Raw genomic sequence first — 112,346 nt, forward strand, 5'->3', positions numbered from 1 at the left:
AAGCCCAGCCGGTCGGCTCCGGCCCGTTGGTATGCCTCCGCGGTGACGTTGGCGGCGGCGGCCAGATCGGCGGGCGGTGCGAACCGACGCTCCTCCTTGAGCAGGTTGGCCAGGCTCTCGTTGCTCATGCGCGGACTCCTTGTGCTGGGTGAGCGGCCGGACAACGGGGCGGCAGTCTTCCGCTGTCCGGCCGCTTGCTTACGAGGGCGTGGTGGTGCCGGTGCGCCGGTACGTGTCGGCGCTCAGTGGGCGCCTACGCCGGTGAGGGAGCGGACCTCGAGTTCGGCGTACTTGGCGCCGCCCGCGGCCTCGTCCTTGCTGAGCAGCGAGCCGATCCAGCCGCAGAGGAAGCCGACCGGGATGGAGATCAGGCCCGGGTTCTCCAGCGGGAACCACTGGAAGTCCGCCCCTGGGAACATGGACGTCTCCTTGCCGGAGACGACCGGGGAGAACAGCACCAGCAGCACCGCGGTGGACAGTCCGCCGTAGATCGACCACAGCGCGCCCTGCGTGGTGAAGCGCTTCCAGAACAGGCTGTACAGGATGGTGGGGAGATTGGCGGAGGCGGCCACGGCGAAGGCCAGTGCCACCAGTCCGGCCACGTTGAGCTTGCCCGCGAAGACGCCGAGCACGATGGCGGCGGCGCCGATGCCGACCGCGGCGATCCGCGCGGCGCGCACCTCTTCCTTCTCACTGGCCTGACCCCTCCGGATGACGTTGGCGTACAGGTCGTGCGCGAAGGAGGAGGACGAGGCCAGGGTCAGTCCCGCGACCACGGCGAGGATGGTGGCGAAGGCGACCGCGGAGATCATCGCGAGCAGGATGGCACCGCTGCTGGAGCCCGCTCCGCCGCCGATCTCCTGTGCGAGCAGCGGTGCGGCGGTGTTGCCGGCCGGGTTGGAGGCGATGATGGTCTCCTGTTTGATCAGCGCGGCGGCGCCGAAGCCCAGCGCGATGGTCATCAGGTAGAAGCCGCCGATGATGCCGATGGCCCACAGCACCGATTTCCGCGCCACCTTGGCGGTGGGCACGGTGTAGAAGCGGATCAGGATGTGCGGCAGCCCGGCGGTGCCCAGCACCAGCGCGATGCCCAGCGAAATGAAGTCGATCCTGCTGGTGGTGGACACCCCGTACTTCAGCCCCGGCTCCAGGAACGCCGCGCCCTTGCCGCTGTTCTCGGCCGCCGCCCCGAGCAGGGTGGAGACGTTCCAGTGGAACTTGCTCATCACCAGGATCGTGATCAGCAGGGTGCCGCAGATCAGGAGCACCGCCTTGATGATCTGCACCCATGTGGTGCCCTTCATCCCGCCGATGGTCACGTACAGGATCATCACGACGCCGACCAGCACCACGATGAGGTTCTTGCCCACATCCCCGGTGATGCCCAGGAGCAGCGCCACCAGGGCGCCGGCCCCGACCATCTGCGCCAGCAGGTAGAAGATCGACACCACGATGGTGGAGACGCCCGCGGCGGTACGCACCGGCCGCTGCCGCATCCGGTACGCCAGCACGTCGCCCATGGTGAACCGGCCCGAGTTCCGCAGGGGTTCGGCCACCAGTAGCAGGGCCACCAGCCACGCCACCAGGAACCCGATCGAGTACAGGAATCCGTCGTACCCGGCCAGCGCGATCGCCCCGGCGATGCCCAGGAAGGACGCGGCCGACATGTAGTCCCCGGAGATCGCCAGACCGTTCTGGAAACCGGTGAACGACCGGCCGCCTGCGTAGTAGTCGGTGGCGTCCTTGGTGTGCCGCCCTGCCCACACGGTCACAGCCAGCGTCGCCGCCACGAACACCGAGAACAGCGAAATGATCAATGTGCGGTGCTCGCCGGTGCTGCTCTCGGCCGCGAGCTGCAGAACAGCCGTGCCGGTGCTGCTGCCGATGCCGGTGCCAGTCATCACCGTGCCTCCCCCGTGTGCTCATCGGCGAGGGCCGCGGCCAGGCGCCTTTCGGCCTCGGCCCTGATCCGCTCGGCCTGCGGGTCGAGCTTGGCGCCGGCGTGCCGCGCGTACCACCAGGCGATGGCGAAGGTGGTGGCGAACTGGAGCACGCCGAGGACGAACGCCATGTTGATGTGGCCGACGACCTGGGTGCTCATGAAGTCGCCCGCGTAGTTGGACAGCAGGACGTACAGCAGGTACCAGGCGCAGAAGCCGAGCGTCATGGGGAAGGCGAAGGAGCGGTGCGCATGGCGCAGCCGGGCGAAGTCCTCCCCTGCCTGAATGTCCGTGTATGTGGCGGAGGGTGGGGGACTCGCGGTCGGTGCGGGGCGGCTCATCGTGGCCTCCTGGCGGCTCGAGGGTTCCGAGGTCGCCCGGTGGTGCGGGGGAGGAAGAGGGGCCGGATTCGCTCGCCGCCGCACCGCCGGGCGCCGTCACCGTACGAGCGCAGGTGGGGCGGGGGCACGGTGCCGTCACGCGGATTGCCGTGAACGGGCCGCTGGATGCGGCGGGTGGTCGGGCCGTGCGGCGAACGGTAGGGCAGCCGCGACGAACGGTCAGTGCCCGGCCGTACAGCCGGTGCCTGGTCATCCATCCGCTACCTGTTCGTACAGCCGGTCACTACCAGGTGGTTCAGCGTCAGTGCCCGGCGGTCCGGTTGGGCCGGCGCGGCATGTCGAGTGACTCGGGCAGGTGCAGGCGCAGCAGGGCGTGCGCGGTGCCGGGCGGAACGCTGCGCCGCGTCAGCAGGGACACTCCGGTCATCACCGCGAACGCGAGGGGCACGCTCCAGGCCGCCGGCCGGGTCAGCAGCGCCTCGGCCCAACCGGTGTACGGGATGCCGATCATGGTGGCGGCCACGGTAGCCATGGCAGCGCCACCCCCGGCCAGCAGCCCCGCTGCGGCGCCCTGCGGAGTGAGTCCCCGCCACCAGATGCCCAGGAGCAGCAGCGGGCAGAAGGACGATGCGGCCACGGCGAAGGCCAGTCCGACGACGTCCGCGACCGGCCGCTGGACGACGGCGAGGGAGAGCAGGCAGGGGACGGAGGCCGCGGCCACACCGGCGAGCCGGAGCCGCAGCACGACGCCGCGGGCCTCGGACTTGGGCTCGGCCGTGATCTCCGAACGGCGCGGTCCGCGCACCGCCGTGCCCCGCCGCATCCGCTCCAGCTCCTGGCCGAGGACGCCCGCCACCGACATGGTCAGCCCGGAGGCCGTCGAGAGGAACGCCGCGAACGCGCCCGCCGTCAGCAGCGTGCCGAGCAGGGCGCCACCGGGACCGCCCAGCAGCCGGTCGGGAAGCAGCAGCACCGTGGCGTCAGGGCGGCCGGTCATGAGCAGTTCCGGGGTGTAGAGGCGGCCCAGCGCTCCGTACACGGGCGGGAGCAGGTAGAAGGCGACGAGCAGCCACAGCACGGCCCAGGTGGTGCGGCGGGCCGCCTGCCCATCGGGGTTGGTGTAGAAGCGCACGATGACGTGCGGGAGCCCCATGGTGCCGAGCAGCGTCGCGAGAAGCAGCGAGTACGTCCCGTACACCGGGTGTTCGGTGCCCGCCAGCGGCCGGGTCCAGTCCCGCCCGGTGCGCGGTGCCTCGTCCACGGGGTACGGCACGTCGGCCCCGGCGGGGAAGGCGACGCGGGTCTCCTCGCCGATCCGGTGCTCGCCCCGCCCGAGCCGCAAGGGCTTCCCGTCCAGCCTCTGCCCGTCGAGGCGGCCGCGCACCGTCACCTCCACCGGTGCATCGACCCGGACCGTCACCTCCTGGTGCACGGTGACGGTGGTCGCCTCGCGGAACCGCGGCGGGGCGTCGGCGTCCGCCCAGGGGGCACCGTCGGCGCGCCAGGCCAGCAGCAGGAAGATCACGGGGACGGCGAGCGCGGTGAGCTTCAGCCAGTACTGGAAGGCCTGGACGAAGGTGACGCTGCGCATGCCGCCGGAGGCGACCGTCAGCATGACGACGGCGGTGACGACCACGGGTCCGACCCACAGCGGCGCGCCGGTGACGGTGCGCAGGGTCAGACCCGCGCCCTGCAGCTGGGGGAGCAGATACAGCCAGCCGATGCAGACGACCAGCACGGCGGCCAGCCGCCGCACCCGTGTCGACTGCAGCCGGGCCTCGGCGAAGTCCGGCACGGTGTACGCGCCCGAGCGGCGCAGCGGCGCGGCGACGAAGGCGAGCAGCACCAGATACCCGGCGGTGTAGCCCACGCCGTACCAGAGCATGTCCGCGCCGTAGGCCAACACCAGCCCCGCGATGCCCAGGTAGGAGGCGGCCGACAGATACTCGCCGCCGATCGCGGAGGCGTTGCGCAGCGGGGAAACGGCGCGCGAGGCGACGTAGAAGTCGGAGGTGGCGCTCCCGGGGCGCAGCCCGTAGACGCTGAACAGGGCCGTGGCGACACAGACGAGGGCGACCGCCACGACGGGCTGGACGGTCACGAGCGCTCCACCAGATCGGCGAAGTCGCACTCGATCTTCCTCGCCTGGCGCTGGTGGACGAACGCGAGCCCGAGGATCACCGGGTGCACGGCCACGCCGATGAGCAGCCAGGACGCCGGGATTCCCAGCAGGGACGCGTCGCGCAGCGCGGAGATGGAGGCGAGCAGAAACGGCAGTACGCCGAGCAGCACCGCCAGTGCGCCGACGACGGCCGCAGCGAGCCGGAACTGGGCGCGCATGAGCGAGCGGAGGTAGATGTCGCCGAGCGGGGTCTGGCGGCCGAGATCGTCGGTGACCGGCGCGCGCACCCCGGGCACCCGCTGGGAGCTGCGGGCGGCAAGGGTGCGCGGATGGGCCACGGTGACCCTCCCGGGGCCGGCCTCCGCGGTGCTCGGGTCCTCGGTGGAGGCGGGCGGTACCGGCGGTACCGGCGGTACCGGCGGTACTGGTGGTACGCCGGTCATGTCACACCGCCGGAGCCGGCGGTGTGCCCGGCTTCCCGGCCCGCCCGACCAGCACATCCCGGACCTCGCGAGTGTGGCGCCTGCTCACCGGCAGCAGCTGGTCACCGAGGCGTACGTACGTCCGTCCGGCCTCCAGCCGCAGCTCCTGTACGTGGTGGGCGGCGACGAGGTGACTGCGGTGGATGCGGACGAATCCGGCGTCGCGCCAGCGTTCCTCGAGCGTGGCCAGCGGGATCCGCAGCAGGTGGCTGCCCGACGGGGTGTGCAGCCGCGCGTAGTCGCCGTGTGCTTCGACGTACCGCACCTCGCTGCGCTGGACGAACCGGGTCACACCCGCCAGCTCGACGCTGATGACCTCGTCGCCCTGCCGCTCCGCACCGTAGGACCGCGCCGCACCGTCAGACTGCTCCACACCGTCAGGCCGCGTCGCATCATCAGAACGTCCCGCCCTGTCCTGCTCGTTCGTGGGCTCGGCGATACGCCGCACCGCCTCCGCGAGGCGCTCCGGGGCCACGGGTTTGAGCACATAGTCCGCGGCCCGCAGGGCGAAGGCCTCCACGGCATGGTCGTCGTGCGCGGTCACGAAGACCACCTGCGGCGGGTGGACGAACCGGGACATCACCCGCGCCAGGGCGAGCCCGTCGAGACCGGGCATCCCGATGTCGAGGAACACGGCGTCCACCGGCTCCCCGGCGGCCAGCGCCCGGTCCAGACCGAGCAGCGCCTGCTGCCCGTCGTTCGCCGTCCGCACATCCGCCACCCGCGGATCGCGGCGGAGCAGGTACGCCAGCTCCTCCAGGGCCGGCACCTCGTCGTCCACCGCGAGAACGTGCAGCATGGCGCGCAGATTATCCACGCTCGTCCGGGATGGGAACCCGCTTGCCTGCGCTGATTCACGGGCGACGGCGGGCAGCGCCCTTACAGTCCCACCGGGCCGGTCTGGACCGCCTGGGGGTGGAACTTCGGCACCCGGACGTGCACCTTCGTGCCGGCGCCGGGGGCGGTCTCGATGACGAGTCCGTAGGCGTCCCCGTACACCTGGCGCAGCCGTACGTCCACGTTGCGCAACCCGATCCCCGGTGAGCGCGGTCCGTCGGCCGCGTCTCCCGCATGGTTGTCGAGGGTGCGCGCGAGCTGCTCGGGATCGATTCCGGCGCCGTCGTCCTCGACGGTGATGAGCGCCTCGCTGCCACCGTCCTTGGCCGTGATGACCAGGTGCCCCGGCCCCGTCTTGCGCTCCAGGCCGTGCCGTACGGCGTTCTCCACCAGCGGCTGCAGGCAGAGGAACGGAACCACCACGGAGAGCACCTCGGGGGCCACGCGCAGCGAGACCTCCAGCCGGTCGCCGAAGCGTGCGCGCTCCAGCAGCAGATAGCGGTCGGTGCACCGCAGCTCCTCGGCGAGCGAGGTGAAGTCGCCGTGCCGGCGGAAGGAGTAGCGGGTGAACTCGGCGAACTCCACGATGAGCTCCCGCGCGCGCTCGGGATCGGTACGCACGAAGGAGGCGACCGTGGAGAGGGAGTTGTAGATGAAGTGCGGCGAGATCTGTGCCCGCAGCGCCCGCAGCTCCGCCTCGGCGGCGACCTCGCGCGACCGGTCCAGCTCGGCGAGCTCGAGCTGCGCCGACACCCAGCGCGCGACCTCGGCGGCGGCCCGGACCAGGCCGGGGGAGACCTGGGCCCCGTACACCGCGAGCGTGCCATCCACCCGTCCGGCCACGACCAGCGGCACCACCACGCCCTGACGCAGCGGGCAGTCGGGAGTGGCATGGGCCGTCTCGCGGGCGCCGATGACCTGGGTACGTCCGCTGCGCAGCGTCTGCCGGGCATGGCCGGGCACGGCGGCGGTGTGCTCACACCCCGGCTCCGGTGCGAGCCCGTCCCAGGCCAGCACCTCACCCGACGCGTCCGTCAGCGCGAGCGCGGGCACTCCGAGCAGCGTGCGCAGATGCCGCCCCGACCGCCGGGCACTCTCCTCGTTGAGCCCTGACCGCAGCGGCGGCGCGGCCAGCGAGGCGGTGTGCAGGGTCGCGTAGGCCGCCCGCTCCTGAGGAGTCCCGTACTGCCGGTTGCGCCCCACGCGCACGGCGGCGTACGCGGCTGCGCACACCGCCAGCACCGCGGCGAGGAGCAGGGCTGCCGCCCCGACGGAAATCCCCGACATGCCCGGACAGTACCTCGAGCGGGGCCGACTGCAGCTGTGCGGGTTTGCTCCTCAGCGGGCGCCGCCGAGAATCGGCAGGTTCCAAGGCCGGGGGTCGTCGCACAGCGGGTCGGCGACCACGGAGAGGTGGAAGTGGCTCGTGTGCTGATTGGGCCCGTCATAGGGCACCCACTGCCACGGGTGGTACTCCGGGCGTGAGTCCAGGATCAGCCCGTTGGCGATGATGTACTTGATCCGCGGATCGCGGCTGGCGGCCAGTTCGTCGGTGATCAGGTCGATGTCCACCCCATGGGCCGGGTCATGGGTGTAGTCCCGGGCCGTGACGATGCCCGGCCCGTACCACGGGTTGTGATCACTGTCCCTGCCTTGGTGGTCGCCGTCCCCGATGCCTCCATCGTGTTCCGTGCTGCGTGCGGGAAATCGCTTGTTCAGCTGTTCCAGCAGTACGTCCAGGCTGCGTGCGACTCGCCAGTCCACGTGGTCCTCCCCGTTTCTTCTCATCTCTTCTCGTTGCTTGTGGTTGTCACTCGAGTCTTGACGGGTGTCGGCCCGCCGGTCCAAGGGTTGCGTTGCCTCGCGTGTTGGAACGTCATGTGTCCCCGCACCGTGGGCGGTAGGGCAGGTCAGGAATCAGCCGGGCCCACTGGGCCGGGCTGACCGTGCCGATGGTGCGGCAGACCTGCGTGGTGCGATGACGCAGGTCCAGGTCCCACAATCGTGTCGTTCCGTCGGAGCTGCCGCTGGCCAAGGCCTTGCCATCGGGGCCGAACCGAACCCCCCACACAGTGTCGTCGTGGCCGGTGAGGGTGGCGATCTCCCGGCGGGCGGCGGCGTCCCACACTTTGACGGTCCTGTCATTGCCGCTGCTGGCAAGCGTTCTCCCGTTGGGGCTGAACGCGACGCTCCGCACCGAACCTGTATGGCCGGCGAGCGTGGCCGTCGGCCGGTGAGCCGCGGCGTCCCACAGCCTCACCGTCCCGTCGTTGCCGCTGCTGGCCAGGGCGTTGCCGTCGGGGCTGAACGCGACTCCCTGCACCGAACCGGTGTGGCCGGTGAGGGTGGCGATCTCCCGGTGCCCCGTCACACCCCAGAGCTTCACTGTCCCGTCGTCGCTCGCCGTGGCCACGGTGCGGCCGTCCGGGCTGAAGGCGACCCCGTTGACGAAGTCCGTGTGCTCGGTGAGGGTGGCGACGTCCCTGCGGCCCGCCACCTCCCATAGTTTCGCGGTCCAGTCGTCGCTGCCGGTGGCAAGGAGTCTGCCGTCCGGGGTGAATGCCACGGACATGACCGCGCCGGTGTGGCCGGTGAGGGTGGCGGTCTGTCTGCGTCCGGCCACGTCCCACACCCTCGCCCGGTGGTCGGCGCCTCCGCTGGCGAGCAGTTTGCCGTCCGGGCTGAATGCCACTGCCGTGACCGGGCCGGTGTGGCCGGTGAGGGTGGCGATCTGTCTGCGGTCGCCCACGTCCCAGATCCTCACCCGGTGGTCGGCTCCGCCGGTCGCGAGGAGCCTGCCGTCAGGGCTCAGCGCCACGCTCGAAATCTCGGTGACCGGATGGGTGATGAGAGCCGACCTGTCGAGGTCCCAGAGCGCCGTGGTGCGGTCGAAACCCGCGGTTGCCAGGGAGTTTCCGCGGCTGCTGAACGCGACTTCCAGGACGTAGTCGGTATGACCGGACAGTGAGGTGATCAACCGGCGTCCGGCCACGTCCCACAGATTCGCCGCGCCGTCTCCACCGGCACTGGCCACGGTCCTGCCGTCGGGGCTGAACCCCACATCGTTGACGCCGTCGCTGTGTTCGCGCAGTGTGGCGAGGGTCTTGCGGTCATCGACGTCCCACAGCTTCACGCTGCGGTCGGCGCTCCCGGTGGCCAGAAGTTCGCCGTCCGGGCTGAACGCCACCGCGTCGACGTTGTCGCTGTGTCCGCGCAGTGTGGCAACGGTTCGGCGGTCTTCGACATCCCACAGTTTGACACTGCGGTCGTTGCTCCCGGTGGCCAGGAGCTTGCCGTCCGGGCTGAATGCCACGGCGTTCACGTCGTCACCGTGTCCGCGCAGGGCGGCGACCATCCTCCGGTCGTCAACATCCCACAGCTTGACCCTTGCCCTGGAACTCACCGAAGCCAGCTGCTCGCCGTCCGGGCTGAACGCCACCCCGAGTGCGCCACCGGGCAGTGTGGCGACGGTTCTGCGGTCGGCGACGTCCCACAGCTTGACGCTGCGGTCGTTGCTTCCGGTGGCCAGCAGCTTCCCGTCCGGGCTGAACGCGACGGACAGCACCAGGTCGGTATGACCGCGAAGTGTGGCGAGGAGCCGGTGGTCGGCGGCATTCCACAGCTTGACCGTATGGTCGGAGCTTCCGGTGGCGAGGAGTTTGCCGTCAGGGCTGAACGCCACCGCGTTGACCGAGTCGGCGTGCCCGGTGAGCCGACCGTCGAAGTACTCGGCCTGTGTGCTGAGCAGTGCCCCTCGTGCCTCCGCGGTCGGTGCCGTACGAAGGGCTTCCCTCGCCAGCAGCATCGCCGCCTCTGGCTGACCGGTGGCAGTCGCCGCCGACTGGGCCGCCATCCCACGCGAGAGCGCGACACGACGCTGCTCGAGCGCAGCCGACCGCTGCTGATAAGCGAAGCCGCCCGCACCAACGGCCAGTACGAGGAGGGCCACCAGCGCAGCCACGAACTGGCGCCCGCGGCGGGCGCGCCGGCGGGAAGCGGCGTGTTCGGCGGCCTCCGCAGCAGCACTGACGTCCAGGAACTCCCGCTCCGAAACGGTGAGTGCGCGATCGCCGGCGCTGCTCCAGTCGCGGGCCAGGGCGAGACGGGTACCGCGATACAAGGCTCCAGGATCGTGGTCGACCGACTGCCACGCCTCGGTGGCTTCGGTGAGCCGGCGATGGATCCGTAGGCCCTCGCGGTCCTCGGCGACCCAGTCGTGCAGCCTGGGCCAGCTGCGGATGAGCGCTTCATGAGCGATCTCCACGCTGTCGCGGTCCAGAGTGAGCAGCCGCGCACCCGCCAGACGCTCGAGGACAGTGGTGGTGTCGGGGTCGTCGGCCGCGACGAGTTCGCTGCGCCTGATCCGGCGTTTGGTGTCCTCGGTGCCCTCGCCGAGGGCGATCAGACGCAGGAACAGGTGCTTGGCCACGCGCTGTTGATGTGGTTGCAGTTCGCTGTAGAGCGCTTCGGCGGTACGGGCGAGGGCGCCGTCCATGCCCCCGGCGGCCTGGAACCCGGCGAGGGTCAACGTGTTGCCGCGGCGGCGCCGCCAGGTTTCGAGCAACGCGTGGGACAGCAGCGGCAGCACACCCACCTGCCCGTTGGCGTGCGCGATCAGGTCGGCGAGGAGGGCGCCTTCGAGGGCCCAGCCCCCTCGTACCGCGGGCCGGGTGATGGCCTGGCGCAGCTCGTCGGTCGTCATGGGGCCCACCGCGACCTGGGTGTCCGCGAGCGCCGCGATCAACTCCGGGTACGCGGTGCAGTGCGCGTAGAAGTCCGCGCGCACGCCCAGTACGACCCGGCAGCGGCTGTTCTCGGCCTGCACCGCGGCCAGCAGTGTGCCCAGGAACTGTTCACGCTCGGCGGGATCGCGGCAGAGGGTGAAGACCTCCTCGAACTGATCCACCACCAGCAGCAGTTCAGCCTCATCCGGTTCCGCCGCCAGCGCCTGTCGTACGGCCCGGTGGGCGGTACGCCGATCCGCGGCCAGCTCGGCACGCAGTGCCCCAGCGGCTCCGCCGGTGACACGCGCGAGATGGATCGCGCACTCCTCCAGCGGATGCGGCCCCGGCGTGAACAGAACCACCCGTCGCGCCTTGCTCTCGTCCTGCCACCGCGGCAGAAGCCCGGCCCGCAGCAGCGAGGACTTCCCGGCCCCCGAGGCGCCGAACACGGCCGTGAACCGTCCCCGCGACAGCCGCGCCAGCAACTCCTCGACCAGCCGCTCCCGGCCGAAGAACAACTCGGCGTCCTCGGCCCGGAACGCCGCAAGCCCCACATACGGCGGCGCAACATCACCCGATGCCTCGTGCGGCTCGTCCGACGCCGCCTCCGCGGCCAGTTCGGCAGCGACGGAGTGCCAGCGCCGTTCCCATGCATCGGCGTCGCCGCCGCAAGCCCGTACGTAGGCCAGGGCCACCGCCAGGCTCGGCAATTTCCGGCCGCCCGCTGCTTCAGAGAGCGTGGCAACCGCGTAATGCGCGCGCTCGGCAAGCACGCGATAGGTCGGCGACCCCGCTTTCCGCCGCAACCGGCGCAGATCAGCGGCGAATCGCAATACCGCGCTGTCGCCCGCATCCAGCGGGCGTTCCCCCCGTGGCACAGCCTGCTCCTTTCCCCCGGCAAACGGTCGCGATTGTTCAGCACTTGTTTGTTCGGGGCCAGCACACCGACACCGAACAAGCCAACCCCGCTAGACATGACCTCAGCGCACTCGGCGGGCCGGGAGGTGATCCGGGGGAGGTGGGTGCGCGGTGACCGCGGCCTCAGATTGACCTGGACGTGACCATGCGCCAGGCCGGCGTGAAGGTAAATGCCGGGCAAGTCCGTCGGCCGCGGCTGATAGCCGGGCAAAGGTGAAACAGGGGTCATGAGTCCCTTGGGCATGACACGGCCGTCCGGACGGATCTCTTAGCCCAAGCTCTCAGACGTTCGCGCACGCCTGCGCAAACCAGCCGGAACGGATTTTACGGGGTAGACGGGCGGAAGTCTGCTCGTCAATACATGGGGGAGATTTCTGCGCCTATGAGCGAGATATCTGAGCTTGCCGCTGATGGCTCGTCATTCGACGAGGTTTTCTGCAAGATATTGCCCAAGCTCTACGGAAGGGCAGTCAAGCTGACTGGGGCGGGGCAGTGGGCCGAGGATGCCGTCCACGACGTATACCTGAAATTGGTGTCACGTCCTCAGAGGTTACTGGAGCACCCCGAGCCAATCGCCTACGCCTTCTCCGCCTTGTCGAGCGTGGCGCGAGACGGCTGGAGGCGCGATCGTCGGCAGGTACTGCTGGAGGACATGGACGAGGGCGCGGCTGTCGAGGCCTATGGCGGTTCCCAGGCCTGGGACGGCGGGGTGGAGCGGCGGACGGCGGAGATCGAGGCGGTACGGCTGCTCCGGCAACTGCCGCGACAGCAGGCCAGCGTCGTGATCCTGGTGGATCTGGACGGTCACACCATCGATCAGGCCGCACGGGTCATGGATATCCACCGGGGAACGGCTGCCCGGTACCGGACACGAGCGCTGCGGAAGCTCCGCGACCTCCTCAAGTCGTCTGCTTCCACCAGCCATTCGAGAATCCTGTGCGGTGCGTTCACGTAGGCCTCGGAACGCGCCGAGCCGGCACCGGGGCGAAAACCCCAGGTGCCGGCTCGGCTTGCGACGGAACCCGCTCAGCAGCGGTGCTCCCAGGTGTGCGCGCTTCCGCGCTCCTTGGCGTCCGGGTTGTGAGGCACCTCCTGGCCCGGGGCCAGGCAGAGGGTGTTGACGCCCCATCCGTTCCACACCTTGACGTGGTCCGGGGTGCCCGGGTTGGAGAATCCGTGGTTCACCCACGAATTGTCGCTGTCGTGGATCGGCTCCGGCCACGGGTCGGCGTTACCGGACCAGTGTCCCCACTCACCCTTGTAGTCGGGCAGGGTCCAGGCGCAGAATTCGCCGGGAGGGCAGTCGCGGGCGTCGGCCTGGGCCGTCGACGGTGCGACGGCAAGTCCGGCTGCCGCCACGGCCAAAGCCGCTCCGACGAATGCTCGCTTGCGCATGACGATGTCCTTTCTGTGATTTTCAGGCGGAATCTCCGAGAAACGGAGACGTGCTGGGCCACCCCGCGGCGCTCGAGGCCGGGGGATTCTTTGATGGGGCTCGGGCGGGACGAGGCCGGCCCGAGCCGGGGCGCTGCTGCTACGCGCCCGGGGGCGCGGAGGGCTGCACCGCCAGGTGCAGCGCGCGTTCGCGCATCCGCTGGTAGTCGCTGCGCTCCGAGGCGTTCTCAGTGCGTACCTCGGCGGCGTACTCGTGGTCGAGCCGCTGGCCGGTCCGGGCCAGGCCGGTCGACCTTACGCAGCGGGCTTCGGCGACCGCCAGCCTGCGCTCCAGTCGTTCGGACTCTGTGTCGGTCATCCGTGAGGCGCGACGCTCCCAGATCTGGCGCAGCTCCGCCGGGTCCTTGGCCTTCTGTTCCGGCGCCATGCACACCGCCCAGCGGTCAAGAGCGCTGCGGTAGGCGCTGTCTCTGCGCACCCGGCGGTCGGTCTCGGAGCCTTCGTTGTTCACGACCACCTGGGCGCGGAACCACCGTTCCTGATTGCCGTACAGCTGTCGCTGAGCAGTGGCCAAACATCCGTCGCTGTTGGCCTGGACCGTGTAGCCGGAGGGCAGGCGGACTGACAGTTCCCGCTCGCCGGACCCGAACGTCGCGGCGCTCGTCCTGCTGCGGTCCCGCTCACGCGATTCGCTCCGATCGGTGCGGGAGGAAGGCTCGGTGCGGGAGTCTGATTCAGCAGAGGCCGGGGGCGCGCTCGCCTGCCGGGCCCGCATCCCGAAGCCGTTGCGGGCCGCCCACGACGGATCGTTGATCCCGTACGGGAAACGGTCTTGGCCGACGGCATTGCCTGCGGCGCCTCCGCCCCCGCCCCCGCTCCCGCCCCCGGAAGACTCTTGGCCGCTCGCAGCCAAGCCTTCGTCCAGCGCGAGCCCCCGCTTGGCAAGGCAGCGCTGCACAAGGGCCAGCTCCGCCTTCTTCAGAAGGTCGTCCTGCGCCTGGGCCTCCGTGGGGATCGGTGCTGCACCTTCGCTCGCTCCCCCTCCGGAGGCGCCGGAGCTGCAGCCGACGAGAGTCGCCATGCAGGCCATGGCACATGTTGCCAGCAGCGATGCGGAGACGGTGCCCACGGTTCGCATCTCGTTCCCTCCTCCTTTGCGGTGAGCTGCCCAGCCCTCGCGGGCCGGTCGCTCCGTACACGAAGGAGAAGCCACCCTCATATGCCACCCACCCATGTGATGCCGGTCACCCGTGGATGAGCGCCGATCCGATGGCGGGGGGCCGCGAGACGTACCAGGACCGAAACGCAAGGCCGCCGCGCTCGAAGCAGTCCATGGCGAGCGGCCGGCGGCGTGACTGCCAAGGCACTGACGGCATGACGCCCGCCCAGGTCAGCGCGACTGCAGTGCGTCCAGGCCCACTGCCTGGGCTATGGCCAGCCGGCGGTCGATGCCGGGCGCCTGGATGTCGACGGCGTACCGGTCCCGCAGCCCCAGCTTCTTGTCCACCGACATGGCAGGCCGGCCGTCGGCGGTGAAGTCGAAGTGGTACGGCCATGCGAATGGCACGAAGTCCACGATCGGGATGAGCTCCCAGACCCGGCGCAGGATGGCCACGAACCGGTTCCGCTCCCGTCCCGTCAGCCCCGGCTCGCCAGGCTGCTCCAGATGCCATGTCGAGCGCAGCAACGAGGCACCGAAGGCCTTGCGGAACAGCCCGATCGCCCTTCCGGCGTCGTCGCTCACGTCATACGAGGCACCCACGTCGAGGACCTGGCGGGCCTTGAACGTGAACAGGACCCGCTGCTTGGACTCGTCGGTGTAGAAGGTGACCTGCTCCTTGAACGCCAGCCGCTTCTGCTGGGCGAACGCGACGACCTCACCCTCAGAGCCGTCCGGCTTGGCCACGGTCACCACGTACCGGTTGGCCATCGCGGTCACCTTCTGCCGGATGAGGAAGCGCTGCTGCGCCTGGAGGTGCGAGGGGTCCACAGGTCCAACTCCCGTTCATGCGCCCGTATCTGCCGTGACACCGCCATGGTGGCCGGGTGCGGCACGGCCGCGCAGTACCCGCAAGTCTCGGTACGAAGCGACGGAAGTTGACAGGGGCGGTGCCTCAACGGTCCTTCAGCGCACGGCCACTACGGCACGCCGTCCGTGGCGGCGGTCATTCCGGCGACAGCGGCGATGGCGAGCAGGCCACCGGCGATGCGGGCAGGGCGACGCGCACGCGGGCGTGCCCAACCACTGCTGAGCGCTGACGCTGAGCCGATAGCGCCTGCGGCCCGCCGGGCTCAGTCCAGCCCGGCGGGGCGCAGTGTGGCTATGAACTCCGCCCAGGCGATGGGGGAGAAGGCGAGGGTGGGGCCGGACTTGTCCTTGGAGTCCCGGACGTGAACGGTGCCGGGGCAGGTCGCGACCTCGACGCAGGCCCCGCCCTCGTTGCCGCTGTAGCTGCTCTTGAACCAGGCCAGTCCGCTGTCCATCGCTACCCCGCCAACTCCTTGATGAATTGCGTCGATTCCCTGGTGGATAGGGCTTGTGTTCGGATCATGTCATACCGCTGCTTCAGGCCGCTGACCTTCTTCCGGTCAGAAACGAGCTGGCTGTTGGCCTGTCCCTCGACGTAGCCCAGCATGCGCCGCTCGGGCGTCTCCAACAGGATCAGGAAGCCGTCGAGGCCTGGGTGCTCCTCGACCGTCGTCGGCATGATCTGGACGGAGACATTGCGCAGTCGTCCACGCTCCAGCAGTTGTTCCAACTGCGCGCGGTGCACGCTCTGTCCGCCGATGGGGCGTTCCAGGGCCGACTGCTCGATGACGAAGTTGACCACCGGCGGCTCTTCCCGGGTGAGTACCGCCTGCCGGTCCAACCGGGTGCCGACTCGGCGCTCGACTTCCTCTTCTGGAAGAGTCGGGACGCGCGCTCCGATGACTGCCCGGGCGTAATCTTCGGTCTGCAACAGCCCGGGGACGGCCAGCGGATCGTACGTGTAGAGGCTCACCGCCTTCGCCTCGAACCTGGCCAGGTCCCGCAGAAACGTAGGGAACCGCGCCTCTTCCAGCGCCGGAATCGCCGCCTTCAGCACGCCCCGTGCCCCTAGCACCTCGTCCGCCTTCTCCACCGTCTTCTCGTCCGGGATGCGCCGCGCCAGCTCGTACGCCTTGATGGTGTCCGGGGCGTAGCCGAGCTGTTGGCCGGTTTCCTCCCGGGTCAGGCCCGCCAGTTCGCGGAAGAGCTTCAACTGGTTGCCGAAGACGTGGACGGTTACCGACGCCGACTCGTAGCTCTCGCTCGTCCCCATTTTCCCTCCCCATGTGCCATGTGCGTGGCCGCCCGGAGACGGGCAGCACGGCGCCGGAGACAGCAACTCCTTGTAATCGCACCACTACTAGGCACGCTAGGTGCGCGTCGTGATCGTTAGCGGCATGAAGCGAGAAACGCCCCCGCATCTGATGACGCTGCGCGTCTACCGGCTCGCCCCCACCGGCGAGCGGACCCCCGTCCGTACCGTCGTCGTGCGCGCCGACGACCCCTGCGAGGTGCTGCACAATCCCGGTACCTATCCGCCCTGCCAGTGCCCCCGCCACCGGCAGGTGCGCAAGTGAGGGGCCACGAGTCAGAGTTCGGCGAAAAGGGCCGCCTTGTCGTCGCGGGGCTTGCCGCGGCGGAAGGCCGTGCGGCCGGGGTCCGCCGCCTCGGCCGCCCTGACCCGCTCGACCAGGGACTGCGTGCCCTCCTTGCGGAGGAGGGCGAGGCAGTCCGCCCAGTCGCCCTCATGGAAGACCTCGACCCACCGCGCGGCGCCGTCCGTCAGCGCAGCCAGGGCGCGTACGGCCGTACGCGGGGTGGTGCCGGTGACCGCGCGCTGTGCGGCGTCCGGGTCGGCGGCCGCGGTGAAGAAACCGCCTTCGACGTTGCGCAGCGGCGCGACGAGGTGGCCTGCGGCGCGGAGTCGGTCGATGCGGTCGTCGAGGATCGCGGTGACCCGGCCGTCCGTGCCTTCCATGAGCAGCACGGAGTCGGAGAGGACCAGATGCTCGACGACCGCGTCGTCGCCCGCGTCGTCCCAGCGCCCCGCGACGACGGTCGCCTGGGGCGTGAGGACGTGAGAAAGGTCACAGGTCATCCGATGGGCATCCGCGGTGCGGCGGATGGACTCGGCGAGGCAGTTTGCCAGGGGCATATCCCGCCGCGAACCGGACAGTTCAAGCATCGTGCCGCCGAGCCGCGCGGTGAACCACGGCACTCCGTGGACGCATCCCGTGTCGCCCTCAGGCGGCGTCACGCCGTCGAGGAGGACGAGCGCGCCGCCACGCCCCGACGCTGGTAGAGCCACCGAAACGTAGTCCTCGTTGGGGCGTTGGGGGTCGCCGGGCTCGGTGGTGAGATCGATGCGCATGCGGTCAGTCTGCCGGAGGGCTCGGTGACCTCCCGGTGATCTCCGGGTGGTCGCGGGTGGTCGTAGGTGGTCTCGCTCGTACGGGCCGTGACCTGCGAACGAGCCTGCCGGGCCGGTGTCCCGGCTGTCGGGAAATTCCCCGGATTCGCCGAGTCCGGTCAGCTGTGGGCGCGCATCCTTCCAGGCCCCCGGGAGGTTTTCCAACCGGCCTGCGGGGGAACACGTCGGCGCCCCAGAATCAAGAGTTGTTTGCCAACTCCGGAGTGATGTTCACTCGTTCAGGTGGCCAGGCGAGCGAGGGGCACCCTGCCCAGACCGGTACTGGAATGGTCTGTTTCGTACCGAAGGGTGGGGGTGGGTGCTCGTCGGCGCTCCGCGACGCGGCTGGCACGAGTGAATGTGTTGTCACCTCGGCCATGGCAGACGAGAAACGGATTGTGAGCACCGGTGCGGAACTTGCGGCCTCGGGGCATCAAGCGTAGGTCGGCGAAGCCTGCGGGCGGCGCCTCGGACGGCTCGGCATCACCGACGCCTCCACCTCCGCCTCCGCAGCGGACCGCGCTGGTACGCAACCGGCTCGTGGTGGCGGTGGCCGTCGTGGCCGTCGCCGTCCTCTCCGCCGCGGCGCCGGGTGTCGCCGCGGCATCGGCCGACCTGGCGGAGTCCCAGCGGCTCGTCTCGCTGTCCGAGGTGAACGGGCAGGCGGTCGTCCTGGCCCATTCGCTGGCCGACGAGCGCGACACGATGACCGAGTTCGTCGCCGCGGGACGTAACCCCGCCTCCGGCGCCAAGAGCGTGTCCGAGAGCCGCCGCACCCGCGTCGACCGGAAGATCTCCGAAATCCGCGGCGACGCACCGGCCGAGCTGCGCCGGGTGCTCGCCGGGCTGCCGAAGGTCCGTCAGGAGGCGCTGTCCGGGCGGGGCAACGCCATGGACACCTTCGAGGCGTACACGGAAGCGGTCCAGGCGCTGCACGCCGTCTCCGCCGACCTGGCGCGGCTCATTCCGCCGCGCGCCTCCGACGGACCCGCCGAGTCGCTGCCCGCGCTCGGCCGCGCCGTCGAGCAGGGCTCTGCCACGCGCGGGCTGCTCCTTGGCGCGTTCTCCGGTCGCAGCAGCCGGTCGCAGCTCTCCGCGGTGGCGCAGCGCACGCACGTACAGGAGCAGGCGGCCCTCGCCGACTTCGAGCAGACCGCCCCCGAGGCGGCCACCGACCGCTACGCGAACACCGTCAACGGCACCGAGGCGGGTACCGCGGAGCGGTACCTCACCCGGCTCACCGACCAGCCGCAGCTCTCGGCCCAGGACGTCGCGCTCAACAAGGACCGTGTCGAGGCGGCGCTGTCCGGCCGGCTCGACCGTATGCGGGCCGTCGAGTCGGCCCTCACCACGGCCGAGACCGACCGTCTCGCCGCGCTTCGTGACGACGATGTCACCGCACTTGAGCTGCGGATCGCGCTGTCCGTGGTCTGTCTGCTGCTCGCCGTCGGCATCTGCATCTCGGCCGCCCGTTCCATGACCCGGCCGCTGGCCGTGCTGCGGCTCGGGGCGCGGCGGGTCGCCGACGATCCGGCCGCGGAGGAGCCGGTCCGCTTCACCGGGCGGAACGACGAGTTCGCGGACGTCGTACGGGCCGTCAACGAGCTCCACCAGACGGCCGTACGGCTCCACACGCGCGCGGAGCAGCTCGGCGACGACCGGACCCGGCTCATCGGGGAGCGGACCCGGCTCGCGGAGGAGCGCGACGAACTGCAGCGCAAGCAGGAGGAGATCGCCGATCGACTCGCGGGCGTCCAGGACCGGGTGCACGGCAGCTACATCAGCCTCGCGCTGCGCACCCTCGGGCTCGTCGAGCGGCAGCTCAGTGTCATCGAGGGGCTCGAGGACCGCGAGCAGGAACCGGAGCGCCTCGACACGCTCTTCAAGCTCGACCACCTCGCGACGCGGATGCGGCGTTACAGCGAGAACCTGCTCGTCCTCGCGGGCGCAGAACATGGCGGCTGGCACGGCGGCGGGCACGGGGGCGGTGGCGCGCACGGCGGGGCGCCGGTGCCGCTGCTGGACGTGCTGCGCGCCGCGGTCAGCGAGATCGAGCGCTACGAGCGCGTGGAGATCCACTCGCTTCCGGGGCACGCCCAGGTCGCGGGGTTCGCGGCGGACGCGATGAGCCACCTGGTCGCGGAACTGCTGGAGAACGCCACGGCGTTCTCGCCGCCGGACGCGAACGTCGAGCTGTCCGGGTGGCTGCTGCAGAGCGGCGAGATCATGCTCTCCGTCCAGGACGAGGGCATCGGCATGACATCGGAGCGGCTGGAGGAGCTGAACTCCCGCCTGGCGGAGACGGACCCGGACCTCGCGTCGGAGGACGAGGACGACGACGCGCTGGGGCTCGGGCTGTACGTGGTGGCGCGGTTGGCTGCGCGGCACGGCGTACGGGTGCAGCTGCGCGCGCAGAAGTCGGGCGGCGTCGCGGCCGTCGCGGTCCTCCCGAAGTCGATCCTGCCGACCCGCCCGGCCCCGGCGGGAGCGGGCGGGCCGGGCGCGACGACGGCTGCGCCCGGCAAGCCGGCGGTGAACTTCCCGGGCTCGGTGGCGGAGGCCAACTCCAACGCGCTCCCGACTCGCACCCCGGCTCTGCGGGGCCCGCAGCCGCTGACGGACGGTACCCCGGCCGATGGCGCCTCACCTGAGGCCGCCCCCATGGACGCCGCCCTGGCGGCGGACCCGCTGGTGGCCGCGGCGGAACGGGCCATTGCGGCGGAGGAGGCGACGGAGGAGGCGACGGAGGGCGAGCCGCCCGCCGCGGCCGAGCCGGTGAACGCTGCGCTTGCGGACGAGACGATCGCAGCGGCCGCGACGGACGGGACGGACGCAACGGCGACCTTCCCGCTGCCGTCGCCGCCCGACGAGCCGGTTGCTGAGCCGGACGCCGCGCTGCCGGAGCGGTCGGTTGCCCGTGCGGAGGCCGACGGCGAGTACGCAGACGCCGTTGAGTCCGCCGCCGCGGACGAGGTCGCGGCCGCGCCGCCCGGGACGCCCGGGGACGAACCCGGCTCAGTGCCGGACGAGGGCCCGTTGGCGCCGAGCGTGGACGTTCTCGATGCCCCGGCTGGGGAGCAGGAGGCTCCCGCCGAGCCGCAAGCGGTGCTGCCGGAGCAGCCGGTTGCCCCCGCCGACGCGGGCGACGCGTCCGCAGGCGCGGATGCGCTCGGCGCCTCGGACGAGACCGCGGCCTCGCCGCTCGGGGCGGCCGGGGAGTCGTTCCCCGCCGTGCCGGAGCAGGGTGGGCCCGCCGCGTTGCGGCCCGAGGCGCCCGTCGCGCCCGCTGCTGGTGGGCCGTATGCCATAGGGCCCGACGAGCACGCTCACGCGGAGGACGAGGCCAACGCCATAGGCGCCACCGCCACAGGCGCCATAGGCGTCGATCAGGCGACGCAGGATCTGCGGCAGCCGCCCGCTGCCGATTACCCCGACGGTGCCACCGTCCACGGGACCGGAGCCACCGCGCTGCCTGAAGCCACCCCAGCCGCCGCCGACGCCGCGCAGCCCGCACAGGACGACGCCGCTCCCCGGTGGGATCGGGTCACCGACAAGGGGCTGCCCAAGCGGACGCCGAAGAACGTCGCACCCACCGCGCCCGCGCGCGAGCGATCCGCGCCCGTCAACGCCGAGGAGCTGCGCCGCAGGCTCGGCCGATTCCAGCAGGGAGCCCGCGACGGCCGCCGTGACGCCGAAATGGAATTCGCCGGGCGGGAAGACACCGTGCAGCAGCCGCAGGAGAACGCCGCAGAAGATTCCGCACCATCCGCACCATCCGCAGAACGTACCGGAGAACACCAGACGGGGGCGCTGGACGAGACTGGCACAGTCGAGGAGGCACGCGGTTGAACGCGTTTACCAAGCCCGGCCCTGACCCCCACAGCACGACCGCCCCGCCGTACGGACTGAGCACCGAGGCCCGCAACCTGGCCTGGCTGCTGAGCAACCTGGTCGACGAGGTGCCCGGCGTCCGCTCCGTCGCCGTCGTGTCCTCCGACGGGCTCCTGCTGCTCTCCTCGGACGCCGAGGCGGTCCGTACGAGAGCCGGTTCGGGCCACGGTAAGCCCCTGGAACAGCCCCAAGCCGCCCCGGCCGGCGGCCCCGGGGACGACGGCCCCAAGGGCTCGTCCGCCGACCTCGCCACCATCGTCTCCGGGCTCGCCGCCCTCACCACCGGTGCCGCCAAGCTCATGTCCGCGGGCGTGGTCAAGCAGACCATGGTGGCCATGGACGAAGGCAGCCTCTTCGTCATGTCCATCAGCGACGGCTCGCTCCTGGGTGTGCACGCCACCCCGGACTGCGACATGAACGTCGTCGCGTACCACATGGCCCTGTTCGTCGGCCGGGCCGGCCACGTCCTCACCCCCGAACTCCGCAGTGAACTCCGCAAGTCCATGGAGAGGCACCAGTGAGCTCCTCGCCCCAGCTGCCGCAGCGCGTCACGGACCGCGACGCGCTGAACAAGAAACCTGCGCGCGTACGCCCGTACTCGCTCACCGGTGGCCGTACCCGCTTCGGGCACGTCCTCCTCGTCGAGACGTTCGTCGCGGCGCTCGACGGCCCGGACGAGCGGCGCGAGCTGACCTCCGGGGCGTGGGCGGAACGCGTGATGCCGGAGATGCGGGCGATCGTCGAACTGTGCCGCCGCATACGCACGGTCGCGGAGATATCCGCGCTGCTGAACATGCCGCTGGGCGTCGTCCGCGTGCTGCTCAGCGACTTGGCCGACCAGGGAAAGATCCGCGTCTACGGTACCGGCCACGGCGCCGGCCGCCCCGAACGCGCGCTGCTGGAAAGGGTGCTGGGTGGACTTCGCAGGCTCTGACACGGTCACCAAGGACGCCGGGACGGGGCCCGGCGCCGGGGGCCGTATCAAGGACAAGGACATCGCCGAGGAAGAGGTTGCCGCCGAAGCGGAACACGGCGGCCTGCAGACCTGGCAGACGGACCGTACGCGCGCACCGATAGCCACGAAGATCGTCGTCGCGGGCGGCTTCGGCGTCGGCAAGACGACCTTCGTCGGCTCGGTCTCGGAGATCACGCCCCTCACCACCGAGGCGCTGATGACCCAGGCCGCCGAGGACGTCGACGACAACGCGGCGACCCCGGAGAAGACCACGACGACGGTCGCCATGGACTTCGGCCGGATCACGCTCGATTCGGACCTCGTCCTCTATCTCTTCGGCACGCCCGGCCAGCAGCGCTTCTGGTTCATGTGGGACGACCTGGTGCGCGGCGCGATCGGGGCGGTCGTCATGGCCGACACGCGGCGGCTGCCGGACTGCTTCCCCGCCCTCGACTACTTCGAGAGCTGCGGGCTGCCGTACGTCGTGGCGGTCAACCACTTCGAGGGGACGCCGGAGTACGCGGCCGAGGACGTACGCGACGCCCTGTCCGTACCGCCGCGGGTGCCCGTCGTCATCATGGACGCGCGGAAGCGGATCACGGTGGTCGAGTCGCTGCTGGCCCTCGTCGGCCACGCCCTTGACCTGACACCTGAGTGACGTAGCCTCAGGCCCGGCCCGCCCAGCCGCGCCGGGCCGCCTTCCGTCGCCCTTCCCCGTGCGCCCCCCGGGGCCCGCCCCACGCACCAACTGAGAGAGAAGACCCAGTCATGCGGAAGATACTCGTCGTGGGAGCCGGCCAGTCCGGTCTCCAGATCGCCCTCGGCCTGCAGTCGCACGGCTACGAGGTCACCCTGATGTCGAACCGCACGGCCGACGAGATACGAGCCGGGCGGGTCATGTCCACCCAGTGCATGTTCCACACCGCCCTCCAGCACGAGCGCGATCTGGAGATCAACTTCTGGGAGAGCCAGGCGCCGAACATCGAGGGCCTCGGCGTCTCCGTCGCGGGCCCCGAGTCCCAGAGGGTCATCGACTGGGTCGGAAAGCTGGACGGCTACGCCCAGTCCGTCGACCAGCGGGTGAAGATGGCGGGCTGGATGGAGACCTTCGCGCAGCGCGGCGGGCAGCTCGTCATCCACGGCGCGGCAGTCTCCGACCTGGACTTCTTCGCCCGGAAGTACGACTTGGTGCTGGTCTCGGCGGGCAAGGGCGAGCTGGTGTCGATGTTCGGCCGGGACGCGTCCCGTTCGCCGTACGACGCCCCGCAGCGCGCGCTCGCCGTCTCCTATGTGCACGGGCTCGGGCCGCGCCCCGAGCACCCCGACTACGACGCGGTCCGCTGCAACCTCGTGCCCGGGGTCGGCGAGCTCTTCGTCATGCCGACGCTGACCACGTCCGGCCGGGCCGACATCCTCTTCTTCGAGGGCATCCCCGGCGGCCCGCTGGACGCCTTCCAGGGCGTCAAGGACCCGAACGAGCACCTCGCGCTGACCCTGGAACTGATGGAGAAGTTCACGCCCTGGGAGTACGCGCGCGCCACGAAGGTGGAGCTGACGGACGAGAACGGGACGCTGGCCGGGCGTTACGCGCCGACGGTCCGCAATCCGATCGGGCGGCTGCCGGGCGGCGGGGTCGTGCTGGGCGTGGCGGACGTGGTCGTCGCCAACGACCCGATCACGGGCCAGGGCTCGAACTCCGCGTCCAAGTGCGCGGCGTCCTACCTCGCCTCGATCCTCGAGCGCGGGGACGAGCCGTTCGACGAGGCGTGGATGCAGGCCACGTTCGACCGGTACTGGAAGACGGCCCAGTACGTCACGAAGTGGACGAACGCGATGCTGGGGCCGCCGCCGGAGCATGTGCTGAACCTCATCGGCGCGGCGGGCCAGCTCCAGCCGGTCGCCGACCGCTTCGCCAACGGCTTCAACGACCCTGAGGACTTCGAGAACTTCTTCTACGAGCCCGAGAAGGCGCAAGGCTACCTCGGGGAGGTGGCGGCGGCCGCCCAGCCCGGCGCCTGACACCGACGGCGCCTGACACCGACCCTGCCCGGCGCTTCGCACCGGGTCCCACCCGCCCGCCCTTTCCAGGGCGGGCGGGTGGCGGCTTGCGCGGCTCAGGCCGGGGCCGTGAGGGCGAAGCCCGTGTCGCTGCCCGCCGTGGCGCCCCGCGGCAGTTCCGGCCGCGCGTACCGCTCCAGCGGCTTCGCGTCGTCGTCCGGGCGAACCACCCCCAGCAGCGGGTTCGCCGCGACCGGCGAAACCTTCACCACCGCGCCGGGCCGAGGCGCCTGCACCACGTACCCGTTGCCGATGTAGAGCGCGACATGCGTCGCGCCCCGGTAGTACACCACCAGGTCCCCCGGCCGCAGCTCCCGCACCGGCACCCGCCGCAGCCTCTTCCACTGCAGCTGGCTCGTCCGCGGAATCCGCCGCCCGGCATGCGCCCACGCCTGCGAGGTCAGCCCCGAGCAGTCGAAGGCCTTCGGCCCCTCCGCCCCCCACTCGTACGGCTTGCCGAGCTGCGCGAAGGCGTACTCGATCGCCCGCGCGCCGACCCGCGACGGCCGGCGCGTGTCGCGTACGCCCCGCAGCCCGGCGGAGTTCATGAACGCCCGCTGTGCCGTGGCGACCAGGGACCGCTCCAGCCGCCCGACCTTCTCCAGCTCCTCCGGGGAGAGCGACGAGAGCGCGCGCTCCACCGCGTCGAGCTGCCGCTCCACCTTCTCGCGCTGCCGCAGCCGCTTCTTCGCGAGCGTCTGCTGCTTGTCGAGCGCCGTACGGGCCCGGGTCGCCAGGCCGTCGAGCCGCCGCTCGTTCCCGGCCAGCCGGATGACGGTGGCGTTCCGCTCCTCCGCCGCCCGCTGGATCATGTGGCCCTGGTCGAGCGCCCCGCGCAGACTGCGGCTCATCAGCAGCCACAGATACGCGGACACGGTGCCGGCGGAGTTCTGGTACTGCTCCCGGGCCAGCCGCCCCGCGTCGTCGCGTCCGTCGGCCAGCCGCACCCGCGCCTGCGCCAGCTGCCCGCCGAGCCGCCGGACCCGCTTCTGCTGGCGCCCCAGCTGCTCTTCGGTGGCGTTGTAGGCCTCACTGGTCTCCTCCACACGCCGGTACAGCGTCTGAAGCTCTGTCAGCAGCTGGCGCACCGACCGGTCGGCGGGGACCGCGACGACGGCGGGGGAGGGTGGCACGGCCACCGCGAGCGCGGTGCCCGCGGCCACCGCCGCCGTCCGGACCGACCGTACGAACCGTCCTGACACCGAGTCACCTCCGTTGATCGGGGTACGCGCGAATGTGCTCGCCCTCGCGCGCGTGACGATCTTCGGAGCTGGTCGTATTGTCGGCAAACCGCGCTGGGCGGTTCCGACCAAAGAACTCACTCGTTGGGTGCCGGGCCGCCGGGAGCTCGGCGATTCTGCCGGGCTCCGGCGCCCGCACGTGCTACGGCCGACGTGTTTTTTCAGGCCTTACGGCCGCCGCCCGTAGTACGCGTCGAAGTTCTTCGAGAACTCCCGGTTGTTGAAGTTGTCCCAGTTGATCGACCACGTCATCAGGCCGCGCAGCGCGGGCCAGGTGCCGTGTGTTGCGTAGCTGCCGCAGTTCGTCTTCTTGGTCAGGCAGTCCAGCGCCTTGTTGACCTCGGCGGGAGGGGTGTGTCCGTTGCCCGCGTTGCCGGAGGCCGGGAGGCCGATGGCGACCTGGGAGGGTGCGAGGGGCGGGAAGGTGTTGTTCTGGTTGCCCGCGACGGGGAAGCCGCTGAGCAGCATGTCGGTCATGGCGATGTGGAAGTCCGCATGGCCCATGGTGTGGTACTGGTCGTCGAGGCCCATGATCGGGCCGGAGTTGTAGTCCTGCACGTGCAGGAGGGTGAGGTCGTCCCGCAGAGCGTGGATGACCGGGAGGTACGCCCCGGCGCGCGCGTCCTGCCCGCCGGACCCCGGCCCGTAGAACTGGTACCCGAGCTGGACGAAGAACGTCTCCGGGGCCATGGTCAGGGTGAACCCGGACCCGTACTTCGCCTTGAGCGACTTCAGCGCGGAGATCAGGTTGACCACGACCGGGGTCTTGGGGTTCTTGAAGTCCGTGTCGCCGGCGTCGAGCGAGAGGGAGTGGCCCTCGAAGTCGATGTCGAGGCCGTCGAGCCCGTACCGGTCGATGATCGCGCTGACGGACTCGACGAACTTGTCGCGGGCGGCGGCCGTGGTCAGCTGCACCTGGCCGTTCTGGCCGCCGATGGAGATCAGGACCTTCTTGCCGGCGGCCTGCTTGGCGGCGATGGCGGCCTTGAACTCGTCCTCGGACTCGACGTTCGGGCACTCGCTCTGCGGACAGAGGCTGAAGCGTATGTCGCCGGAGGTGGAGGAGGTGGGCTCGCCGAAGGCGAGGTCGATGATGTCCCAGCTGTCGGGGACGTCGGCCATGCGGGTGTAGCCGGAGCCGTTGGCGAAGCTGGCGTGCAGATAGCCGACGAGGGCGTGCTCGGGGAGTTCGGCGGCTTGGGTGCGGGCGCCCGTACGGGCTTCCGTACGGGCGCCGTTGCCGGATCCGGTGCCGGCATCGGATCCGGATTCGGGTCCGGCCATGGCCATGGGGGTGAGGACGCCGATCGCCGCTGTCGCGGCGAGGGCGACGGTGAGGAATCTCTTACGGAGACGCATGGTGGGGGCTGCTCCTTGTCGAGGTGTCACGTCATGGGGGGTTGACGGCACGTGGCATGGAAGCAGGACTAGACCAATGCGTCAATGGCCTGAACCAATCGCCTCGTCGGCGGAGGCCGCTCCGCGCCGGGGTTTCCCACCCACCCGCCCTTGTAGGGCGGGTGGGATGAATCCGCGCCGTAGGCGCGAGTTGTCAGGGTGCTGTGCGGCTCGGGGGGTTGGCGGTCGGAGGTGTTTCGTGTCTCCTTAGCCTGGCGAGAACTTGACGAGCAGTCAGGGGGCGGCCTGACTGGGGAGGGCGGACCATGAAGCGCAGCAGAACAAGACGCCGGTTCCTGTCCGACATCGGCGCCACCGGCGGTGCCGTCGCACTCGGCGCGGCCGCAACCCCGGCCGCGGCCGCCGCCGCACCCCGGCGCCCCATCGGCGCCACCCGCGCCAGGCGCGTCGCCGTGCTCGGCGGCGGCGTGTCCGGGCTCAGCGCTGCCCAGGAACTCGCCGAGCGCGGCTACGCCGTCACCGTCTACGAGTACCTCACCGCGCTCGGCGGCAAAGCCCGCAGCATGGACGTCCCCGGCACCGGCACCGCCGGCCGCAAACCGCTCCCCGGCGAGCACGGCTTCCGCTTCTTCCCCGGCTTCTACCGGAATCTGCCGGACACCCTGCGCCGCATCCCGTTCCCCGGTAACCCGGGCGGCGTCCGCGACAACCTGCGCGGCGGCACGGAAACGCTCTTCGCCCGCGAAGCCGGCCGCCCCGACCTGCACTTCCCGCTGCGCCGCGTCACCACCCCGCCCCGCCCCGGCGACCTCACCCCCGAATGGATCCGCGACCAGCTGCTCTCCGTCCTCGACCCGGTCACCGGGCTGCCCGCGCACGAGGCCGCGTACTTCGCCAACCGCGTTCTCGTCCACCTCACCAGCTGCGACGCGCGCCGTGACGACCAGTGGGAGAAAGTGCCCTGGTGGGACTTCATCCGGGCCGGTGACTTCAGCGAGGAGTACCAGCGGTTCTTCGGCATCGGACAGACCCGCAACCTCGTCGCCACCCGGGCCGAGGAGGCTTCCACCCGCACCGTGGGCCGCGTCATCATCGAGGCCCTGCTGCTGTGGGGGATGCTCGGCCGCGGTCAGGACGGCGACGCGGACATCGACCGGGTCCTCAACGCGCCGACCAGCGAGGCGTGGATCGACCCGTGGGTGGCCCATCTGCGTTTGCTCGGCGTCGAGTTCGTACTCGGCACCGAGGTGCGCGAGGTGCTGTACGGGGACGGGCGGATCACCGGCGTACGGGTCGGCGCACCGGACGGCACCGACGCCCGTACCGTCACCGCTGACCACTACGTCTCCGCCATGCCCGTCGAGCACGCGCGCCTGACCTGGGGCGCCCCGTTACGGGCCGCCGACCCGCAGTTGGCGCGGTGCGATGCGCTGCGCACCGACTGGATGGTGGGAGTGCAGTTCTATCTGCGCAAGCGGACCCCGCTCGTCCACGGGCACGTCAACTGCCTGGACTCGCCCTGGTCGGTCACCGCCATCGGCCAGGCCCAGTTCTGGGACGTCCGCGACTTCCCGGCCGACTACGGCGACGGGCGGGCCGCGGACTGCCTGTCCACGATCATCTCCGAGTGGGACAAGCCCGGGATCCTGTACGGCAAGACGGCCAGGGAGTGCACCCGCGAGGAGGTCGTGGCCGAGCTCTGGGCCCAGCTCAAGGATGCCGTGGGCACCGGCGGGGAGGCCGTACTGAAGGACGAGGACCGGCTCGGCTGGTTCATGGACCCGGCCGTCACCGGCCTCGGCGGCCCGGACCCCCGCAACCGGGAACAACTCCTCATCCACCCCACCGGCACCCTCTACAACCGGCCGACGGCGAAGACCGCCGTGCCGAACTTCTTCCTGGCCGGGGACTACGTGAAGACGGATGTGGACCTGGCCACCATGGAAGGGGCCAACGAGTCGGCGCGACTGGCGGTCAACGCGCTCCTCGACGCGGACGCCTCGGACGCCGAGCGCTGCCGGATCTGGCCGCTGTACCAGCCGCCGGAGATGGAGCCCCTGAAGCGGGTCGACGAGGTCCGGTACCGGTTGGGGTTGCCGAACACGTTCGACCTGGGCTGACCCGCGGTGGACGCGGCGCCCCTGAAGCGGGTCGACGAGGTCCGGTACCGGTTGGGGTTGCCGAACACCTTCGACCTGGGCTGACCCGCGGTGGACGCGGCGCCCCTGAAGCGGGTCGACGAGGTCCGGTACCGGTTGGGGTTGCCCAATACCTTCGACCTGGGCTGACCCGCCGTGGACGTCAGCTGCGCCGACGTGTTTCGCCGGCCTCTTTGCCGAGCCGTTCGACCAGGATCATCGCCGCGTCGTCCGCCAGGCGGCCCTGGGTGTGGCGGACCAATCCCCGGTGCAGTTGTTCCAGAAACTCCGGTGGGCTGAAGGCGTGCAGCGCCTTCATCGCCTCCGGCAGTGCGAAGAACTCGTGGTCGGGATTGCGGGCCTCGATCACGCCGTCGGTGTGCAGCAGCAGACGGTCACCGGGTGCGAACGGATAGCTCTCAGCCCTGGGGAACACGCCGGAGGAGAGACCTTCCAGGCCGAGAGGTGGCAGTGGGGAGGCGGGCAGCAGTTCCTGTACCTCGCCGTGGCGAAGGACCAGCGGCGGCGGATGGCCGCAGTTGACCACTTGGACGACGTGCCGGTCCGGCACTTGCGCCACCAGCGCGGTGACGAAGTCCTCCGCCTGATCTCCCTCGTCAGCCTGATCGACACCTTCCACCACAGCGGACGCCCGTCGCAGCGCGGCCGTGCAGTGGTTCATGACCTCCGCCAGGTCGTCCTCGTAGTGCGCGGCCTCCCGGAACGCGCCCAGCACGGCTGCGGCCGAGCGCACCGCAGGCAACCCCTTGCCCCGGACATCCCCCACGATCATCCGGACGCCGTACCGGGTCTGCACCGCCTCGTACAGATCACCGCCGATTTGCGCACCCGCCTCAGCCGCGAGGTACATGCTGGCCGTTCGGACCGGGCCCAGCCGGGTGGGTACGGGCCGCAGCAGGACGTCCTGGGCCGCCATGGCGATGCGGCGGATCTGGGCGAGCTCGCTCTGCCTGCGCGTCTGCACGGCCCTGCTCAACGTGAAACTGGCCACGGACACCACGAGGACAGCCAGGAAGTTGGTGTAGACCTGCTGGGTACCCCACGCCTGGTTGTAGGTGGCGGTGGTCACGCTGATGGCCAGCGCGAAAGCCGCTGCCGAGAGCGTGCCCTTGGGGCCCATCGTCACCGCGGCCAGCGCCGGTGTCGCGGTGAGGAGGGGGCCCGTATAGATGAAGTGCATCGGTGTGAGCTCGATGACCACCACGAGCAGTGCGATCGCGAAGGGCACGAACTGACCGATCCTGAAGAGGACCCGGCTGTGGCCGCCCGCTCGTGGTCGAGGAGATGAGCGGAAGAGCGACCACATACGTACAGCCTGACGTATCGCGGCCCAATGTTCCACCTAGGTTGTTAGATCCTCTAATTGTTTCTTGAAGAGTTCGCCGCGGGTGGGCGGGGTCTCAGGAACCGCATGCCGGACGCCCGGTCATGGTGTTGCGATGTCACGGGACGGTGGCCCGGCATCGCCGCAGCGGAGTCGGTCCCGGTCAGCCTCGCCCGGACCAGGGCCACTTGAGGCTGTGGCCCGGCTTGCCCTCCGGGGCGTACTCGTACCTCCAGCCCCGCTGGAGCCCCAGCCGCTTCGAGTACCCGGCCGGAACCCGCCGGTAGACGAAGACCGTCGGCTCGCCGCCGAGCGGGTCCGGTACCGGGACCTCGTACACCTTCGGCGGGTGCCCCGTCGCGCCCACCAGCACCGGCAGCACCCGGCCGTCCAGGGGCCCGCCCACGAAGGGCGTCTGCTCGCTTCTCACGGCACCAGTGTCATAGCAGATGCGCCGCACCGCTCACCACGGGCACGACCCGGCGGGCCAGCACGCCCACCGGCCCCTCCGCCGTCTCCAGCGCCAGCGCGGCGCGTGCCACCTCCGCGGTCTGGGGGTCGCTCGCGGCGGTCGCGGTCAGCAGGGCGACGAAGTTGTCGACCAGCCAGTCGCGCAGCTCGCGGACCGGCGGCTGCCGGTCCTCGTCCAGCCAGATGAGCGAGGCCGCCTCGACCGCGGTGATCCACATCCGCACCATCATGCGCAGCCGCGGCCCCGGCGCCCGCACCTCCATGTGGAGCAGGATGTGTTCCGCGGCCGCCCGCCGCACCTCGTCGACGATCGCGGTCGTCCGGGACGTCTCGGCGACGCTGCCGCCCTGGAGCAGGGCGGTGAAGCCCGCGGCGTGCTCGTCGACGAAGGCGAGATAGCGGTCGAGGGCGCGCGAGAGGCGCCGGGTGAGGGGGCCGGTCTGCGGCTCGGCGAAGCACTGCTCGAGGTCGTCGGCGGCGGTGCGCAGCGCGGCCTCGTACAGCTGCTGCTTGCCGCCGGGGAAGTAGCGGTAGACGAGCGGCCGCGAGACCTCGGCGGAGTGGGCGACGTCGTCCAGCGAGATGTCCTCGGGGGCGGCGTGCGCGAACAGCTCGAGCGCGGCGGCGATCAGCTGCGCCCGCCGCTGCTCGACGGACATCCTGCGGTACGAGACGTCGCTGTGCGTCATATCCGGCAGCGTAACGGTCCACCTCCGGTGAGGCAGGCCGGGATCCACGCCGACCCGCCCCGGCCGGTGGCGGCGGCGCCGCCCGTGGGGCGCCGTAACCTGCGTTGTCCGCCGGGGGGCGTGCCGGGCGCGGGCGTGCCGGTGCCCCGGTGCGGGCGCGGCACCAGGAGGTGTCGCTCCGGCCGGGGCACTGGCCTTGAGGGGGCTGCGATCACACGTAGGTGATGCCTGCGGGAACGGTGACGGTACCGCCCGCGGTGGTGACCACGACGGATGCCGGACCGACCGCACCGGGCGGAAGGGTCGCGACGAGCTGGGTCCCTCCGGGGTCGATGGTGAGGACAGGGGCCGGGTTGCCGCCGACCGTGACCGTCGCGCCGGTCAGGTTGGTTCCGTTGATGATGAACGCCGTACCGCCCGCGACCGGCCCGGTGGTCGGCACGATGCTGCTGACGATGGGCGCGGCGGGTGCGGTGTAGGTGAAGCCGCCGGCCACCGACGTGGTGCCGCCCGGGGTGGTGACCACGACGGTTTGGTTCCCGGCCACACCAAGCGGGGTGACGCCGGTGAGCACCGTGCCCGAGGCGTCGACGTTGATGCTCGTGGCCGCCACGCCGCCGATGGTGACCGTTGCGCCTGTGAGGTCGGATCCCGTGATGGTGAACGCGGTCCCGCCCGTGGTGGGCCCGGAGGCCGGGGCGATGGTGGCCGCGACCGGCGGTGGCGGCAGAGTGATGGTGGTGTAGAGGAAGGGGAACGTGTTGCTGGCGCCGCTCGAGGTGATGACCTGAGCGTCCACGAGCCCCGGAGTCACACCCGCAGGCACCACCGCGCTGAGGAGGATGCCGGGGAGGACGGGGGTGACCCCGGTGGCCGGAACACCTCCGAAGGTGACCGACACGGGGTTGTTCAGGTTGAAGCCGACGAGCAGGACGATGTCCCCCGCCCCTCCTTGGGAGGGCGCGACGCCCAGGAGGGTGGGACCGAAGAGCGGGGGAAACCCGGGAATCGGCGGGAAGGGGAAACCGAGCTGGCCTTGTGCCGATGGTTTCTGCTGCATGGCGGACATGGCTTTCCTCCAACTTGCGGGGATGCGCAGGGAATTGGCCCGGACCCCCGCCTCCGAGAGTGGGTCGTCCTTCCACGCTAGGCTCGTCCGCCATGTCAACGGGAGGCGCATATTTCACCCTGAAGAGGCATTCGGCGAATGATGCGACAATCCAAGGATGAGCCGTTAAGTAAACTCGCTTACCGGCGTGCGCCGTTCCCTCCAGTCCTCGGTTTTCCGAGTTTATCGGCAACTGCGCTTGATTTGCAGGGAGTTGAAGGGATCACCGCCGGATTGCTGATGATGGATGACGCCATTTCATCGCGGCAATGGGCCACGTTCAGCGGGAAGGGCCGCCCTGATCGGCGACGCGACCGCGATGCCGGTTGCGGGCGGCCAAGGCAGTCTCGTTTGGATCACCGAGCCTGACTACATCAAGATGCCGTGCCACCGGTTGGGGCGGGTTACGCACCGCTCGTCGCTGTTGCGCTGCTGGTGGTCCCGCAGTCGGGCACGTGTGTGGCTCCCCGAGATGATCCGGATGGCCCAGGTCACCGGGAGGGACGGGCGACGGCCGATGAGTTTCTCCGTGATCCGCAGTCAGAGATCATGGTTGGTGCGCTGCAGCCGCGAGTTGGTCGAAGCGTGCACCGACCGAATCTGCTGAAAACCGGACACAAGACACCGAGGAACCTTAGATGCGTACCCTGATCAGCACCGCTTTCATCTCGCTCGACGGCGTCGTGGAGGCCCCGGGCGGCGAGCCCGGTTACCGGAACGCCGGGTGGACCTTCAAGGACATCGACTTCCTCCCCGAGGCATTCGACATCAAGGGCCGGGAGCAGAAGGAAGCCACCGCGATGCTCATGGGCCGGACCAGCTACGAGGCGTTCAGCCCGGTGTGGCCCGACATGGAGGACTTCGCCGACTACAAGGTGATGCCGAAGTACGTCGTCTCCACCACCCTCACCGAGGACAACCTGGTGTCGAACTGGGGCGAGACGACGATCCTGCGCTCGCTCGACGACGTCGCCGCACTGAAGGAGACCGAGGGCGGCCCCATCATCGTCCACGGGAGCGCCTCCCTGAACCAGGCCCTTTCGGACGCCGGCCTGATCGACCGTTACCACCTGCTCGTCTTCCCGCTCCTGCTCGGTGCGGGCAAGCGGCTCTTCAGCGCCACGGACAAGGACACCCAGAAGCTGAAGCTCGTCGAGCACGAGGTCTACGCCAACGGCCTGCAGAAGAACGTCTTCGACGTCGTCCGCTGACAAGGCTCCCGCACTCGCCCTCCCGTCGGGTCCCCCGGACGTGGCACTCGGCGGAAGGACCTGCTCGGCGGGGGTTGGATCACCGCGCGGACCAGAGGAAGATGCCCGCGATGTGGAGCCCGGCCAGGTAGATGGCCGCGGCCTTCGTAGCGGGTGGCGATGCCGCGCCACTGCTTCAAGCGATTGATGCACCGCTCGACCGAACGCCTTGTCGGCTAGGACCACGTCCGGCCGGGTCCGGGGCCGTCCGCGTCGGCGCGGGACTCGCAGGCGGGCCATCACGTCCGTGAAGGCGGGCGCGTCACCGGCCTGTCCGGCGGTGAGAACGAAGGCCAGGGGGCGGCAATTGTCGTCGGCTGCGAGATGAACTTTCGTGGTCAGCCCGCCGCGGGACCGGCCGATGGCGTGGTCGTCCGGCTCGCCGACCGGGGCCCCCTTTTACGGGCCCCGGCGGCGTGCTGGTGAGCACACACAATCGTGGAGTCCACCGAGACAGCCCGGCCCAGATCCTCGTCAGCGTCGGCCTGGGCCATCAGCGCCGTGAACACCCGCTCCCACGTGCCGTCCACGGCCCACATCCGCAGCCGGTTGTAGACGCCCCTCCAGTTGCTGTACTTCTGCGGCAGGTGGACCCACTGCGATCCGGTCTGAAACTTCCAGGCGATCGCATCGATCACTTCCCGGTGATCCCGCCACCGGCCACCCCGCTTCGGCGTCCGGTCCGGCAGTAACGGCTCGATCCGCGCCCCCTGCGCGTCAGTCAACGGCACAGCTGGGCCAACATCAGATGATCCAAAACGAAACGGCCTAGGCCAAGAGCCCTGAGCTGCGCCACAGGCGGCGGCCGACGCCCCTCAATACGCCGATTTCCTCCAGGAAATCGGTGAGCCGCTTGGCGCCGGTCTGCATCACCTCGCGGCGGTGCCCGCTCGCCTTCACCTGCGCCACCGCCTCGCGCCTGTCCAGGCCGACGTTCGTGTAGACCTGCGGGTTGACGAAGGCGACCGAGAAGATCCGGGCCGCCTCGCCCGAGCTGATCCGGGTCAGCTGCCGTTCCCAGCGCGGGCTGGAGATCATCTGGCGGCGCAGTTCCTCGCGCGCATACCGGACGTGCCGCGCCTCCTCCACCACGTGGATCCGGGTGACCCCGCGCACCAGCGTCTGGACGCGTTCGTCGGGAAAGGTGAGCCGCTGCATCCAGTCCAGGATTTCCTCGCCGAGCAGCGTGCAGGCGAAGGAACCCGGCGTCGTGGAGACCGTCTTGAGGACGCGGGCGAGGTTGTGGTGGATCCGGGCCACCGGGTACGCGGGCGCGCCGCCCTTGTGGATCATGCGCGCGAACATCTTCGAGTGGCGGCACTCGTCGGCTATCTCGGTGAGCGCATAGCGGACGTGCGCGCTGGTCAACGGCTTGTCGTAGATGTGCCGGACGAGCAGCTGCATGAGGATGATCTCGAACCAGATGCCGAGCGACGCGAGCGAGGCGGCCTCGTGCCGGGCCAGGTCCATGCGCTGCTCCTCCGGCATCCTCCGCCACAGCGGGGTGTCGTAGAGCGAGACGAGCTCCGGCGGCCAGAACCACTTGCCCTCCTCGATGGGGGCGTCCCAGTCGAGGGCCGTGTCCGGGTCGAAGGAGTGCTTCGCGGAGGACTCCAGCAGGCGGTCGGCGACCTGCTCGCGGTCCTTGAGCAGTCCGAGCGTGTCGCGGAGCACATGGGTTTCGGACACGGACGACGTCATGGCGCAGCGCTCCTCGATGACGAGTTACCGGCGGTACAGTGGGGCACACTTTATGAGACTGCTTGTCAGCAAGCCCGTCAATCCCTCCCGCAACGAGTTCTCGTTCAACTTGTTGACCGGGCGGTAACAGACGTGTGAGCCTGCCAACCATCCGCTCCTGCACGGGAGTCCGGGGAGTCCGCGAGGCGAAGGAGGCGTCAGTGTCGACGCACGAGCTCTACGCGCAAGATCCTGGAGAAGAGCTGTGGCAGGTGCCGGCCTCCGGTGCCGCGCGCTTCAGCTGGGAGTACGACGATGGCCGAGACCGCCTCCTCGCCCTCTACCAGAAGGGCAAGGACAAGCAGTGGGATGGCCAGAAACGGATCGACTGGGACCTGGAGGTCGACCCGTACGACCCGCTCGGCACGCCCGACGAGTCGCTGGCCCTCTACGGGACCCGCCACTGGGCGAAGATGACCGAGCGCGACAAGGGTGAGCTGCGGCAGCACTTCACCTCCTGGCAGTTCAGCCAGTTCCTGCACGGCGAGCAGGGCGCGATGGTGTGCGCAGCGCGGATCGTGGAGTCCGTCCCCGACCTGGACGCGAAGTTCTACTCCGCGACCCAGACGATGGATGAGGCCCGGCACGCCGAGATATACGGCCGCTTCCTCCACGAAAAGGTCGGGATGCTGTACCCGATCAACGACAACCTGCAGTCGCTGCTCGGCGACACCCTCCGCGACTCCCGCTGGGACATGCCGTACCTGGGCATGCAGGTGCTCATCGAGGGCCTGGCGCTGGCCGCCTTCGGCATGATCCGCGATACCACCGACAAGCCGTTGCCGAAGCAGATCCTCGCCTACGTGATGCAGGACGAGGCCCGGCACGTCGCCTTCGGGCGAATGGCGCTGCGCGACTACTACAAGCAGCTGAGCGACGCCGAGCTGCGCGAGCGCGAAGAGTTCGTGATCGAGGGCTGCTACCTGATGCGCGACCGGCTGCGCGGCACGGAGGTGCTGGAGAACTTCGGCATCCCCGCCGAAGAGGCCGCCGAGTACACCGAGCAGTCTGAGTTCCTGCACCTCTTCCGGAAGCTGCTGTTCAGCCGGATCGTGCCGTGCGTCAAGGACATCGGCCTGTGGGGCGAGCGGCTGCAGCGGGCGTACGTCGACCTGGGCGTCTTCGAACTCGGCGACTCCAACCTGGACCTGCTGATGGCACAGGACGAGGAGCTGGCCGAGCAACTCGACGCGGAGCGCTTCGCGCAGGAGGAGGCGGCCCGTACGGCGGAGGTGGCCGAGGCGATCGCGGCGGGCGCGGGTGCGGGCGGCCCGGCGGGCGCGGGCGTGACGGGCGCAGGCGTGACGTCGGCCTCCGGCGGAGGCGGTCGGTAAGAGCGCGGCTCGGGCTTCAGCCACCACCACGGCTCGGGCTTCAGCCACCACCACGGCTCGGGCTTCAGCTTCCCCCGGAGCCGGCCGCGGGCCTGGCAGCATCGCGGGCATGACTGCGACCGCGAATCGCGCAGCCGCGCAGGACAGCATCCGGGGGCTGGCCCTCGGGGACGCCTTCGGCGAATGCTGGTTTCCGCTGTCCCTGCTGGACGGGAGCGCGCACGAGGAGATCCGGGAGCGGCGCGTGCCCGCCGCCCCCGTATGGCACTGGACCGACGACACCGCGATGGCCCTCTCCGTCCTCCGGGTACTCAACGGGCTCGGAGAGATCGACCAGCAGGTCCTGGCCCGTACGTTCGGCAGGGCGTTCATGGCCGACCCCGGCCGTGGCTACGGAAGCGGGATGCACACCCTGCTCCCGGTGCTCGCCGGGCACCCGGAGGCGTGGGAGGCCGCGCCGCCCGCCCTCTTCGAAGGCGAGGGCAGCCTCGGCAACGGCGCGGCCATGCGGGTCGCGCCGCTGGGCGCCTGGTTCAGCGACGACCTGCGCCGCGCCGCGGAGCAGGCGGCGCGCTCGGCGCGCGTCACGCACACGCACCCGGAGGGCATCGCGGGCGCCGTCGCGGTCGCGGTCGCTGCGGGCTTCGCGGCCCGTATGCGCCGGGTGCGGGTCCCGAGCGCGCCGGAGCTGCTGCGGATGATCGCGGCCCGTACGCCGCGCAGCGCGGTGCGCCGAGGCCTGATCCGGGCAAGCGAGTTGACGTACGACACCCAGCCGCGCGAGGCGGCCGACGTCCTCGGCAGCGGCAGCCGCATCCGCGCCGACGACACCGTTCCCTTCGCGCTGTGGTGCGCGACCCACCATCTCAGCGACCTGACGGAGGCGCTGTGGGCGACGGCGGAGGGCCAGGGAGACGTCGACACGACCTGCGCCATCGCGGGCGGCGTGGTCGCGGCCCGTACGGGGATCGCGGATGTGCCGGCGCAATGGCTCGAGCGCTGCGAGCCGCTGCCGGGCTGGGTGGAGCGCGTTGCGGGCTGAGCGTCGCCCTCGTCGCAGCGAGGGGGCGCCACCCGCCGTCCTGCGCCGCGCATCCATCGGCCGTCTATCCATTATGGGCCGGGAAGCCGCCTGATTCCGTCCTCCCAGAAGACGATCTTGTCGCTGCAGGAATGTCCTACGGTGAATCGCACCGCATTCCCTCCAATCCGAACTCCGAACTCCGAACTGTGAAACGGAGCGATTCGCCATGCCTGCGCGCATTCCCGGGGACACCCGTATCGACCACGACGGCATCGAGCTGGCGGTACGCGACCACGGCGGGGAAGGCCCGCCAATACTGCTGCTTCACGGGGCCGGCCGCACGTTGTGCGACTGGGCCCCGGTGGCTCCCCGGCTGACCCCGCGTTACCGCGTCATCGCCATGGACCTCCGCGCCCACGGCTGTTCCGGTTCCGGCGCCGGCCCGTGGACCTTTTCCGCCGCTCTCGGCGATGTCGAAGCCGTACTGAAGGCGTTCGGGATCCCGGATGCGGTCGTGGTCGGGCATTCGCTCGGCGGGATGATCGCCGCCCTGTGCGCCGAGGCCGACTCGTCCACGCCTGCGGCGGTCAATCTCGACGGCCACGGAATGGGCAGGCCCGAGCAGTACGCCGGGCTCGACGCCGCATATGTGGAGCAACGGCTCGCCGAGGCACGGAAATTCGCCGCCGATGCCGCGGGGCGACTGTTTCCCGCCGAGGCCCTGGACGGTGTGCTCGGTTACCAGTCCGCCATGGCCCAGCAGCTCGGGATCCCGTTCGAACTGCTGGAAGCCGGGGTGCGGCGCGGGCTCGCCGAGGGGGAAGGCGGTCGGCTGTATCTGCGCCCCGAGCGCGAGCGGGCGCTGGAGATGCAGGCGGCCATGGACGGGCTCGACCTGTTCGCGCTCTACCCGCGCGTCCGCCGACCGCTGCTGATCTGCCGCGCCCAGCGCCCCAACCCTCCGACTCCCGGCCTGCCCTGGTTCGACGAGCTGATGGCCGCGTATACGGTGGGACTCGACAGGGACTTGGCAGCGATGGCGCGGACGCAGTCCCAGGTCACCGTCGAGGGAGTCGACGCAACGCACGCCATGCTTCTGGAGAAGCCCGGGGAAGTCGCTGAACGGATTCATACGTTCCTCGGGGGGATTGGGCTTCTCCGCTGCCCCGCCCTCCAGCGCTAGCCGGGGAGGGCTGGGTAGGGAAGACGGGGAAGCGTGTTACGGCCGGATGGCGCCTGCCGCACCCGGACCCCGCCCACCCGTGAGCGGGGCGCAACCCGTCTCTTACGGAAGGGAAATCACCACCTGACGGCACCTCCCTAGCGTTGACCGCGTGACGGGGAACACGGACCAGGGAAACACGGACCGGGGCACCGGCCAAGACCGGGGCACCGGCCACCACTTCGTACGTGCCGGGCGGCGCGGCCGGTTACTGGCCGTGCCCGGCTGGAACACCATCCGGGGCCGGGTCGCCGTCGTCCTGGCCGTGCCGACGTGTCTGCTGCTGGTGCTCACCGGGCTCGCGGTCGTGGACCGCGGCGCCGACTGGGCCGCCGCCCGGGAAACGCAGGCCCGGGTGGACCTCGTGCTCCGGGTGCAGGCGCTGGTGCACGAGCTGCAGCGGGAACGCGGGCTCACCAACGGCCTGCTGGGCGGCGCTCGCCAGTACCGGGACGACCTCGGCGCGCAGCGCGAGCGCTCCGACCTGGCCCGCGCCGAACTCGCGGCCACGCTCGGCGAGGGCGACGCGGACACGGTGTCCGCGGTCGAGGGAGCCCGTAGACGCCTCCTCGGACTGGCGGCGGTGCGGTCCGGTGTGGACGGCGGGAGCACGGACCGCGGCAAGACCTTCGCCTTCTACACCGCCTCCATCTCCGCGCTGATCCGGGCCCAGTCGGCCGACGGCGACGACGCGGCCCGCGGGGACCGGGCCCTGGCGGACGGCGTGGACGCGCTGCAGGCCCTCGCCGACGCCACCGAGTCCGTGGCACTGGAGCGCGGGTCGCTCAACGGGGTCTTCGCCGCCAAGCGCTTCCGCGAGGCCGAATACCTGGAGTTCACGGAGGTACGGGCGGCCCGCGTCGCCGCCCTCGACCAGTACGGAGGCTCGGCGACCCCGGCCCAGCGCAAGGCCCTCGACCAGGCCTTCGCGACCGGCGACGCCCGGCGCGCCACCGCCCTGGAGCGGCGCGCCGCCTCGGCCGCCGACGGCTCGCGGTTCGACGTCGACCCGGCGCAGTGGTGGCGTTCCATGACGGTCCTCGTCGACGACCTCTACGCCGTCCAGCAGCGCGTCGGCGCGGACGTACGCGCACGGGCCGGGCAGCTCAGCGACTCCGCGACCGCCCAGCTCGCGGGCTTCCTCGGCCTCGGGGTGCTGATCGTCGCCGTCGCCACCGCCCTCGCCGTCCTCTCCGCCCGGTCGATCACCCGCCCGCTCGGCGCGCTCGCCGATGAAGCCGACGAAGTGGCGGGGGCCCGGCTGTCCGAGGCGGTCGAGCGGGTGCTCAACTGGGACGGCCCGGAGGCCGGGTCGGACACCGCGGGGCAGCCCGTACCCGTACCGGAGGAGCCCGGACGGCCGGGCGAAGCCGCCGCCCGCAGCAGCGCACGCGAGATCGCCCAGCTCGCCGCGGCGCTCCGCAACGTCGAGCGCACGGCGGTCGGCCTCGCCGCGGAACAGGCCGTGCTCCGCCGCAACACCTCCGAATCGCTCGCCAACCTGGGCCGCAGGAACCAGAGTCTGCTGCGCCGCCAGCTCGGCCTGATCACCACCCTGGAGAGCCAGGAGGTCGACCCCGACGCGCTCGGCGAGCTCTTCGAACTCGACCACCTCGCGACCAGGATGCGGCGCAACGCCGAGTCCCTCCTCGTCCTGGTCGGCGAGCACGCGCCGCCCCGCTCCTGGTCCGGCACGGTCACCGCGCTCGAGGTCGTGCAGTCGGCGGTGTCGGAGGTGGAGCAGTACCGGCGGGTGTCCGCGGCCGACGTCGGGCCCTGCCGATTCCGCGGCCACGCCGTCGCCGAACTCTCCCACCTGCTGGCCGAACTGATCGAGAACGCCCTGGTGTTCTCGCCCCCGCACCTCCCCGTCGAGGTGTACGGCTGGCGCGACGTCGACGAGTACTGCCTGGCCGTCGTCGACCGCGGCATCGGCATGAGCGCGGCCGAGCTCGACCGCGCCAACGCCCGCCTGGCGGGGAAGGAGAGCTTCCTCGTCGCACCCACCCGCTTCCTCGGCCACTACGTCGTCGGCAGGCTCGCCGCCCGCCTCGGCGCCCAGGTCGAGCTGCGCGAGACCGAGGGCTCCGGCACCACGGCGTACGTGGCGCTGCCGTCCTCGCTGCTCGCCGCGCCCATCCCCTCCGACCGACCCCCGGGCCCCGACCAGGTCAGGGCCCTGCTCAACGGCTTCCGTGAGGGCGTCGCCCGCGGAGCCGCAGGAAAGGACAGCGCATGACCCAGCACATGACCATCGCGACGGGCGCTCCCCTGACGGGCGAGGCGCAGAACTTCAACTGGCTCGTCGGCGAGTTCGTCCGTACGGTCGACGGAGTCGTGGACGCCGTGGCCGTCTCCTCCGACGGGCTGCTGCTCGCCGCGTCCGGCGGCCTCGAACGGGACCGCGCCGACCACCTGGCCGCCGTCGTCTCCGGCATCACCAGCCTCGCCCAGGGCGCCGCGCGCGCCCACGGGCGGCACGGCGGCGGAGGCGTGAAGCTGGTGATGATCGAGATGTACGGAGGCTTTCTGCTGGTCACCACGGTGCGCGACGGCAGCTGCCTGGGCGTCCTCGCCGCGGAGGCCAGCGATGTCGGGCTCATCGGCTACGAGATGGGCGTGCTCGCGGACCGCGCGGGCGGCCTGCTCACCCCACAGCTGGTGACCGAGCTCCAACTCGCGGCGGCGCGCTGACACCCGGGGCCGGGACCGACCGAGACCGGGGGGACCGAGACCGGAGACCGGGACGCCGGGACCGGGACCGGAGACCGAGGCCCGGGTCGAGACCGGGGATCGAGACCGGGGATCGAGACCCGGGACCGAGGCCCCGTGGGCTCACCCCAGCGCCGCCTTCATCACGTCCCGCGCGATCGGGGCCGCGCTGCCGCCGCCGCTGATGTCCGCGCGGTTCGCCGCCGCGTCCTCGATGACGACCGCCACCGCGACCGCCGGATCCGCCGCGTCCTTGGCCCGCGCCCAGGAGATGAACCAGGCGTACGGCGTGCCGGAGTTGCCGACGCCGTGCTGCGCCGTGCCGCTTTTGCCGCCGACCTCGGCACCGTCGATCGCGGCCCTGCCGCCCGTGCCGTGCTCGACGGCGGCGACCATCATCTCCTTCAGCTGCATCGCCGTGCTGGGGCTCATCGCCTGCCGGTACGGCTGCGGCTGCGTGACCGCCACCGTCGCGTCACCGGAACGGGAGGAGGCCCGCGTCACCTTCCCGACCAGGTAGGGACGTTGCAGCAGGCCGCCGTTCGGGACCGCCGCGGCGACCATCGCCATCTGCAGCGGGGTCGCGCGCGTGTCGAACTGCCCGATGGAGGACAGCGCGACCTGCGACGGGTCCATCGAGGTGTCGAAGTTGCTCCTCGCGACGGGCGATGGAATCCGCAGGCCGTCGTCGTTGAAGCCGAAACTCTCCGCGGCCTCGGCCATCCTCCTGAGCCCCACATCCACCCCGAGGTGCGCGAAGACCGTGTTGCAGGACACCTCGAAGGCGTACAGCAGCTCGGCGTCCTCGCAGCCGTCCGCCGCATTCGTCAGCCGCGTGCTGGTGTTCGGCAGCGTGTACGGGTCGGGGGTGTCGGTCGCTGTGTCGGTGCTCAGCACGGTGCCCGAGTCGAGGGCGGCGGCCGCCGTCACCACCTTGAACGTGGAGCCGGGCGGATACGTCTCCTGCAGCGCCCGGTTGAGCATCGGCCGGCTCGCGCTCCGGTTCAGCGCGGCCCAGGCCCGGGACGCCGCCGCGCCCGTGCCGGACAGCATCCCCGGGTCGTACGACGGGCTGCTGGCCAGGGCCAGGATTCTGCCGGTCGCGGGCTCGATGGCGGCGACCGCGCCCCGGCGGCCGTCGAGACCCTTGTACGCGGCGCGCTGCACGGCCGCCTTGATGGTGGTGTGCACGTGGCCGCCGGGCTGCTGCCCGCGTGTGAGGTCGTTCCACAGCGGCAGGGGCGCGAGCCGCGCGTCGGTGCCGGACAGGACGTCGTCCTCGGCGCTCTCGGTGAGGGAGGTGCCGTAGGTCTGGGAGGCGTAGCCGGTGACCGGGGCGTAGAGGGGGCCGTCGGTGTACGTGCGCTCGTAGCGCAGGGGCTCGCCCGAGTCCCGGGAGCCGGTGACGGGCCTCCCCTCGACGAGGATGTCGCCGCGCGGCTGGCCGTAACGGGTCGTCGCCAGGCGGCGGTTGGCCGGGTTCCGCTCGTAGTCGTCCGCGCTGAAGACCTGGATGCGGGAGGCGTTGAGGAGCAGCGCCACGAGCAGCAGCAGACAGAAGACGGCGGTGTGCCGGACGCAGCGGATCACGGCCGCACCCCACAGGGCGGACGGATGACGGCGGTGCGGGGGAGGACGGCCGGGCGCCGGACGCAGCGGATCACGGCCGCTCCCCGCCCGCCGGCGGCGGCCTGCGGGCCGAGTCGCTGAGCGCGATCAGCAGCGCGACGATGATCCAGTTGGTGACGACCGAGGAGCCGCCCTGCGCGAGGAACGGCATCGGCATGCCGGTCAGCGGGATCAGGCCCGTCACTCCACCCGCGATGACGAAGACCTGCATGGCTACGATCGAGGCGAGGCCGACGGCGAGCAGCCGGCCGAAGTCGTCGCGGATCGTGACGCCCGCCCGGTAGCCGCGGGCCACCAGCAGCGCGTACAGCAGGACGATCGCGCTCAGCCCGCACAGGCCGAGCTCCTCGCCCGCGGTGGCCAGGATGAAGTCGGACTTGGCGGCGAAGCCGATGAGAACGGAGTCGCCGCGGCCGAGACCCGCTCCGAGCATGCCGCCCGAGGCGAAGGCGAACAGCGACTGGGCCAGCTGGCCGGGGCCCTGCCCGGCCTCGATGCCGGCGAAGGGGTGCAGCCAGGTCTCGACCCGCTCGTGGACGTGCGGTTCGAGGCGGCCGACGACGAGCGCGCCGACCGCGGCGAGCAGCAGGCCGACGGCGAGCCAGCCGGCCCTGCCGGTGGCGACGTACAGCAGGATCACGAAGAGGCCGAAGAAGAGCAGCGAGGTGCCCAGATCGCGCTCGAGGACGAGGACGCCGAGGCTGGCGAGCCAGATCGCGGCGATCGGGCCGAGTACGCGGCCGGTGGGGAACTGGAGTTTCCACAGGCGGCGGCCGGTGTACGCGAGGGCGTGCCGGTTCGCGGCGAGATAGGCGGCGAAGAAGACCGCGAGCAGGATCTTGGCGAACTCGCCCGGCTGGAAGGACAGTCCGGCGACGAGGATCCAGACCTTGGCGCCGTTGATGGCGGGGAAGAAGATCGGCATGACCAGCAGGCCGAGCGCGGCGGCCACGCACACGTACGCGTAGCGCTGCAGCACGCGGTGGTCGCGCAGCAGGGTCACCACCCAGGTGAAGAGCCCGACACCGACGGCGGACCACACGAGTTGGGTGGGCGCGGCCCGGTCGTCCGGGGTCTCCAGGTCGAGGCGGTAGATGAGGACCAGGCCGAGGCCGTTGAGCAGGACGGCGATGGGGAGCAGGAGGGGGTCGGCGCAGGGGGCGCGGAAGCGGACCGCGAGGTGGGCGAGGAGGGCGAGGACGCCGAGTCCGGCGCCGTACCGGGCCGCGCCGCCGGGCACCGCGCCGTGCTGGGCGAGCCCGACCTGGAGGTAGCCGAGGACGGAGATGAGCACGGCGACGGTCAGCAGGGCCAGTTCGACACCTCGCCGTCGGGGGAGCCGTAGCGCCGGTGGGGGCGCGTCCGCCGTCGTTGCGGTCATGCGTGGCAACGTAGCAAGCAGCGCCGCATATTTCGGTTATGTCGTGCTCGGCCCTGGCGTGCGTGCTCCCCGCGCGCGTGTAAGCGCCCGGGGGAGCACACTCACCGGTGAAGGCGTTTGCTCATCAGCACCAGTGCGGAGCCGGGCCGATGTTCTCGATGTAGCGGGCGGAGGCCCAGGCCCAGTGGCCGCTCGCAAGGAGGTACCAGCGCGGGTTGCCGTCGACGTTCTCGCTGTTGACCTTGCAGTTGATACGAACAGTCGTGCCGAACCCGACACTGCCGACGACCCTCGCGTTACGGTTGGGGGCATCGCGGAGGAGCAGACCGGTCCGGGCGATCACGCGACCTCTGTAGGGAGCGCGACGTCCGTCGTCACGACCGTTGTCCTCGCGCCCGTTGTCCTCGCGCCCGTTGTCCTCCCGGCCGTTGTCCTCCCGCCCGTTGTCCTCGCGTCCGTTGTCCTCGCGATCGTCGTCCCGGGCGTTCTCGCGGCCATTGTCTTCGCCGTCGTCGTCCCGGGCGTTCTCGCGTCCGTTGTCTTCGCGGTCGTCCGGGTCGTCGCCGCGGTTGAAGCTGTTGCCGAAACTCGGGTCATCGTCGGAGGGCGCAGCCAGGGCCGGGCCGACCGAGGTCATCGTGGCGAGGACGCCGGTGGCCGCGCAGAGGGCGAGCTTGCTGAACGTGGATTGCAGCATCTGTGTCCTCCTGTGGAGGGGAGTCCCATGGAGAACCCATGGGCGATCTCGTGGCGTCGGGCGTCGGTTCGACGTCGGCCAGGGCCTGCGCCCGGAAGGGGCGGCATCGTGGCCTTCCCGGCGGCGAGTTGCACGTGGTCTGAACCATTCCAACCCGCACAAATCACGCTAAATCTATCGCTCAATGTGCGCAACATGTCACTGTGCGTGACGGCATGCAGGCCCCGGCCGTGGCCTACCTGCAGGCCCCGGCCGTGACCGGGGCCTGCAATCCGCCGCCCCCGGCCCTACCGACTACGACGCCGCGTTCTCGATCGACTCCGCCTCGCGCTGCAGATCGCCCAGCACGCTCGCCGGATCGCCGTTCTTCGTCACCGTGCCGCCGATTTCCGACTTGAGCTTGCTGACGACCGCGCCCCACGACTTCTTGCCGACCGGATAGCTCTCGGCCGTCGGCAGCTGGTCGAGGAATTCCCAGACGTCCTTGTTGCTCACGTCGGCGCGCATCGCCTCCGACGCGGCGTTGGTCACCGGCAGCAGGTCGTACTGGTCGGCGAATTCGAGAACGTTCTGCTTGCTGTACGCGAAGTCGAGGAATTTGCCGATCGCCTCGCGGTGGCCGTTCTGCTTGAAGGCCATCATCCAGTCCGCCGTCCCCGTGGTCGCCCTGGACTGCCCGTCCTTGCCGGGCAGCGGCGCCATGCCGAAGCGGATGCCGTTCTCCTGGGCCAGCTGCATCAGCGTCGGGTGCCCGTTGAGCATGGCGACGTCGCCGCGCGTGAAGGCGTCGAAGGCGTCCTGCCGGTTCATGGCGCCCGGGTCGGGGTTGGTCAGGCCCTTGCCGACGAACTCGTCGCGGAGCCACTCGAAGGTCCGGATGTTCTCCGGCGAGTCGATGGCGTAGCTGCCGATCTCGTCGTTGAAGCCGCCCTCGCCGCTGAGCATCCAGTTCAGCGTCTCGGCCTGCGGCTCCTCCGGGCCGAGCGGCAGTGCGTACGGCACCCTGACCCCCGCCTGCTTGAGCGCCTCGGCGTCCTTCTGTAGCTCCCTCCAGGTCTTCGGCGGGCCGGGTATGCCCGCCTTCTCCAGGAGCTCCTTGTTGTAGAAGAGGACCCGCGTGCTGGCGACGAACGGCAGGCCGTACTGAATCCGTTGCACCTTTCCGGCGTCGGCGAGGGCGGGAATGAACGCCGCCTGGGTGGGGATCGAGAGCAGCTCGTCGGCGCGGTAGAGCTTGCCCGCCGCGGCGTAGTCCGCGTACGAACCGATCTGCGCGATATCCGGCGCCTTACCCGCCTTCACCATGCCTGCGACCTTTTCGTCGACCTCTTTCCAGGTGTAGACGTCCACGTCCACCGATATGCCGGGATTCCCGAACTCGAACTTCCCGACCAGCTGGTCCCAGTACCGCTTCGAGCTGTTGCCCGACCGGTCGCCGTATTCCGCGGCGACCAGCTTGATGGTGACGTTGCCTTCACCGATGGACCCGCTGTTCCCGCAGGCCGAGAGGGTGGAGGCCAGCATCGCCGCGACTCCCGCCCCGATGACCCCCAACTGCCGCCGCTGCACTGCCAAATACCGCCTTCTTGCTCAGAATTCCACTCGCCACGCCGAATGCGTCCCGGCATCGGCGTGAGGGTTGAGTCTCTCCCGTACCCCGGTGTGAGGTCCACATCACGGCGCGTATCGCTTCGGTATCAACGCGGAGGGGGCGGCGGTACCGTGGAGACAGCGCTGTACGACGGGATGGCTGGCATGAGGACTCCCCGACGAACTCGTTCCCTCGGAGGCGCAGAACCCTTCGAATTCGCGCGGACGGCCGTGCTGCTGATCGACGCCGAGGGGGTCGTCCGGGGCTGGACCGAGGGCGCGGAGACGCTGCTCGGCCATCCGGCTTCCGAGGCCCTGGGCGGGTCCGTGTCGGACGTCTTCGCCCCGGCGGACGAGCTGCCGCCCGGCGGGGGCAGGCTGCTGGCCGTACGCCACCGGGACGGGCGCCGGCTCGATCTGGAGGTCCGGATCCTGCCCGTACGCTCCGCCGACGGCCGCCCCCTCCGCCTCGTGCTCGCCTCCCAGACGGCGCGCACGCCGTGGTCCGGTGCCGGCCGCTCGCTGCTGAGCGGGATCGCCGGCATGTCACCGGTGGGCGTGGCGATGCTCGACACCGACCTGCGGTACGTGTGGATCAACGACGCCCTGGAGCGCATGGGCGGTGTGCCCCGCGAGCAGCGCCTCGGAAAGACGCTGGCCGAGGTCCAGCCGGGCCTCACTGTGGAGGCCATCGAAGCGAAGATGCGGCGGGTGCTGGAGACCGGGGTCGCCTCGGTCGGGTACGAGTACGTCGGCCGCCCCGGCGGCGACCCGCAGCAGGAGCACGCCTACTCGACCTCCTTCTTCCGTCTCGAGGACGAGGACGGCGAGCCTCTGGGCGTGTGCTACATGGTGCTCGACATCACGGAGAGTTACCGGGCCCGCCAGAAGATGGCCCTGCTGAACAGGGCGAGCGAGCGCATCGGCAGCACGCTCGACGTTCTGCGGACGGCGCAGGAGCTGGCCGATGTGGCGGTACCCGACCTCGCCGATCTCGTCATCGTCGACCTCTTCGAGTCGGTGCTGCGGGGTGAGGAGCCTGCCCCGGGCCCCGTCCACACCACCGAGTTGGACACGCTGTGCCGCGCGGGCCATCAGTCCGTACGGGAGGGCGCCCCGGAGATGGTGACCGAGGTGGGCGGGCGATGCGGTTACTCGCATGCGTCGCCCGTCGTCCTGAGCCTCGTCAGCGGTAGGTCATCGCTGGTCGGAACGCTGGACCTGGACGGGAGCGAGTGGGCGGACGAGGACCCGGGCCGCGCCGCGATCCTGCGCGACAGGGGATTCCACTCACTGATGGTCGTGCCGGTGCGGGCCCGCGGCATCTTCCTGGGCACGGCCGCGTTCTGCCGCTGGCAGGCCAAGGGGCCCTTCCAGCCGGACGACCTGCTCCTCGCGGAGGAGTTCGTCACGCGCGCCGCGGTCTCCATCGACAACGCGCGCCGGTACACGCGCGAGCACGCCGCGGCCCTGGCTCTGCAGCGCAGCCTGCTGCCGCACGAACTGCCCGGGCAGAGCGCGGTCGAGGCCGCGTACCGCTACCTGCCCGCCGATACGGGTGCGGGCGTCGGCGGTGACTGGTTCGACGTGATCCCCCTGTCCAGCGCGCGGGTCGGCCTGGTCGTCGGAGACGTCGTGGGCCACGGGATCCACGCCGCGGCCACGATGGGGCGGCTGCGCGCCGCCGTACAGACCCTCGCCGACATGGACCTGTCCCCGGAAGAGGTCCTGGCCCACCTGGACGACATGGCGGCGCGGGTCGCCGACGAGACCGCGGCCGGCGGGGGCACGGGAGTGACCGGAGCCACCTGCCTGTACGCGGTCTACGACCCGGTCAGCCGCCTCTGCACGCTGGCGCGGGCGGGCCACCCGCCGCCCATGATCGTCCCGCCCGCCGGTGCCGCCCGCTTCGTCGACCTCCCGGCCGGGCCGCCGCTGGGCCTCGGCGGCCTGCCGTTCGAGTCCGCCGAGCTGCTGCTGCCCGAGGACAGCCTGCTCGTCCTCTACACGAACGGCCTGATCCTGGGCCAGTCCCTCGACGTCAACGAGGGCCTCGTCCGGCTGCACGCCGCCCTCGGCGCCCCGGAGGCTCCGCTGGAGGAGCTCTGCGACGCGCTCGTCGGCAGCCTCCCGGTCGGCCGGCCGGTCGACGACGTGGCTCTGCTGCTGGCCCGCACCCGCGCCCTGGGCCAGGAGCAGGTCGCCTCCTGGGACGTCGCCGCGGAGCCCGCCGCCGTGGGACGGGCCCGCGCGAGGGCGGCCCGGCAACTGGCGGCGTGGGGTCTGGAGGAGATCGTCTTCCTGACGGAACTGGTCGTCAGCGAACTGGTCACCAACGCCATCCGGCACGCCTCGGAACCGATCCGGCTGCGGATGATCCGCGACCGCACGCTGATCTGCGAGGTCTCCGACGGCAGCAACACCTCGCCGCACCTCCGCCACGCGCGGACGATGGACGAGGGAGGCCGGGGCCTGTTCCTCGTCGCGCAGTACACCCAGCGCTGGGGCACCCGCTACACCACGGAAGGCAAGACCATCTGGACCGAACAACCCCTGCGCCCTGCCGAGACCGAGCCGGAGCCCGAACTCGGCAGCCTGGGCGCCTTCGCGGACCTGGGCGATGCCAGCGACGTGAGCGGGCTGGGCTGACCGCACCGCCGAACTCGCCACAACCCAGAGGCCGTAGGGTTACTGCTTACGCCCACACCGGCCACGGCCGGCGCGTCATGCCGCTGGCGTTGAGCCGGCGTTCAGGCCCGTTCCCCGGCGGAACGCGTTCCCTCTCGCTGCATGTCCTGCGTGCCGATGACGGAGAGCAGTTCCAGCTGGGCGGCGCCCTCGGTGCCGGGTGGGGCGGTGAACCACAGCAGGCGCTGGCGTCCGTCCTCGCTGAACAGGCTGTGGCAGTCCAGCTCGATGACGCCCAGCGTGGGGTGGACGATGCGCTTGTGGTCGGTGCGGCGCAATGCGACGTCGTGGGTGTCCCACAGGGCGGCGAACTCCTCGCTGCGCTGCCGTAGCACGGCCACCATCTGGGCCACTTCGGGGTCGCGGCCGCGCCGGGCGGCGACCGCATGGAGGTCGGCCACGAAGACCCGGGAGTGGTGCGGGTGGTCCTCCAGCGGGTAGAGCGCGCGGGCGGCGGAGTCGGTGAACCAGCGGTAGACGAAGCTAGCCGCCGGGCCGCGTACCGCCGGGGGCCGACCGACGAGTGCTGCGGCCAGCTCGTTCTGTACGAGGGTCTCGTGCAGGTCGCTGATGACCTGGGCGGGGGTGGTGGTGAGCCGGTCCAGCAGGCCGAGCAGGGCCGGCTGGACGTGTGCGCTCGTGCCGTGCGCCGCTCGGGGGACGGGCCGGTGGGCGAGGTGGAACAGGTGGTCGCGTTCGTCGCCGTTCAGGCGCAGCGCCCGTGCGAGGGCGGCCACGACCTCGGCCGAGGGCTGGGTGCTGCGCCCGCGTTCCAGCTCGGTGTAGTAGTCCGCCGACAGACCGGCGAGCTGCGCGACCTCCTCGCGCCGCAGGCCGGGCACCCGGCGCCGGGGTCCGGTGGGCAGGCCCACGTCGTCCGGCCGGACCCGGTCGCGCCGGGACTTCAGAAACGCGGCGAGTTCGGGAGGGTTCATGCCCCCATCGTCACTCGCTCGGGTGAGCTGAGCCAGGGGACGACAACCCCTGGGTAGACGCAGCCCTGGCTGGGGACGGAAGGCCGGAGGAGGGTGGACGGGAAAGCGGGGCACTGCGGCGGCGACGCCCTCGCCCCGCACCACGACCCACACACCGTTCAATCCGATCCGGGGAATTCCCGGTCGGCACCCCTCGCAGGAGTCTCCATGTCCCTCCCGAACCCCGCGGAGAACCGCGCCAGGTCCGACCACAGCACTGACCACCCCCGCGTCGCCATCGTCACCGGCGGCTCCCGCGGTATCGGCCGCCAGACGGTGGGCCGGCTCGCCGCCGACGGGTTCGCCGTCGTGGTCGGGTTCGCCGGAAACCGGGACCTGGCCGATGCCGCCGTCAAGGACGTCACCGCCGCCGGTGGCCGGGCGGTCGCCGTCCAGGCCGACGTCGCCGACGAGCAGGCCGTGGCCGCGCTGTTCGCCACCGCCGAGTCCGAGTACGGCGGCGTCGACGTCGTCGTCCACGCCGCCGGCCGGATGCACCTGGCGCCCATCGCCGACCTGGACCTGGCCGAGCTGGACGCAATGCACCGCACCAACATCCGCGGGACCTTCGTCGTCGCCCAGCAGGCGGCCCGGAAGGTACGCAGTGGCGGGGCGATCGTCACCTTCTCCACGTCCGTGGTGGGCCTGGCCTTCCCCGGTTACGGCGCCTACAGCGCGAGCAAGGGAGCGGTGGAGGCGGTCACGCTGATCCTCGCCCGCGAGATGCGCGGCCGGGACGTCACCGTCAACACCGTCGCCCCCGGCCCCACCGCCACCGACCTGTTCCTCGAGGGCAAGGACGAGCAGACCGTCGCCCGCCTGGCCGCCCAGCCCCCGCTGGAACGGCTCGGCACCCCCGCCGACATCGCCGAGGTCGTCGCCTTCCTCGCCTCCCCGGCCGGCCACTGGGTCAACGGCCAGGTCATCCGTGCCAACGGCGGCATCATCTGAACGGCCGCGGCGCCCGCTCACGTTCGCAAGCACCCTCACCCTGCACGGCGGCCGCTATACGCGGCGAAGCCGCGCATCGGACACAGCCGAGGACCACGCCATGCCCTCCCACACACCCAGCACCAGCACGATCCTGGTGACCGGTGCCTCCAGCGGCTTCGGGGCGCTGACCGTACGCGCCCTGGCCCGCGCCGGTCACACCGTGTACGCGGGGATCCGGCAGACCGCCACCCGCAACGCACCCGCGGTGGACGACCGCCACGCCGGCGCACCCGCCGACACCGACCGCGCCGCCGCCTACGACGAGCGCTACGGCCCCCTGCTGGCCGGCCTCAACGACCGGCTGGCCGCGCTCATCCCGCCGGACGCCGACGCCGCGCAGGTCGCCGACGCCGTCGTACGCCTGGTGGCCATGCCCGCCGGCACCCGGCCGCTGCGCACCCACATAGACCCCAGCCACGACGGCAGCGAAGTCGTCTCCGCGGTCGCCGACCGCATCCGCGCCGACTTCTTCCGCCGCGTCGGGCTGGACGACCTGCTCACCGCAGGCAGCTCCCTCTAGCCGTCGATACCCCAGGAGAGAGAACGACCATGCCCTTCGCCAACTTCAAGGTCCCCGCCGGCACCCTCGACGAGAAGCAGAAGGAACAGATCGTCACCCGTGCCACCGAGCTGTACGTCGAGATCTACGGTGAACGCGCCCGCGCCACCACCATGGTGCTGGTCGAGGAAGTCCCCGACGGCGGCTGGGGAATCGGCGGCAACGTCCTGACCCTCGCCATGCTCCAGCAGAGCGTGGACGGCCAGCGACCGCGCCACTGAAGGCCGCTGAGGACCGCTTACGGCGCTTACGGCGCTTACTGCGCTTGCGGCGCTTGCGGCCGCCGGGCGCGGCCCGGCACACGGCGCTCCCCGGTCGGCACCCGCCGACCGGGGAGCGCCGAGCGCTCGGCCTGCGGAGTGTCTTCCGGGTGCCGGGGTTGCCTCAACGCGCCTTCATCACGGAGTTGTTGCCGTGTCCTGGAACGGTGACGGGGGAGTCGTGGGTCGAGGACTTCGCTTTCCGGGGGGCTCTGACCTGGCGCATGGTGATCACACACGGCCGATCACCACGGGGCACGGGCCATCCGCCGCCGGCCCCCTTCCATGAAACGGGGACACCACCATGGCTTCCACTCTGCGCGCCAAGTCCTTTCTCGTCGCTGCCGCGTTCCTCGCGGGGACCACGCTGCTGACCGCCTGCCAGGAGGACACCACGGGCGCGGACTCCTCGTCGAAGTCCAAGACCGGCGCCTCCGCAGCGCCGGCGGAGGCGGCGGCGAAGGCGGAGGGGGTGAGCGGGACCTTCGCGGGCGGCACGGTGGAGTATCTGGCGCCGGGCAAGCACATCGTCAACGCCAACGGCAAGGAGCAGCAGTTCTGGGTGGCCGAGGACACCAAGGTCTACGGCGCGGGCACCATCTGCGGTGAGCACAACTCCGCCGCCGACACCCCCTGCACGGTCGGCGATCTGGAGAAGGCCCTCAAGGACGGGTCGATAGCCGCGGACGTGGTCATGAAGGACGGCATCGCCAGAAAGGTCACCGAGCGCCCGGCTCCGGACGAGGGCGCCCCGGTCGACGAGGGCACCGCGGACGAGGGCAGCAGTGAGGGCGGCGGCTCCGGCGCTCCGGCTGAGGGGGAGGGCGCGGAGTCGACCATCGACGGCATCAACAAGGGCAAGGGCGTCAACGGCACCTGGTTCGGCACGGTGTCCTACCTGGCGCCTGGCAAGTACACCGTCTCGGACATGAAGGGGACCGAGCAGGGGTTCTTCGTCGCGGAGGACACCGAGATCTGGGGCGCCGGTGACATCTGCGGCGACGAGGCCGGACAGGCCGGCACCGAGTGCACAGAAGAGGAACTGGAGGCGGCCACCAAGGGCACCGGCGTGTCCGCCGAGGTCGTCATCAAAAACGGCATCGCCACCACCATCCGCGACGACCACTGACACGGCAGACGGGTACGCGTAGTCACGCCGACTGGGTTCAGGAGTGCGGAGGTCACCTCCCACCCAGCGGATCCTGGATCAGGCCCGCCCGGGCCGGCCCGCACCGATTTTCGCTGATAGGCCGGTCGCCCGATGCCGCCGCGGCACACCCCGGTGTTCATTGGTGCCGCCCGGAGGAGGCCCGCGCCGCGGACTCGGGGCGTAGGCACCGATTCTCGGCCGCACCGGGGCCTGTCGTCGCTCACGTCCTGGGCGGCCGACCGCACGAGGAACCAGGAATGGGAGTACAGATGACCGCCAGTGTGACGATGAGCTTGCAGGACGCCCGGGCGTCGAGGAACCGGGAGGTGGTGGACCAGATGTACGCCGATCTGAGCCGTGGGGACGGTGAGGCGGTCCTCAGCACGCTGAGTGACAAGATCGAGTGGGTCGTCGCCGCCGGGTTGCCCTACGGCGGAACCTACCGCGGCCGTGACGCGGTGCTGGCCAGCGTGTTCGCCCGGTTCGACACCGAGTGGGAGGACTTCGCCGTCGTCCCGGCAGAGCTCATTGCCGTCGAGGACGTGGTGATCGCACTCGGGCACTACCAAGGGCGACGCCGTGGGACGGGCAAGGCGATGAAGGCACGCTTCGCGCATGCGTGGCGGTTTGAGCACGGCGTACCGGTCGCTTTCGAGACCATCGCGGACACCCGCACCATGGTCGCCGCCATGTCATAACCACCCACCCGCCCACCGACAGCCACACACGCCGTTCCCTCATGACGGGCGAGGGCTGCGGCTTCGCCGTCTCGGCGGACTCAGGCCGGCTCACGTCCGGGAGTTTCGTGACCGCCGGCCTGTTGCGTCCGCGGGGACTTGGCGTGGCGCAGTCCCATGGAGAGCCGGGGGTCGACGGGGCCGGGGGGCGATGTTCTGGCGAGGGGGGACTGAACCTGACGCGTCGTCTCTTCAAGCGGCGCCGGTTCGCGCGGCTGGACGGTGGGGCTCGACGGGAGGCTGAGGTCCCTCAGACGCGTCGTCTCGGCAAGCGGCGCCGGTCCGCGCTGCTGGGCGATACGGCTCGACGGGACACTGCTGATACTCAGGCGCATGGTGTCCGCGAAGGCGGGGCGGGAAGACGAGGTGAGGAGAGCGGCGTCGGCGTCTGGAAGGGGAGGCAGCTGGGAGGATTTGGCCTGCCAGGTGGCCGAGCGGCGCGGGCGCCACTGGAAGTGGAGTGCCAGCAGGCGGAATGTGAACGCCGTGAGGGCCGCGCCGATCGCCGTGGCGACGTTCAGGGCCCCCGCCGCGTGCAGCGCGGACGCCGCTCCCGCGCCGGTTATCGCGGGTACGGCGTACAGGTCGCTGTCCCAGCGCAGCAGGGCAGGCAGTTCCTTCGCCACCGCGCTGGCGAGGATGCCTCCTCCCATGGCGGTGATGACTCCCAGCGCGGCCGACGGGACGGCTGCCATTCCGTGCTGAAGCCCTTTGATGGTGCCGGTGACGCTGAACAGGCCGAGACCGACCGCGTCCAGCACGTCGAAGAGATAGGGCTGGCGGTGAAGGGGCCCGCTGAGGTAGGCGATCAGCGCTGCGGCAAGTGGCGCGAGTGGATAGCCGGGATCGGTGAAGGCGATCGACGGGACGTCGAGGACGAGGTCCCTCAACAGGCCACCGCCCAGCCCGGCGGCCTCGGCGAGGACGAGGGTCCCGAAGAGGTTGAAGTCCTTGCGCACGCCGAGATGGGCACCCGACAGCGCGAAGCCGAAGATGCCGAGCAGATCGAGGAAGTACTGCGCCGGGGTGGTCAGTTCGTGCATGAGGGTTGGCTCACTTCGGTTGTGGGGACGAGCCCGTTCGGGACGGCCGGGTTCTCTGCGGGCCTGCCGGTCACAGGCAACGGCCTGACGCCGTCGTCCAGGAGTCCCTTCCTGACAACGCCGCCTGTGGGGCCGACAGCGGTATGCCGAGCGCCTGCCCTCACGTTCGGCCACGTCTCCCGCACCCCGCCCCTGAACGTCGTACGTCGCATCCTCGGATGTCCGGTGATGCGGCAGGGCCGCGTCCACATGACGTGGCCGGTGGGCCGGATGGTTCACGGGGGTCCAAGGGCTGCCCGCCGCGGGCACCTGCGCATCGACCCGGTCTGTGTCCCAGGCCGTGGGGAGCAGCAACGTGAGGTCAGCGACCGTGGCTGCCATCCATCAGCCGGCCGGCTTGGCGCTCAGCCGCCACCGCGCGGGCCGGTCGTTCTCCTCGGCGACGCAGCCCACGCCATGACTCCCCATCTCGGCCAAGGCGCCTGCCAGGCCCTGGAAGACGCGGCCACCCTGGCCGCCGCGATCGCCGCCGAACCAACAGCCGAGTCGGCATTGGCTCGCTACGACGCCGAATGCCGCCCGCGCAGCCAGTCCGTTACGCGCGCGGCGCGCCAGGCCGGCCGGATGGGCCGGCAACTGACCCACCCCGTGGCCATCGCTGCCCGCAACACCGCTCTCCGGCCGGCCCCGTCCCGTGCGACCCCTGGGCGAGTTCGGGCCACCTACTCCTTCGGCGGCTCGGCAGCCTCGCCGTATTCGTCGTGCCAGTTCCACCATTCGTACGGTGGGGTCTGGGGGTAGCCCTCGGGCGAGTCCTCCCATTCCTCCTGCCGTCCGAGCGCTGTCATGTCGAGGTAGCTCCAGGTGCTCCCCAACGCCTCGTCGCCGCGGCTGTTGATGAAGTAGGTGCGGAAGACCCTGTCGCCCTCGCGGATGAACGCGTTCGTGCCGTGCCACTCGTCCACGCCGAAGTCGGTGTCGAACTCGTCGGTGATGGTGTACCAGGGCATCGTCCAGCCCATCCGCGCCTTGACCCGCTCGATCTCCGGCTGCGGCGCGCGTGAGGCGAAGACGAGGGTGGTGTCGCGGGCGTTGAGATGGGCGAGGTGGCCGACGTGGTCGGCCACCATGGAGCAGCCGCGGCAGGCGTGGTCGGGCCAGCCGAAGACGCCGGGCTCGAAGAAAGCGCGGTAGACGATCAGCTGACGGCGCCCCTGGAACAGGTCGAGCAGACTCGCCTTACCCTCGGGGCCGTCGAACGCGTACTCCTTCTCCACCGCCAGCCACGGCATCCGCCGACGCTTGGCGGCCAGTGCGTCACGGGCGCGGGTCAACTTCTTCTCTTCCGCGAGCAGTTGCCGGTGCGCAGCCTGCCATTCTTGCAGCGAAACGATCGGGGGTGTCTTCATCGTGATGCTCACCTTCCAGTTCGGTCCGAGCTCACGTGCCAGGCCAGGGGTGTGAGCTGGGCGCCGCTCAGCAGGACCCCTGCGTCCAGGGTCGGCCGCCAGGGACACGGGCGCACGCCGATGCTCAAGAAATCGAACAAGCGAACTAATGAGTGCATGGCGCCTACGGACTTCCCCGACGACCTGCTCCGGCTTCAGCGAGAGCTGACCAGCACGTATCGAGATGCTCGCGGCCCCGCGCCCCGGGCACGCCGCAGCGCTGCGCCCTCGGCTACTGGAGCTCTCCGCCCGGCTGCTGGCGCACCGTAGGGGCTTCCCGGGCCCGGCCGGCCGTCGACAGGCTGGGCGGAGCTGCACCACCACCATGCCCGCGATCATCGCGGCGCTCGTCGCGGCAGGACTGGTCGCCTGTGCCGGCGACTCTGACTCGACGGAGGCTGCGGTGAACGGCGATCGGGCACATCTTGCCCTGCCCGAGCAGCCATAAGAGACGGCGCCCCTTAAGCGGAGACGGGGACCTTGGCCGGCCGGAGCGGTCGCAGGAACAGGAAGAGTGCGGGGACCAGGTAGAGCGCCCAGACGGTGGCCTGGAGCACGCTGGGGTTGGGCTGGAAGTTGAAGGTGCCTTTGAGCAGGGTGCCGTACCAGCTGTCGGGTGGGATGGTGGCGCTGATGTCGAAGAGGCGGTTGTCCAGTCCCGGCAGGATGTCGGCTTCTTGCAGGTCGTGGATGCCGTAGGCGAGTACGCCCGCGGCCACGACGACCAGCATGGCGCCGGTCCAGGTGAAGAATTTCGCGAGGTTGATCCGCAGGGCTCCGCGGTAGAACAGCCAGCCCAGCACGACTGCGGTGAGCAGTCCGAGTGCGGCTCCGACGACCGGCCGCGTCCCGTCGTTCGTCGCCTGCACTGCGGACCAGAGGAACAGTGCGGTCTCAATGCCTTCGCGGCCCACGGCGAGGAACGAGGTGGCCACCAGGGCGCCCGTGCCGATCGCCAGCGCCTCGTCCAGTCGGCCGTGGAGTTCGGCCTTCAGGTGCCGGGCGGTGCGTCGCATCCAGAACACCATCCACGTCACGAGGCCCACGGCGATGATGGACAGGCCGCCGCCGAGCGCCTCCTGGGCCTCGAACGTCAGTTGGGCGGAGCTGAATTGCAGGACGGCTCCCACGCCCAGGCTGAGGGCGACCGCGATGCCCACGCCGAGCCAGATGGGCGGCAGCTTGGTCCGGTTCCCAGTCTTGACGAGGTAGGCGACGAGGATGCAGACGACCAGGCTGGCCTCCAGCCCCTCGCGCAGGCCGATCAGGTAGTTGGCGAACACGCCGTTCTCCCATTGAAGTCGATGTGCCGGTTCAGGATTGGCTGTTGAGGAAGCCGATCACGGTGGCGCCCCACCATCCGCCTTGGGAGATCGTGGCGGCGATTCCCGACTGGATCAGCAGGCGACGCGGCACGCGCTGGGTCTGCCATTGCCGTACGCGTTGTCCGAGCCAGTGGGCGTAGAGGCCGTTGAGCATCACAGCGAGTACGAGTCCGAGCTTGATCGCGGTCAGCGGAGAGGACAGGTTCGGCCGGAGGAACAGGCCGCTGAGTACGAGTCCGGCCAGCCCGAGCCAGATCGGCATCTGCAGGGCGCAGGCGGCCTGTAGGACGTCCTCCAGGCTGCGGCGTCCGAGCGTCCAGAGGATGGCGAACCAGTCGACGGCGAGCACGGAACCCAGCCCGACGATCAGCGCCGCGAGGTGCAGGAAGCGGGCTGCGGCCAGCAAGGGCGGGTCGGCGTGGACGTGCCCGGCCACCCAGCAGGCGGCGGCCAGGGCAGCAGTGCTCAGGGCGCCGAGGGTCACGAGCGCCCACGGCGGGGTTGGCGGACGGTCGTGGATCGCGGCGCCGTCTGCCAGCGCGGGCCGCCCGGGTTCCGGGCCCGGGGCGGCCGTTGCTATTCCGGAGCTCGAAGCCACTGCTCAGCTCTCCGGCTTCAGTTCCACGTCGCGGAGGGTGGCGGTGACTGCCTTGCTCAGGGCGGGCTTCTCACCGCTGGCACCGTGACGCAGGAAGGTCGGGGGCTTGAGCGTTGCGCGCAGCGTGTACGTGCCGGCCTTGGGGATGGAGAAGTTGTTGGCGTAGTGGAAGAACTCGGCGTAGTAGAAGTTCAGATCCTGGGCCTGGACGACCTTGCCGTCCTTGTCGACCACTTCGAGGTGGATCGGCACATCCGGCACGATACGGCCGGTCTCGGCCTCCATCGGGATGATCTCGATGTGGTGCGTCTCGTCCTTCGCCGGCGTCCGGTTGACCTGCTTGCCGTGCTCGGCGTGGAACCAGGGCTCGGCCGCCTCGACGATGTAGCCGATGCGGTATTCCCCGACGCGGGTCTCGCCGCCCCTGGCCGCGATCTCCGCCTCGAGCACGGTGTGCTGGTGTGCTACTCCGGCCGGTGCCGTCTCCTTCGCCTGGTTCTTGGCGGGTGCCTTGTCGGGCTTGTCGGAACCGCCGCAGGCGCTGAGGGCGAGGGCGAGCGGGACGACGATGCAGAGCGCGCTGAGTGACGTTCTGGGCATGGCTGAAAATCCTTCAATCACGGTAAGGTTAGGCGAACCTAAGGCCGTGTCGTGTGCGAGTCAAGTCCTCCCGCAATGTGGACATTGGTTCGCATATTGATCGCCGCAAGGTGAACTTTTCGTAATCCAAGGAGAGTTGAGGCGCCATGCACCGTCCGCCAAGGTTCAGTGGGCGACTGCGGGATGATCGATATCTGGACAGCGAAGCTGTCCTCTCGCCGACACTCCGCGGGCGCCTCTGCCCCTCGCCATCCCGCCAAGGAGAATCCGCTGTGACCTCTCGCTTGATCCGGCCTGTCGCCATCGCCCTGCTGACTGCTGGACAGCTCACCCTTGTGACCGCCTGTGCCGAAAAGGGCAGCAGCGACGCGAAGTCGGGTGCTATCGCGGTCAAGGCCACTGACGACGCGTGCAAGCTCTCCCGGACGTCCGCGCCTGCCGGGTCCATCGCCTTCGAGGTGGCCAACGAGGGAGGCAAGATCACCGAGTTCTACCTCTACGGACCAGATGACAAGGTGATCAGCGAGGTCGAGGGCATCGGGCCCGGCACCTCCCGCACGATGACCGTGAAGGTCACCGAGGCCGGCACGTACACCACCGCTTGCAAGCCGGGCATGGTCGGCAGCGGCATCCGCGGTGAATTCACCGTCACGACGAAGCACCATGGGTGACCGACTTCGCCGCACGACGAGCAACAAGACGTCCTGCTTCTGGCGCTTAGGAGCTTCGGGGCACTCGCGGTCCTTCGCTTGACGTTGCCTTGCAACTGCCGCGCTCTGGGTGGGCGTCGGCCTCCTCCCCGTCACGGGCGCGGCAGGCCGGCCTCGGCACGGTGGCCGCGGGCACCGCGGTCTCCGTACTCGCCCTCTACGCGGCCATCGTGCAGCCGCGGGCCGGTCGGGTCCTGAACTTCGGACGGATCAAGCGCGCACTCGCCTCGGCGCCGGTCTGCTGATCACCGCGGGTACATGCGTGCGCGCAGGCGGAACCGCCTGGCGCGAGGCTCGTGCCTTGGCGCTGCCTCCAGCGCTCGCCGCGACTCCGCTCGCGGGCCGCCCCTGCGACATGCGGCATTCGGCTCTGTCCACTCGGCTGTGCGCGGGCGCGGACCCTGCCGAGGTCGCTCGTGTATCTCGCAACTGGCGGCCCCGGGATGTCGAAGCTCGTCACCGCCACGCCGGGCAGGGCTTCTTTGCCGAAGCCGGGGTATGACGTGTCCCGCGTCCCAAGGCTTCGCGGCGGTAGAGCAGGGCGCTGCCGTAGCCGCTGCGTGAGGAGGGGAGCTCCCGCCTTTTGCGAGCGAGGACACCTACACGGTCGAGCTGCGCCAGGAACCTCCGGGAACCGCCAGGGACACCGCTGCAACTGCTCCATTCAGGTGCCGTGCACGTTCGACCCTGGTGGTTCGTGACCGCATCCGTGGCGAAGCCGCCGGACCGGCACCCGGTCCTCGTGTCCACCGCCGCGCACTGCTTGTGTGTCGAGCCGCCGGCCGGCCTGGATTCGAGGGGAATTGCAGTCAGGCGCGGCGTACTCGTGCGGCTATGCCGTGGCCCACGAACAGGTAAATCACGGCCGGAAGGCCGTAATTGAGAAGAACGCGCAGCCATTCTGCATCCATGGTGAAGATGTCCTGGGACCACCATGCGAGCCAGTCCGCCATTCCTTCGACGAAACCGACAAAGACGTTGGCCTGGTTGGCTTCGAGCACGTAAAGCAGGATCCACAGACCCAAGAACGCAGCTGCGATGTCCGCGATCGTATGGATGACCAGCGCAGACCGTTGCGCGGCGCTGTCCCGGTCGCCGCGGTGTCGCTGGCCTGCGGACATGGGTTCGCCGGTGTTGCTCACGAAAAGCCCCAATCGAATAGGTGAGTGATCCCTGGCCTTCGGCAAGGAAGCACGGCCGAGGTCGGCCTCCCCTGCAGGAGACACCCCGGCCGCGGTCTCGCGCGGGCCTCTCCGTGCCCGTCTTCATCTCTGCGCCGGACAGATCGCGTGTGTTACGCCGCCACCGCATGTGCGTCCGTTACGGGCGTCCATGCGAATTCTGTCTGCGCTCACGCGTGCGGGGGGTGTGACACCTGATCTGTCACTGGCGCAGAAGCAGGTGCGCCGACTGGTCATCGGCGCATGCGGATCCGGGGGTTCCCCCCGTGCCTGCGGATCCGGTTTGCGGCGCGGGCGCGTCCGAGTCTTCGGTCCCGCCCGCGCCGCCTCACGAGGACACCACTCCGTCGACTCAGACCCAGGGAACGCCGGGCGTTGGCATGCTCTCTGGCGGCCCCGGGACGCCTTGATGCGGGCGGCGCGTCGGCGCACCGCCACGGTGGAGGACTCGGAGGACGTTCTCCAGGAGGCGATGGCCGGGCGGTTGAGTCCTCGACGGAATGGTGCTGTCGTGTCCGACGATCAGGCGGGGCGTGCGGAGGCGGGGCGCCATACTGCCGCAGGCGGAGGACCGCATCGGGACCGCCGTCACACGCTATGGATATCGGTCGGGCTCGTGGTCGTCGTCATCGGCGCGGTGGCCGGCTTCAAGCTGGCGGATCTGCCGCCTTCCGACGGTGTGACGGTGCACATCGTCCCGGACCCTCCTCAGGATCTGGACGAGTACTGGACTCCGGAGCGCATCCGCGACGCGAAGCCGTTGTAGGGTCCGGGGCGCCGACCGGGGTAGCGGTCGGCGCCCCGGAGCTCAGCTCGGTCAGCGCTTGGGTCAGAGGCTGTTCACGGCGTTGACGACCGCGATGGCGTGGTTGGCGTGCTCGGACGAGAACAGGTCGTCGTTCTCGCGCGGATCGCCCTGGGTATGACTGTTGGCACCGACGATCTGGTTGTTCTGCGGGTAGCCGATCCTGCCGAGCGATAGCGCGACTGTCGGTATTCACGTTGGTGCCGCGCTGCCATGGGCCGGCTGAAGCCTTGAGCCGTGTCACTCTGGATGGTGTTCCGGCTGGTGCAGGCGGCGCCAGTCCGGTGGATCGATTCTCTGGCGCTGCATCAGCTCGACCGCCTGACGTACTTCTGCCAGTACGTCTCCGCGTTCACGTACCAGGCTCTCGTAGATCGGTAGATGGTCGGCGCCTGTGGCTGTCACGTGCTGGTCCTTCGCTGGCATGTCATAAACCTGGGGATTGCTTGGCTGGGCGCAGAGTTGGGCCGTGATCCTGCCTCGCTGATCGGCGAGTCCGCAGGGCATGGTCATCGTTTGGCCGCTTGCTTGCGGGCTTCGGTGGTGTCAATGGCGGGTGGGGAGACGGTCGGAGATGTGACTCAGGAGCCTTTCGATACGCGTGTCACCCGCCCATCGGCCCTGCATTCGGGCTTCGGTGAGCCGCCTGCTCAGCTCGCGCACCTTGCCGGCCGCATCTTTCACCTTGCCATCGCTGAGCTTGCTCATGAGCTGGTCAGCGCGGCGCTGGACGTCGCGCGCCAGCCGGGGATCCATGGTGGACGCCTGAGAGTTGATCCTCCGGGTCAGGGCGGCCGCCAGCGCGGCGGTGCTGGTACGAGGGGGTGTGGCAGGTGTGGGGGAGGCCGCTGGAGGGGTGCTGGCTGTTACCACGGAGGGCGTCGCGAACGGGGACGGAGAGCGAGACGAGGGAGTCGTTGTTGGCTTCCGGGGCGTGGGAGTACCCGGTGCCGGGGATGCGTCTGGGCGCGCTTGGCCGGCGGGCTCGATGGAGGAATCGTCCCAAGCGAGAGCGAAGCTTCCGGCGAAGGCGGCGGTGGCCAGGACGCCGATGGCGGTCTGTAGCTTCCAGCGCCGTCGTGCTGGATGGGGATGGGGACTCATCCGGGTTGCTCGCGGTTGCGGCCCGGCGCTGGTGATGTCGTCACGGGGTGGCGCAGACAGCAGGGCGGCGGTGCGGGTGGCGTCAGAGGGCCGTTCTGCCGGCTCCTTGGCCAACAGGGCGTGTATGACCTTCTCCAAGGAGGGTGGGACGTCCGGGCGTATTCGGCGTAGGGGTTCTGGCTGCCGGTGGACGTGCTGGAACAGGAGCTCCACGGCGTTGTCGGCCCGGAACGGCGGCCGTCCGGTGAGGGCTTCGTACAATACGCAGCCGAGTGCATACAGGTCGCAGGCCGCTGTGCCCCGGCCTCCCATGGCCCGCTCCGGCGCGGTGTAGGAGGCGGTGCCGACGAAGTCTCCGGTGGTGGTCAGCGCGGTGGAGTTCTCGTCGGCCAGGACGGCGATGCCGAAGTCGGCGACCTTGACGGTCCCGTCATGGGCGATGAGCAGGTTGGCGGGTTTGATATCGCGATGGATCACATCGCTGTCATGGGCGGCGGCCAGCGCGTGAGCTGCTTGGGCACCGACCACGGAGACCCGCTCAGGTGACAGCCGCCCATCCTCGCGCAGGATCTGTGCGAGGCTGCGGCCTTCCACCAGCTCCATGACCAAGAACAGGCGACCATCGGTGGCCGCGCCGACGTCGAAGACCGCGACGATGCCCGGATGGGAGAGCCGCGCTGCTGCACGAGCCTCGCAGGCGAGACGCTCGCCTGTCGTGGTGCCCGTGGGCCGGGACGGCTGGGACACCACTTTGACGGCCACATCACGCCCAAGGACCTCGTCACACGCCCGCCACACCTGCCCCATGCCTCCGCCGCCCAGCGGCGTCATGAGCCGGTAACGGTCAGCCAGCAGTTCGCCGCGCACCATTATCCACTCCTTTCGCAGTCCTCGGACAGGTGAACACCAGTGCCGTAGCAGGTCGCGAAACGTGCCAGGACGTCCAGGGAGCAGGGCATCTGGCCAACCCGGAAAATCAGTCTTGACGAGCCAAAGGGGAGTGGTCGCAGCAGGCTAGCACTCGAGATTCTCACCGGCACAAGGACGCCTTGGGTGCGGCTGCTTCACCTTGATGAACGGCAATCAAATGAGGATAAGGGCAGCTCTGGGCAATCTTTCGGAGATCCCTCGATGCCACCCGTTGCAGCACCGGTGCCGGTCATCGTGGCCAGATCGATTCTGGTCGATAACAGGGATTCATCGTTCCTTGACGAAGTTGATTCACATAGAAGGTCGGCGGCTGAGTGAGCGTGTGAAAGAGCGAGACCCGATGAAAAGTCGGGAGAGGTCGGAATTCGTACGCCGTGCTGACTGTCGAGCATGGCCCCGCCCGACGTAGACGTTGGGGAGCGGGGGAACGGTGCGCATCCCCCGCGCAACCCGGACAGCGTCGGTCGGCTCCTGCGCATCGACGCCAAATCAGGATGGCCCACCGGTATGCGGTCGAACCGCTGCTGCGGCCGACCGAGGAACCCGACCGATACGACTGGGCGTTCATCGCGCCGCCCGACCGGAGAAGTTATGCACGATGGGCCGAGGGCTCCTGACCGCCCGCGCTTCGGACACCACAAGTGGCACATCCTGCTGAGCCCGCGGGCCGAGAAGCGGGAACATCGCGGAATGCCCCTCTTCCGGATTAGCCCGCACCCGCCCGCGGGGCAGACCTCAGTGCCTGATCCGGCGGAATCCCGGTAGTGGCGACCGGAAGGGCCGTCTGTTCCCCCGGTCTTGGGCGCTGCTGTTCCCATGGTCCCTCCATGTGAGGCCGAGCCGCGGTCCATCGCCGACCTGCGCCCGGCCGGCACGCCGCGGTTGCGCCGCGTCGAGGTCGACATCGACACGGCCACCTCCCAGCGCCTGGCACAGCTATCACAGCGTCTGGCGCGAGGCCTGCACCCTGGCGCTGCCTCCCGCGCCGGCGGCTACTCCGCGCGCAGCCCGGCCCTGCGACCTCCGGCCCCGGCGCTGTCCATCTGGCTGTACGCGGGGGCCGACCCCGCTGAGGTCGCCCAGCGGGCAGGCAACAGCGTCGAGGTTCCTCCTGACCCGCTACGCCAAGTGCCTCAACGACCGGCAGTCCATCAATAACCAGCGGATCGAACACCTGCTGCGCGCCTACGACCAGCCGCCCGAACCGGATCAGTAGCGTCCGGGCCGGAACGGTAACGACCACGAATCAGGTGAGGGGCTGTTGGACGGCCAGGGCGTCCTCGGCCGTACGGGAATCACTCCGGCGGCGCTTGGCCCGCCGGTGGAGTGCCAGAGCAGTGAGGAGCAGCAGGGCGAGTGCAGCGGTGATCGCACCGATGCCGATGCGGTCCAGGGTCTCCGCGATCCACCGCTGGATGCTGCCTGCGGCGTCGATCACGGGGTCGGTGATCTCGCCGCCGCGGAGCACCCGGATCTCGTACCAGCCGTAGTAGGCCACATACGCGCCGACCAGGAGCAGCAGGCCGCCGCCGAGGCGGGAGGCGACCGCGCCGAGGCGGCGGAGGCGGCCGACCTTGGCGGTGCGGGTGAGTGCCACGGACAGGGCGGCGGCGCCGACGAGCATGCCCATGCCGGCCGCGTACGCCGCGAACAGCACCACGCCTTCGAGCGTCGATCCGCTGCGGAACGCGGAGACCACGATGGCGAGGAACGGGGCGATGGTGCAGCCCAGCGAGGCGATCGCGTATGCGGCGCCGAACAGCGCCATCGAGGGCACGGACCGGGTGACGGCGGGGGCGCGGCGGAGCTTGGGCAGCAGCGCGGGCAGCGTGCGGCCGGCCAGCAGCCAGCCGCCGACGAGGGCCAGCAGCAGCCCGAAGACCACCGTGAACCAGGGCAGATGCTGCTGCACTTGTCCCGCGACGGGTGCGACGGCCAGGCCGAAGAGGGCGAAGACGGCCGCGAATCCGCCTGTCATGGCGGCGGTCGCGGCCAGGGCGCGGCCGACGGCCGCGGCCCGGGTGGGTGAGTCGTCGCCCAGGACGAGGAGCGAGAGGTAGGCGGGCAGCAAGGCGAAGCCGCACGGGTTCACTGCGGCGAGCATGCCGGCGGACAGGGCGAGGGCGAGGGGAAGGTGGGACATGGGCCGGTCAGCCGACGAGCTTGCTGACCTTGTCGGCCAGCCCCTTACCGGCGGGCAGGTTTCCGTTGAAGACGGTCTTGCCGTCCTTGTCGAGCACGACGTACGTGCTCTGCTCGGTGATCTCGAACTTCTTCCAGATGTCGCCGGGTTCGTCGGACAGGTTCGGGAAGGCGCCGACCTTCGCGGAGGCGACGAAGTCCTTCATGGCGGCCGGCTTGTCCAGCCCGGCCACCCCAACGACGTTGGCCCTCCCGTCGAATTGCTCGGCGACCTTCGCCGTCTCGGGCCCCTGGTCCTTGCACTTGGGGCACCACGGGGCCCAGAACCACAGCACGGTGGGCTTGCCCGCAAGTGTCGCGCCGTCGAACCGCTTTCCGTCGATGGTCGTGCCGGTGAACCGCAGCGCCTCGGGGACCGCCGCCGGAGTGGCGGAACCGGCTTCTGCCGTGGCGGGGGCGCTGGTTGTCGTGGAGCTGTCCGTACCTGCGGCATCGCCGGCGGTGGCGCCGTTCTCTGAGCCGCAGCCGGTCAGGGTGAGCGTCGCGGCGGCCAGGAGGGCCGGCAGGAACGAGCGGGCATGCATGTGTGCTCCTGGTGTTCGGGATCGTCTCTGAATGTAGATCGCCAGGCCCGGCGGACGGGACGGCCCGGATGCTTACGGTTCGGTGACGTCAGCCGGCCTGGTCCTGGAGCTGTTCGGGGTCCAGGACGGTAATGCGGTGCGGGTGGCCGCGCGCGAGGGGCTGCACGCGGTGAGGATGCGGTCGGTCGCGGCCGAGGCGGGTGTCTCACTGCGACTGGCCCTGCGACCGAGGCCGCGCGTCTGCTGGCGCTCAGCCACGGCCCGGGCATCACCGTCCTGGTGGGACAGCGCACCGCAGCCGAGTCCAGGACGGTGCTGCGCTCCCACCTCGACCAGCTCTTGGAGCAGGGAGCGTGAAGCCGTCTTCCTACGGCGCGCCCTCTGCTTTCCTGGCCACATAGATGGTGTTGGCCGCAGTTCCCCCCTGCAGTGGATTGTCGAAGTCGACGACGTGGGCTTGTGACTCTGCGAAGACCTCTGCGAGGACGGAGCTGAACTGTTCGTCCGGCGGATCGTTCGACCACAGAGCGAAGACACCGTCAGGGTGGAGACGATCGGCAAGAGCGCGCATCCCGGCAGGCCGGTAGAGGGCCGCGTGACGTGGGTGCAGCACATGGCGCGGCGAATGGTCCACGTCCAGCAGGATGGCGTGGAAACGACGGTCCGGCTCCTGGGGATCCAGGCCACCGGGATCGCCGACCATCGCGAAGAAGTCGCCCTGGACCAGGCGGCAGCGGGCGTTCGACGCCAGGCGGGCACCCAGCGGCACCAGCCCACGCTCGTGCCAGTCGATGACTTCGCCGAGCGCCTCGATCACGATCAGCGAGCGCACACGCGGGTCCTCCAGGGCCGCCTGAGCGGTGTACCCGAGACCGAGCCCGCCCACGGCGACGTCGAGTTCGTCATCTGGCAGCTTGGCCAGGCCGAGCCGGGTGAGTGCGATCTCGCCTGCTGTGAAGAGGCTGGACATCAAGAACTCGTCACCGAGCTTGACCTCGTACACATCGATGCCCGACGCCGGGTCCCGTCGACGCCGCAGGCTGATGTCGCCCATCGGTGTCGGGCGCCAGTCGATCTCCTCGAAACGCGCGCTCATCCGTTCACCCTTCTGATGCCTTGATGCCACCGGTGCCCGCGAGTTGTGCGCCCGGGCCGCCGCTCTTGCCAAGCTCAGGCGCGAGACGGTCCCTGCCTACGGCGAGGCAGGACCCCGGGCCGGTCAGGCGTCGATGATGACCGGGATGATGAGCGGCTTGCGGCGGTAGGTCCTGAACGCCCAGGCCGCTACGGCACGGGTGATGAGCTGTTCGAGCTGGTGCGCGTCTCCGACGCCTTCCTCCGCCGCGGTCGCCAGAGTCTTTTCGATCACGGGGATGACCGGCTCGAACGTGGTGTCGTCGTGGACGAATCCGCGAGCCAGGAAGTCGGGAGCCTCGGCCAGGGCGCCCGTGTCGGCATCGACGATCGCCACCACCGTGACCACCCCTTCCGCTGCGAGGGTGAGGCGGTCCTTGAGGGACGCTTCGGTGGCGCCACCGACCTCCATACCGTCCACGTAGACGTAGCCCGCGGGCACCTTGCCGGTGACCGACGCGCGCCCGTCGACGAGGTCGACGACGACGCCGTCCTCGGCGATGACCACCCGGTCGGGGTCGACTCCGGTACGGATGGCAAGGTCGGCATTGGCGCGCAGGTGCTTCCACTCGCCGTGCACGGGCATGACATTCCGCGGCCTGACGATGTTGTAGCAGTACGCGAGTTCGCCGGCGCTGGCGTGCCCCGAGACATGCACCTTGGCGTTGCCCTTGTGGACGACGTTCGCGCCCCACCTGGTCAGCCCGTTGATCACTCGGTAGATGGCGCTCTCATTGCCCGGAATCAGGGAACTGGCGAGCAGGACGGTGTCCCCCTTGCCGATACGGATCATGTGGTCGCGGTTGGCCATGCGGGAGAGCGCGGCCATCGGCTCGCCCTGGGAACCGGTGCACACCAAGGTGATCTTGTGGTCCGGCAGCTTCTCCAGCTCTTTCATACCGACCACGAGCCCGGACGGAACCTTCAGGTAACCGAGTTCGCGGGCGATGCCCATATTGCGGACCATCGACCTGCCCACGAAGGCGACTTTGCGGCCGTGCTGGTGTGCGGCGTCCAGCACCTGCTGGATGCGGTGCACATGGCTGGCGAAGCTGGAGACGATGACCCGCCGGGGCGCGGTGCGCAGGACCTGCTCGATCGCGGGGTTCAGCTCGCGCTCGGAGGTGACGAAGCCCGGGACTTCGGCATTGGTGGAGTCGACGAGGAACAGATCCACGCCCTCCTCGCCGAGGCGTGCGAAAGCACGCAGGTCGGTGATCCGGTTGTCCAGGGGGAACTGGTCCATCTTGAAGTCACCGGTGTGCAGCACCAGCCCGGCACCGGTACGGATCGCGACCGCGAGACCGTCCGGGATGGAGTGATTGACCGCCACGAATTCGCAGTCGAAGGGGCCGAAGCCCCGCCGGTCGCCTTCGCGTACCCGCACCGTACGTGGCTTGATGCCGTGCTCTTTGAGCTTGGCCTCCAAGAACGCCAGCGTCAGCTTCGAACCGACGACGGGAATATCGGCCCGCTCGCGCAGCAGATACGGCATGCCGCCGATGTGGTCTTCGTGGCCGTGGGTCAGCACCACGGCCACAACATCGTCGAGGCGGTCCCGGATGGAGGTGAAGTCCGGCAGGATCACATCCACCCCGGGCTGGGTCTCTTCGGGGAACAGCACCCCGCAGTCGACGATCAGCAGTTTGCCGGCGTGTTCGAAGACGGTCATGTTGCGGCCGATCTCACCCAGGCCGCCGAGGGCGACGAGCCTCAGCCCTCCTTCGGGCAGGGGCGGAGCGGCTTTCAGCTCTGGATGCGGATGACTCATACCGTGACGCTACCGGAGAGTCCCGAGGTGATCCCGTGCCTCTCGCCGGTTCACGCTGTGCGCTCCGAGCGAAGTGGTGTACGGCCGGTGGTTCTGCGCCGCCGGGAACGACACGTGAAGGCCCTGCCTCGGACCCCCTGAGCGCCGGTCCATCCGTCGAGCCGGTCAGCGGTCGGGGCGAGCTTCCGCTACGGCAGCGGGCGGGACATGGTGCGGTGGAGCCGGTAGCGGTTCCCGTGAGTGAGTCGCACGCCGGGCCTCGCTGATTCCCGGGTCGCCCGCTCCAGCGGCACCGTCAGCGCCGGTCTTTTCCTCGGCTACAGCCGTGAGGCAGTGACCCGGTATTCGTTCCTCCCGGCAGTCCCCGCGGTGCTGGCCGCGGGCATCCCGGAGCTGTTCAGGAGCCAGGCCCGCGGGAGGCGACGCGGCTCCGGTGGACCGTACGGGCGCGGGCCGGCAGCTTCGGGAGGGACATGCCGTCCTCGCCCCTCTGTGCGGCGGCTTGACGCCTGTCCTGGGGCGGGGTCTGGGCGGCAGCGCCGCGTCGGAAGGGACGGCGCTGCCAGGACGGGCCGTCCGGTTGAGGGCTTCTTCCCGGACCCACCCGCCGCTAACCTACCCTAACGAGAGGGTAGGTTTGTCGTCGGTTCCGGGCGTGGTCCCGGGCCGCGATGAGGCGCGGAGATCCTTTCCTCAATCAGCCTGGACAGATCAACCACAACTACGGCGGCCGCGGCACTGCACTCCCCCTTTCTGGCCCGGCTGGTCGCCGTCTCCGTCGTGGATGACGTCCGGGTTCAGCTCCCTGCGCTCAGCCTGCGGCGCAGGGTGGCGGCGAAGTCCTCGGCGGCCATCAGCTGGGCGCGCAGCGTCTCGCAGCGGGCGTCGGCCACCTTCCGGTAGGAGCCCAGCCGCTCCCGCAGCCGCGCCAGTTCATCGCCCGAGGGCGGGTCGTCCGTCGCGGAGATCCGATCGGTGATCTCCAGCAGATCCCGCATCTCCTCCAGCGAGAAGTCCAGCGGCTTCATCCGGCGGACGACCATGAGCCGCTCGACGTCGGCCTCGGTGTAGAGGCGGAAGCCGCCCTTGCTGCGGGCGGAGGGGACGACGAGGCCCACGTCCTCGTAGTGCCGGATCGTTCGCAGCGACAAGCCCGTCCGCTCGGCCACCTCGCCGATCTGCATCTGCCGGTCGCTCATCGCCGCCTGTTCCCCTTTTCGTCTCCGCCACTTTCGGGTGCGTGAAGCTCAGCGCACCCCATGTGAGATGAACCGCAGGATCTTGGTGCTTGTTTGCCTGGGATCCACAGGCTACGAGTCGGCCTCTTCCCTCACGTCGGGGCAGAGTTATTCGACGTGGCGCCTCCGCTGTACAGGTGACAGCATGGGCGGCCCGCCATGCAGCGGGCCCCGACCGGGCCCCGATGGCATCCGCAGACTTCCGGGCAATGATGCCCGAACGGCCCCCGAATCGGCTGCCGGCCTCCAGGCAGGCCCCCGCTCCGGGCGGCCGGGCCGCCGGATCCCCCGCTCCCCGTAGGAGCCGAGTACACGCGGGTGCGTCCAGCGGACGCGTGCGCCCGAACTTCCCGGGCTCAAATGCAGGCCTCCTGGATCCAGCGCGGCACAGCCGCCTACCCCTCCGTGATGACGGCCCCCACCCACACGGCCACCGACCTACGCGAGCTGGCTGTCAGGCTCACCCCACCACGTGAACGAATTCCTGGATCTCGCGGGCCACCACCGGTGTCTCTCCGCCTCCGAAGCCCGCACGCCGGGCGCCGTCAACGTCCCAGGGATGGACGGCGACCAGCAGGGTCTCGGCGGGATCGACGGCCAGGCGGTCGGTGGCGTACCGGTACGCCGCTGCGGCAGGTTCCCAGGCCCGGGGCGTGCTGACGTCCAGCTGCTCCTGGAAGGAAGCAGTCGAACAGCCCGGCGGAGGCCAGCAGGCGCTCACCGGTGGCGGCGGAGCCGTTGGTCAAGGTGGCCAGGCGCAGGTCGGCGGCGTGCAGCTGCCGTACGCCATCGGGGACGTCCGGGTGCACCTCCAGGTCGCCGAAGGCATCCAGGATGTATTCGGCGGCGCGGCCGCTGTCACCCTTCCAGCCGTCCAAGCCGACCAGCAGGCTGCGCAGTCCGGCGTCCGCCAGCTCGTGGAAGCCGGCGTACGCGCCCGCAGCGGTCAGCGCAATCCGTCCCGCGGCACCCCGGCGAACCAGGTCGGGAACAGGTGGCCGGGCGCGTCGGCCTCCTCGAACCTCGTCCGCAGCGGGGCGAGATCGCTCAGAGTCTCGTTGACATCGAAGAGCACCAACTGGACGGGCGCCTCCACGGGGCAACCTCCTTGTGTGCCGGTCAGGCTCGGCTCAGGGCGGCGAGGGCGTCCTCCACGGCACGGTGGAAGGTGGGGTAGGCGTAGATCATGTGGCGCAGTCGGTCGACCGGGACTTCAGCCTGGACCGCCACCGCGAGGCCGTAGAGGACCTCGCCTCCTGCGTGTCCGGTGGAGGTGGCGCCGACGATCACACCTCGGTCGGTGTCCTCGACAAGTTTGATCAGGCCGTCGTTGCCGGCCTTGTGGATCCAGCCGCGCGCCGAGGAGGGCACCTGGGCGATGCCGGTGCGCACCCGCAGTCCTTGTTCCCGGGCGGCGTGCTCGGTCAGGCCGACGGAGCCGACTTCGGGGTCGGTGAAGGTGACCCTGGGCAGGGCGCGGTAGTCCGCATCGGGGCCCGGGTCTCCGAGGATGGCGCGGACGGCGATCTCTGCCTGGTACATCGCAACATGCGTGAAGAGCCCGCGTCCGGTCAGGTCGCCGACGCCCCACAGGCCGACGGCGGCCCGCAGTTGCTCGTCGACGTCCAGGGCGCGGGCGTCGGGGTCCAGGCCGACGGTTTCCAGGCCGAGGCCGGTCAGGTTGGCGCGCCGCCCGGTGGCTACCAGCAGCTGCTCGGCGGTGACCTCCTCGCCGCCGTCCAGGGTGAGGCTGAAGGAGTCCCCGGCATGGCGTACGCCGACCGCCCGCGCCCCGGTGCGTACGGTGATGCCCTCCGCGCCCAGCACGTCGGCGAGCAGCGCGCCGGTCTCGGGCTCCTCCGAGGGCAGCAGCTGCTCCGTCGCCTCGATGACGGTCACCCGGGTGCCGAAGCGTGCGAATGCCTGGGCGAGCTCCAGGCCGACGGCGCCGCCGCCGAGCACGATCAGCGAGCCGGGCCGCTCCTTGGCCGCGATGGCATCGCGGTTCGTCCAGTACGGCACCTGGTCCAGCCCCGGCACGGGCGGGATCTGCGGGCGGCTGCCGGTGGCCAGGACTACACCGCGCCGGGCGGTGAAAACCTCGCCGTCGACCTCGACCCGGCCGGGCCCGGCCAGCCGTCCGCGCCCTCGGACGAAGTGCCCGCCCTTGCCGGTGAACCGGTCCACGGCCACCTGGTCGTGCCAGTCGTCGGTGGCCTCGTCCCGGATGCGGGCGGCGACCGGCGTGAAGTCCGGGGCGACCTGTGTCTGCCCGGCTATGCCGGGGATGCGCCGGGCCTCGGCGAGCAGATTTCCGGCGCGGATCATCATCTTGCTCGGGATACAGGCCCAGTACGGGCACTCCCCGCCGACCAGTTCCGCCTCCACCCCGACGACGTTCAGCCCGCCCTCGGCCAGCCGCTCGGCGACGTGCTCGCCCCCCACCCCCATCCCGATCACCACGACATCGGTGTCTTGCGTCATGTGCGGCCTCCTTGGATCGATACGCCCGGGTTCGAGGTGTGTACCCGGGAACCGGGCGGGGAGTCCCGCACCTTTCCTCCCCGCTCGACCGGCGGCAGCGTCGGCTCACCGCTCTCACCCCGTCAGCGCAGTGAACAGGCCCCGGAGCCCATGGGCCCGGGGAGAGGGACGGAAGGCGGAGCTCGCTCACCGGGTTCCCTCTCCGGGTCGCCGGGGGCACTCGGGCCATGGGAAGAGAGCTGTGGGGAGGCCGGCCATGCTGCACGTGGTCTGGGTGGACGGACCGAAGGGGGACGCTCGTGAGGCGCCGCACGGCCGCCGCCGGGTGGACGCACCGCTCGGCGGCCGTCGGCGCCTGCTTCGGTGACGATCTTGCGCTCTGCCCGGACTTCCGTACAGCGAGGTACCTGTTTGGTGAGCGCGCTTACAGTTCTCGGCTCCCGCCGGTGCATAGCGTTCATCTCATGGTGCTGCGGATCGTGCTGGGTGCGGTGTACACGGCGATGGCGGTCGGCCAGCTCGCCTCCTTCGGATCCATGCCCGGGACTCTGGCCGAGTACGGGCTCGTGAACGGCGTCGCCGCGACCGCGCTGGCCGTGGCACTGATCGCGGGCGAGCTGGTGTGCGGGGTCTGGTTCCTGGCTCGCCCGCGCTCGAAGGCTCTTCCCCCGGTGTGGGTGTTCACCGCTGTCTCGGTCGTGTGGTCGCTCCTGGCCGTACAGGCGTACGCACGCGGGCTCACGGTGCCCAACTGCGGCTGCTTCGGGATCTACCTGACCCAGCGGCTGAGCTGGTTCGTGCTCGTCCAGGACGCCTTGACGCTGTTCTATGCGGGTCTGCTGCTGCACGGGGGCAGGGTCACCGCCACGCCTGCCGAGCATGGCATCGCCGGCAGGGACAACGAGCAGGACGAGGCGCACGCCATCCATGACGTCCGGTGAACGGCTGAAGCATTTCCACTGGTCACCACATTGGAGGAGCCCCAGATGACCCAAGCACCCGCGCCGCGGCGCAAGGTGGACCGCGACGAGGTGTTCGTGGAGTTCACCAAGTCCATCTGCCCGATCTGCAAGACACCCGTCGACGCCCAGGTCAACATCCGCGACGGCAAGGTCTACCTGCGCAAACGCTGCAAGGACCACGGCGAATTCGAGGCGCTGGTCTACGGGGATGCCGAGGAGTACGTGTCGTCGGCCCGGTTCAACAAGCCCGGCACGATTCCCCTCACCTTCCAGACCGAGGTGAGGGACGGGTGCCCCACCGACTGCGGGCTGTGCCCGGAGCACAAGCAGCACGCCTGCCTGGGCATCATCGAGGTCAACACCGGCTGCAACCTGGACTGCCCGATCTGCTTCGCCGACTCCGGCCACCCGGCTGGAGGCACCTCCCCGACGGAGTCTGGGGGAGGCTACTCCATCACCCACGAGCAGTGCGCGCGGATGCTGGATGTGTTCGTGGAGTCCGAGGGTGAGGCGGAGGTGGTGATGTTCTCCGGGGGTGAGCCCACCATCCACAAACACATCCTGGACTTCATCGACCTTGCCCAGGCCCGGCCCATCCGCAACGTCAACCTCAACACCAACGGCATCCGCCTCGCCTCCGACAAGCGGTTCGTCGCTGAACTGGGCAAGCGCAACGAGGTTCCGGAGAAGTCGCTCAACATCTACCTGCAGTTCGACGGCTTCGAGGAGCGCACCCACCGGGAGATCCGTGGCCGCGACCTGCGCAGGTTCAAGCAGCAGGCGCTCGACAACTGCGCCGAGGCCGGTTTGACGGTCACCCTGGTCGCCGCCGTCGAGCGCGGACTGAACGAGCACGAACTCGGCGCGATCATTGAGTTCGGCATCGACCACCCGGCCGTCCGCTCGGTCGCCCTCCAGCCGGTTACGCACTCCGGTCGGCATGTCCCCTTCGACCCGCTGAACCGGCTGACCAACCCCGATGTCATCAAACTGATCAATGAGCAGCTGCCCGGCTGGTTCGCCAAGGGTGACTTCTTCCCGGTCCCGTGCTGCTTCCCGACCTGCCGCTCCGTCACCTATCTGCTCATCGACGGAGAACCAGGAAACCGCACCGTCGTCCCCATCCCGCGGCTGCTGCAGGTCGAGGACTACCTGGACTACGTCTCCAACCGGGTCATGCCCGACGAGGGAATCCGCGAGGCGCTGGAGAAGCTGTGGTCCGCCTCGGCGTTCATGGGCACCGCCACCACCGAGGAGAAACTGCGGGCCACCGCAGAGGCGCTGGACTGCGCGGATTCCTGCGGCATCGATCTGCCCGCCGTTGTCAGGGACTTGAACGACAAGGCGTTCATGATCGTGGTCCAGGACTTCCAGGACCCCTACACCCTCAACGTCAAGCAGCTGATGAAGTGCTGCGTGGAGGAGATCACCCCCGACGGACGCCTCATCCCGTTCTGCGCCTACAACTCCGTCGGCTACCGCGAACAGGTCCGCAGCGCCCTGTCCGGTGTCCCGGTCGCCGGCGTCGTCCCCAACGCCCTCCCCCTGGGCCCCGTCCTGACCGACTCCCCTTACGGCTCGAAGATCGCCCGCGACAGCGGCGAGGACGGAGCTGCCCGATGAACCAGCACAGCCCCGCCACCGGTGAGGAGCTGAAGGCGTGCTGCGCCGCCGCGTACTCCTCCGACGTCGTCGCCCTGCTGCTCGGCGACTCCTACCACCCCGGTGGCATGGCGTTGACCCGCCGTCTGGCCGATGCGCTCGGTATCGCGGCCGGCGACCGTGTCCTTGATGTGGCTTCCGGGCGGGGGACCACCGCGCTGCTTCTGGCCGACGCGTACGGCGCCGGGGTGGACGGCGTGGACTACTCCGCCGCCAACACCGCCCTCGCCCAAGGGGCGGCCGAGGCAGCTGGTCTCGCCGACCGGCTCGCCTTCACCACCGGCGACGCCGAGCGCCTGCCCTACCCCGACGCCGTCTTCAATGCCGCGGTGTGCGAGTGCGCGCTGTGCACCTTCCCCGACAAGGACCGGGCGGCAGCCGAGTTCGCCCGCGTTCTGCGCCCCGGCGGCAGGGTCGGGATCACCGATGTCACCGCAGACCCCGACCGGCTCCCACCCGAACTCACTGGTCTTGGCGCCCGGATCGCCTGTATCGCCGACGCCCGCCCTCTGGCTGAGTACTCGGCCATCCTGCACGCGGCCGGGCTGGGCACCGTCACCACCGAACGCCACGACGCCGCCATGACGCGCATGATCGACCAAATCGAGGCCAGACTCGGCCTGCTGCGGATGACCGCGCCAGACCGGCTCGCCGCCGCCGGTGTCGACGTCGATGCCGCCGGTCCACTGCTGGCCGCTGCTCGCAGTGCCGTCGCCGACGGCGCCCTCGGCTACGCCCTGCTTGTCGCCGAGAAACCGCGGTGAACCCGCGCGGTCCAACCTGCGGTGCCTACTTCCCCGTACGTAAGCGCCATCACATACCGGCCCCATACAGCGGTCCTAGCGTCGGCGGCACAGTCCCCGCGCAGAAGGGCAGGTCCATGACCACCACACACGCTTCTCCCGCGCCACCACCGCCGTCCCCGCGCAAGCCACGTTCGCCGGCGGCCGGCGGGCTGGTCGGCGGCGTCGCCTTCGGCATCATGATGCAGGTCTGGGACATGATGCCGATGGTCGCGACCAGTGCTCATCAACGACAAAGAGCTGGACTCAGTGGGACTGAGTCCAGCTCGTCGTCTGTATGACCGTGCAGGTCAGCGGCTTGTTCACGCTGCTCTCTGCGAAGTGCCCCCGGCAGGATTCGAACCTGCGCACACGGCTCCGGAGGTCCCGTGTGTCTACGAAGTGCGTGCAGGTCAAGGGCTCACGGATGATCGAATGGCCGCGGCGCGTCCACAAATGGTCCACGGACAGCTTGTCTGCGGCTGCCCGGTGGTTTCTCTTGGCGTCACTCAGCAGCACCAAGGGCCTCAAGGAGAAACCAGGTATTAGACTAATTACGGCATTTATACCGATAGATACGGCTAATCAGGATCCTCGGTATTTATCTGGAAGGTTCGCAGATAGTCGGCGTAAAGACGTGTCGACGCCAAGGAAGGATCTACCTTCGCAACGACCTGCTGATATTCAGCAATGGAGTCTGTCACTATGAATATGTGGCTGAGTGACCTGTTCTCATCGTGACGCTTATTTACTGCCTCGACAAAATCAGACCATACGCTGGAGTCAAACAAGACTCCATAGATTGCCTTTTCGGGGACAGACCATCCGCAGGGTGCAACCTCGCTGATTAGCTCCCCTCTGGCGCCAGCCTTCAACCACAAGAGTGGTGCGATCGCCTCAAACCTGCGCCCGAGCGAGATGAGCGCGGGATCCTCGAAGGTGAGCTCAAAGAAAGATACGTTCTCGTGGAAACCGTCCCGTATAAGTGCACCGTCGAGATATTCCCCCGCTATGGGAGAACCATCTGGCAAGGATCCGGTAACCGCGGCCTTGCAGCGGGGCATCGTGGCGCTGTAGAAGACGCCGCTCTCCTTCCACTTCTCGTCTCCAGGATGATGGGCCGCCGCGCGCAAGGAGGTGGCTGTTTCGCCGTTGACTTCATTGTTCGTTACGAGGAGCGCGGTCCGCTGGCCGCCGTCCTGCTTGTTTAGAAGGCAGGTGGCGTGCAGGGTAGTTCCGGTCCCAGCGAAGTAGTCGAGTATCAATGCGTCAGGGTTATTGCCGACAGCTATTTCGAGGCAGTCGAGTACAGAGTACACCGACTTCGGAAATGTGAACCCGCCACGTCGCCCCAGAAGACCCGAGACCAGCTGTGTTCCTCCAACTCCACCAGCAATATGGCGAGCAGATTTCCACACTGTCTTAGGAATAGCCTTGCTTTTCCTGGAGACGGAAACCTCGACCTGGCCGCGTTCGCCGCGGCCGATTACCTCAATTTCTCCCGATTCAATAGCGGTAACAGTGCCCTTCAATAGGTACCGGAGGGTCCATGTGCCGCGCTGAGCGTCGTGATCTGATACCCAAGCGTAGCCTCTATCCACCAGTTCCATCAGCTTGATTCGATCGACGCGCCAAATGCCAAGGCGTCCATCGCTTCGAACTGGCCAAGCGGCTGGGTGTCCATTGATGAAACGCGGACGTTCGCTTTCGTCGTCGCCCTCCCAGGGCTCACCAACGCCAACAATGCGCTCACCCCTGTCATCCAGCAAAACGGGATAGCAGAGATTCGGTCGGCTTGCTCGATACCAGGTACCCCCGCCGCGGAGCAGCCACTCCCATCGGATTCCCCTTTTCCCGGCCTTCGCGTCACCCGCCGGGCGGTCCTCCATGAGGTTCCAGTCGATCGGCTGCGGGCCCGCCGACCCAAGGAAACAGAAGAAAGCATACTCTTCGACTCGGGAGAGGCCTTCGCCAGACGCGCCACTCGGGTTAATGCAAATGGTCACCATCTGCCGAACGGCTGTAGGAAACATTTCTTCAAGGAGCATACCTAGATGGTGAACCTCGTTCTCGTCGATGGTCACGATGAGAACGCCGTCCCTGCTGAGCAGGCGTTTTGCTATGCCAAGCCGTCTCTCCATGAAGGAGAGCCACTTGCTGTGCCGATAGATGTCGTTATTGTCGACGTAATCATTGTTGTACTTCCAGTCGGTCGCTCCAGTGTTGTAAGGCGGATCAATGTAAATGCAGTCGACTTTACCCTCGTAGGGATAAAGAAGCGCTTCTAGAGCATGATAGTTCTCCGCATTGATCACGCTGTGGTGCGGCCTGTCCTCTGAATGCCTAACCTCACCTATCGGTCGCAGACCTGGGTAGATCGGGTCGCCAAATTCACGGGTGACGACGAGTTGTTCGCGGCCAACAGTAATCACCTGTGACGGATCCGTCTTTGACTTAATAGTCGCCCGTCCGTTGGTGACCTTAACGACATGCCAAACGCCAGTATCGTCGATGTCTGTGCGGTCTCGTGTTCCCTGCCGAAGGACCCGCACCTTGTCGCCCCGTCGAACAGTAAAGTCAGGCACGAGGACCGATTCTGGCTTATGCCTGTCGAATACGAGTCCAAAGCGGCGCGAGCGTGCTATCTTCCGATACTCTGCTTGTAGCGCCGCCCGCAGTGCCTGGTCGGGTATTGAAGCAATTAGGTTATCGATGTGTGCCATGCGGAACCTGTACCTGTCGCGGGCCTTAGTAGTCGCTACCGTGGATACGGAAGATTTCAGCTGCATCTGTGCCGGAGTAGGCCTTCACGGCGTTACGTGTCGCAGCGTCCTGATGGTTGATCATCAGGTAGCTGCCATCAACCTTCGCGACGGATTGAATCCGCTGGAAGTCGTCCTTGTGCGTCTCCGCATATTCGGCCAATCCCTGCAGCTTCGGCACGGCGTCGGCTAGATGCGTGCCATGCGGATCAATGAGTGAGGCGCGCAGTTCTCCCCGAACACGGTGAACAAATATGAAATCCGGCGACAGGCCTTTTATTCCCTCCACTGCCACATACGGTATCTGTAGCGAATGCCGGCCGCCGACCGGATTTCGATACCAGGCCACAGCACCATGTGACAACTCCTCGCGCAGTACGTGCTCTTCCCATTCTGCGAACGTAGCTCGGAAGATTCCGGACGAGTCAGAGAGGACGTGCCGTTCCCACTCTTTCCCTTCTGCGTCCTCAGTGCGCATGTTAGGCAGACTGAAGGTCGTAGGAAGGGGTCGGTCGGACTCGCGGCGAATTCGGTCGAATTTTTCTTGGTCCGCAGGGCTGAGTCGCGTAATGGCAGAGCTGTGTTTCTGCAGCCAAGTCGCTACGATCTGTGATGCTCGTTCCTCGACCAAGCGAGGAAGCTCGGGATCTTGAGCCAGCGCGATCGTAGTGATCATCGCCTCAGTTACATCTTCGTCTGCGTCCGCGAGCCTTCCTACGTACTCCATGGCCAGCCCTTCAGGCAGAAGGCGCTTAGCCTTCTCCATCAGCATGTGAATGCCACGGTTATCCAGTTCAATAAGTGTCTGGCTCTCATGGGGGTTAACAGTAGGAGTACCAAACGAGACAGTACGCTCGAAGAACTGTGTGTTGGTGACGAGCCCGATTCGAGATTCGAGTTCTCCACGCGCTTCGAGATTAGCGCGGAAAGTTTCGATGACGGCCAACAGTTCGTTCTTCGCCTGTCGAGTGGCGCTCGGCTCTATCGCCCTCCCACCGTGCTTTTCGGCGAGGAGTACCGAGAGTGATGCGAGTCTGAAGATTCCGGAGCGGCGAATTCGCCTGGGTATGGTGTATGAGGGCAAAGATTCCAAGAGCCTGAAAACGTCGTCACTGCCTTGAGGAGCGACGTTCTGCGTTACTTCTGGCTCTTCAAAGAGATCCGGCGTTACGTGGCTCGTCGTTTTCCTCGAAGGCGTTACCGAAAGAGGATTCGCGGAGCTGGAAGAGGCACGAGTTCCTGGGACGTTTGGCTGACGGTCGGTCTGGTCCTGATCGAACCAGAAGTTGGTATCGGGCTGGCGAGCATCGTCTCCATCCTGGCCGGTGGCCTCAGATGGGGCCGTGCGGAACGTTTGGCGAGGAGTGTTCCCTCCCAGCAGTGGATTACGGGCGAGCTCAACCGGGCTGGTGATGACAGTGGTACCACTCGCCAGGGACCCTTCGCTGCCCTCCTCGAACTTCTGGGCGATTTGATCGACTGCTTTCTTATCGAACTTGGGAAGAATGCAGTAGACCGTGTTGAGAGATTCGTCGGTCAGTACTCGTCGGGCGAGCGGTGTTCGGACCATGCGGCCCATGATTTGTGTGATGAGGTCGACGTCTTTGGCGACGCGCATTGAAACTAAAACTTCAGCCCGCGGGCAGTCCCAACCCGTCGTAATGGCCGTCTTGCAGAGAACAACGCGTATGTCCTGCCTACCCTCGATATCCTCTGGCGGGCAGTATGCGATGTGATGGATGCCAACCTTTTCTAACGAATGGGAGGCAAAGGTGTGTGCGATGTTCGCCGCGCTGATGCCAGGCCACTCCTCAAGCACTGTCCCAACGACTTCGGCAAGGTCCTTGGCGGATGGCTTGTCCTCAATTTGAACTACGAGAATGGGATCGACCCGGGCCTCACCCGTTGTCTTGCAGTAGCCCGACCATCGAGCTTCGTACTCTCGAATCTTGTCGACTGCCCGACGCAGCAAAGTCGACTCTGCTGCCTCGATACCTTTGGTGTGGCCGAGCACTACTTGGTCTTTCAGGAGGCCAGAGGCTCGAACATCTTCGACTGCCACAGAGTGCGAGCGTATAATGCGGCCGCGCTGAGCCATTTCTTCGCGGAACCGACGTGGAACTGCGGAGATTCCCCAGACTGCGGGCACCTCAGGATTGACTGACGTGCCATTGGTGCCGCCGCCGATAATCCTCGATACAATCGTATTTCGGTTATCGCGTGCCGTGCTCAGGCCTCTGTGGGCCTCGTCTACAACGACTACGAATCCGTGTGGCCGCTTCCGTACGGTGTTCGCAATCGTCTCCCAGAATGAGTACCTTCGGCCGTCGATGTTAGATTTCGACAGCGTGGTGCTAGAGCCGAGCTTTTGAATGTTTAAAAAGTAGACGCGACCGGGATCCAGAACTTCCTGATCGAAGTCACTTTCAATGGTGATAAGTCGGTTGGGTGCAAGGCCGGACGAGGCAGCCACCATTTTTTGCAGTGTCTGCCGATTGAGGGACGGATCGTCCGTCACCCATAGAAAAGTTGATCCCTCGATACCAGGTGTCGTCTCGTCTCCGTCCAGCGCTGCCTCGATCACTGCAGTCGCTATGACGGTCTTGCCGGCACCAGTGGGCGCCGCCAGTACGAAGGCGCCTCTCTCCTCAGGGTCGTCTGAGTATGCCCGCGCCATGCCCGCGAGCGCCCGTAAGGTGGCAGCCTTCGCCTCCTCCTGGTAGTCGAAAAGCTCGTACTTCACCGTTCGCGCCCCCCCGGGCTGATTGATCGTCAACTCGTAACCCGGGCAAGGCTACAACCTGTGGCCCTGTGGTCCGAGAGGTGTGCCGATACTGATGCCCGGCGCGCTGTGGTGCGTGCAACGGCGGTGGAGGCGTGCAGAGCGCTGCCTCAGTAGATGACGAGGTCGGCGGAGTCTCAATGGGCGAGTCAAGCCCGCGAGCGATCTTGAAAACCGTCGTGGTGGCGACACCACCGTGGGTTCAAATCCCACACCCTCCGCAGGTGAACGGCCCCTGTCCAGGACGAATGGTCGGGGGCCGCTCACGTTCTCATCTCCCATGACCGACCGCTGTTCCCCGTGGTTTCCTGACCGATCGGGCACGCCAGGGGCACGGCCAGTGAGCAGGGCCTTAGGAGTTCGGCCCGGTGCTGGTTGCACCCCCGGACAGCCACGGGTGCGATGCAGCGCCTGCTCCACCAGCAGGCGTCGGCGTCTGCTCGCGTCTGCAGTCGTTGATGTCAGCCATGGATGTCACCCATGGCGCCTGACGAATCAGCAGGGCGGCCGGCTGAACTGGCCAGCCACCGTCCCGGAATTTGCGAGGTCCCAAGGCTGCCCTGTTGCTGACCCAGGCCCCACGTAGCCCCGCCTCTTGTAGCAAACCCGCCCGCTCGTCAAGGATGTCCCGGTGAGCGGGTGGACCGATCTTGCAAGCCAAGCTGCCAGTTCCCTGTTAGGGACTCTCGCGGGTGGCACGATCACAGCCTTGGTAGCCCGCTGGCAGACTGCCAGGACGATCCTGTCGCAGGGCGAACTAGCTGCCGCCCAACAGGCCGCCGATGCTCGACTGGCTCGTGCCGAGAGGGAACGCGAACGGTCGGCTGAGGCTGCGAGGCTGCTGCTTGAGCGATTGGCCGACTTCTACGCCTGGTTACCGTCTCTGCCGGACGTTCGCTCAGAGAGCCCCAGGCTGAGCGAGCAGGCACGACAGCAGTGCGCCTCGGCCATGGAGTCGATCCGGCGCGGAATGCATACGGAACTCTTCTCGATCGGGGACAGAGAGGTTCGTGAGCGCTATCGGACGTTGGTGAAGCTCGCCTATGACGTTGGTTGGCGTGGCGTAGATGGCCGACATCGAGACCGGGCGATACGAGACGTCCGGAACTACCTGCGCTATGTTCAGCTCTCGCTCGAAGCCGTCATCGACGGATCGTCGTTGCCCAGTCCTCTGATCCCTCCCGTCCTCGACCGGAGCGAATCCGACGTGTGGCGTCCGCCAGCTGTCCCTTGGCACTGGGGGGATCCTGCCGACGGCAGCTGAAGACTCCTGGCGGCAGCCAGCCTCACCGTGAAGCGATAACTCCCGGCTATCGGAGGGGAGTTCTCCGGGTGCAGGCATGGTTCGTCCAGTGTCGCAGATCAACTTGCGCGGGCCTGGTCAGAGCGGTGAGGGGACCGGCACCCCTGTTCGTCCTGTGTCAACGTTGGCCAACCTCGCACGGCCCAGGGACGGCCCGAGGTATGTGAGGTGTGACATGTCCAGATGAACTCCTGCTCCCAGGGTGGCGTTCTAGTGATCTGGCTCCGCGATCACCACCCTGCTCTCTGGCGCCACGACCACCACCCTGTTCTCTGGCTTCACGACCACCACCCGGTCTTCGGCCCCCACGACCACCACCCGGTCTTCGGCCCCCACGACGACGACCCGGTCTTCGGCTCCCACAACCACGACCCGGTCTTCGGCCCCCACGACGACCTCGTTTTCGGGCTTCTGCTCTGAACCGTTCGTCATAGTGACCTCCCAAATCGACTCTCTTATTCCATGCTGAACCGGACTGGTATGACGGGCCAGCTAGCGCGGTCAGCATTCCCCGGCGCAGTGCCCTTCCGCTCGGGGCAAGTGCGCACGCGGGTGGTGGAGCGTTTTGGCCGGTGTCCTGTCTGGTCTGGGTCCAGGGGATTACTCATGCTTGGCCTCCGGAGGAACCACGACGGTCCCTGGCTGCCATCCCGTCTGCCGTCGTCCCACACGCAGTGGAGCGGGCTTGCTCCCTGGTGTCCAGGTGGAGCGCGCCACTGTACGAACGACCTGGACACCAGGGAGCATGGCTGCTCGGCTTTGCCTGGGGCGTCGGCAGGCGGGATGGCAGCCCCTCCTCAGCCACGAATCGGCCGGCACTCGCGGACAAGATCGCCATCCCGGAGCCTGAGTGCCCCGCCGGAGGCATGTCTGTGCCCGCAGGTGACTTCTCGCTTCTGCCCGCATGCACGCAGCGCGCCGCCGGGCGCGGCCGGCCGGGGCGGAGACAGGAGGCAGGCCGCGCCGCAGAGGCGGCGCGCGCCCGCGCCGTGCGCGGGCCTTGATGAGGTAGAGAAGGTCTTACCGCGCTCCGGAACGGCTGATCGCGTTCTTGTGCGGGCTCCTCCCCCGCTGCTCCCATAGCCGTGGCGGTAGCGGGAATCTCCGGGGGTGGCAGGTGACTGGCCTCAAGGTCCAATCGTGGAAGCGGTATGGGCAAGATCGGCTGTACGTGAACTTAGCCAGCGGTGAGAGCGTCGCGTGGGTCGATCGCAAGACTGGACGGATCAGCGTCCTCGTTGAGCAGTACCGTGATGCTGCCTTGGACGCGCTTGCTCCGTACCTCTCCAACGCCCGTCCCGCGCTGGATGGGAGTCTGGCGTCGGCAGCAACGCCTCAGACCCCGGTGATTTCACCTCAGCATGATCTGGCGCTGAACCGTCCTGGAGAGTCACTGCGCCCTCGGGTCGCTCAGCTCTCACCGGGTTGGTTCGAGCGGCTGGCGTCTCGCTTGCTACGTCGGAAGACTGAAGCCGACTCGTGGCGGGCTGGCCTGGTCGGCGAACGGATCGTAGGCGCTGAACTGGAACGGTTGACCTCGGGTGGCTGGCGTGTGCTGCACTCGATACCGCTGCCTCGAGATGTGGACATCGATCACCTGCTGATCGGCCCCGGGGGCGTGTTCACCATCAACACCAAGCGGCACCGCAAGAAGCGGATTTGGGTGGGAGACGACTCAGCGACGGTCAATCGCGGGACCCCGCAGCCGTACGTCCGGAAGAGTCGTCACGAGGCGGAGCGAGCAGCTCGCGTCTTGAAACGCGGTTGCGGCTTCGCGATCCAAGTCCATCCGGTGTTGGTGTTCGTCGCCGCGGCGAAGGTGGACGTGGTGCGCTCGCTGCACGATGTGCGGGTAGTTCCCCGGGAACGTGAGGTTGCGGCCCTGGGAGCGCTCGGCGGTGTGCTGAGCCCGGCGCAGATTGAAGCGGTCTACGCCGTGGCTCGCGATCGTCGGAACTGGCTGGACGCCTGATCGGCTACTTGCTCAGTGCGCCGTCGAGGTAGTCCTGTACCGGCTCGAAGAGCCCGTACGGCACGTATTCGGGGATCTCGGCGTGGGTGACCCACGCAAGTTCGGCAAGCTCTTCCTCGTCGGCGACATGGGCCGTGCCGGACACGACATCGCAGGCCGTGTAGGACATGAGCCGCTGAGTCTTCGGGTGGACGCGCTCGCCCAGCAGCTTGACTGCGCTCACGGTGAGGCCGGTCTCTTCGAGCGTCTCGCGCACGGCGGCTTGCTCGGCGGTCTCGCCGGCTTCGATCGCACCTGCCGGGAACTGCCAGGACAGTTCGCCTTCCTTCATCCGCCGCCGGACCATCAGGACGCGTCCCTCGTTGACCACGATCGCGGCTGAGATGCCGGGCTGTTCGTCGGTCGTCTGCGTCATGTCTGCTCCTCCAGAACGGCCAAGATCGGCGGGAAGATTCTATCGGCGGGGATGAATCGCGTAACTGAGTTTCGGGGCGTCCACATGACGTCCACGTTCTCCAACACGTCGCTGTTGTGGGCGTCTCCGGCCAAGTACTCGCAGAGGAAGTACTCGCACATCACGCCGGTGACAGGGTGGAGGCGGCTGCCGAGGTGCTGTCGGACGGCGATGTGAACGCCGGTTTCCGCGAGTGTCTCCCGTACGGTGGCGACCTCGGGGCGCGCGCCCGGCTTCACGACGCCGGCGGGGAATTGCCAGGTGATCCCGGTCGCGTCGTCTGATCGACGGCAGACCATCAGCACGTCCTCGGTTCGGATCACCACGGCAATCGCGACGCGTAGGGCCTGCGCTTCTGGCGTGCTGACCGTGGTCGGCGCGGTGTCGTCAGCGGTGCTGCTGCTCGCAACGAGAAGTTGAAACCGCTGCCGCACGGCTGGGGAAGCCTTCTCGTAGACGGAATCGAGTAGCTGTTGGATCTCAGCTCGCGGGATGATCGTGGGATCGGCGTGCCAGGCAGCGACTGTGCGTATGCCGATGCCGAGGTGAGTGGCGAACGCTTCGTTGGTCATCCGCAAAGCGGCTTGCAGCGTGCACGCGTACTGCCCGTTCCAGACCTCGATCACGTCCACCGATGGACCCCCGCCGCAAGCTGGTGGCTGATGTGCATGGCAAGTGCCTTACGGGCGCACTGTTGCTGCACTGCGCGTTCATGGCGGTGCGCCCGCGTTGGCTGTTGACTCGAAGGCATGGAGAACACACCCCCGGAGCAGGAGACCAGGGCACTCAGCACGGAGGCGCTGAGCGAACTGGCGGCTCGGCTCGCGACGTTGTCCCGCGACATCCGTGAGCTGGCCGGGCGAATCGACGCCGTAAGAGCGCTCGTTACTTCCGGCCATGCCGAACCGTCCCCTCCAGTTCGGCTACCCGATCCGTGAGCAGACGGACGGCCTCGCTGACCTCGTCGAGCCGCTTCACGATCGCTCGATACTCGGGCGGTCCCTGCGGCTCATCGGTTGCCGTCTGGACGTAGTACCCACGATTGGGCACCGACCGGATGAGCCCTTCGTCAATAAGGATCTTGAGAGCGTTCGTCACCGTCTGAGACGCGATGTTGAAGCGCTCAGCCAGTGCCCGAACCGAGTCCAGCCGCTGGCCCGGCGCGATGCTGCCCGATGTGATCTCGTCACGCAGGATCGCGGCTACTTGGACCTTGGGCGGTCTCGGGTCATCGGCAGTGACGCTCATACATCGAGGCTACCGACTAGTGCGACGCAGATCGAGGTGATACACGAAACCCTCTTGCGATCTAGAACGTGCTGCATCACAGTAGAACGTGGCAGCTGCGCTGCCGCGCATCCGACAAACGCAAGGGAGCGGCGCCCTACCGCCAAGCAAGTCGCCGCTCCCGCCCCTCAGACAAGGGAGTTCGATTATGCGTCAGATCCCCGTGGACACGTCCGCCGCCATATTGATGGTGGCCCAGCCCCCTCAGAAGAAGATCGCCAACCGGCAGACCAAAGAGCAGGCTGCGGACCGGGAGACCGGTGAGCTGTTGATGACGGTGGACGTGATGTTCGCCGCGAACGGCACGGCCGAGGTCATCACCGTGACGGTGCCGGAGTCGGGTTTCTCCGGTGAGCTGGCGATGGGCACGCCGGTCGCGCTGACCGGCCTGATCGCCCGGCCGTGGGAAAACGAGTTCAACGGCGCTAAGCGGCATGGCATCAGCTTCCGCGCGGTCGCCGTCACCTCGCTCGCCGCCGATGGCTCGAAGCCGAAGGCGGCCTGACCATGACCGCCTTAACGGTCGCACTGCTGCTGGTCGCTGTCACCGCGGGTCTCCTGCGGTGGCGGCGCCCCGCCTGGCACTGGCTGGCCTTCGGGGCTCTCTTCGCCGCGCTGCGGGTCACGGTCCGGTACACCTCGGTCATGGAGGCGTGCGGGCTGACCGTGCCGCCCTCGCGGTGGCGCCTGGCGCTGGCGCGGATGACCAACCGTCCGGCTCCGGAGTCACGCCCGCCGCGCATCCTGCGTCTGCGGCCGACCCGGACTGGCCTGGTCCTGCGCCTCAAACTCCGGCCCGGTCAGGACGCGTTCGATGTCGCCGCGGCGACTGACCGGCTGCGTCACTCCTTCGCGATGTACGGCGTCACCTCGCGCGAACTGCGCTCCGGCGTGGTCGAGGTGCGGATGACCGGCTACGACGTGCTCAAGCGGGTGCAGATGCCCAGCAAGGTCGAGCGCGCGCCGATGCGGGTCCCGGTCGCGCTACGCGAGGACGGCGCCGTGCACTTCCGGGACTACCGCGAGACCCCGCACGCCCTGACCCTGGGGGCGACTAAGTCGGGCAAGTCCGTGTACCAGCGCAACCTGGTCGCCGAACTCGCCCCGCAGGACGTCGCCTTGGTCGGCATCGACTGTAAGAAGGGCGTCGAGCTCTTCCCGCTGGCCCGCCGGTTCTCCGCCCTGGCCGACAACCCCGACACCGCCGCCGAGCTGCTCGACGCGCTGGTGTCCCGGATGGAGGAGGTGTACCAGCTCATCCGGCGTGAGCAGCGCATCAGCGCGGACTTGCCGGACGCCGAGATCGCCGCTGACATCTGGGACCTGCCCGAGCACCTGCGGCCGACCCCGGTCGTACTGCTGGTCGATGAGGTGGCCGAACTCGCCCTGTACGCCACGAAGGAAGAGGAGAAGCGGCGGGACCGGATCATCACCGCCCTGGCACGGCTGGCCCAGCTGGGCCGCGCTGCCGGAATCTATCTGGAGGTCTGCGGGCAACGTTTCGGCTCCGAACTGGGCAAGGGCATCACCATGCTCCGGGCCCAGCTCACCGGCCGGACCGCGCACCGCGTCAATGACGAGTCGAGCGCGAACATGGCCTTCGGCGACATCGCCCCGGACGCCGTGCTCGCCGCGATCCAGATCCCCACCGACAAGCCCGGCCTCGCGGTTGCCGGGGACTCCTCCGGCGGCTGGGCCCGCATCCGCACCCCGCACACCTCGCTCCGGCAGGCCGTCAACGCCTGCAACCAGCACGCTCACCGCACCCCGGCCCTGCCTGAACTGGCCCCGTTCCGGCCTGCGCTGCCGCACGTTGAGTCGGCCCCGGGCCCAGCCGTCGAGGTTACCCCGGCCGCGGCCTGACCCACCCCGCACAAACGGTCGGCGCGACTGCTTCGCGCGACGTCCCTACCCGACCCATGCCCGAAACCGGAAGGACCCTCTGATGTTCTGCGCGTACTGCGGCGACGTCGACGGCGCCGAGACCGGCGTCGACCACGACGAACGCGACTGTCCCTGGCAGGAGACCGACGGCTACTCCGTGACCTTCGACGCCGCCGAGCTGGCCGCAACGCTTCAGGCGACGGCGGACGGTTCCCCGGCCTACAGTGCCGCGATCGGCCTGCTCATCAGCCACGGCCTGTGGATCAAGCGTCTGGCCGAACGCCCCAGCCTGCTGCTGATCGACTACTCCGGCCCCTCTCCGGAGCCGTACGGCGTCGACTGGCTCAAGGTCGTTGAGGCTCTGGCCGCGAAGGAACTGGCCGCATCCAGCGGGGAGCTGCGCATCCTCGCCATCGCCGCATCCCTCGCCGACACCGCCGCCCGTATCCCGCTCGGCGACGCCGTCTCCGGCTTGGACACAGCCAACCTCGACCGAGTCCTGCACGCCATCGCCGCCGCCAACGGCCGCCCCGAAGCCGCCTGATACCCCCGACGCCCGGTGCCGGGCGGCTGGCCCTTGCGCCCCGCCCGGCCCGGCCCAATCCCCGAGATGGAGGTGGCAACCCATGACCCGCTCGATCCGCCTCGACGCCGTGCTCGTGCAGGCCGTGATTGCCGGAGCGTTGTCCTTCGCGCACCTGCATGACCTCGCCGAAGCAGCCGGACAGTCCGGTTGGAAGGCGTGGGCTTATCCGATCAGCGTTGACCTGCTGCTGGTGGCTGCGTGGCGGCGGCTCCGTGGCGATGGTCCGTCCCGGCTGGCCTGGTGCTGGTTCCTGATCGCCCTCGTGGCCTCGCTCGGCGCCAACGTTGCTACCGCCGGATTCCTCGACCTTCAACACCCGCCTGCCTGGCTGCGGTTCGGCGTCGCCGGTTGGCCCGCGCTCGCTTTCCTCGGCGGCACCCTCCTCGCCCATGGCCCGGCCGGTTCCTCGGCTGCACCCGTCCCGCCGGCGCCCGCCACCCCCGCCCCGGACACCGACACCGACCCGGAGCCGGAAGCGGTGAGCGCACCCGACCCGGCCCCGGCCCTGCCCGCACCCGATCCGGCCCCTGCCGTCCCGGCCGCGCTGGTGGCCCACGCCCGCAAGGTCGCCGACGAATACCGCACCCGCACGGGCACCCCGATCGACACCGACACCCTGCGCGCCCGCCTCGGCGTCCCGCCCCAGATGGCCGAGCCCATTGCAGCCCAACTCACCTGACAGACAAGGAGATCCGACCATGCCTCTCCGCGATTTCTTCCACTCCGTGATGCGGATCGGCCCCGTGCAGATCGGCACTCACCGCGACCGGCGCGGCCGCACCAAGCACGCCGCCGTGTGCACCAACGACCGCTGCGGCTGGTCCGCCGACTACTCCAGCCAGTCGGCCGCCCAGCTCGCCGCCCGCACCCACCGCTGCCGCATCCACGACTGAAAGGACACCGAACACCGTGGACGTTCCGCTCTGGCTCGCCCTGATCGTCGTCGGCTGGCTCGGCGTCAAGCTCATCCGCCCGCCGCTGTGGCTCGTGCTCGTGCTGCTGCTCGGCGGCTACCTCCTCGCCGACAGCCTGCTGGCCCCCGCCATCGACACCGCCATCAAGTAACCCACCCCGGAAGGGAGAACGCCGATGTTCCGCCCGCGTATCCCGGTCAACCCCACCCCGACCGGCATCGTCACCCCGCTCGTCGTCGAGCCCACCGCCATCGAGCCGCATCAGCACGCCCCGGCCTGCGCCTGCCAGCACACCCCGCCGCCCGCCCCGGCCCCGTCTGGCCAGGCGGTGCGCCTGACCCCGACCGGCCTCCTCGCCGTGGTCGGCGGTGGCGCGGCCGTGGTCCTCGTCGTCGGCACGGTCCTGGTCTCGCTGCTGCTCGCGGTCGCCATCACCGCTGCCTCGGTAGCGGTGTGCGCCCTCGTCGTCCGCTCGCTCCTGGCATCCGAGACACGGAAGCGCTGACCGGCCCCGGGGCGGCCTGACACCGCCAAGCATCGCGCCGCCCCGGAAGCCCTGCCCCCATCCGAACCACAGATCCGGAAGGAACACCCATCATGACCGACCGCGCACCTGCCCCGGCTCGCACCTGCCCGCACTGCGACGGCTTCCCCTCCGTCGCCGTCACCCTCGGCGGACGCGACAGGCACGGACACCTGCGCACCATCACCGTCCACTGCCCCGCCTGCCACGGCACCGGCACCCTCCCCGCCCGCGCCGCCCAGACCGCCGGGAGCCACGCGTGACGGACACCGCGACTCTCGCGGGCCTGGACCCGATCACCCTCGCCGACGCGCTGCGGGTGGCCGGGTCCCCGGCCTTCCACCGCTGGGAAGACCAGATCCGCCGCACCGGCGGCTGCGCCGACCCCATCCACCTCACCGGCTGGACCCTGACCAAAGACAGGACCACCGGCGAAACCCTGCACCACTACACCACCAGCGGGGAGGCGGGCGGACGCCTGCGCATCGCCTGCGGCAACCGCCGCGCATCCCGCTGCCCCGCCTGCGCATGGACCTACGCCGGGGACACCTACCACCTCATCCGCGCGGGCCTGGCCGGAGACGACCGCCGCGACATCCCCGGCACCGTCCGCGACCATCCCCGGGTCTTCGCTACCCTCACCGCGCCGTCCTTCGGCCCGGTCCACAACCGTCCCGATCGCGGTGTTTGCCGCTGCGGCGCCCGGCACGCCCCGGATGATCCCGCTCTTGGCATGGCGCTCGATCCTGAGTCGTACGACTACGCGGGCGCGGTGCTGTTCAACAACCATGCTGGGGAACTGTGGCAGCGCTTCAGCAATCGCCTTCGCCGTGAGATCGCTGCCCGCGCCGGGCTGTCCCAGCGCGCGTTGGCTGAGGTGCTGCGGGTCTCGTACGGCAAGGTCGCTGAGTTCCAGAAGCGCGGTGCTGTCCACTTCCATGCCGTGATCCGCATCGATGGACCGGATGGGCCCGGCTCCCCGCCGCCGTCCTGGGCGACCGTCGCCCTGCTCACTGACGCAATCCGTGCAGCGGCCCGGCACCCGTACACCGCGGTCACGGCGCCCGCGGCCGGTGATCAGCCTGCCCGGTCCTTCCGCTGGGGCGCCCAGCTGGACGTACGGCCGGTCAAGGCGTTCGGGGACGGCTCCGACATCACAGAGCAGGCGGTCGCCTCCTACGTGGCCAAGTACGCCACCAAGGCAGCCGAGAACACCGGCACCCTGGACCGCCGTATTGCCGAGCTGGCCGACCTCGACCGGCACGGCGTTCCCGACCACGCACGCCGCCTGATCACCGCATGCCGGGACCTGGATGAGCTCTACCCCGACCGGCGGCTGTGGGCCTGGGCGCACATGCTTGGCTTCCGCGGCCACTTCTCTAGCAAGAGCCGCCGCTACTCCACCACCCTCGGAGCCCTCCGCCAAGCACGCGCCGACTTCCGCGCCGCCCAGGAGCGCGAAGCCCTTGGCTTCGACGACCGGGAGCCGGACACCGTGCTTGTCCTCACCGACTGGCAGTACGCCGGACACGGCCACACCCCTGGCGAATTCGCCCTCGCCGCGTCCATCGCCCGGGACCTCCAGCTCAACCGCGAAACCGCCCGCGAAGCCCTGCAAGACAGCCGAGACAGGAAGGAGAGCTGACGTGAAAGACGAGCTGATGACCGTGCCGGAAATCCTCGCCGAGCTTGGCGGAATATCACGTCGGACCTTCTACCGCTGGCGCGAGTTGGGGCAGGCGCCGCAGGCTCTCAAGTTGCCCAACGGTGAATTGAGAGTGTGGCGTAGCGACTTCACGGCGTGGCTGAACAGCCTCGAAAGGGCGGCAGCATGAAGTCACTCGACGTGAAGGTCTGGGGTGTTCGGAAGAGGAACACCAAGAGACCGTCGTATGACGTGCGATGGGCCGTCGCTGGGAAGGTGTTTTCCGACTCATTCCGCACGAAGGGACTTGCGGACAACCACCGTTCAAAGCTGCTCCGTGCCACTCGTGAGGGTGAGGAATTTGACACGGCGACCGGACTGCCCGACTCCATGACGGAGAAGGCGCCGTCGATGACGTGGTATGCCTTCGCCCTCAAGTACCTCGCCATGAAGTGGCCACATGCCGCGCCGAACACGCGCGATGGGATCAACGAGGCGTTGGCGGCCGTAACCGTGGCACTCCTCGATGACCGCCCGGGACGGCCAGCTGACGAGCTGCTGAGGAGGGCACTTCGCAGCTGGGCCTTTGTCCTTCCCGGCCCCGATGACCGCGAGCTGCCGACAGAGATCGCGAACACGCTGCACTGGGTGGCCAAGGCGTCGCGTCCACTCTCGGACCTCGCCGACGCGGCAACCGGTCGGGCCGTTCTCGACTCGCTGAAACTCAAACTCGACGGTACGGCGGCAGCCGCGGAAACCGTACGGCGCAAGCGGCGGACACTTGTCAACGCGATGCACTACGCGGTTGATCTCGGCGAGTTCAAAGAGAACCCGATTACTTCAGTTCGCTGGAAGAAACCGAAGGTGGTCAAGGAGGTAGATCCCCGGGTCGTTGCCAACCCCGAGCAGGCTCGCGCTCTGCTGACTGCCGTCTCGTACGCCGGCGGATATGACCGTGCGCGCGGCCGCCGAATCGTCGGGCTCTTCGCCTGCATGTACTTCGGGGCCTTCCGGCCAGCCGAAGTCGTCGGCCTCACAGAAGCAGACCTGAAGTTGCCGGAAAAGGGCTGGGGAACGGCTCTGCTGAATCGCACTCGTCCCAGCGTGGGTAAGCGGTGGACTGATTCCGGTGATACGCACGATGATCGCGGACTGAAGAACCGGCCCGTGGAAGAGGTCCGCCCTGTGCCCATCCCGCCGCAACTCGTTGCGATCCTCCGGGATCACCTCGACACCTTCGGCACTGCGAAGGACGGGCGCCTGTTCGCTAACGAGCGTGGGGGAGTGGTCGGCTCGTCGACGTACTACCGGGTGTGGCAGGAAGCTCGGTCGCTGGCGCTCCCGCCGTCTGCGGTCGCTTCACCGCTCGCCGCGCGCCCGTACGACCTGCGGCACTCGGCGTTGTCGACCTGGCTGAACTCCGGCGTGGATGCAACTGAGGTCGCCGAGCGCGCGGGCAACAGTGTTGAGGTCCTGCTGAGCCGCTACGCGAAGTGCATCGACGGGCGACAGGAGATCGCTAACCGCAAGATCGAGGAACTGCTCCGCGAGTACGAGTGACTCCGCGCGAGCCGCGCTATGCTCCAGGCCCCTGGATTCGTCCGGGGGCCTTCGTCGTTCCTGAGGCTGACCAGGGCAGATGCCCCAAGATCGTGTCCACGAATAGTCCGCGGACTTCGACATGGGGCCGCTCAGGGCTGCATACGGCTGCACACACACGAAGACCCGGTCGTCAGCGTCGTGGCTGATCGCGGGGTCTTTTGGCAGTTCAGGTGGAGTGCCCCCGGCAGGATTCGAACCTGCGCACACGGCTCCGGAGTGATTGTCTGATTGCACCCGTGCACCCCTTCTGACCTGCGGCGGAAGCGGACAGGGGTGCGTGGCGACACAGAGTGTGTCGGAAGTGTGTCGCGAGGCCGCAGGGTCGGGTTCAGGCGTGGGCCTGGGGACGGCGCTGCGGCCGTTGGGATGAGGCCACCGAGACCGGGCTTGTCACGCTAGGTGCGCGGACGGGCGGGTACTAGCCTCGCCCGCGGTGGTCACAGGCTCTCAGGTGTCCCTTGCCGCGCCGCGGGGGCCACCGGAGCCTCGTCCGGAGGTGATCAGTGGGGCAGCCGACACCCATCGTGGTTCCGGAGGCGCCGGGGCCGGGAGACCAGTGGGGACAAGACCATGTGATCGTCTCCCGTGTTCATGTGACCGTGGGGGAGCGGGTGGCGGACGGTCAGCCGCTGGCGGACGTGGAGACCGACAAGATCTCGCTCGAGCTGGGCTCTCCAGTCCCGGGCGTGGTGAGCGACCTCAGAGTCAGACCGGACGACACGGTGCCTCTCGGAGCCGTCCTGATGGTCATCGATGCCGACGAGTAACGGACACCACAAGATCGCCACGCGGAGGTGTGTCGCGAGAGCCGCAGGGGAGGCAGAGCAGACCGGAAGTCGCCTCCGGCTCCTACGCTCTTTGCCCGGCCGTGCCGGGGCGCCCACTCCCCTCGATGGTGAGTGTCCATTGGCGAGTGCCGCGAGGGGGAGCCGGGGTATGGCTGTACCACATGCAAGATCACCCACGGGTGGTACAGCCTGTTTGTGCATTCCGACCGCCGGTCGATTGCAGAGGACAGATGCCTGCTGGTCCGCCAGACTTGGCTCATGAAGGCATCCGAATGGGCCATTGGTGTATCAAGCGCTAGTGTCGCGTTCACGGGAACCACCATGGTGGTTGCGGTCAGGACGTACCTGCGAGTGAAGCCCAAGGTCGAAGTCCTTGTCGAACAACGCGGCATGAGCCCAGTAGTCCCAAAGCCACGACAGCAACGGGCTTACCGATTTCGCCTACGGCTCGCTAACCGGGGCACGTCGACTATCGGTGTGGAACGTATTGAGTTGACGTCCGTCCACGGTAAGTGGTGGCGCAGAAAGCTGATGTACAGCAGCGGAGAAAGGTTCGAAGATCCCCGGAAGCTAGAACCGTTCGGAGGCCTCAAGTATTTCATGAACGTCACCCCCAGTGCGCTCATGCCCGAGAGGATCCCTCCCAAGTTCGTGTACTTCACTGCCTGGCTCACGGATGGCAGTACCGTCCACAGTGAGTGGCTCGACGGGTTGCCTGATCTAGTGGTCGAGATTGGGCCGGACGTCGAGGAACCTGAACTCCCAGTGCGACAACGTCGCAGGTGGCTAGGACGGCTCGTGCACCGTAGCCGCTACTGAGCTTGGCTCGCTAGCTCAACACGTCCGGTGCGAACAGTGCGAGCGCCAGGGTGGTCAGCGCCGCTATGCCGAAGGCGGACAGTCCCGTCATCCACACCGAGAAGCCCCGGTACCGGGTCAGCCAACGGGCCGTCGGCGTCTGGTTCCGGCGCTGCGCCCACATCGGTCCGTGGACCGGATCGCCGAAACGGCGCCGCTCGTAGTCCGCGAGCCAGTGAGCATCAGTGATCTCCGCCTGCCGATGCCGGGCCATCAGGTGTAGAGACAACACACTCATCACGATGGCGAGAGCGGATGCGATGACGCGCGCGTACCTGCTGCTTTCAGGCCCCAGCGCGATGGTGAACAAGAATGCCTGCGCGGTCAGGCTCAACGCCGGCACCTGCCACAGCAACGCATCCCACTGCATTCGGCGCGCTGCCACAGCCTGGTACACGACAGTGTCGTCCGCACTCGTCGGCAATCCACTGCCTGGCACCGGACTGCCAGCGCTGCTGGCGTTCGTCATACGACACCTTCATCCAGATGGCTCATATGGACCTCACCCGACCAGCCGAAGCCGTTTCACAGCTCTGGCTGGTGGCAGGGCATCAACGTTTTCAGTCGGGCATCGTACGGTCTAACCAACCGGACTCATGGGGGTCAAATTCCGGAGGGCGTAGGCGAGTTCAGATGGTGGTGGATCAAGGTGAGCAACCCGAGAGAAGAGAGGTTGTTCCTGTACTACCCCAACAGCGGGTCTGCGGATGCCCGGGTTCTACGGGTATGCGATCGAGACGGCCTTGATCACGCAATCCTGATCTGGAACGTCTGCCATGAGTGCCGATGTGGTCTGATCGCGAAGATCTCGATGATTCCTGAATGGCAGAGGCAGGGACTGGGGCGCCGTCTCGTGCTGTGGGCCCTGCGGGATGGGCCGGGCTACGAGTGGGTTACGTCGAGCCAATCGCCGGACGGTCGGCAGTTCTTCCCTACCCTGGCGAGGGCGACCGGCGCAGCCCTTACGAACAAGGGCAAAACATGTGCGCACGTCGACGTGGCGAATAGGTCGTACCCCAGGCCTCGACTCGTGCGCGATATCTGAGTTCCGCTCCGGCCGGACACCCCGGACAGCCTTCCGACTGTCCGGGGTGTTTGTGCAGGTGCGAGCCTCAACCGGACAGTCGGACGGTTGGGACGCTCGGCGTACGGGTGGTCAGCGATGGGTGCGCTCGTCCCGTCGTCGGCGCTGCCTGCGGGCGTGCCCTTTCCGGAGAGAATCACCGATCGGGCCCTACGTATCTCTGACCTCGGAGATCCCGCTTGGGGGCCACTTCACTCACAGAGTGTGTCGGCGATGTGTCGGGCACTTCTGAGGCTCCGCAGAATTCCTGTGCGGGCGGAACTGACGGCATGACTGGAGCGACGGACTCCTTGGGGGCACGGTGAGGTCAGTGGTGCCCTTCCTCGTACTCCCGTGCCTGCTCCTCCATGTACGCGTCGTACATCGCCTCGACCTGCCGCGCGTGGCTCATCCAAGAATCTTCGGGAGGCAGCTGTTCATCTCGGATGAAGGCGCCGAGACACTCCAGGGCATGGTCGCATAGCATTTCCAGGAGACCGAAAGAGCCACGGAAGTCAGGTTCCGACATCTCTCGCGTAGCCAGATAGTACGTGATCTCGGTTAGTCGTAGGCGGACTTCCTGGTCGCGAATCCGAAGCAGGGTAGGCTCCAGCTTCCCGGTCTGCTGCTGAAGGGACTTGTCCCAGGCCTCCATCCGAGCGCGGGGGTTCGGCCCGACTACTGATGGCCGACCCCGTATGTGCTGCTTGATCTGAAAGAACATTCGGATCGCTGCATCTGCCGCAGCATCTACCTTCTGAGCGACCATCAAGGCGCGGGCACTCCGGGCCTGGTGCTGCTGGGCAGCTATCGACGCCCAGATGGAGAGACCGCCGCCGACAGCGGTACCGGCCAGACCGGAAACGGCACTGATCCAGACAGAAGCCTCCACGCCTGTCATCTTGCCGGGTCGCGGGTGATTGCGGCGGGCATTTCTCTGAACTCCTGAGGCACGAAGCCTCGTGGCGGCCGACCGCTCCAGGTTCTGGCCTGGCCCAGCCGGGGATAGGGGAACAACTGTCATTATTCTTCCCTCAGCTGAGCCGCTAACAGCGATCATGACCAGTACCCCGTGCCCGCGTTGCTTCCTTCGTGCCAGCCTCGTCGACCCTGTCGACGACGCCCTCGATGACGGCGTTCCCGCCCACCTCACCGACCCGCTGTAGACGTGAGTTGAAGACGAGCTTGACGCCCATCAGCTGAAGTCGCAGAACTTCGCCCGCACCCACACTGACCGGTCCACCCCGCAGTGAGGCGGGGGAACACCGGCGAGTCTGAGTCTCTCCGAGCGGCTGTAACACCACCCCGGGGTGACCACCCCCGGGTGTTGCAGCCCTCTGGCACACGGCTGGCAGATCACCGGTGACCTGGGGTCATGGTGGTACTCCGGGATCAGAGCCTGGGGGCGGCTCAGAGCCACTGAGCTGTACGGAGTCACCGCACCGATCAAGGAGCTGAAGATAGCCCTGAATGCGGTCCGATGCCTGCGGCAACTGCCCAATCTCATGCGCTGCCTTCCGCTGCCACTCAAGCCGAACCCTCTCTTGCTCGCGGCTCAACTGGTCCTGCCGCCACGTGCGAATTTCCGTGCTGGCCGGAACGGCGACGATCGTGACGAACAGCATGGCGAGCCCCGCCCACCAAGGGGTGCCGCCGAGCAGCGTCGCGATTCCGGAGGCGCCGACGAGGGCGGGTGCGGCGAGAGACGGTCGCATGGCATGGCCTCTCCGAGCCTGGTGGTCTCTCCAGGGCTCTGTGACTAGTGCTGGGTAGGCGCGACGTCTCGGTCGCAGAGCCCCTGGATCGAAACCAGGGCATGAAAAAGGCCCGAGCGTGGCTGCTCGGGCCTCTGGGGACGCTTACAGGTGGCTATTCGGTGTGCGGCCTGCTCACTCGCCCGCGGGGCTGGGAGGGCATGGCTGGCGTCTCACCCGGGGTGAGCCTGCTAGTCCACTCATCCCGCGAAGCCCGGGGGAGTTCGTGCAGGTCGTACCTAACCTGTCCGCGGCCCTGCCCGTACGTGGTGATGCGTCCCTCGCTCGCCCAACGACGAATGGTGCTCGCTGGCCTGCCTGTGTAGTAGACAGCGAGGTCTAGGGGGATCAGCGTGGGTCGCGAGCTGCGGCTCATGCGTTCCTCCGGGCATGCAATAGGCCTCCCTTGCTAGGGAGGCCATGGACGGAGTTATCGCGAATCTTGTCAGAGCTTACGCTCGCGCACGTCACAGCGTCAACGCTACTTGCTCGTAGGCGTGTTGGTCCTAGATCATTCTTCGGCTGCGTAGCGAACCTGAGTGATTCTGGATCATGGAGGAAATGCCGAGGTCATCACACTGGCATTCGAAGGCAAGCCCAAGGTAATTCGATCAATATGGTGCTCAAGTGATGTTGCACAGAAGTGTCCTTCGGTCGTGGACCTTAACCGGTGGAAGGGTAACCAGGCTTGCGGGACGCTTGTCGCGTGACAACCGACGACGCTCCACGCCCGTGGTTCATTGATCATCTTGAACGCTATGTGTCCGATACCAGCCACAAGCGAGAGACTGAGCTGCTTGGGCGAGCCATGGCGCTATTTCATCTCACGACCCATGAGCAGACCGTATTCCCTCTCGACACGACGTTTCCCAACGACCTTGCCGCGTCAGCGTGCATGAACCGCGCCTTCCGCCAGCTAGAAGCGGCTACGGTCCTCCTGTCGTATGGCTTCTACGCCGAGATCCGCAACCTTCTGCGGTCCGTCTACGAGTCCGCTGGCTTGGGCCGGACCCTCGCTAAAGAGCCCTGGATGGCGGACAAGTGGCTCCGCAAGGGCCAGTGGTGGCCAGACCGGAAAGTCCGTGACTGGCTGGAAGAGAATCGGGTCGTGCAGGACGCCCAGCCCTTCCGCAATTACTACAAGGAGGCGAGTGCATGGGTTCACCCGACTGCAGCGTCCTGCCTCCCCGGATTTGCCGTCGACGAATCTGCGATCACATGGGACGACGCTCCGCCGTACCGTCCGGACCTGTCGCGCCAACTGACAATGGAGATCACTTCGACAGCCGTCTTCGCCTGCTTCGCTTTCCGTAACGCTGTCGTAGACGAAGCCGCCATCCCGCCAGAGTGGCGACGTGACCTCTTCGAGCTGGCGGAGGCGATCGACGGGGGGCCGCATGCCCACCTAGAGCGTGACTGGGAGGCGGAGCAAGAGCGGTATGACGCTCTTGTCGCCCGGGTGCGGGATGCTGCGGAGGCTGAAGAAGTCCTTCGGAGCCACCCCCGCGCATGGAAGAACCTTCAATCGCCCGTGCCGAACGCAGACGACCACTGACCGGACAGCCCGGACACTTAGCCTTGGAGGTGTCCGGGCTGTTCCTGCTGGTCAAAGCCTTAAGCGGACAGTCGGACACGTGGGACACTCCCCATGACGCCCTGCGTCGACTGTGGTCCACCGTGGGAAGCTGGAAGCAGTGAGCCGCTGCCAAGCGAGATCATCGAAGGGGAGGCTAGGTGCCGCAGGCCAGTCCGCGAGGTACGTACTTGCAGATCTCGGAGTCTCTGCGTCAGAAGATCGAGAAGGGCAAGATCCGTGAGGCGCTGCCGTCCGAGGCAGAGCTGATGCGTACGTATGGTGTGGGCCGCAGCACGATCGGTCGGGCGCTTAAGACGCTGAAGGCTGACGGTGTCATCGAGTCCGTTCAGGGCGCTGGCTGGTACGTGTCAGGCACAGGTGACCGTCGGCCGCTCGTCGAGAAGGTGACGGACCTGCTCCGGGCCGATGGCGTCAAGGTGGGTGACCCCTTCCCCTCTGAGAACGACCTGTGCCGGCAGTTCGGCGTGTCCCGTACGGCCGTGCGCTCCGCCATCGCGCAGATGGAGGGACAGGGACTCATCGCTATGGGCGCAAACCGCCGGCGTGAGGTTCGCGCCCTCCCTCCTGGCCGGGTGGGTTCGTAGCCTTGACCACCATGGACCTCACAGAGCGGGCCTACAGCCTCGCCGAATCGCTGCTCGCCGAGCCGTTGCCGCGCCGCTGGGCGCACTCCCTCGGAGTTGCCGAGCGTGCCCGGTCCCTCCAACCGATCCTTGGAGAGGACGCCGATCTGATGGAGGCTGCGGCCGTCCTGCACGACATTGGCTACTCGCCCGGCATCGCTGTGACGGGTTTCCACCCACTCGACGGGGCCCGTTTCCTGAGGGACCAGGAAGCCATGGATGAACGAGTCGTCCGGCTGGTGGCGCACCACTCATGTGCTCTATTGGAGGCTGAGGAGCGTGGGCTCCGCGGAGAGCTGGAGAGCGAGTTCGAGTTGGAGCGTGCGGCGCTCGTAGACGCCCTGATCTTCTGTGACATGACGACAACGCCGGATGGAGGTTCCACCACCTCTCAGGGCCGACTTGCCGAAATCGGCAGCCGCTACGGGCCTGACACGATCGTGGGTCGCTTCATCCAGCGTGCTGCCCCCGAGATCCACGCGGCCGTACGGCGCGTCGAGGACCAGCTCACTGCCGTCCAAGACGCAGGTCAGCCGATGTAGGGCTTGGTGCGCGACTCGTCCAGGCCGTGGTCGATCCGCAGTCGCATGGACTGATGGATGTTCAGCGTGTCGAGATCCGCCGGGGAGACCCAGCGGACCTCTTTCGATTCGGAGCTGGTGCGCAAGCTGCCGCCGACCGGCCGGGCGTAGAAGCAGATGGAGAATTGCTGGCGGACCTCCCCGTCGTCGTACGCCATGACGTGCTCCGGGTCGGTGTAGAGGCCCACGACGCCTTCCACGACGACCGAAATCCCTGTCTCCTCCTCCACCTCTCGTACGACTGTCTGCGCGATGCTCTCGCCGATGTCGTGGCCGCCACCGGGCAGGGCCCACAGGTCGTTGTCGGTCTTGTGGATGAGCAGGAGGCGCCCCTCCTCATCCCGGACCACGGCGGTGACGGACGGCACCACTGAGTTGGCCTCGGGAGCGTTGGGGTCTCGGAAGTAGTCGATGCGGCTCATGCGGTGGTGCCTTCGTAGTCGGTGGGTGATGTGATGTGGCGGGCGCTTTCCCACACGCGCTCAACGCTCTCTGTATAGGTGTCGAACAGTTCGCCGCCTGGGACGCGCTGGAGGTGCAGTACGGGCGCCAGGTAGGCGCCGACACCGTAGACGTGGCCATTCGCCAACAGCTCGTTGTCGGCGCGGTAGATCGAGTTGTACAACGTCGTGTCGTGGAGCCTGAACTCCACGCCAGGAAGCCGGAAGAGCGGCGCATAGTTCAGGAGCGCGTTGCGAATCTTCGCAGCCATGGCCGAGCCAATGCCTTCGTCGTTGCCCCGGACAGCCACGGCCCCGCTGTTGGGATCGCCGAGCATGAAGCGCACCGGGACGCCCGCAGCTGACTTCTCGCGCACCAGACGGTGGAACCGCGGATCCTCAGTGAGCCAGAAGCCGGAGTACACAAGCACGTCGAAGTGAGTGGTGGCGTTGGCGTACAGCTTGGTCCACGCGTCTTGCGGCACAACTGAGCGGTGAGGGTAGAGCTTCACCAACTCCGAGTCGCTGGAGGCGGTTACTTCCTCCGAGGTCCGTTCGTCCGGCCAGAGGTACGAGACCTCGCGCCGGAGGATCGAGGCGGCGGCGTACTGGAACCGTCTGTAGGGCTTGCGCCCGTGCTCAGAGATCCAGCGCTCCACGGTCTTCGGAGACACCCCGAGGCGTTCCGCTAACTGCTCCAGCGTCAGGCCGCTTTCCACGATGGCCCCGCGCAGTCGCTCGTTTGCCACACGTCCTCCCCGGTGTGGGACGTCCTGGGACGACTTTGACTCTAGTGAGTCGGCCGCGAGTCGTACATGCGCGGGGTCCAGCGTCCGGCCCCTTGTTGCCAAGCTGGTCATGTCGCTGATCGAGGGCGGCAGTTCAGAGATCGAGAATCCCAGGGGTTGACGACGTTGAGTTGATCTGCCAACTTGAGAGACAAGTAATACATGACTTGCATTCGCGTCGGCGGGACTCCCCACCAAGGTCGCCCGCCGCTGCGGTTCTCCCTGCCCTTCGACTTCAGGAGAGGTCAATGCGCACGTACGTAGGTGATCAGGAGGCGGCTACCGCCTTCGAGTTCGAGGAGCTGGCGCTCGGCTTCGAGGAGCTGCCCGAGGGGATCGACCGAGAGCTGTTCCTCGGTCGGCTCGGGGAGACCCGTGAGGAGCGCGCGATCCGGCTGGATGTGGCCCGCGAGGCCCTAGAGGACATGCGCGAGCGTGGCGAGAACGGCGACGAGATCGCCGTGTGGGACGCGTTGTATGCCGAAGCGCTGACGCGCACGGTTCCGCTGCTGCGGTCCGCTTCGCGGCGGCACCGGAGCTCCCGGACGGGGGAAGCGGCATGAGCGCCACGACTGGCGCCCCCGAGCGGCCGGTAGTCCCGCCGCTGACGCGCCCGGAGATGGGGCTCACCGGTTTCGCCGCTGTGGCGGCGGCCGGGGTCGGAGCACTGGGCCTGGCTTCTTCGTTCGATGCCGTGTCGGCCGCTGCGGAGCACTGGGACTTCGGCGCCCCGTGGATGCTGCCCATCGGCATCGACATCGCCATCCCGGTGTTCACCGCGGCCAACCTTCTGCTGATCCGGCTGAACATGCCGTTGGCGTGGGTGCGGTTCGTACCGTGGGCGCTCACGCTCGTGACCTGCTGGCTGAACGTCGCGGCTGGGCACTCGCTGTCGGCGAAGCTGGCGCACGGCACGATGCCGCTGCTGTGGGTGGTCTTCTCCGAGATCGCCTCTCACATCTACGCCGTGCGGATCGGCGCCGCGACGGGAAAGCGGATGGAGAAGATCCGCCGCTCTCGCTGGCTGCTGGCCTTCCCCTCCACCTTCGCCCTGTGGCGCCGAATGACCCTGTGGGAAATCACCTCCTACTCCGAGGCACTGCGGCGCGAGCGGGAGCGCCAGCTGGCCCGCGCGGAGCTGCGGGAGCGGCACGGGTGGCGGTGGCGGTCGAGGACCGCGCGCCGTGAGCGGGTCCTGCTCAAGCTCGGGGAACTCACCCCGGCCAGGGACGAGCTGCCGCCGGAGCCTCCGAAGCAGCCTGAGCCGCCCAAGGGTGAAGTGCCCAAGCCGCCGCGGAAGCGCGCCAGCAAGTCGAAGGCTGTGAAGTCGTCACGCACGGCAGCCGAGCTGCTGACGCAGGCGCGCGAGGCCACGGCCGACTGGGCGGACGATGCGATCAACGCGGAGGCGATCCGCACGACGCTGCGCTGCTCGGCTGCCAACTCCCGGGTGGTGCGGGATGCGCTGCTGACCGAGCGGGCTGAGGGCCGCCGTCTGCGGCCTGTCGAGGGTGACGACGAGGGGACCGAGGGGGCGGCGGCATGAGCACCCTGTTAGCGGCCCTTGCTGCCGCGGCCCCGATGGCTGCCGGATGGACTTTCCACACGCTGTGGTTGCGCAGGCGGCTCCACGTGGCGCGCCGTGACCCGCTGACGGGTCTGCGGACCCGGGAGGGCTTCACCTGCCGGGCCAGGGTCCTGCTGAAGGACAAGCGGGCGGTGGTGGTGCTGGCGGATGTGGATCGCTTCAAGCAGATCAACGACCGCCACGGCCACGCGGCTGGGGATGCGCTGCTGAAGGCGACCGCGGACCGGCTGGCCCACTACGTCGGCACTTCGGGTGTCGCTGGGCGGCTGGGGGGTGATGAGTTCGCCGCGGTGGTCATCGACGAGCAGGGCACGGTGGCGGATCTGCTCGCGGTCCTCCATGGCGTACTGGCCCGGCCCGTTGAGGGCCTGGACGCGTCGGTGCGGACCACGGTGTCGCTGGGCTGGGCTCGCGCCGCGGACTTCCCCGGGGAAGAGCTGCCGGAGCTGCTGCGGCGGGCGGATGAGGCCATGTACGCGGCCAAGCACGGCCGGGCCGGGGTCCGCCGGGCTGGTCTGGGGCTGCTGTTCGCCACCCTGCTGGGCCGCCGGGCCGGACGCCGCGGCGCCCGCTGGGGTGCCTCGGTGCCGGGGGTGGTGGCCTGATGTCCCCGGCCTTCAGCAAGTGCTACGACCCCACCGGCATCCGGTACGGCATGCCCACCTACCCGTGGCGGTTCGCCCCATCTGGGTTGGCCACCCGCCGCCAGCTCCGGTCCCGCGGCCTGCGGCCCGGCGGGCAGCCGATCGCGGCCCAGGTGATGCGCCGCTGCCGTGGCCGCAAGTCCGGTGTGCAGGTCGCCTACCTCTACCGGGTCGACCAGGCCAAGCCGGTCCGGCCGATGACGGCCGCGAAACGGGCGGCGCTGGCTAAGGCGATGACCGCCCGCCGCACCTGCCCCCAGTGCCGTACCGACACCGGTTACTGCATCCCGACCTCGCTCGGGCTGTGCGTGCCATGCGCCTATCCCGAACAGCAGCGCGCTGCCTGAACACCCCTACACCTGAACGGAGTTCCGCTGTGAGTCACGAAACCGCCATGAGCTTGGGCGAGCAGCGCCGGGCCATTGAGGCCCTGGCAGCGCTGGCGACGGCGTTCCCCATCCTGCCCAGCGACACCCTCACCGTCGGCCGGGTGATCGCCCCGTCCGGTGTCGCACTGGGCATCCACGTGAACCTGCACACCACGTTCGCCGACTTCGAGGCATGGCGCGAGGCACTGCGCATCGCCGCGGCCGACGTGCACCACGAAGAGATGGACACCATCCAGACCCTCAGGGCGTACGCGGTATTCAACGGCGTCGATGTGGAGCTGACCGCCTTCACGCCCCGCTCGCCGTAGCCCGCATCGAGGCTGCCTAGTCCCCTGCTCCGAGCCATGCGCGCGGGGCCCGGTCACGACCGACCAAAGCAGCGGCCGGGCCCCGCTCTACCCCTCCCATCTGGAAGGAACACCAGTGAAACACCCCGACGACGACAACGAACTGTTCAACCGGCTGGAAGCCGAGATGAGCGCCGACTCCGGCGGTGAGGTAGTCGACCTGGAGTCGGCCCGTGCGGCCCGTGTCGAGTGGGCCGACTCCACGCCCGACCGGTCGGCCGACTCCCGACCCGATCCGGTATCCGACGCGTCGGGCACCGAGTCGGGCGACGAGGACGACGGCAAGCCGCGGATGGTCGACGGTCCGCAGCCGGACGACCCGGGCCTGCTGGGTCAGGCGCGGGAGGCAGGTCGGCGTGAGGTGTTGCCGTCGTGGCTTCGGTCGTGGCCGGAGCTGAGGGCGGCGGTGGGCTGGCTGCTCGGCTACCTGTGGCACATCATCGCCTTCCACGCGGTCCGCTCACCGGTCTATGCGGCCAGGCTCATAGCCCGCACCCCGCGCGGCATCGGCCGCGCGCTGCGCGGGTGGCGGCGGTGGGCCTCGGATGCGGAGTCGGCGCCGCTTAGGCATGCGGAGGCGTTCCGGGAGCGCACCGAGGAGTACCTGAAGCTGTCCCGGCAGCGGGACCGCCGGGTGCGCTGGCGCGGCACAGTCAGCGCCGTGGCGTTCCCCTTCCTGCTCACCGCCCTCCTGCTGCTGGCGTTCGCCGCCCCGCTGTGGCTGCAACTCGCCGCGGCTGCCGCGGGGATCGGGGTGTTCGGCGTGGTCGGCTCACCCGCTGATGCGCCGATCTCGCAGCATGCGGTGGTCAAGGCCGAGGCGCCGAAGCTGACCGCCACCATCGTGCTGACCGCGCTGGGAGCTCTGGGCAACGACAAGCTGAACGCTGCCATCAAGGCCGGCACCGGGATCCGGTTCCCTTCCGAGATCCATCGGGACGGACCCGGCTGGCGCGCGGACATCGAGCTGCCGCCCGGCGTGACTCCCGACGACATCATCAACAAGCGCAAGGCGCTGGCCTCGGGGCTTCGGCGCAAGCTGGGCTGCGTGTGGCCGATGCCCAACCCCGACGATCACGAGGGCATGCTGATCCTGTGGGTGGGCGACAAGCCGATGAACGAGGCCAAGCGCCCGGCCTGGCCGCTGGCCAAGTCCGGCTCTGTGGACCTGTTCAAGCCGGTGGCGTTCGGCAACAACCAGCAGATGCGCTGGGTGTCCGTCACGCTGATGTTCGTCTCCATCGTGGTCGGCTCCATCCCCAGGATGGGCAAGACCTACCTGATGCGCCTGTTCCTGCTCATCGCAGCCCTGGATCCGCGCGCGTGGCTGTACATCTTCGACTTCAAGGGCGGCTCGGACTACCGGCCGCTTGAGAGGGTCGCCCACCGCTGGCGCTCCGGCGAGGACGACGAGGACGTCAAGTACTGCCTGGACAGCCTGCTTGAGGTCCAGGAGGAGCTGACCCGCCGCGCCAAGGTCATCAAGTCCCTGCCGCTGTCCCGCTGCCCGGAATCCAAGGTCACCCCGGAACTGGCCTCCGACAAGAAGCTGGGCCTGCATCCGATCGTGGTGTGCCTGGACGAGTGCCAGAAGGCATTTGAGCACAAAACGTACGGCCCGCAGATCACCGAGATCGCCGAGGACCTCGTCCGGCGGGGCCCGGCGTACGGGATCATCGCGATGTTCGGCACCCAGCGCCCGGATAAGGACTCCATCCCCAAGGGCATCAGCGCCAACGCAGTCCTGCGGTTCGCGCTGAAGGTCACCGGCCAGACCGAGAACGACATGATCCTGGGCACCTCCATGTACAAGGCCGGATACAGGGCCACGATGTTCTCCTTCAAGCGCGACAAGGGCGTCGCGTGGATGGCGGGCGAGGCAGATGAGCCCACCATCGTCTGCGGCACCGAAGTCAACGCCGTCGCCGCTGACCAGATCACGCTGCGGGCCCGCAAGCTGCGCGAGGCCTACGGCAACGTCACCGGCTACGCCACCGGCGAGGACATCGCCCCCGACGCCGCTGCGGGTGTGGACCTGCTCGCCGACATCCTCACCGTCACCCCGGACAGCGAGGCCAAGCCGTGGAACGACACCACGGTGGACCGGCTCGCTGAGTACAACCCCGAGGTCTACGGCGAGTGGGCCCGCATGAAGGCGGAGGAGAAGACCGCGCACCTGACCGCTGCCCTGAAGCCGTACGGCATCAGGACCGATCAGGTCGGCCGCCGTATCGACGGCAAGACGGTCAACAAGAAGGGCTTCGAGCGCTCCCACATCGCCGACAAGGTAGCGGAGCGTAACCGGAATCGGGGCGTGGGCTGATCGCCCGGAGCCGCTAGCGCTAGCGGCACTGCCTGCTAGCGCTAGCGGCTCCGATAGCGGCCCACACCCATTCTGATCAGGCCGCTAGCGGATAGCGGCCCACCTGCGGAAACCTCTGGAAACCGCCCTGGGAGGGCTTCATGACCCCCATCACCCTAGCTATCGCCTGCCTGCTCGCCGTCACGCTCTGTTACGCAACTCTGTGTGCTGCGGCCCCGTTCGGCCCTTGCCGCAGGTGCCGCGGCTTCGGCTTCGAGATGAAGCACGACCGCCGCGGGCGGCTCAAGCGCGGCAAGAACTGCCGCCGCTGCAAGGCCACAGGCCGCCGCATACGCGTCGGCCGCTGGATCTACAACCGCGCCCTGCGGATCTACCGCGACGGCACCCACTGACTCCGGAAGGAGCCCCCGGTATGGCCCTGACCGTCTCCATGGTCGCCCTGTTCGGCCTGGTCCTGTTCTTCCTGCTCCGCTCCAACGCCCTCGGCTACGGCGCCGCCTTCGTCGCCGTGATGTTCGGCTTCTACCTCGCCTCCACCGGCGCCGCCGAACCCATCAACCAGCTCACCGCGGCCGTCATCGACGCCCTGTCGGACCTGTAGAGGAGGAGCGAAGGCCGTGAACGAACCCACCACCGCCCGCCATTGGCTCGCCGCAGCCCTGCCCAAGGCGGCGCCCGGCCTGGCCACGTCCACCGTGCTGATCCTGGCCCGGGTATGGAGCGTCAACGGCGCCGAACACAGCATCGGCAACGCCGTACTGATGACCGCGCTCGCCCTCGGTGCCGCCGCGGCCGGGGCCTGCGCCGCGGTTGGCCGCTCCGGTGACGGCACGCTCGCGGGGACTGCGTTCGCCGCCTCCGGAGGGCTCGCGCTCGCCGGAGTCGCCGGATACGCCGACGGTCTGTCGCTGCCCCTGCTGCTGTGGGCCCTGACAACCGCCGTCGCCTACGGGCTCGCGGCCCGGCACTGGCGCACCGACCGCCGCGGAACCGTCGCCTACGAGCGGCAGGTCAGCCAGGGGCGCGAAGAACATGCCCATCTCGAACGTATCGAGGCCATGCGGTCGCGCACGCAGATCGAGGTGGCCCGCGAAGCCAGCACCTACGCCACCGCGCTCGCCGAGGCCATGACCGCCCGCGCGGCGCTGCCCGGCTTTGATGCCGCCGCCGTCACACGCGCCGGACTGCCGGAGCTCCCCGGGCGGCAACAACCCACTCTCGACACCCCCTGAACGGAGAACCGTCCATGCCCGAAGACAAGACGTGCCAGTTCTGCGACGGCTGGATCTGCGACTCGTGCGGATCTTGCTTCTGCACCACATACGCCGACTGCGACGACTGCGGCACCGAGAAAGAGACCTGGGAGGACTGAGAGTGTTCGAGATCCGCATCATCTGCCCGCCCGAACGCGTTCCCGCGGTAACTGAGGTGCTGCGGGCTGGATTTGTGACTGGCACTCCCCGCGAGTACTCCAGCCGTGACGGCGAACAAGCGCGGCTCTACCTCACTGTCGAGCTCGCCGACGAGCCGCAGCCGGAAGCCATCCGGGAAGCGGTGCGCCGCGCCGTCGGAGCAGAACGGCTGCGCTGTGGCCGCTGCCCGTCGTGCGGCTGGCCCTTCAACGACTGCTCCTGTGCCCTGCACCCCGACGCCTAGCTACGCCGCGGCGGCGGGACTCCCCACCAAGGTCGCCCGCCGCCGCGGTTCTCCCTGCCCATCGATGACAGAACAGGAGAACACCAGAATGCCCCAACCGGACACGAGCGGGCAGCTCAGGGCAGCGCTTGACGCTGCCGCCCGCGGCTGGCACGTCTTCCCACTGATCCCCGGAGACAAGCGCCCCGCCGTCCGCGACTGGCAGACGCGGGCAACCACCGACCCGGACCGCATCACGCGGTGCTGGACCCACGCCCCGTACAACATCGGCATCGCCACCGGCCCGTCTGGTCTGGTCGTGGTGGACCTGGACACCCCCAAAGACGCCAACGACACCCCGCCGGCCGAATGGGCCGCCCCCGGCCTCGCCACTGGCGAGGACATGCTCGCGGCGCTGTGCGAGCGCCACGGCCAGCCCTACCCGCACGACACCTACACCGTGCGGACCGGCCGCGGCGGCGCACACCTGTACTTCGCCGTTCCGGAAGGCGAGGAACTGCGCAACACCGCCGCCAAGCTGGGCTGGAAGGTCGACACCCGCGCGGCGGGCGGCTACGTCGTCGCCGCAGGCAGCACCGTGGCCGGGCGCCCCTACACGACCGTGCACAGCGCCCCTGCGGCACTGCTGCCAGGCTGGCTGACGGACCTGCTTCGACCGGCGCCGCTGCCGCCCCAGCGGCCCGTCACGGTCGCCCTGAAGGCTCACGACAGGCGAACCGCCTACCTGCGCGCCGCAGTGACCGCCGAAGTCGAGCGCGTCACCCGCTCCGCCCCCAACAAGCACAACAACGCGCTCTACATCGCCGCGTTCGCGCTCGGCCAGCTCGTGGCCGGGGAAGAGCTGGACGAAGCCGACGTGACCGGCTGGCTGTCCGAAGCCGCCGCGCAGGTTGGCCAGAAGCCGCGCGAGATCCCCCGCACCATCGCTTCCGGCCTGCGCGCCGGAGCCACGCGCCCCCGGAAGGTGGCGGCATGACCGGCACGGCCCCACTCAGCCCGCAGCATCTGCACTCTGTACCGGCCGCACCACCCACGCCACGGGAAGAGGCCGTGCAGGTCCGCCAGCGCACCGCCTGGACGGCCGCCGAACTCATGGCGACAGAGTTCCCCGAGCCGAAATGGGCCGTACCCGGCATCCTCTCCGAAGGCGTCAACCTCCTCGCCGGACCACCCAAGGTCGGCAAATCCTGGCTCTCTCTCGGGCTCGGGCTGTCCGTCGCCTCCGGCGGCAAGGCGTTCGACGCCGTGCCCGTCGAGGGCGGGCCCGTGCTCTACCTCGCGCTCGAGGACACCCCGCGGCGTCTCCAGACCCGCATGGGCAAGATCCTCGGTGGCCAGGCCGCACCCGCCGGGCTCACCCTGGCCACCCAGTGCCCGCCGCTGCCCCAGGGCGGCAACGAGGCCATCGCGAACTGGCTCGACCGCAATCCCGACGCCCGCATGGTCGTCATCGACGTGTTCGCCAAGATGCGCGGAACCTCCCCGCCCGGGGCATCCGCCTACGACGCCGATTACACGGCAGTGGGCCACGCCAAGCGGCTCGCGGACCACTACGGCGTGGCCATCGTCCTCGTCCACCACGTCCGTAAAGCAGGCTCGGACGACTTCCTCACGGAGGTGTCCGGGACCAACGGCCTGGCGGGCGCCGCGGATGCCACGCTCGTCCTCAAGCGCGCACGTGGGCAGGCAGACGGCGTCCTCCACGTCACCGGCCGCGACGTGGACGAAGCCGAGTACGCCCTGAAGTTCCACAAGAGCGCCGGAGCCTGGCAGCTGCTCGACGGCCCGGCCACCGACCACACCATCAGCGACACCCGCGCCGCGATCCTCCAGCACGTCCGCGCCAACCCCGGCGCGCGGCCCAAGGACATCGCCACGGTCCTGCCGCAGGTCGACGCCGACACCATCCGCCGGACCTGCTCCCGCATGGCCGACGCAGGCCAGCTCACCAAGGACGCCAGCGGCCGGTACTACCCGGACACCACCGCGCAGGCCCGGGAGGTGTCCCAGGTGTCCGACTGTCCGGTTACCCCAACTGACCAGCACGAACGACCCGGACAGTCCGAATTCGAGCTGTCCGGCCCGTCCGGTCTCCCCGACGCCGCAAGCCAGCACGGAAGGAAGTGACCATGGCGCGAGACGAGATGCTCAAGATCTCTGAGGTCATCGCGGAACTCGGCGACGTGCCCGTGTCGACCTTCTACCGCTGGCGACAGCAGAAGAAGGGCCCGAAGTCCATCAAGCTCCCGAACGGCGCCGTACGCATCCGCCGATCCGAGTTCGAACGGTGGCTTGGA

The 112,346-nt window shown here is 69.0% G+C and carries 108 protein-coding genes, 1 tRNA gene and 6 pseudogenes (1 of these 115 running past the window's edge); 63 read left to right on the plus strand and 52 right to left on the minus strand.

The genetic code is table 11. From position 1 onward, the window contains the following. Positions 1-242: 242 nt before the first annotated feature. The 8 genes from ACTWQC_RS16330 to ACTWQC_RS16365 all read right to left on the minus strand — a co-directional run bounded on the left by ACTWQC_RS16330 (position 243) and on the right by ACTWQC_RS16365 (position 11,324). Complete coding sequence (locus tag ACTWQC_RS16330) at positions 243-1,901, minus strand: solute symporter family protein (protein WP_443316412.1); 1,659 nt, start codon at positions 1,899-1,901, stop codon at positions 243-245. Next, a complete protein-coding gene (locus ACTWQC_RS16335) occupies positions 1,901-2,281 on the minus strand; it encodes a DUF485 domain-containing protein (protein WP_443316413.1) in 381 nt (126 codons plus the stop codon). The genes ACTWQC_RS16330 and ACTWQC_RS16335 overlap by 1 nt, the downstream gene beginning before the upstream one ends. Before the next feature lie 301 nt (positions 2,282-2,582). After that, positions 2,583-4,382, minus strand: coding sequence for a sodium/solute symporter (locus tag ACTWQC_RS16340; RefSeq protein ID WP_443316414.1), 1,800 nt, complete (start codon positions 4,380-4,382; stop codon positions 2,583-2,585). Next, positions 4,379-4,741, minus strand: coding sequence for a hypothetical protein (locus ACTWQC_RS16345; protein ID WP_443316415.1), 363 nt, complete (start codon positions 4,739-4,741; stop codon positions 4,379-4,381). Before ACTWQC_RS16345 ends, ACTWQC_RS16340 begins: the two co-directional genes overlap by 4 nt. Before the next feature lie 106 nt (positions 4,742-4,847). Next, complete coding sequence (locus ACTWQC_RS16350) at positions 4,848-5,684, minus strand: LytR/AlgR family response regulator transcription factor (RefSeq protein WP_443316416.1); 837 nt, start codon at positions 5,682-5,684, stop codon at positions 4,848-4,850. An 80-nt stretch (positions 5,685-5,764) separates the two neighbouring features. Continuing rightward, positions 5,765-7,009, minus strand: coding sequence for a histidine kinase (locus ACTWQC_RS16355; RefSeq protein WP_443316417.1), 1,245 nt, complete (start codon positions 7,007-7,009; stop codon positions 5,765-5,767). A 51-nt stretch (positions 7,010-7,060) separates the two neighbouring features. Continuing rightward, complete coding sequence (locus ACTWQC_RS16360) at positions 7,061-7,486, minus strand: hypothetical protein (protein WP_443316418.1); 426 nt, start codon at positions 7,484-7,486, stop codon at positions 7,061-7,063. A gap of 112 nt (positions 7,487-7,598) precedes the next feature. After that, a complete protein-coding gene (locus ACTWQC_RS16365; protein WP_443316419.1) occupies positions 7,599-11,324 on the minus strand; it encodes an nSTAND1 domain-containing NTPase in 3,726 nt (1,241 codons plus the stop codon). Between the two features lie 422 nt (positions 11,325-11,746). On the opposite strand from ACTWQC_RS16365, the gene ACTWQC_RS16370 reads away from it, so the two are divergent. Then, positions 11,747-12,319 (plus strand): RNA polymerase sigma factor, encoded by a 573-nt coding sequence (locus tag ACTWQC_RS16370; RefSeq protein ID WP_443316420.1) that lies wholly within the window; start codon positions 11,747-11,749, stop codon positions 12,317-12,319. Between the two features lie 71 nt (positions 12,320-12,390). Here ACTWQC_RS16370 and ACTWQC_RS16375 read toward each other — a convergent pair whose 3' ends face one another. The 5 genes from ACTWQC_RS16375 to ACTWQC_RS16395 all read right to left on the minus strand — a co-directional run bounded on the left by ACTWQC_RS16375 (position 12,391) and on the right by ACTWQC_RS16395 (position 16,061). After that, on the minus strand, positions 12,391-12,759 hold the full coding sequence (locus tag ACTWQC_RS16375; RefSeq protein WP_443316421.1) for a peptidase inhibitor family I36 protein: 369 nt from the start codon (positions 12,757-12,759) through the stop codon (positions 12,391-12,393). 139 nt (positions 12,760-12,898) lie between these two features. Further along, on the minus strand, positions 12,899-13,897 hold the full coding sequence (locus ACTWQC_RS16380) for a hypothetical protein (protein ID WP_443316422.1): 999 nt from the start codon (positions 13,895-13,897) through the stop codon (positions 12,899-12,901). A 252-nt stretch (positions 13,898-14,149) separates the two neighbouring features. Then, positions 14,150-14,689: a hypothetical protein gene (locus ACTWQC_RS16385; RefSeq protein WP_443316574.1), complete on the minus strand. Its 540-nt coding sequence runs from the start codon at positions 14,687-14,689 to the stop codon at positions 14,150-14,152. 362 nt (positions 14,690-15,051) lie between these two features. Further along, a complete protein-coding gene (locus tag ACTWQC_RS16390; RefSeq protein ID WP_443316423.1) occupies positions 15,052-15,243 on the minus strand; it encodes a DUF397 domain-containing protein in 192 nt (63 codons plus the stop codon). Positions 15,244-15,245: 2 nt separating this feature from the next. Continuing rightward, complete coding sequence (locus ACTWQC_RS16395) at positions 15,246-16,061, minus strand: helix-turn-helix domain-containing protein (RefSeq protein WP_443316424.1); 816 nt, start codon at positions 16,059-16,061, stop codon at positions 15,246-15,248. 124 nt (positions 16,062-16,185) lie between these two features. Here ACTWQC_RS16395 and ACTWQC_RS16400 point away from each other — a divergent pair, with 124 nt between their 5' ends. Further along, positions 16,186-16,365, plus strand: coding sequence for a hypothetical protein (locus ACTWQC_RS16400; RefSeq protein ID WP_443316425.1), 180 nt, complete (start codon positions 16,186-16,188; stop codon positions 16,363-16,365). Positions 16,366-16,376: 11 nt separating this feature from the next. Here ACTWQC_RS16400 and ACTWQC_RS16405 read toward each other — a convergent pair whose 3' ends face one another. After that, positions 16,377-17,159, minus strand: coding sequence for a hypothetical protein (locus ACTWQC_RS16405; protein WP_443316426.1), 783 nt, complete (start codon positions 17,157-17,159; stop codon positions 16,377-16,379). Between the two features lie 579 nt (positions 17,160-17,738). On the opposite strand from ACTWQC_RS16405, the gene ACTWQC_RS16410 reads away from it, so the two are divergent. From ACTWQC_RS16410 to ACTWQC_RS16430, 5 genes are all read left to right on the plus strand, one after another. Then, entirely contained in the window at positions 17,739-21,047 is a 3,309-nt protein-coding gene (locus tag ACTWQC_RS16410; RefSeq protein WP_443316427.1) for a nitrate- and nitrite sensing domain-containing protein, read from the plus strand. Then, positions 21,044-21,610, plus strand: a complete 567-nt coding sequence (locus tag ACTWQC_RS16415; RefSeq protein ID WP_443316428.1) for a roadblock/LC7 domain-containing protein — start codon at positions 21,044-21,046, stop codon at positions 21,608-21,610. Before ACTWQC_RS16410 ends, ACTWQC_RS16415 begins: the two co-directional genes overlap by 4 nt. Beyond that, positions 21,607-22,023: a DUF742 domain-containing protein gene (locus tag ACTWQC_RS16420; RefSeq protein WP_443316429.1), complete on the plus strand. Its 417-nt coding sequence runs from the start codon at positions 21,607-21,609 to the stop codon at positions 22,021-22,023. Before ACTWQC_RS16415 ends, ACTWQC_RS16420 begins: the two co-directional genes overlap by 4 nt. Before the next feature lie 61 nt (positions 22,024-22,084). Next, positions 22,085-22,702, plus strand: a complete 618-nt coding sequence (locus ACTWQC_RS16425) for a GTP-binding protein (protein WP_443316575.1) — start codon at positions 22,085-22,087, stop codon at positions 22,700-22,702. Between the two features lie 110 nt (positions 22,703-22,812). Beyond that, a complete protein-coding gene (locus ACTWQC_RS16430) occupies positions 22,813-24,063 on the plus strand; it encodes a styrene monooxygenase/indole monooxygenase family protein (protein WP_443316430.1) in 1,251 nt (416 codons plus the stop codon). 95 nt (positions 24,064-24,158) lie between these two features. Here the strand turns inward: ACTWQC_RS16430 and ACTWQC_RS16435 are convergent, their stop codons facing one another. Together ACTWQC_RS16435 and ACTWQC_RS16440 are read right to left on the minus strand one after the other, a co-directional pair. Then, entirely contained in the window at positions 24,159-25,304 is a 1,146-nt protein-coding gene (locus ACTWQC_RS16435) for an NlpC/P60 family protein (RefSeq protein WP_443316431.1), read from the minus strand. 207 nt (positions 25,305-25,511) lie between these two features. Then, a pseudogene (locus tag ACTWQC_RS16440) lies at positions 25,512-26,531 on the minus strand (chitinase); the annotation flags it as partial. A gap of 476 nt (positions 26,532-27,007) precedes the next feature. Between ACTWQC_RS16440 and ACTWQC_RS16445 the strand changes: the two are divergent. Continuing rightward, positions 27,008-28,822 (plus strand): hydroxysqualene dehydroxylase, encoded by a 1,815-nt coding sequence (locus ACTWQC_RS16445; protein WP_443316432.1) that lies wholly within the window; start codon positions 27,008-27,010, stop codon positions 28,820-28,822. Positions 28,823-29,003: 181 nt separating this feature from the next. Here ACTWQC_RS16445 and ACTWQC_RS16450 read toward each other — a convergent pair whose 3' ends face one another. The 4 genes from ACTWQC_RS16450 to ACTWQC_RS16465 all read right to left on the minus strand — a co-directional run bounded on the left by ACTWQC_RS16450 (position 29,004) and on the right by ACTWQC_RS16465 (position 32,414). After that, the gene (locus ACTWQC_RS16450; RefSeq protein WP_443316433.1) at positions 29,004-30,089 is read right to left on the minus strand and encodes a PP2C family protein-serine/threonine phosphatase; all 1,086 of its coding nucleotides are present in this window, start codon (positions 30,087-30,089) and stop codon (positions 29,004-29,006) included. Between the two features lie 259 nt (positions 30,090-30,348). Further along, positions 30,349-30,615: a hypothetical protein gene (locus ACTWQC_RS16455; protein ID WP_443316434.1), complete on the minus strand. Its 267-nt coding sequence runs from the start codon at positions 30,613-30,615 to the stop codon at positions 30,349-30,351. A 10-nt stretch (positions 30,616-30,625) separates the two neighbouring features. Beyond that, positions 30,626-31,345, minus strand: coding sequence for a TetR/AcrR family transcriptional regulator (locus ACTWQC_RS16460; protein ID WP_443316435.1), 720 nt, complete (start codon positions 31,343-31,345; stop codon positions 30,626-30,628). Between the two features lie 211 nt (positions 31,346-31,556). Beyond that, entirely contained in the window at positions 31,557-32,414 is an 858-nt protein-coding gene (locus ACTWQC_RS16465; RefSeq protein WP_443316436.1) for an IPT/TIG domain-containing protein, read from the minus strand. Positions 32,415-33,091: 677 nt separating this feature from the next. On the opposite strand from ACTWQC_RS16465, the gene ACTWQC_RS16470 reads away from it, so the two are divergent. Next, on the plus strand, positions 33,092-33,664 hold the full coding sequence (locus tag ACTWQC_RS16470) for a dihydrofolate reductase family protein (RefSeq protein WP_443316437.1): 573 nt from the start codon (positions 33,092-33,094) through the stop codon (positions 33,662-33,664). Positions 33,665-33,743: 79 nt separating this feature from the next. Here the strand turns inward: ACTWQC_RS16470 and ACTWQC_RS16475 are convergent. Then, positions 33,744-34,434: pseudogene (locus tag ACTWQC_RS16475) on the minus strand (IS5 family transposase). Between the two features lie 37 nt (positions 34,435-34,471). Next, a complete protein-coding gene (locus ACTWQC_RS16480) occupies positions 34,472-35,404 on the minus strand; it encodes an AurF N-oxygenase family protein (protein ID WP_443316438.1) in 933 nt (310 codons plus the stop codon). Positions 35,405-35,604: 200 nt separating this feature from the next. Between ACTWQC_RS16480 and ACTWQC_RS16485 the strand changes: the two genes are divergently transcribed. From ACTWQC_RS16485 to ACTWQC_RS16505, 5 genes are all read left to right on the plus strand, one after another. Further along, positions 35,605-36,777: a ferritin-like domain-containing protein gene (locus ACTWQC_RS16485; protein ID WP_443316439.1), complete on the plus strand. Its 1,173-nt coding sequence runs from the start codon at positions 35,605-35,607 to the stop codon at positions 36,775-36,777. Positions 36,778-36,886: 109 nt separating this feature from the next. After that, a complete protein-coding gene (locus ACTWQC_RS16490) occupies positions 36,887-37,819 on the plus strand; it encodes an ADP-ribosylglycohydrolase family protein (RefSeq protein ID WP_443316440.1) in 933 nt (310 codons plus the stop codon). Between the two features lie 208 nt (positions 37,820-38,027). Then, positions 38,028-38,984, plus strand: coding sequence for an alpha/beta fold hydrolase (locus ACTWQC_RS16495; protein ID WP_443316441.1), 957 nt, complete (start codon positions 38,028-38,030; stop codon positions 38,982-38,984). 151 nt (positions 38,985-39,135) lie between these two features. Next, entirely contained in the window at positions 39,136-41,262 is a 2,127-nt protein-coding gene (locus ACTWQC_RS16500; RefSeq protein WP_443316442.1) for a nitrate- and nitrite sensing domain-containing protein, read from the plus strand. After that, on the plus strand, positions 41,259-41,717 hold the full coding sequence (locus ACTWQC_RS16505; RefSeq protein ID WP_443316443.1) for a roadblock/LC7 domain-containing protein: 459 nt from the start codon (positions 41,259-41,261) through the stop codon (positions 41,715-41,717). Before ACTWQC_RS16500 ends, ACTWQC_RS16505 begins: the two co-directional genes overlap by 4 nt. A gap of 141 nt (positions 41,718-41,858) precedes the next feature. Here ACTWQC_RS16505 and ACTWQC_RS16510 read toward each other — a convergent pair whose 3' ends face one another. The 4 genes from ACTWQC_RS16510 to ACTWQC_RS16525 all read right to left on the minus strand — a co-directional run bounded on the left by ACTWQC_RS16510 (position 41,859) and on the right by ACTWQC_RS16525 (position 47,011). Further along, on the minus strand, positions 41,859-43,325 hold the full coding sequence (locus ACTWQC_RS16510) for a penicillin-binding transpeptidase domain-containing protein (RefSeq protein ID WP_443316444.1): 1,467 nt from the start codon (positions 43,323-43,325) through the stop codon (positions 41,859-41,861). A 70-nt stretch (positions 43,326-43,395) separates the two neighbouring features. Further along, positions 43,396-44,745 carry an FtsW/RodA/SpoVE family cell cycle protein gene (locus ACTWQC_RS16515; RefSeq protein WP_443316445.1) on the minus strand — a complete coding sequence of 450 codons (1,350 nt, stop codon included), beginning with the start codon at positions 44,743-44,745 and terminating at the stop codon, positions 43,396-43,398. 124 nt (positions 44,746-44,869) lie between these two features. Continuing rightward, entirely contained in the window at positions 44,870-45,442 is a 573-nt protein-coding gene (locus tag ACTWQC_RS16520; protein WP_443316446.1) for an SH3 domain-containing protein, read from the minus strand. A 294-nt stretch (positions 45,443-45,736) separates the two neighbouring features. Next, positions 45,737-47,011, minus strand: a complete 1,275-nt coding sequence (locus ACTWQC_RS16525; RefSeq protein WP_443316576.1) for an ABC transporter substrate-binding protein — start codon at positions 47,009-47,011, stop codon at positions 45,737-45,739. Between the two features lie 186 nt (positions 47,012-47,197). Here ACTWQC_RS16525 and ACTWQC_RS16530 point away from each other — a divergent pair, with 186 nt between their 5' ends. After that, entirely contained in the window at positions 47,198-49,681 is a 2,484-nt protein-coding gene (locus ACTWQC_RS16530) for a SpoIIE family protein phosphatase (RefSeq protein ID WP_443316447.1), read from the plus strand. Between the two features lie 101 nt (positions 49,682-49,782). Here the strand turns inward: ACTWQC_RS16530 and ACTWQC_RS16535 are convergent, their stop codons facing one another. Next, positions 49,783-50,655, minus strand: a complete 873-nt coding sequence (locus tag ACTWQC_RS16535; RefSeq protein ID WP_443316448.1) for a helix-turn-helix transcriptional regulator — start codon at positions 50,653-50,655, stop codon at positions 49,783-49,785. 207 nt (positions 50,656-50,862) lie between these two features. Here ACTWQC_RS16535 and ACTWQC_RS16540 point away from each other — a divergent pair, with 207 nt between their 5' ends. From ACTWQC_RS16540 to ACTWQC_RS16560, 5 genes are all read left to right on the plus strand, one after another. Next, the gene (locus tag ACTWQC_RS16540) at positions 50,863-51,645 is read left to right on the plus strand and encodes an SDR family oxidoreductase (protein WP_443316449.1); all 783 of its coding nucleotides are present in this window, start codon (positions 50,863-50,865) and stop codon (positions 51,643-51,645) included. 100 nt (positions 51,646-51,745) lie between these two features. After that, positions 51,746-52,207, plus strand: a complete 462-nt coding sequence (locus ACTWQC_RS16545) for a hypothetical protein (protein ID WP_443316450.1) — start codon at positions 51,746-51,748, stop codon at positions 52,205-52,207. Between the two features lie 29 nt (positions 52,208-52,236). Continuing rightward, positions 52,237-52,467 (plus strand): tautomerase family protein, encoded by a 231-nt coding sequence (locus ACTWQC_RS16550; protein ID WP_443316451.1) that lies wholly within the window; start codon positions 52,237-52,239, stop codon positions 52,465-52,467. A gap of 343 nt (positions 52,468-52,810) precedes the next feature. Continuing rightward, entirely contained in the window at positions 52,811-53,635 is an 825-nt protein-coding gene (locus tag ACTWQC_RS16555; RefSeq protein WP_443316452.1) for a hypothetical protein, read from the plus strand. Between the two features lie 290 nt (positions 53,636-53,925). Next, a complete protein-coding gene (locus ACTWQC_RS16560; RefSeq protein WP_443316453.1) occupies positions 53,926-54,354 on the plus strand; it encodes a nuclear transport factor 2 family protein in 429 nt (142 codons plus the stop codon). An 80-nt stretch (positions 54,355-54,434) separates the two neighbouring features. Here the strand turns inward: ACTWQC_RS16560 and ACTWQC_RS16565 are convergent, their stop codons facing one another. Further along, positions 54,435-55,436: a trimeric intracellular cation channel family protein gene (locus tag ACTWQC_RS16565; RefSeq protein ID WP_443316454.1), complete on the minus strand. Its 1,002-nt coding sequence runs from the start codon at positions 55,434-55,436 to the stop codon at positions 54,435-54,437. A 420-nt stretch (positions 55,437-55,856) separates the two neighbouring features. On the opposite strand from ACTWQC_RS16565, the pseudogene ACTWQC_RS16570 reads away from it, so the two are divergent. After that, positions 55,857-56,237: pseudogene (locus tag ACTWQC_RS16570) on the plus strand (FAD-dependent monooxygenase); the annotation flags it as partial. Here ACTWQC_RS16570 and ACTWQC_RS16575 read toward each other — a convergent pair. The 4 genes from ACTWQC_RS16575 to ACTWQC_RS16590 all read right to left on the minus strand — a co-directional run bounded on the left by ACTWQC_RS16575 (position 56,159) and on the right by ACTWQC_RS16590 (position 59,407). Then, positions 56,159-56,845 (minus strand): DUF899 domain-containing protein, encoded by a 687-nt coding sequence (locus ACTWQC_RS16575; protein WP_443316455.1) that lies wholly within the window; start codon positions 56,843-56,845, stop codon positions 56,159-56,161. The pseudogene ACTWQC_RS16570 and the gene ACTWQC_RS16575 overlap by 79 nt on opposite strands. Positions 56,846-57,345: 500 nt before the next feature. After that, positions 57,346-58,167, minus strand: coding sequence for an iron uptake transporter permease EfeU (gene efeU, locus ACTWQC_RS16580; RefSeq protein ID WP_443316456.1), 822 nt, complete (start codon positions 58,165-58,167; stop codon positions 57,346-57,348). Between the two features lie 31 nt (positions 58,168-58,198). Then, on the minus strand, positions 58,199-58,807 hold the full coding sequence (locus tag ACTWQC_RS16585; RefSeq protein WP_443316457.1) for a hypothetical protein: 609 nt from the start codon (positions 58,805-58,807) through the stop codon (positions 58,199-58,201). A 3-nt stretch (positions 58,808-58,810) separates the two neighbouring features. Beyond that, positions 58,811-59,407: an iron transporter gene (locus ACTWQC_RS16590; protein WP_443316458.1), complete on the minus strand. Its 597-nt coding sequence runs from the start codon at positions 59,405-59,407 to the stop codon at positions 58,811-58,813. A gap of 272 nt (positions 59,408-59,679) precedes the next feature. Here ACTWQC_RS16590 and ACTWQC_RS16595 point away from each other — a divergent pair, with 272 nt between their 5' ends. The 3 genes and pseudogenes from ACTWQC_RS16595 to ACTWQC_RS16605 all read left to right on the plus strand — a co-directional run. Then, complete coding sequence (locus tag ACTWQC_RS16595) at positions 59,680-60,078, plus strand: cupredoxin domain-containing protein (RefSeq protein WP_443316459.1); 399 nt, start codon at positions 59,680-59,682, stop codon at positions 60,076-60,078. 161 nt (positions 60,079-60,239) lie between these two features. After that, positions 60,240-60,362 (plus strand): hypothetical protein, encoded by a 123-nt coding sequence (locus ACTWQC_RS16600; protein WP_443316582.1) that lies wholly within the window; start codon positions 60,240-60,242, stop codon positions 60,360-60,362. After that, a pseudogene (locus ACTWQC_RS16605) lies at positions 60,353-60,547 on the plus strand (tyrosine-type recombinase/integrase); the annotation flags it as partial. The gene ACTWQC_RS16600 and the pseudogene ACTWQC_RS16605, both read left to right, overlap by 10 nt. A gap of 379 nt (positions 60,548-60,926) precedes the next feature. Here the strand turns inward: ACTWQC_RS16605 and ACTWQC_RS16610 are convergent. Beyond that, positions 60,927-61,238, minus strand: a complete 312-nt coding sequence (locus ACTWQC_RS16610) for a hypothetical protein (protein ID WP_443316577.1) — start codon at positions 61,236-61,238, stop codon at positions 60,927-60,929. Between the two features lie 571 nt (positions 61,239-61,809). Here ACTWQC_RS16610 and ACTWQC_RS16615 point away from each other — a divergent pair. Continuing rightward, the gene (locus ACTWQC_RS16615) at positions 61,810-62,064 is read left to right on the plus strand and encodes a hypothetical protein (protein WP_443316460.1); all 255 of its coding nucleotides are present in this window, start codon (positions 61,810-61,812) and stop codon (positions 62,062-62,064) included. A 279-nt stretch (positions 62,065-62,343) separates the two neighbouring features. On the opposite strand, the gene ACTWQC_RS16620 is transcribed toward ACTWQC_RS16615, so the two are convergent. Together ACTWQC_RS16620 and ACTWQC_RS16625 are read right to left on the minus strand one after the other, a co-directional pair. Then, positions 62,344-62,508 carry a hypothetical protein gene (locus ACTWQC_RS16620; protein WP_443316461.1) on the minus strand — a complete coding sequence of 55 codons (165 nt, stop codon included), beginning with the start codon at positions 62,506-62,508 and terminating at the stop codon, positions 62,344-62,346. Between the two features lie 141 nt (positions 62,509-62,649). Further along, complete coding sequence (locus ACTWQC_RS16625; protein WP_443316462.1) at positions 62,650-64,077, minus strand: protein kinase domain-containing protein; 1,428 nt, start codon at positions 64,075-64,077, stop codon at positions 62,650-62,652. 994 nt (positions 64,078-65,071) lie between these two features. On the opposite strand from ACTWQC_RS16625, the pseudogene ACTWQC_RS16630 reads away from it, so the two are divergent. Further along, positions 65,072-65,353: pseudogene (locus tag ACTWQC_RS16630) on the plus strand (tyrosine-type recombinase/integrase); the annotation flags it as partial. Between the two features lie 30 nt (positions 65,354-65,383). Here the strand turns inward: ACTWQC_RS16630 and ACTWQC_RS16635 are convergent. The 4 genes from ACTWQC_RS16635 to ACTWQC_RS16650 all read right to left on the minus strand — a co-directional run bounded on the left by ACTWQC_RS16635 (position 65,384) and on the right by ACTWQC_RS16650 (position 69,768). Next, positions 65,384-66,280, minus strand: coding sequence for a cytochrome c biogenesis CcdA family protein (locus ACTWQC_RS16635; RefSeq protein ID WP_443316463.1), 897 nt, complete (start codon positions 66,278-66,280; stop codon positions 65,384-65,386). Positions 66,281-66,287: 7 nt separating this feature from the next. Beyond that, positions 66,288-66,863, minus strand: coding sequence for a redoxin domain-containing protein (locus ACTWQC_RS16640; protein WP_443316464.1), 576 nt, complete (start codon positions 66,861-66,863; stop codon positions 66,288-66,290). A 367-nt stretch (positions 66,864-67,230) separates the two neighbouring features. Further along, positions 67,231-67,959 (minus strand): spermidine synthase, encoded by a 729-nt coding sequence (locus ACTWQC_RS16645; RefSeq protein WP_443316465.1) that lies wholly within the window; start codon positions 67,957-67,959, stop codon positions 67,231-67,233. A gap of 123 nt (positions 67,960-68,082) precedes the next feature. Then, positions 68,083-69,768: a ribonuclease J gene (locus tag ACTWQC_RS16650; RefSeq protein ID WP_443316466.1), complete on the minus strand. Its 1,686-nt coding sequence runs from the start codon at positions 69,766-69,768 to the stop codon at positions 68,083-68,085. Between the two features lie 273 nt (positions 69,769-70,041). Between ACTWQC_RS16650 and ACTWQC_RS16655 the strand changes: the two are divergent. Next, positions 70,042-70,164, plus strand: a pseudogene (locus ACTWQC_RS16655) (undecaprenyl-diphosphate phosphatase); the annotation flags it as partial. Positions 70,165-70,565: 401 nt separating this feature from the next. Here ACTWQC_RS16655 and ACTWQC_RS16660 read toward each other — a convergent pair. The 4 genes from ACTWQC_RS16660 to ACTWQC_RS16675 form a co-directional block, all read right to left on the minus strand. After that, positions 70,566-70,967, minus strand: a complete 402-nt coding sequence (locus tag ACTWQC_RS16660; RefSeq protein ID WP_443316467.1) for a MerR family transcriptional regulator — start codon at positions 70,965-70,967, stop codon at positions 70,566-70,568. 499 nt (positions 70,968-71,466) lie between these two features. Further along, positions 71,467-71,727, minus strand: coding sequence for a hypothetical protein (locus ACTWQC_RS16665; protein WP_443316468.1), 261 nt, complete (start codon positions 71,725-71,727; stop codon positions 71,467-71,469). Between the two features lie 225 nt (positions 71,728-71,952). After that, positions 71,953-72,102, minus strand: coding sequence for a hypothetical protein (locus tag ACTWQC_RS16670; protein ID WP_443316469.1), 150 nt, complete (start codon positions 72,100-72,102; stop codon positions 71,953-71,955). Between the two features lie 23 nt (positions 72,103-72,125). Then, positions 72,126-73,490: a dihydrolipoyl dehydrogenase family protein gene (locus tag ACTWQC_RS16675; RefSeq protein ID WP_443316470.1), complete on the minus strand. Its 1,365-nt coding sequence runs from the start codon at positions 73,488-73,490 to the stop codon at positions 72,126-72,128. 464 nt (positions 73,491-73,954) lie between these two features. On the opposite strand from ACTWQC_RS16675, the gene ACTWQC_RS16680 reads away from it, so the two are divergent. The 3 genes from ACTWQC_RS16680 to ACTWQC_RS16690 are packed head-to-tail and all read left to right on the plus strand — an operon-like array spanning position 73,955 to position 76,878. Next, on the plus strand, positions 73,955-74,431 hold the full coding sequence (locus tag ACTWQC_RS16680; RefSeq protein WP_443316471.1) for a MauE/DoxX family redox-associated membrane protein: 477 nt from the start codon (positions 73,955-73,957) through the stop codon (positions 74,429-74,431). Positions 74,432-74,476: 45 nt separating this feature from the next. Next, entirely contained in the window at positions 74,477-76,075 is a 1,599-nt protein-coding gene (locus ACTWQC_RS16685) for a radical SAM protein (RefSeq protein ID WP_443316472.1), read from the plus strand. Continuing rightward, a complete protein-coding gene (locus ACTWQC_RS16690; RefSeq protein WP_443316473.1) occupies positions 76,072-76,878 on the plus strand; it encodes a methyltransferase domain-containing protein in 807 nt (268 codons plus the stop codon). The genes ACTWQC_RS16685 and ACTWQC_RS16690 overlap by 4 nt, the downstream gene beginning before the upstream one ends. 599 nt (positions 76,879-77,477) lie before the next feature. On the opposite strand, the gene ACTWQC_RS16695 is transcribed toward ACTWQC_RS16690, so the two are convergent. Both ACTWQC_RS16695 and ACTWQC_RS16700 read right to left on the minus strand, forming a co-directional pair. After that, positions 77,478-79,619 (minus strand): site-specific DNA-methyltransferase, encoded by a 2,142-nt coding sequence (locus ACTWQC_RS16695; RefSeq protein WP_443316474.1) that lies wholly within the window; start codon positions 79,617-79,619, stop codon positions 77,478-77,480. A gap of 25 nt (positions 79,620-79,644) precedes the next feature. Continuing rightward, positions 79,645-82,401 carry a DEAD/DEAH box helicase gene (locus tag ACTWQC_RS16700; protein WP_443316475.1) on the minus strand — a complete coding sequence of 919 codons (2,757 nt, stop codon included), beginning with the start codon at positions 82,399-82,401 and terminating at the stop codon, positions 79,645-79,647. 168 nt (positions 82,402-82,569) lie between these two features. Here ACTWQC_RS16700 and ACTWQC_RS16705 point away from each other — a divergent pair. The 3 genes from ACTWQC_RS16705 to ACTWQC_RS16715 all read left to right on the plus strand — a co-directional run bounded on the left by ACTWQC_RS16705 (position 82,570) and on the right by ACTWQC_RS16715 (position 85,715). Next, a tRNA-Ser gene (locus ACTWQC_RS16705) sits at positions 82,570-82,663 on the plus strand. 1,263 nt (positions 82,664-83,926) lie between these two features. Next, positions 83,927-84,163, plus strand: coding sequence for a hypothetical protein (locus ACTWQC_RS16710; RefSeq protein ID WP_443316476.1), 237 nt, complete (start codon positions 83,927-83,929; stop codon positions 84,161-84,163). A 751-nt stretch (positions 84,164-84,914) separates the two neighbouring features. After that, positions 84,915-85,715, plus strand: coding sequence for a nuclease-related domain-containing protein (locus ACTWQC_RS16715; RefSeq protein WP_443316477.1), 801 nt, complete (start codon positions 84,915-84,917; stop codon positions 85,713-85,715). A gap of 4 nt (positions 85,716-85,719) precedes the next feature. Here the strand turns inward: ACTWQC_RS16715 and ACTWQC_RS16720 are convergent, their stop codons facing one another. The 3 genes from ACTWQC_RS16720 to ACTWQC_RS16730 form a co-directional block, all read right to left on the minus strand. After that, the gene (locus ACTWQC_RS16720; RefSeq protein WP_443316478.1) at positions 85,720-86,130 is read right to left on the minus strand and encodes an NUDIX hydrolase; all 411 of its coding nucleotides are present in this window, start codon (positions 86,128-86,130) and stop codon (positions 85,720-85,722) included. Then, positions 86,127-86,801 carry an NUDIX hydrolase gene (locus ACTWQC_RS16725; protein WP_443316479.1) on the minus strand — a complete coding sequence of 225 codons (675 nt, stop codon included), beginning with the start codon at positions 86,799-86,801 and terminating at the stop codon, positions 86,127-86,129. Before ACTWQC_RS16725 ends, ACTWQC_RS16720 begins: the two co-directional genes overlap by 4 nt. A 253-nt stretch (positions 86,802-87,054) precedes the next feature. Further along, on the minus strand, positions 87,055-87,417 hold the full coding sequence (locus ACTWQC_RS16730) for a GntR family transcriptional regulator (protein WP_443316480.1): 363 nt from the start codon (positions 87,415-87,417) through the stop codon (positions 87,055-87,057). Positions 87,418-87,604: 187 nt separating this feature from the next. Between ACTWQC_RS16730 and ACTWQC_RS16735 the strand changes: the two genes are divergently transcribed. From ACTWQC_RS16735 to ACTWQC_RS16795, 13 genes are all read left to right on the plus strand, one after another. Then, a complete protein-coding gene (locus ACTWQC_RS16735; protein ID WP_443316481.1) occupies positions 87,605-87,961 on the plus strand; it encodes an SCO3933 family regulatory protein in 357 nt (118 codons plus the stop codon). A gap of 2 nt (positions 87,962-87,963) precedes the next feature. Then, complete coding sequence (locus ACTWQC_RS16740; RefSeq protein WP_443316482.1) at positions 87,964-89,319, plus strand: FtsK/SpoIIIE domain-containing protein; 1,356 nt, start codon at positions 87,964-87,966, stop codon at positions 89,317-89,319. Between the two features lie 82 nt (positions 89,320-89,401). Continuing rightward, positions 89,402-89,884 carry a hypothetical protein gene (locus ACTWQC_RS16745; protein WP_443316483.1) on the plus strand — a complete coding sequence of 161 codons (483 nt, stop codon included), beginning with the start codon at positions 89,402-89,404 and terminating at the stop codon, positions 89,882-89,884. Positions 89,885-89,966: 82 nt separating this feature from the next. Continuing rightward, positions 89,967-90,605 (plus strand): DUF2637 domain-containing protein, encoded by a 639-nt coding sequence (locus ACTWQC_RS16750; protein WP_443316484.1) that lies wholly within the window; start codon positions 89,967-89,969, stop codon positions 90,603-90,605. A gap of 19 nt (positions 90,606-90,624) precedes the next feature. After that, complete coding sequence (locus ACTWQC_RS16755) at positions 90,625-90,819, plus strand: mobile element transfer protein (RefSeq protein ID WP_443316485.1); 195 nt, start codon at positions 90,625-90,627, stop codon at positions 90,817-90,819. Between the two features lie 16 nt (positions 90,820-90,835). Continuing rightward, positions 90,836-90,991 carry a hypothetical protein gene (locus ACTWQC_RS16760; protein ID WP_443316486.1) on the plus strand — a complete coding sequence of 52 codons (156 nt, stop codon included), beginning with the start codon at positions 90,836-90,838 and terminating at the stop codon, positions 90,989-90,991. Between the two features lie 24 nt (positions 90,992-91,015). Next, positions 91,016-91,345, plus strand: a complete 330-nt coding sequence (locus ACTWQC_RS16765; RefSeq protein ID WP_443316487.1) for a SpdD-like protein — start codon at positions 91,016-91,018, stop codon at positions 91,343-91,345. Between the two features lie 92 nt (positions 91,346-91,437). Next, positions 91,438-91,626: a hypothetical protein gene (locus tag ACTWQC_RS16770; RefSeq protein WP_443316488.1), complete on the plus strand. Its 189-nt coding sequence runs from the start codon at positions 91,438-91,440 to the stop codon at positions 91,624-91,626. Beyond that, entirely contained in the window at positions 91,623-93,008 is a 1,386-nt protein-coding gene (gene repSA, locus ACTWQC_RS16775; protein ID WP_443316489.1) for a replication initiator protein RepSA, read from the plus strand. The genes ACTWQC_RS16770 and repSA overlap by 4 nt, the downstream gene beginning before the upstream one ends. 16 nt (positions 93,009-93,024) lie before the next feature. After that, entirely contained in the window at positions 93,025-93,198 is a 174-nt protein-coding gene (locus ACTWQC_RS16780) for a helix-turn-helix transcriptional regulator (protein ID WP_443316578.1), read from the plus strand. Beyond that, positions 93,195-94,568 carry a tyrosine-type recombinase/integrase gene (locus tag ACTWQC_RS16785; RefSeq protein WP_443316490.1) on the plus strand — a complete coding sequence of 458 codons (1,374 nt, stop codon included), beginning with the start codon at positions 93,195-93,197 and terminating at the stop codon, positions 94,566-94,568. The genes ACTWQC_RS16780 and ACTWQC_RS16785 overlap by 4 nt, the downstream gene beginning before the upstream one ends. 545 nt (positions 94,569-95,113) lie before the next feature. After that, entirely contained in the window at positions 95,114-95,377 is a 264-nt protein-coding gene (locus ACTWQC_RS16790; protein ID WP_443316491.1) for a biotin/lipoyl-containing protein, read from the plus strand. Between the two features lie 498 nt (positions 95,378-95,875). Next, positions 95,876-96,217 (plus strand): hypothetical protein, encoded by a 342-nt coding sequence (locus ACTWQC_RS16795; protein WP_443316492.1) that lies wholly within the window; start codon positions 95,876-95,878, stop codon positions 96,215-96,217. Positions 96,218-96,227: 10 nt separating this feature from the next. Here ACTWQC_RS16795 and ACTWQC_RS16800 read toward each other — a convergent pair whose 3' ends face one another. Both ACTWQC_RS16800 and ACTWQC_RS16805 read right to left on the minus strand, forming a co-directional pair. Further along, entirely contained in the window at positions 96,228-96,725 is a 498-nt protein-coding gene (locus ACTWQC_RS16800) for a hypothetical protein (RefSeq protein ID WP_443316493.1), read from the minus strand. Between the two features lie 922 nt (positions 96,726-97,647). Beyond that, positions 97,648-98,211, minus strand: coding sequence for a hypothetical protein (locus tag ACTWQC_RS16805; RefSeq protein WP_443316494.1), 564 nt, complete (start codon positions 98,209-98,211; stop codon positions 97,648-97,650). A gap of 1,568 nt (positions 98,212-99,779) precedes the next feature. On the opposite strand from ACTWQC_RS16805, the gene ACTWQC_RS16810 reads away from it, so the two are divergent. The 3 genes from ACTWQC_RS16810 (at position 99,780) to ACTWQC_RS16820 (ending at position 101,835) form a co-directional block, all read left to right on the plus strand. After that, positions 99,780-100,628, plus strand: coding sequence for a hypothetical protein (locus tag ACTWQC_RS16810; RefSeq protein WP_443316495.1), 849 nt, complete (start codon positions 99,780-99,782; stop codon positions 100,626-100,628). 179 nt (positions 100,629-100,807) lie between these two features. Further along, the gene (locus ACTWQC_RS16815; RefSeq protein ID WP_443316496.1) at positions 100,808-101,254 is read left to right on the plus strand and encodes a GntR family transcriptional regulator; all 447 of its coding nucleotides are present in this window, start codon (positions 100,808-100,810) and stop codon (positions 101,252-101,254) included. A gap of 11 nt (positions 101,255-101,265) precedes the next feature. After that, on the plus strand, positions 101,266-101,835 hold the full coding sequence (locus ACTWQC_RS16820; protein ID WP_443316497.1) for an HD domain-containing protein: 570 nt from the start codon (positions 101,266-101,268) through the stop codon (positions 101,833-101,835). On the opposite strand, the gene ACTWQC_RS16825 is transcribed toward ACTWQC_RS16820, so the two are convergent. Then, on the minus strand, positions 101,823-102,296 hold the full coding sequence (locus ACTWQC_RS16825) for an NUDIX hydrolase (RefSeq protein WP_443316498.1): 474 nt from the start codon (positions 102,294-102,296) through the stop codon (positions 101,823-101,825). The two genes, ACTWQC_RS16820 and ACTWQC_RS16825, sit on opposite strands and share 13 nt — an antisense overlap. Then, positions 102,293-103,063 carry a helix-turn-helix domain-containing protein gene (locus ACTWQC_RS16830; protein WP_443316499.1) on the minus strand — a complete coding sequence of 257 codons (771 nt, stop codon included), beginning with the start codon at positions 103,061-103,063 and terminating at the stop codon, positions 102,293-102,295. The genes ACTWQC_RS16825 and ACTWQC_RS16830 overlap by 4 nt, the downstream gene beginning before the upstream one ends. 287 nt (positions 103,064-103,350) lie before the next feature. Between ACTWQC_RS16830 and ACTWQC_RS16835 the strand changes: the two genes are divergently transcribed. The 14 genes from ACTWQC_RS16835 to ACTWQC_RS16900 all read left to right on the plus strand — a co-directional run. After that, the gene (locus ACTWQC_RS16835; protein WP_443316500.1) at positions 103,351-103,665 is read left to right on the plus strand and encodes a hypothetical protein; all 315 of its coding nucleotides are present in this window, start codon (positions 103,351-103,353) and stop codon (positions 103,663-103,665) included. Further along, the gene (locus tag ACTWQC_RS16840; protein WP_443316501.1) at positions 103,662-104,648 is read left to right on the plus strand and encodes a DUF2637 domain-containing protein; all 987 of its coding nucleotides are present in this window, start codon (positions 103,662-103,664) and stop codon (positions 104,646-104,648) included. Before ACTWQC_RS16835 ends, ACTWQC_RS16840 begins: the two co-directional genes overlap by 4 nt. Further along, on the plus strand, positions 104,645-105,295 hold the full coding sequence (locus ACTWQC_RS16845; RefSeq protein WP_443316502.1) for a GGDEF domain-containing protein: 651 nt from the start codon (positions 104,645-104,647) through the stop codon (positions 105,293-105,295). The genes ACTWQC_RS16840 and ACTWQC_RS16845 overlap by 4 nt, the downstream gene beginning before the upstream one ends. Then, positions 105,295-105,681 carry an RRQRL motif-containing zinc-binding protein gene (locus ACTWQC_RS16850; RefSeq protein ID WP_443316503.1) on the plus strand — a complete coding sequence of 129 codons (387 nt, stop codon included), beginning with the start codon at positions 105,295-105,297 and terminating at the stop codon, positions 105,679-105,681. Before ACTWQC_RS16845 ends, ACTWQC_RS16850 begins: the two co-directional genes overlap by 1 nt. Positions 105,682-105,710: 29 nt before the next feature. Then, positions 105,711-106,031 carry a hypothetical protein gene (locus tag ACTWQC_RS16855; RefSeq protein ID WP_443316504.1) on the plus strand — a complete coding sequence of 107 codons (321 nt, stop codon included), beginning with the start codon at positions 105,711-105,713 and terminating at the stop codon, positions 106,029-106,031. Between the two features lie 115 nt (positions 106,032-106,146). After that, positions 106,147-108,393 carry a cell division protein FtsK gene (locus ACTWQC_RS16860; protein ID WP_443316505.1) on the plus strand — a complete coding sequence of 749 codons (2,247 nt, stop codon included), beginning with the start codon at positions 106,147-106,149 and terminating at the stop codon, positions 108,391-108,393. Positions 108,394-108,533: 140 nt separating this feature from the next. Next, positions 108,534-108,785, plus strand: coding sequence for a hypothetical protein (locus tag ACTWQC_RS16865; RefSeq protein WP_443316506.1), 252 nt, complete (start codon positions 108,534-108,536; stop codon positions 108,783-108,785). Positions 108,786-108,805: 20 nt separating this feature from the next. Continuing rightward, a complete protein-coding gene (locus ACTWQC_RS16870; protein WP_443316507.1) occupies positions 108,806-108,994 on the plus strand; it encodes a hypothetical protein in 189 nt (62 codons plus the stop codon). Positions 108,995-109,010: 16 nt separating this feature from the next. Further along, positions 109,011-109,625 carry a hypothetical protein gene (locus ACTWQC_RS16875; protein ID WP_443316508.1) on the plus strand — a complete coding sequence of 205 codons (615 nt, stop codon included), beginning with the start codon at positions 109,011-109,013 and terminating at the stop codon, positions 109,623-109,625. Positions 109,626-109,639: 14 nt separating this feature from the next. Then, positions 109,640-109,765 (plus strand): hypothetical protein, encoded by a 126-nt coding sequence (locus ACTWQC_RS16880; protein WP_443316509.1) that lies wholly within the window; start codon positions 109,640-109,642, stop codon positions 109,763-109,765. Positions 109,766-109,767: 2 nt separating this feature from the next. After that, positions 109,768-110,049, plus strand: coding sequence for a hypothetical protein (locus tag ACTWQC_RS16885; RefSeq protein WP_443316510.1), 282 nt, complete (start codon positions 109,768-109,770; stop codon positions 110,047-110,049). Positions 110,050-110,137: 88 nt separating this feature from the next. Then, positions 110,138-111,025, plus strand: coding sequence for a bifunctional DNA primase/polymerase (locus ACTWQC_RS16890; protein WP_443316511.1), 888 nt, complete (start codon positions 110,138-110,140; stop codon positions 111,023-111,025). Next, positions 111,022-112,176 carry an AAA family ATPase gene (locus ACTWQC_RS16895; RefSeq protein WP_443316512.1) on the plus strand — a complete coding sequence of 385 codons (1,155 nt, stop codon included), beginning with the start codon at positions 111,022-111,024 and terminating at the stop codon, positions 112,174-112,176. The genes ACTWQC_RS16890 and ACTWQC_RS16895 overlap by 4 nt, the downstream gene beginning before the upstream one ends. A 2-nt stretch (positions 112,177-112,178) precedes the next feature. Beyond that, positions 112,179-112,346, plus strand: partial view of a helix-turn-helix transcriptional regulator gene (locus ACTWQC_RS16900; protein ID WP_443316513.1) — the 5' portion only. 21 nt of this gene lie beyond the right edge of the window; the window shows 168 of its 189 coding nt (coding positions 1-168); its start codon is at positions 112,179-112,181; its stop codon lies beyond the right edge, outside the window.

This window comes from Streptomyces sp. 8N616 (assembly GCF_052246385.1).
Classification (GTDB): Bacteria; Actinomycetota; Actinomycetes; order Streptomycetales; family Streptomycetaceae; genus Streptomyces.

Bases quoted from the DNA above. Each gene is read 5' to 3' on its own strand.
- ACTWQC_RS16330 (WP_443316412.1), bottom strand. From the start codon at position 1,901: ATGACTGGCACCGGCATCGGCAGCAGCACCGGCACGGCTGTTCTGCAG.
- ACTWQC_RS16335 (WP_443316413.1), bottom strand. From the start codon at position 2,281: ATGAGCCGCCCCGCACCGACCGCGAGTCCCCCACCCTCCGCCACATAC.
- ACTWQC_RS16350 (WP_443316416.1), bottom strand. From the start codon at position 5,684: ATGCTGCACGTTCTCGCGGTGGACGACGAGGTGCCGGCCCTGGAGGAG.
- ACTWQC_RS16355 (WP_443316417.1), bottom strand. From the start codon at position 7,009: ATGTCGGGGATTTCCGTCGGGGCGGCAGCCCTGCTCCTCGCCGCGGTG.
- ACTWQC_RS16370 (WP_443316420.1), top strand. From the start codon at position 11,747: ATGAGCGAGATATCTGAGCTTGCCGCTGATGGCTCGTCATTCGACGAG.
- ACTWQC_RS16375 (WP_443316421.1), bottom strand. From the start codon at position 12,759: ATGCGCAAGCGAGCATTCGTCGGAGCGGCTTTGGCCGTGGCGGCAGCC.
- ACTWQC_RS16380 (WP_443316422.1), bottom strand. From the start codon at position 13,897: ATGCGAACCGTGGGCACCGTCTCCGCATCGCTGCTGGCAACATGTGCC.
- ACTWQC_RS16385 (WP_443316574.1), bottom strand. From the start codon at position 14,689: ATGGCCAACCGGTACGTGGTGACCGTGGCCAAGCCGGACGGCTCTGAG.
- ACTWQC_RS16390 (WP_443316423.1), bottom strand. From the start codon at position 15,243: ATGGACAGCGGACTGGCCTGGTTCAAGAGCAGCTACAGCGGCAACGAG.
- ACTWQC_RS16395 (WP_443316424.1), bottom strand. From the start codon at position 16,061: ATGGGGACGAGCGAGAGCTACGAGTCGGCGTCGGTAACCGTCCACGTC.
- ACTWQC_RS16400 (WP_443316425.1), top strand. From the start codon at position 16,186: ATGAAGCGAGAAACGCCCCCGCATCTGATGACGCTGCGCGTCTACCGG.
- ACTWQC_RS16405 (WP_443316426.1), bottom strand. From the start codon at position 17,159: ATGCGCATCGATCTCACCACCGAGCCCGGCGACCCCCAACGCCCCAAC.
- ACTWQC_RS16430 (WP_443316430.1), top strand. From the start codon at position 22,813: ATGCGGAAGATACTCGTCGTGGGAGCCGGCCAGTCCGGTCTCCAGATC.
- ACTWQC_RS16445 (WP_443316432.1), top strand. From the start codon at position 27,008: ATGAAGCGCAGCAGAACAAGACGCCGGTTCCTGTCCGACATCGGCGCC.
- ACTWQC_RS16460 (WP_443316435.1), bottom strand. From the start codon at position 31,345: ATGACGCACAGCGACGTCTCGTACCGCAGGATGTCCGTCGAGCAGCGG.
- ACTWQC_RS16465 (WP_443316436.1), bottom strand. From the start codon at position 32,414: ATGTCCGCCATGCAGCAGAAACCATCGGCACAAGGCCAGCTCGGTTTC.
- ACTWQC_RS16470 (WP_443316437.1), top strand. From the start codon at position 33,092: ATGCGTACCCTGATCAGCACCGCTTTCATCTCGCTCGACGGCGTCGTG.
- ACTWQC_RS16480 (WP_443316438.1), bottom strand. From the start codon at position 35,404: ATGACGTCGTCCGTGTCCGAAACCCATGTGCTCCGCGACACGCTCGGA.
- ACTWQC_RS16490 (WP_443316440.1), top strand. From the start codon at position 36,887: ATGACTGCGACCGCGAATCGCGCAGCCGCGCAGGACAGCATCCGGGGG.
- ACTWQC_RS16495 (WP_443316441.1), top strand. From the start codon at position 38,028: ATGCCTGCGCGCATTCCCGGGGACACCCGTATCGACCACGACGGCATC.
- ACTWQC_RS16505 (WP_443316443.1), top strand. From the start codon at position 41,259: ATGACCCAGCACATGACCATCGCGACGGGCGCTCCCCTGACGGGCGAG.
- ACTWQC_RS16515 (WP_443316445.1), bottom strand. From the start codon at position 44,745: ATGACCGCAACGACGGCGGACGCGCCCCCACCGGCGCTACGGCTCCCC.
- ACTWQC_RS16520 (WP_443316446.1), bottom strand. From the start codon at position 45,442: ATGCTGCAATCCACGTTCAGCAAGCTCGCCCTCTGCGCGGCCACCGGC.
- ACTWQC_RS16530 (WP_443316447.1), top strand. From the start codon at position 47,198: ATGAGGACTCCCCGACGAACTCGTTCCCTCGGAGGCGCAGAACCCTTC.
- ACTWQC_RS16535 (WP_443316448.1), bottom strand. From the start codon at position 50,655: ATGAACCCTCCCGAACTCGCCGCGTTTCTGAAGTCCCGGCGCGACCGG.
- ACTWQC_RS16540 (WP_443316449.1), top strand. From the start codon at position 50,863: ATGTCCCTCCCGAACCCCGCGGAGAACCGCGCCAGGTCCGACCACAGC.
- ACTWQC_RS16545 (WP_443316450.1), top strand. From the start codon at position 51,746: ATGCCCTCCCACACACCCAGCACCAGCACGATCCTGGTGACCGGTGCC.
- ACTWQC_RS16550 (WP_443316451.1), top strand. From the start codon at position 52,237: ATGCCCTTCGCCAACTTCAAGGTCCCCGCCGGCACCCTCGACGAGAAG.
- ACTWQC_RS16555 (WP_443316452.1), top strand. From the start codon at position 52,811: ATGGCTTCCACTCTGCGCGCCAAGTCCTTTCTCGTCGCTGCCGCGTTC.
- ACTWQC_RS16560 (WP_443316453.1), top strand. From the start codon at position 53,926: ATGACCGCCAGTGTGACGATGAGCTTGCAGGACGCCCGGGCGTCGAGG.
- ACTWQC_RS16565 (WP_443316454.1), bottom strand. From the start codon at position 55,436: ATGCACGAACTGACCACCCCGGCGCAGTACTTCCTCGATCTGCTCGGC.
- ACTWQC_RS16575 (WP_443316455.1), bottom strand. From the start codon at position 56,845: ATGAAGACACCCCCGATCGTTTCGCTGCAAGAATGGCAGGCTGCGCAC.
- ACTWQC_RS16590 (WP_443316458.1), bottom strand. From the start codon at position 59,407: ATGCCCAGAACGTCACTCAGCGCGCTCTGCATCGTCGTCCCGCTCGCC.
- ACTWQC_RS16610 (WP_443316577.1), bottom strand. From the start codon at position 61,238: ATGTCCGCAGGCCAGCGACACCGCGGCGACCGGGACAGCGCCGCGCAA.
- ACTWQC_RS16625 (WP_443316462.1), bottom strand. From the start codon at position 64,077: ATGGTGCGCGGCGAACTGCTGGCTGACCGTTACCGGCTCATGACGCCG.
- ACTWQC_RS16635 (WP_443316463.1), bottom strand. From the start codon at position 66,280: ATGTCCCACCTTCCCCTCGCCCTCGCCCTGTCCGCCGGCATGCTCGCC.
- ACTWQC_RS16640 (WP_443316464.1), bottom strand. From the start codon at position 66,863: ATGCATGCCCGCTCGTTCCTGCCGGCCCTCCTGGCCGCCGCGACGCTC.
- ACTWQC_RS16645 (WP_443316465.1), bottom strand. From the start codon at position 67,959: ATGAGCGCGCGTTTCGAGGAGATCGACTGGCGCCCGACACCGATGGGC.
- ACTWQC_RS16650 (WP_443316466.1), bottom strand. From the start codon at position 69,768: ATGAGTCATCCGCATCCAGAGCTGAAAGCCGCTCCGCCCCTGCCCGAA.
- ACTWQC_RS16660 (WP_443316467.1), bottom strand. From the start codon at position 70,967: ATGAGCGACCGGCAGATGCAGATCGGCGAGGTGGCCGAGCGGACGGGC.
- ACTWQC_RS16675 (WP_443316470.1), bottom strand. From the start codon at position 73,490: ATGACGCAAGACACCGATGTCGTGGTGATCGGGATGGGGGTGGGGGGC.
- ACTWQC_RS16680 (WP_443316471.1), top strand. From the start codon at position 73,955: ATGGTGCTGCGGATCGTGCTGGGTGCGGTGTACACGGCGATGGCGGTC.
- ACTWQC_RS16685 (WP_443316472.1), top strand. From the start codon at position 74,477: ATGACCCAAGCACCCGCGCCGCGGCGCAAGGTGGACCGCGACGAGGTG.
- ACTWQC_RS16690 (WP_443316473.1), top strand. From the start codon at position 76,072: ATGAACCAGCACAGCCCCGCCACCGGTGAGGAGCTGAAGGCGTGCTGC.
- ACTWQC_RS16695 (WP_443316474.1), bottom strand. From the start codon at position 79,619: ATGGCACACATCGATAACCTAATTGCTTCAATACCCGACCAGGCACTG.
- ACTWQC_RS16710 (WP_443316476.1), top strand. From the start codon at position 83,927: ATGAACTCCTGCTCCCAGGGTGGCGTTCTAGTGATCTGGCTCCGCGAT.
- ACTWQC_RS16720 (WP_443316478.1), bottom strand. From the start codon at position 86,130: ATGACGCAGACGACCGACGAACAGCCCGGCATCTCAGCCGCGATCGTG.
- ACTWQC_RS16730 (WP_443316480.1), bottom strand. From the start codon at position 87,417: ATGAGCGTCACTGCCGATGACCCGAGACCGCCCAAGGTCCAAGTAGCC.
- ACTWQC_RS16735 (WP_443316481.1), top strand. From the start codon at position 87,605: ATGCGTCAGATCCCCGTGGACACGTCCGCCGCCATATTGATGGTGGCC.
- ACTWQC_RS16740 (WP_443316482.1), top strand. From the start codon at position 87,964: ATGACCGCCTTAACGGTCGCACTGCTGCTGGTCGCTGTCACCGCGGGT.
- ACTWQC_RS16745 (WP_443316483.1), top strand. From the start codon at position 89,402: ATGTTCTGCGCGTACTGCGGCGACGTCGACGGCGCCGAGACCGGCGTC.
- ACTWQC_RS16750 (WP_443316484.1), top strand. From the start codon at position 89,967: ATGACCCGCTCGATCCGCCTCGACGCCGTGCTCGTGCAGGCCGTGATT.
- ACTWQC_RS16755 (WP_443316485.1), top strand. From the start codon at position 90,625: ATGCCTCTCCGCGATTTCTTCCACTCCGTGATGCGGATCGGCCCCGTG.
- ACTWQC_RS16765 (WP_443316487.1), top strand. From the start codon at position 91,016: ATGTTCCGCCCGCGTATCCCGGTCAACCCCACCCCGACCGGCATCGTC.
- ACTWQC_RS16770 (WP_443316488.1), top strand. From the start codon at position 91,438: ATGACCGACCGCGCACCTGCCCCGGCTCGCACCTGCCCGCACTGCGAC.
- ACTWQC_RS16780 (WP_443316578.1), top strand. From the start codon at position 93,025: ATGACCGTGCCGGAAATCCTCGCCGAGCTTGGCGGAATATCACGTCGG.
- ACTWQC_RS16785 (WP_443316490.1), top strand. From the start codon at position 93,195: ATGAAGTCACTCGACGTGAAGGTCTGGGGTGTTCGGAAGAGGAACACC.
- ACTWQC_RS16800 (WP_443316493.1), bottom strand. From the start codon at position 96,725: ATGACGAACGCCAGCAGCGCTGGCAGTCCGGTGCCAGGCAGTGGATTG.
- ACTWQC_RS16820 (WP_443316497.1), top strand. From the start codon at position 101,266: ATGGACCTCACAGAGCGGGCCTACAGCCTCGCCGAATCGCTGCTCGCC.
- ACTWQC_RS16825 (WP_443316498.1), bottom strand. From the start codon at position 102,296: ATGAGCCGCATCGACTACTTCCGAGACCCCAACGCTCCCGAGGCCAAC.
- ACTWQC_RS16835 (WP_443316500.1), top strand. From the start codon at position 103,351: ATGCGCACGTACGTAGGTGATCAGGAGGCGGCTACCGCCTTCGAGTTC.
- ACTWQC_RS16840 (WP_443316501.1), top strand. From the start codon at position 103,662: ATGAGCGCCACGACTGGCGCCCCCGAGCGGCCGGTAGTCCCGCCGCTG.
- ACTWQC_RS16845 (WP_443316502.1), top strand. From the start codon at position 104,645: ATGAGCACCCTGTTAGCGGCCCTTGCTGCCGCGGCCCCGATGGCTGCC.
- ACTWQC_RS16850 (WP_443316503.1), top strand. From the start codon at position 105,295: ATGTCCCCGGCCTTCAGCAAGTGCTACGACCCCACCGGCATCCGGTAC.
- ACTWQC_RS16865 (WP_443316506.1), top strand. From the start codon at position 108,534: ATGACCCCCATCACCCTAGCTATCGCCTGCCTGCTCGCCGTCACGCTC.
- ACTWQC_RS16870 (WP_443316507.1), top strand. From the start codon at position 108,806: ATGGCCCTGACCGTCTCCATGGTCGCCCTGTTCGGCCTGGTCCTGTTC.
- ACTWQC_RS16880 (WP_443316509.1), top strand. From the start codon at position 109,640: ATGCCCGAAGACAAGACGTGCCAGTTCTGCGACGGCTGGATCTGCGAC.
- ACTWQC_RS16890 (WP_443316511.1), top strand. From the start codon at position 110,138: ATGCCCCAACCGGACACGAGCGGGCAGCTCAGGGCAGCGCTTGACGCT.
- ACTWQC_RS16895 (WP_443316512.1), top strand. From the start codon at position 111,022: ATGACCGGCACGGCCCCACTCAGCCCGCAGCATCTGCACTCTGTACCG.